The organism is Staphylococcus sp. NRL 16/872, assembly GCF_022815905.2.
GTDB lineage: Bacteria > Bacillota > Bacilli > Staphylococcales > Staphylococcaceae > Staphylococcus.
Genome location: NZ_CP119327.1, coordinates 2,133,850 through 2,249,192, shown reverse-complemented (window position 1 = coordinate 2,249,192; position 115,343 = coordinate 2,133,850). Strand labels below are relative to the sequence as shown.

The following is a 115,343-nucleotide window of genomic DNA, read 5'->3' as shown; positions in this document are numbered from 1 at the left end:
TTACATTGATATCGCTAAACAAGCGGGTCAAGAAGCAGATGTTGAAAAGATTAAAGCAGGAATTAAAAAACGTATTGATAATGGTTCACTAAAAGTGGTAAACAGTTATGAAGATATTGAAGATGTACCTGGTGAATTAATTATGAAAGTATTGGCCTTTAATCCTGACTTAGAAAAGATTAAAGCCATTGGTGCTGAACTCGCAGCTATTCCAAGTTTAGCGATTTCCTCATCTTCGCGAGGTAACTTAGAAATCACACATTCGGAAGCGCAAAAAGGGATTGCACTTGAAACGATTGCGAATAAACTTAACATCGATTTACAAGATGTGATGGCATTAGGCGATAACTTGAATGACGCGTCGATGTTAGAGCGCGTTGGTTATCCAGTTGCTATGGAGAATGCAATACCTGAAGTGAAGGCGATTGCTAAATACGTTACTGATACGAATGAAAATAGTGGTGTTGGTAAAGCAATTATGAAGTTTTTAAAAGAAGAGCAGAATAATTAATTAAAGAGGAGTTTTTAAATAATGAAAGGACTTATTATTGTAGGAAGCGCACAAGTTGGCTCACATACAAATGCATTGGCGAAATATTTAGTAGGTCAATTTGATAGTCATGATATGGATGTTGATATTTTCGATTTAGCTGAGAAACCATTAAATCAATTAGATTTCTCAGGTACGACTCCTTCAGTTGATGAAATCAAAGCCAATACGAAAGAGTTCCAAGAGAAGACAATGAAAGCGGATTTCTTAATTCTTGGTACACCAAACTACCATGGTTCATATTCTGGTATTTTGAAAAATGCGTTAGACCACGTCAATATGGATTATTTTAAAATGAAACCAGTTGGCTTAATCGGCAATAGTGGTGGTATTGTAAGTTCTGAACCATTATCACACTTACGCGTTATCGTAAGAAGCTTATTAGGTATCGCTGTACCTACACAAATTGCCACACATGACTCTGATTATGGCAAATTAGATGACGGTACATTATACTTAGATGACGATCAATTCCAATTACGCGCAAAATTATTTGTCGATCAAATTGTATCATTTGTGAATAATAGCCCTTATGAACATTTAAAATAAAAAAGTAATTATACAGAAAAACGCATATATAATAGAAGAAACTAGTTTGAATTCCATAATAATTAACGCATAGTCTCAATGTACCATACTAATAAGTATGATATTGAGGCTATTATATTTTTCGAACTATAATAATAGAATCATTTAGTACACCAACATTTTTATCTGCAAAAATTTTATACAATTTGGGACAAAATTATATGTTAAATATCATTATTAAATAAGATATATTTTTTATTTAATTATTGGAAGTTTCGATAGTTGCAGATTGATAATAAATTTTATATAATGCATCTAAATCGATATTAAGATTATACTAAATGTGTGTATGGAGTGAGAATGTGAATGAAAAATAGACAAGGATTTTTGCCCAATATATTAAATAAGTATGCTATCAGAAAATTTTCTGTTGGTACAGCTTCTTTACTTATTGGTGCAACATTAGTTTTTGGTGCAGGGAATGTTGCACGAGCTGATGAATTAGATAAAATAACTACGCAAAGCGATACAAATAAGGATAAATCAGAAGCCGTTGATATTAATGAACTTACGAATAGTGGCCAAACTGAGAGCAATGTAACAGAAGAACAACCTGATAATACGTCTAATCAGACTACTGAAAATAAAACTGCCGTTTCATCAGTAGAAAATACTTCTGAAGAAAAAAAAGCGTTGCTACGCCTAGTAATGAAGCCTCAAATAATACTGCATCTGATAGTGAAGAAAGCTCTACACAAGATACAAGTACAACACAAGATAGTCAAAAACAAAGTGAAACAACTTCAAATGAAGAGATAGATCAAACTTCAAATCAAACAAAGCAAACTAAAGAAGCGACAACTTCAAATACGGATAATACAGAAAGCGCTAGTAATGAAAAAGCGAAAGAAGAGCCAGTAGAAGACAAGGGTACTAGCGACTCAAGCAAAGATACTAGTGAGTCAACTAAAGATACTAGTGACTCAACAAAAGATGACTCATCATCAACAAATACTGATGAAAAAACTGATAAAACATCAGAAAAAACAAAAGAAGATGCTACGGATACAAAGAATAAAGATACAAACACAAGTGAGAATGACGATACATCAAGTACAAATAAAACTTCAGATAAGCAATCCTCTAAAGACAGTACTGTAGAAAGTACATCCTCCAAAAAAGATTCTGACAAATCAACACAAGATTCAGATAAATCATCCCAAGATTCTGACAAATCAACTAGTGATAATAAATCAACAGAATTAAGCGATTCCAAAAATGTAGACGGCCCATCTATAACTCAAGAACTAAGTAGTACGTCTTCGAGTGAGGACAAACCAGTTGTAACAACAGCAGAGAATAATAGCCCAATACCATTAAACAACAATGATTCCACAACAACAGTTAATACTCAAGCAACAACTTCAACTGTAAGAAATAGCAGATTGAAATTTAGAACTTTAGTGGCAGTCAAAGATGGAAAAGTCATTAAATATCAAATACCGACAGATCCTAAATATGCGTATTTACTTCAAGATTTAGGGTATAATGCTACAACAGTTAAAGCAAATACTGATTTGCGACATGCAGGAATTAACCAGATGCAAAATGCAGATACAAATGTTATTAAGTTGAATTTATCAAAATGGCTAGCGTACCAATCCAACTTCGTGAATGGGGGTAAAGTTAATCTTTCATTCTCTCAAAGTAATTTCTTTAACCAAATCCAGTCTATTACTTTAAATGGAGTTAATATGACATCGACTAACAATGGTCAAAACTGGAGTGCGCCTATTACAGGTGCTACAGTTAAAAGTGGTTTAATTGGTTCAATAACAAATCAAGATGTCTTGATTACTTTGAAAAATTCACAAACACTGAGCAGTCTTGGATTTTCCAATGATAAACCAGTTTATTTAACGCATACGTGGACGGATAATGATGGTGCTATCGCTGCAGAAAGTATTCAAGTTACAACGATTACGCCTACACTTAATTCAAAAGCACCACAAATTTCTCAAACGAGTGGTTTTACAACTGGTAGAGTTGCTAATAAAATTATTTATGATAATACTAATTCAACGATTAATTCTGTTCATACTTTTAAACCTGATGAAAACTTTAAACAAACTGATTATGATTGGGTTTTATATGTAAAAGAGCAAGTGCCTAAAGATTTATTACCTTTTATTGACCCAAATTCGGTGAAAATTTATGCGTCTGATGCTAATGGTAACAATGTTACGCCTTCTGATACTGCTCGTGGTGTAGTAGGTAGTTTAGATAGTAATGGATTCTTTGATACAAGTAAGATTGATTCAATATCGATAGTGAAAAATAATACAGCAGACCAACTTGACAATGCTAGAACTACGTTAGATCTAAATGTATTTTGGGGAACATTAGGTCAATCTCGTAGTTATACGATTTCATATAAATTAAAAAATGGTTATACATTAGATAACATTGCTTCTCAATTAAGCGATAAAGAAACATTTAGCTCATGGCTTGAATCTGATTATTTAAATTCAGAAGATAATGGCGCAGCAAATAAAAGGATTCTGGGTTCCTATGCAAGTGCTTATTTAGATATGATAGATAGAATTGCGCCAGTTGCTCCTACTACTGCTAAAAATATTACTACTGAAGATAAGTCTATCAATGGTACTGGCGAAGCGAATATGACAATTCAATTAGACTTTAGTGATGGTAGAAAATTATCAGGACAAATAGGTAGTGATGGGAAGTTTTCAGTAGCAATTCCGAACGGATTTACATTAACAGGTAAAGAAACAATTACTGCTACAGTCCTTGATAAAGGAAGTAACTTGTCACCGGCAACTACAATTTCAGTTAAAGACACAACAAAACCTGTGGTAAATGCAATTTCAGGTCAAACCAAAGAAGTGAATACACCAATTGATAGTGTCACAGTTGTTGCGACAGATAATAGTGGAGACGCAGTTACAAACTCTGCAAGTGGCTTACCTGCAGGTGTTACATTTAATAGTTCTACTAATACACTAAGTGGCACACCTACGAAAGTTGGCAGTTATCCAATCACGATTACTTCAACGGATTCAAGTGGGAACTCAACACAAACAAACTTTACAATTACAGTTGTAGATACAACTAAACCAGTAGTAAACGAAATTTCAGATCAAACCAAAGAAGTAAACACACCAATTAGTGCAATTACAGTTGTTGCCTCTGATAACAGTAAATTAGCTGTAACAAACAGTGTAAGTGGCTTGCCAGATGGCGTTACATTTGATAGCACTACAAATAGAATTAGTGGAACACCAACAAAAGTCGGAAGTTACCCAATTACTGTCACTTCTACAGACGCAAGTGGTAATGCAACACAAACAAACTTTACAATTAAAGTTGTAGATACGACAAATCCAGTAGTGACGGCTATTAAAGATCAAACAAAAGAAGTAAACACAGCGATTGATACAATTACAATTGAGGCAACAGATAATAGTGGTCAAGCTGTAACGAATAGTGTGAGTGGATTACCGGACGGTGTTACGTTTGATAGTAGTACAAACACAATAAGTGGCACACCTACAAAAGTTGGCAGTTATCCAATTACAGTGACAACAAAGGACGCAAGTGGCAATGCAACGCAAACAAACTTTACAATTAAAGTTGTAGATACGACAAATCCAGTAGTGACGGCTATTAAAGATCAAACCAAAGAAGTAAACACAGCGATTGATACAATTACAATTGAGGCAACAGATAATAGCGGTCAAGCTGTGACAAACAGTGTGACTGGCTTACCAGCAGGTGTCACATTTGATAGTAGTACAAATCAAATTAGTGGAACACCAAGTAAAGTAGGCAATTATCCAATTACAGTGACAACAACAGATGCTAGTGGAAATGCAATAACTACAAAATTCAATATTACAGTAGAAGATACAACTGCCCCGGTTGTTACTAAAATTGATAATCAAACAAAAGAGGTCAATACAGCTATTGATTCAATTAAAATCGATGCGACAGATAACAGTGGTCAAGCTGTAACTAATAATGTAACTGGATTACCTTCTGGTGTTGCTTTTAATAATGCTACAAATACGATAAGTGGCACACCAACAAAAGTAGGTAGTTATCCAATTACAGTAATAACAACAGATGCAAGTGGTAATAAAACAACAACGAATTTCACAATTAAAGTTGTAGATACAACAAAACCAGTAGTAAACGAAATTTCAGATCAAACTAGAGAAGTGAACACACCTATTAGATCAATATTTATAACAGCATCAGATAATAGTAGACTGGCTGTGACAAACAGCGTGAGTGGTTTGCCAGAAGGTGTTACGTTTGATAGCACTACAAATAGAATTAGTGGTACGCCTTCAAAAGTAGGGGATTATATAGTTACAGTGACTACCACAGACGCAAATAATAATGAAACCAAAACAAATTTCACAATTAAAGTAGTAGATACAACAGCGCCAGTAGTTACAGGAATTGGAAATCAAACGAAAGAAGTAAATACAGCGATTGATTCAATCAAGATTGAAGCCACAGATAACAGTGGTCAACCTGTGACAAATAGCGTGAGTGGCCTACCAAATGGAGTAGAGTTCAATCCAGATACCAACACAATTAGTGGTACACCAAGCAAAGTTGGAAGTTACCCAATTACAGTGACAACAACAGATGCCGACGGCAACGAAGCAACAACAAGCTTTACAATTACAGTGGAAGATACAACAGCACCAGTAGTGTCACCAATTGTGGGTCAAACAAAAGAAGTAAACACAGCAATTGATTCAATTAAGATTGATGCGACAGATAACAGTGGTCAAGCTGTGACAAATAGCGTGAGTGGCCTACCAGATGGAGTAGAATTCAACCCAGATACCAATACAATTAGTGGTACACCAAGCAAAGTAGGCAGCTATCCAATTACAGTGACAACAACAGATGCCGATGGCAATGAAGCAACAACAAGCTTTACAATTACAGTGGAAGATACAACAGCACCAGTAGTGTCACCAATCGCGGGTCAAACAAAAGAAGTGAATACTGAAATCGATCCAATCAAGATTGACGCGACAGATAACAGTGGTCAAGCTGTGACAAATAAAGTGACTGGCTTACCAACAGGTGTAACATTCAATCCAGATACCAATACAATTAGTGGTACACCAAGCAAAGTTGGAAGTTATCCAATTACAGTGACAACAACAGATGCCGACGGCAACGAAGCAACAACAAGCTTCACAATTACAGTAGAAGATACAACAGCACCAGTAGTGTCACCAATTGCAGGTCAAACAAAAGAAGTGAACACAGCGATTGACCCAATTAAGATTGATGCGACAGATAATAGTGGTCAAGCTGTCACAAACAAAGTAAGTGGCTTACCAACAGGCGTAACATTCAATAGTGCAACAAACACAATTAGTGGTACACCAAGCAAGGTTGGAAGCTATCCAATTACAGTGACAACAACAGATGCCGACGGCAACGAAACAACAACAAGCTTCACAATTACAGTAGAAGATACAACAGCGCCAGTAGTGTCACCAATCGTGGGTCAAACGAAAGAAGTCAATACTGAAATCGATCCAATCAAGATTGATGCGACAGATAACAGTGGTCAAGCTGTGACAAATAAAGTGACTGGCTTACCAACAGGTGTAACATTCAATCCAGATACAAACACAATTAGTGGTACACCAAGCAAGGTTGGAAGCTATCCAATTACAGTGACAACAACAGATGCCGACGGCAACGAAACAACAACAAACTTCACAATTACAGTAGAAGATACAACAGCACCAGTAGTGTCACCAATTGCAGGTCAAACAAAAGAAGTGAACACAGCAATTGATACAATTAAGATTGATGCGACAGATAACAGTGGTCAAGCTGTGACAAACAAAGTGACTGGCTTACCAGCAGGTGTAACATTCAATCCAGATACCAACACAATTAGTGGTACGCCAAGCAAAGTTGGAAGTTACCCAATCACAGTGACAACAACAGATGCCGACGGCAATGAAACTCCAACAAGCTTCACAATTACAGTAGAAGATACAACAGCGCCAACGGTTACAGCGATTGGCAACCAAACAAAAGAAGTAAACACAGCGATTGATTCAATTAAGATTGATGCGACAGATAACAGTGGTCAAGCTGTAACAAATAAAGTAACTGGCTTACCAGCAGGTGTGACATTCAATCCAGATACCAACACAATTAGTGGAACACCAAGCAAAGTTGGAAGTTACCCAATCACAGTGACAACAACAGATGCCGATGGCAACGAAACAACAACAAGCTTCACAATTACAGTAGAAGATACAACAGCACCAACGGTTACAGCAATTGGCAACCAAACAAAAGAAGTCAATACTGAAATCGACCCAATCAAGATTGATGCGACAGATAACAGTGGTCAAGCTGTCACAAACAAAGTAAGTGGCTTACCAGCAGGTGTAACATTCAATCCAGATACCAACACAATTAGTGGAACACCAAGCAAGGTTGGAAGTTATCCAATCACAGTGACAACAACAGATGCCGATGGCAACGAAACGACAACAAGCTTCACAATTACAGTAGAAGATACAACAGCACCAGTAGTGTCACCAATTGCAGGTCAAACAAAAGAAGTGAACACAGCGATTGACCCAATTAAGATTGATGCGACAGATAATAGTGGTCAAGCTGTCACAAACAAAGTAAGTGGCTTACCAACAGGCGTAACATTCAATAGTGCAACAAACACAATTAGTGGTACACCAAGCAAGGTTGGAAGCTATCCAATTACAGTGACAACAACAGATGCCGACGGCAACGAAACAACAACAAGCTTCACAATTACAGTAGAAGATACAACAGCGCCAGTAGTGTCACCAATCGTGGGTCAAACGAAAGAAGTCAATACTGAAATCGATCCAATCAAGATTGATGCGACAGATAACAGTGGTCAAGCTGTGACAAATAAAGTGACTGGCTTACCAACAGGTGTAACATTCAATCCAGATACAAACACAATTAGTGGTACACCAAGCAAGGTTGGAAGCTATCCAATTACAGTGACAACAACGGATGCCGATGGCAATGAAACAACAACAAGCTTCACAATTACAGTAGAAGATACAACAGCACCAACGGTTACAGCAATTGGCAACCAAACAAAAGAAGTGAACACAGCGATTGATTCAATTAAGATTGATGCGACAGATAACAGTGGTCAAGCTGTAACAAATAAAGTAAGTGGCTTACCAACAGGTGTAACACTCAATCCAGATACCAACACAATTAGTGGAACACCAAGCAAAGTCGGAAGTTATCCAATCACAGTGACAACAACAGATGCCGACGGCAACGAAACAACAACAAGCTTCACAATTACAGTGGAAGATACAACAGCACCAGTAGTGTCACCAATTGCAGGTCAAACAAAAGAAGTGAACACAGCAATTGATCCAATTAAGATTGATGCGACAGATAACAGTGGCCAAGCTGTGACAAATAAAGTGACTGGCTTACCAGCAGGCGTAACATTTAATAGTGCGACAAATACAATTAGTGGAACACCAAGCAAAGTGGGCAGCTATCCAATCACAGTGACAACAACAGATGCCGATGGCAACGAAACGACAACAAGCTTCACAATTACAGTAGAAGATACAACAGCGCCAACGGTTACAGCGATTGGCAACCAAACAAAAGAAGTGAACACAGCGATTGATCCAATCAAGATTGATGCGACAGATAACAGTGGTCAAGCTGTGACAAACAAAGTGACTGGCTTACCAGCAGGTGTAACGTTCAATCCAGATACAAACACAATTAGTGGTACACCAAGCAAGGTTGGAAGCTATCCAATTACAGTGACAACAACAGATGCCGATGGCAATGAAACAACAACAAGCTTCACAATTACAGTAGAAGATACAACAGCGCCAACGGTTACAGCGATTGGCAACCAAACAAAAGAAGTGAACACAGCAATTGATCCAATCAAGATTGACGCGACAGATAACAGTGGTCAAGCTGTGACAAATAAAGTGACTGGTCTTCCTGCTGGCGTAACATTCAATAGTGCAACAAACACAATTAGTGGTACACCAAGCAAAGTCGGAAGTTATCCAATCACAGTGACAACAACAGATGCCGACGGCAACGAAACAACAACAAGCTTCACAATTACAGTAGAAGATACAACAGCACCAGTAGTGTCACCAATTGCAGGTCAAACAAAAGAAGTGAACACAGCAATTGATCCAATCAAGATTGATGCGACAGATAACAGTGGTCAAGCTGTGACAAACAAAGTGACTGGCTTACCAGCAGGTGTGACATTTAATCCAGATACCAACACAATTAGTGGAACACCAAGCAAAGTCGGAAGTTACCCAATTACAGTGACAACAACAGATGCCGATGGCAATGAAGCAACAACAAGCTTCACAATTACAGTGGAAGATACAACAGCACCAACGGTTACAGCAATTGGCAACCAAACAAAAGAAGTGAACACAGCGATTGATTCAATTAAGATTGATGCGACAGATAACAGTGGTCAAGCTGTAACAAATAAAGTAACTGGCTTACCAGCAGGTGTGACATTCAATCCAGATACCAACACAATTAGTGGAACACCAAGCAAAGTTGGAAGTTACCCAATTACAGTGACAACAACAGATGCCGATGGCAACGAAACAACAACAAGCTTCACAATTACAGTGGAAGATACAACAGCGCCAACGGTTACAGCGATTGGCAACCAAACAAAAGAAGTGAACACAGCAATTGATCCAATCAAGATTGATGCGACAGATAACAGTGGTCAAGCTGTGACAAACAAAGTGACTGGCTTACCAGCAGGTGTAACGTTCAATCCAGATACAAACACAATTAGTGGTACACCAAGCAAGGTTGGAAGCTATCCAATTACAGTGACAACAACAGATGCCGATGGCAATGAAACAACAACAAGCTTCACAATTACAGTAGAAGATACAACAGCGCCAACGGTTACAGCGATTGGCAACCAAACAAAAGAAGTGAACACAGCAATTGATTCAATCAAGATTGACGCGACAGATAACAGTGGTCAAGCTGTAACAAATAAAGTGACTGGTCTTCCTGCTGGCGTAACATTCAATAGTGCAACAAACACAATTAGTGGAACACCAAGCAAAGTCGGAAGTTATCCAATCACAGTGACAACAACAGATGCCGACGGCAACGAAACAACAACAAGCTTCACAATTACAGTGGAAGATACAACAGCACCAGTAGTGTCACCAATTGCAGGTCAAACAAAAGAAGTGAACACAGCAATTGATCCAATTAAGATTGATGCGACAGATAACAGTGGCCAAGCTGTGACAAATAAAGTGACTGGCTTACCAGCAGGCGTAACATTTAATAGTGCGACAAATACAATTAGTGGAACACCAAGCAAAGTGGGCAGCTATCCAATCACAGTGACAACAACAGATGCCGATGGCAACGAAGCAACAACAAACTTCACAATTACAGTGGAAGATACAACAGCGCCAGTAGTGTCCCCAATTGCGGGTCAAACAAAAGAAGTGAACACAGCAATTGATCCAATCAAGATTGATGCGACAGATAACAGTGGTCAAGCTGTGACAAATAAAGTAAGTGGCTTACCAACAGGTGTAACATTCAATCCAGATACCAATACAATTAGTGGTACACCAAGCAAAGTCGGAAGTTATCCAATCACAGTGACAACAACAGATGCCGACGGCAACGAAACAACAACAAGCTTCACAATTACAGTGGAAGATACAACAGCACCAGTAGTGTCACCAATTGCAGGTCAAACAAAAGAAGTGAACACAGCAATTGATCCAATCAAGATTGATGCGACAGATAACAGTGGTCAAGCAGTCACAAATAAAGTAAGTGGCTTACCAACAGGTGTAACATTCAATCCAGATACCAATACAATTAGTGGTACACCAAGCAAAGTGGGCAGCTATCCAATCACAGTGACAACAACAGATGCCGATGGCAACGAAACGACAACAAGCTTCACAATTACAGTAGAAGATACAACAGCGCCAACGGTTACAGCGATTGGCAACCAAACAAAAGAAGTGAACACAGCAATTGATCCAATCAAGATTGACGCGACAGATAACAGTGGTCAAGCTGTAACAAACAAAGTAAGTGGCTTACCAACAGGTGTAACATTCAATCCAGATACCAATACAATTAGTGGTACACCAAGCAAAGTGGGCAGCTATCCAATCACAGTGACAACAACAGATGCCGATGGCAACGAAACGACAACAAGCTTCACAATTACAGTGGAAGATACAACAGCGCCAACGGTTACAGCGATTGCCAACCAAACAAAAGAAGTGAACACAGCGATTGATTCAATTAAGATTGATGCGACAGATAACAGTGGTCAAGCTGTAACAAATAAAGTAAGTGGCTTACCAACAGGTGTAACATTCAATCCAGATACCAACACAATTAGTGGAACACCAAGCAAAGTCGGCAGCTATCCAATCACAGTGACAACAACGGATGCCGATGGCAATGAAACAACAACAAGCTTCACAATTACAGTAGAAGATACAACAGCACCAACGGTTACAGCAATTGGCAACCAAACAAAAGAAGTGAACACAGCGATTGATTCAATTAAGATTGATGCGACAGATAACAGTGGTCAAGCTGTAACAAATAAAGTAAGTGGCTTACCAACAGGTGTAACACTCAATCCAGATACCAACACAATTAGTGGAACACCAAGCAAAGTCGGAAGTTATCCAATCACAGTGACAACAACAGATGCCGACGGCAACGAAACAACAACAAGCTTCACAATTACAGTGGAAGATACAACAGCACCAGTAGTGTCACCAATTGCAGGTCAAACAAAAGAAGTGAACACAGCAATTGATCCAATTAAGATTGATGCGACAGATAACAGTGGCCAAGCTGTGACAAATAAAGTGACTGGCTTACCAGCAGGCGTAACATTTAATAGTGCGACAAATACAATTAGTGGAACACCAAGCAAAGTGGGCAGCTATCCAATCACAGTGACAACAACAGATGCCGATGGCAACGAAACGACAACAAGCTTCACAATTACAGTAGAAGATACAACAGCGCCAACGGTTACAGCGATTGGCAACCAAACAAAAGAAGTGAACACAGCGATTGATCCAATCAAGATTGATGCGACAGATAACAGTGGTCAAGCTGTGACAAACAAAGTGACTGGCTTACCAGCAGGTGTAACGTTCAATCCAGATACAAACACAATTAGTGGTACACCAAGCAAGGTTGGAAGCTATCCAATTACAGTGACAACAACAGATGCCGATGGCAATGAAACAACAACAAGCTTCACAATTACAGTAGAAGATACAACAGCGCCAACGGTTACAGCGATTGGCAACCAAACAAAAGAAGTGAACACAGCAATTGATTCAATCAAGATTGACGCGACAGATAACAGTGGTCAAGCTGTAACAAATAAAGTGACTGGTCTTCCTGCTGGCGTAACATTCAATAGTGCAACAAACACAATTAGTGGAACACCAAGCAAAGTCGGAAGTTATCCAATCACAGTGACAACAACAGATGCCGACGGCAACGAAACAACAACAAGCTTCACAATTACAGTGGAAGATACAACAGCACCAGTAGTGTCACCAATTGCAGGTCAAACAAAAGAAGTGAACACAGCAATTGATCCAATTAAGATTGATGCGACAGATAACAGTGGCCAAGCTGTGACAAATAAAGTGACTGGCTTACCAGCAGGCGTAACATTTAATAGTGCGACAAATACAATTAGTGGAACACCAAGCAAAGTGGGCAGCTATCCAATCACAGTGACAACAACAGATGCCGATGGCAACGAAGCAACAACAAACTTCACAATTACAGTGGAAGATACAACAGCGCCAGTAGTGTCCCCAATTGCGGGTCAAACAAAAGAAGTGAACACAGCAATTGATCCAATCAAGATTGATGCGACAGATAACAGTGGTCAAGCAGTCACAAATAAAGTAAGTGGCTTACCAACAGGTGTAACATTCAATCCAGATACCAATACAATTAGTGGTACACCAAGCAAAGTGGGCAGCTATCCAATCACAGTGACAACAACAGATGCCGATGGCAACGAAACGACAACAAGCTTCACAATTACAGTAGAAGATACAACAGCGCCAACGGTTACAGCGATTGGCAACCAAACAAAAGAAGTGAACACAGCGATTGATTCAATTAAGATTGATGCGACAGATAACAGTGGTCAAGCTGTAACAAATAAAGTAACTGGCTTACCAGCAGGTGTGACATTCAATCCAGATACCAACACAATTAGTGGAACACCAAGCAAAGTTGGAAGTTACCCAATTACAGTGACAACAACAGATGCCGATGGCAACGAAACAACAACAAGCTTCACAATTACAGTAGAAGATACAACAGCGCCAACGGTTACAGCGATTGGCAACCAAACAAAAGAAGTGAACACAGCAATTGATCCAATCAAGATTGACGCGACAGATAACAGTGGTCAAGCTGTGACAAATAAAGTGACTGGTCTTCCTGCTGGCGTAACATTCAATAGTGCAACAAACACAATTAGTGGAACACCAAGCAAAGTCGGAAGTTATCCAATCACAGTGACAACAACAGATGCCGATGGCAACGAAACAACAACAAGCTTCACAATTACAGTGGAAGATACAACAGCACCAACGGTTACAGCAATTGGCAACCAAACAAAAGAAGTGAACACAGCAATTGATCCAATCAAGATTGACGCGACAGATAACAGTGGTCAAGCTGTGACAAATAAAGTGACTGGTCTTCCTGCTGGCGTAACATTCAATAGTGCAACAAACACAATTAGTGGAACACCAAGCAAAGTCGGAAGTTATCCAATCACAGTGACAACAACAGATGCCGATGGCAACGAAACAACAACAAGCTTCACAATTACAGTGGAAGATACAACAGCACCAACGGTTACAGCAATTGGCAACCAAACAAAAGAAGTGAACACAGCAATTGATCCAATCAAGATTGATGCGACAGATAACAGTGGTCAAGCTGTGACAAACAAAGTGACTGGCTTACCAGCAGGTGTGACATTTAATCCAGATACCAACACAATTAGTGGAACACCAAGCAAAGTCGGAAGTTACCCAATTACAGTGACAACAACAGATGCCGATGGCAACGAAACGACAACAAGCTTTACAATTACAGTAGAAGATACAACAGCGCCAACGGTTACAGCGATTGGCAACCAAACAAAAGAAGTGAACACAGCGATTGATTCAATTAAGATTGATGCGACAGATAACAGTGGTCAAGCTGTAACAAATAAAGTAACTGGCTTACCAGCAGGTGTGACATTCAATCCAGATACCAACACAATTAGTGGAACACCAAGCAAAGTTGGAAGTTATCCAATCACAGTGACAACAACAGATGCCGACGGCAACGAAACGACAACAAGCTTCACAATTACAGTAGAAGATACAACAGCGCCAACGGTTACAGCGATTGGCAACCAAACAAAAGAAGTGAACACAGCGATTGATTCAATTAAGATTGATGCGACAGATAACAGTGGTCAAGCTGTAACAAATAAAGTAACTGGCTTACCAGCAGGTGTGACATTCAATCCAGATACCAACACAATTAGTGGAACACCAAGCAAAGTTGGAAGTTATCCAATCACAGTGACAACAACAGATGCCGACGGCAACGAAACAACAACAAGCTTCACAATTACAGTAGAAGATACAACAGCACCAGTAGTGTCACCAATTGCAGGTCAAACAAAAGAAGTGAACACAGCAATTGATCCAATCAAGATTGATGCGACAGATAACAGTGGTCAAGCTGTGACAAACAAAGTGACTGGCTTACCAGCAGGTGTGACATTTAATCCAGATACCAACACAATTAGTGGAACACCAAGCAAAGTCGGAAGTTACCCAATTACAGTGACAACAACAGATGCCGATGGCAACGAAACGACAACAAGCTTTACAATTACAGTAGAAGATACAACAGCGCCAACGGTTACAGCGATTGGCAACCAAACAAAAGAAGTGAACACAGCGATTGATTCAATTAAGATTGATGCGACAGATAACAGTGGTCAAGCTGTAACAAATAAAGTAACTGGCTTACCAGCAGGTGTGACATTCAATCCAGATACCAACACAATTAGTGGAACACCAAGCAAAGTTGGAAGTTATCCAATCACAGTGACAACAACAGATGCCGACGGCAACGAAACGACAACAAGCTTCACAATTACAGTAGAAGATACAACAGCGCCAACGGTTACAGCGATTGGCAACCAAACAAAAGAAGTGAACACAGCGATTGATTCAATTAAGATTGATGCGACAGATAACAGTGGTCAAGCTGTAACAAATAAAGTAACTGGCTTACCAACAGGTGTAACATTCAATCCAGATACCAATACAATTAGTGGAACACCAAGCAAAGTGGGCAGCTATCCAATCACAGTGACAACAACAGATGCCGATGGCAACGAAACGACAACAAGCTTCACAATTACAGTGGAAGATACAACAGCGCCAACGGTTACAGCGATTGCCAACCAAACAAAAGAAGTGAACACAGCAATTGATCCAATCAAGATTGACGCGACAGATAACAGTGGTCAAGCTGTGACAAATAAAGTGACTGGTCTTCCTGCTGGCGTAACATTCAATAGTGCAACAAACACAATTAGTGGTACACCAAGCAAAGTCGGAAGTTATCCAATCACAGTGACAACAACAGATGCCGACGGCAACGAAACAACAACAAGCTTCACAATTACAGTAGAAGATACAACAGCACCAGTAGTGTCACCAATTGCAGGTCAAACAAAAGAAGTGAACACAGCAATTGATCCAATCAAGATTGACGCGACAGATAACAGTGGTCAAGCTGTAACAAACAAAGTAAGTGGCTTACCAACAGGTGTAACATTCAATCCAGATACCAATACAATTAGTGGAACACCAAGCAAAGTGGGCAGCTATCCAATCACAGTGACAACAACAGATGCCGATGGCAACGAAACGACAACAAGCTTCACAATTACAGTGGAAGATACAACAGCGCCAACGGTTACAGCGATTGCCAACCAAACAAAAGAAGTGAACACAGCAATTGATCCAATCAAGATTGACGCGACAGATAACAGTGGTCAAGCTGTGACAAATAAAGTGACTGGTCTTCCTGCTGGCGTAACATTCAATAGTGCAACAAACACAATTAGTGGTACACCAAGCAAAGTCGGAAGTTATCCAATCACAGTGACAACAACAGATGCCGACGGCAACGAAACAACAACAAGCTTCACAATTACAGTAGAAGATACAACAGCACCAGTAGTGTCACCAATTGCAGGTCAAACAAAAGAAGTGAACACAGCAATTGATCCAATCAAGATTGATGCGACAGATAACAGTGGTCAAGCTGTGACAAACAAAGTGACTGGCTTACCAGCAGGTGTGACATTTAATCCAGATACCAACACAATTAGTGGAACACCAAGCAAAGTCGGAAGTTACCCAATTACAGTGACAACAACAGATGCCGATGGCAATGAAGCAACAACAAGCTTCACAATTACAGTGGAAGATACAACAGCACCAACGGTTACAGCAATTGGCAACCAAACAAAAGAAGTGAACACAGCGATTGATTCAATTAAGATTGATGCGACAGATAACAGTGGTCAAGCTGTAACAAATAAAGTAACTGGCTTACCAGCAGGTGTGACATTCAATCCAGATACCAACACAATTAGTGGAACACCAAGCAAAGTTGGAAGTTACCCAATTACAGTGACAACAACAGATGCCGATGGCAACGAAACAACAACAAGCTTCACAATTACAGTGGAAGATACAACAGCGCCAACGGTTACAGCGATTGGCAACCAAACAAAAGAAGTGAACACAGCAATTGATCCAATCAAGATTGACGCGACAGATAACAGTGGTCAAGCTGTGACAAATAAAGTGACTGGTCTTCCTGATGGCGTAACATTCAATAGTGCAACAAACACAATTAGTGGAACACCAAGCAAGGTTGGAAGTTATCCAATCACAGTGACAACAACAGATGCCGATGGCAACGAAACGACAACAAGCTTTACAATTACAGTAGAAGATACAACAGCACCAACGGTTACAGCAATTGGCAACCAAACAAAAGAAGTGAACACAGCAATTGATCCAATCAAGATTGACGCGACAGATAACAGTGGTCAAGCTGTGACAAATAAAGTGACTGGTCTTCCTGCTGGCGTAACATTCAATAGTGCAACAAACACAATTAGTGGAACACCAAGCAAAGTCGGAAGTTATCCAATCACAGTGACAACAACAGATGCCGACGGCAACGAAACAACAACAAGCTTCACAATTACAGTAGAAGATACAACAGCACCAGTAGTGTCACCAATTGCAGGTCAAACAAAAGAAGTGAACACAGCAATTGATCCAATCAAGATTGACGCGACAGATAACAGTGGTCAAGCTGTAACAAACAAAGTAAGTGGCTTACCAACAGGTGTAACATTCAATCCAGATACCAATACAATTAGTGGTACACCAAGCAAAGTGGGCAGCTATCCAATCACAGTGACAACAACAGATGCCGATGGCAACGAAACGACAACAAGCTTCACAATTACAGTAGAAGATACAACAGCGCCAACGGTTACAGCGATTGGCAACCAAACAAAAGAAGTGAACACAGCGATTGATTCAATTAAGATTGATGCGACAGATAACAGTGGTCAAGCTGTAACAAATAAAGTAACTGGCTTACCAGCAGGTGTGACATTCAATCCAGATACCAATACAATTAGTGGTACACCAAGCAAAGTGGGCAGCTATCCAATCACAGTGACAACAACAGATGCCGATGGCAACGAAACGACAACAAGCTTTACAATTACAGTAGAAGATACAACAGCACCAACGGTTACAGCGATTGGCAACCAAACAAAAGAAGTAAACACAGCAATTGATCCAATTGAAATTGATGCGACAGATAATAGTGGAGAACCTGTGACTATTAGTGTAAGTGGCTTACCAGACGGTGTAACATTTAATCCAGGTACAAAAACAATCAGTCGTCTTTCTGTAATAAATAAAGTAAGAGCACTTATTGCGAATGCAAATTACAGTAATGTACCAAATACAATTAGTGGCACGCCAACAAAAGTAGGAGTTTATCCAATCACAGTAACAGTAACTGATGCATACGGTAACCAAACAACAATAAGGTTTACAATTACAGTAGAAGATACAACAGCGCCAGTAGTGTCACCAATCGCGGGTCAAACCAAAGAAGTGAACACAGCAATTGATCCAGTCAAGATTGATGCGACAGACAACAGTGGTCAAGCAGTCACAAATAAAGTAAGTGGTTTACCAGACGGTGTAACGTTCAATCCAGATACAAATACAATTAGCGGTACGCCAACAAAAGTCGGTAGTTATCCAATTACAGTGACAACAACAGATGCCGATGGCAACGAAACGACAACAAGCTTCACAATTACAGTAGAAGATACAACAGCGCCAACGGTTACAACGATTGGAGATCAAACAAAAGAAGTGAACACAGCGATTGATCCAATCAAGATTGATGCGACAGACAACAGTGATCAAGCAGTCACAAATAAAGTAAGTGGTTTACCAGACGGTGTAACGTTCAATCCAGATACAAATACAATTAGCGGTACGCCAACAAAAGTCGGTAGTTATCCAATTACAGTGACAACAACAGATGCCGATGGCAACGAAACGACAACAAGCTTCACAATTACAGTAGAAGATACAACAGCGCCAACGGTTACAACGATTGGAGATCAAACAAAAGAAGTGAACACAGCGATTGATCCAATCAAGATTGATGCGACAGATAACAGTGGTCAAGCAGTCACAAATAAAGTAAGTGGTTTACCAGACGGTGTAACGTTCAATCCAGATACAAATACAATTAGCGGTACGCCAACAAAAGTCGGTAGTTATCCAATTACAGTGACAACAACAGATGCCGATGGCAACGAAACGACAACAAGCTTCACAATTACAGTAGAAGATACAACAGCGCCAACGGTTACAACGATTGGAGATCAAACAAAAGAAGTGAACACAGCGATTGATCCAATCAAGATTGATGCGACAGATAACAGTGGTCAAGCAGTCACAAATAAAGTAAGTGGTTTACCAGACGGTGTAACGTTCAATCCAGATACAAATACAATTAGCGGTACGCCAACAAAAGTCGGTAGTTATCCAATTACAGTGACAACAACAGATGCCGATGGCAACGAAACGACAACAAGCTTCACAATTACAGTAGAAGATACAACAGCGCCAACGGTTACAACGATTGGAGATCAAACAAAAGAAGTGAACACAGCGATTGATCCAATCAAGATTGATGCGACAGACAACAGTGATCAAGCAGTCACAAATAAAGTAAGTGGTTTACCAGACGGTGTAACGTTCAATCCAGATACAAATACAATTAGCGGTACGCCAACAAAAGTCGGTAGTTATCCAATTACAGTGACAACAACAGATGCCGATGGCAACGAAACGACAACAAGCTTCACAATTACAGTAGAAGATACAACAGCGCCAACGGTTACAACGATTGGAGATCAAACAAAAGAAGTGAACACAGCGATTGATCCAATCAAGATTGATGCGACAGATAACAGTGGTCAAGCAGTCACAAATAAAGTAAGTGGCTTACCAGAAGGTGTGTCATTCAATCCAGATACAAACACGATTAGTGGTACACCAACAAAAGTGGGAAGCTACCCAATCATAGTGACAACAACGGATGCTAGTGGTAATGAAATAACAATAAGCTTCAATATTACAGTTATTGATAATGCAACATCTGATAGTACAAGCACATCCGAAAGCGTGAGCGACTCAGAAAGCGAAAGCACATCAGAAAGCGTAAGTGACTCAGAAAGCGAAAGCACTTCTGAAAGCGTGAGCGACTCAGAAAGCGAAAGCACATCCGAAAGCGTGAGCGACTCAGAAAGCGAAAGTACATCTGAAAGCGTGAGCGATTCAGAAAGTGAAAGCACATCTGAAAGCGTGAGCGATTCAGAAAGCGAAAGCACATCCGAAAGCGTAAGTGACTCAGAAAGCGTAAGTGACTCAGAAAGCGAAAGCACATCAGAAAGCGTGAGCGACTCAGAAAGTGAAAGCACATCCGAAAGCGTGAGCGACTCAGAAAGTGAAAGCACATCAGAAAGTGTGAGCGACTCAGAAAGCGAAAGCACTTCTGAAAGCGTGAGCGACTCAGAAAGCGAAAGTACATCAGAAAGCGTGAGTGACTCAGAAAGCGAAAGCACATCCGAAAGCGTAAGTGACTCAGAAAGCGAAAGCACATCCGAAAGCGTGAGCGACTCAGAAAGCGAAAGCACATCAGAAAGCGTGAGTGACTCAGAAAGCGAAAGCACATCCGAAAGCGTGAGCGATTCAGAAAGCGAAAGCACATCAGAAAGTGTGAGCGACTCAGAAAGCGAAAGCACATCAGAAAGCGTGAGCGATTCAGAAAGCGAAAGTACATCTGAAAGCGTGAGCGATTCAGAAAGCGAAAGCACATCAGAAAGCGAAAGTGATTCAGAAAGTGAAAGCACATCTGAAAGTGTGAGCAACTCAGAAAGCGAAAGTACATCTGAAAGCGTGAGCGACTCAGAAAGCGAAAGTACATCTGAAAGTGTGAGCGACTCAGAAAGCGAAAGCACATCCGATAGTACAAGTACATCAGAAAGCGAAAGTACTTCGGAAAGCATGAGTGACTCCGAAAGTGAAAGCACATCAAATTCAAATAATACAAATACCCAAAAAGCTTTACCTGATACAGGTGAAGAAAAATCTGATAAACCATTATTACTATCACTAATAACTGGTCTAGGATTATTATTATTTGGAAAACGTCGTAAAAAAGAAGAAGACGACGAAGATGAGGCAAAAGATAAATAAACATTAACAGCTGATGTTAAATAAAAATTCATGTTTTAATAACACAGTGATTTTTCCACAATCCTCAATAGAGGGTTGTGGTTTTTTTATACCTAAATTTTATGATATCGCTTACATGAAGTGTGCTAAACTTAAATAGTAAAGTAACTTATAGACAAAGGGTGGGGATTTAAATGAAGAAATATCGTTACTTTATTATTACAATGATTATTGTGATGACAATGATCAATTATATCGACAGAGGGGCTATTTCCTATGCACAGAAAGATATCATCAGTGAATATGGCTTTGATACGATCGCATGGGGCAAGATTTTAGGATGTTTTGGTTATGGTTACATGTTTGGTTCATTAATCGGGGGATTAACAGCAGATAAAAAAGGTCCTAAATTTGTTTGGATTATTGCTGGGACTGCATGGTCTATTGCCGAAATGGCAATGGCTTTTGCCGGCGAGATAGGTATGGCGTTATTTGGTGGTTCAGCGATTATTGGTTTCGGTCTATTACGTGTATTATTTGGCGTAGCAGAAGGTCCAGTCTTTTCAATTATTAGTAAAACCAATGCGAACTGGGCCGCACCAAAAGAACGTGGTTTATTATCTGCATTAGGATTAATTGGCGTACCACTGGGCGCTTTAATTACAGCACCTATTGTTTCTGGTTTCCTTACAGTAGCAAGTTGGAGATTGTTATTTATTATTTTAGGGGCACTAGGATTAGTATGGGTAGTCATTTGGGCTTTCGTGTTTACAGATTATCCTGAAGATAATAAACGTGTTTCACAAGAGGAACTTGAAGAAATTCGTGCCACTGATGATAGTTTAAATGTTGAGAAGACAGTTAACACTGAAAATAATAAAAATGAAAAATGGTATCATTTCTTTAAAAGTCCTACATTAGTAGGTAATATGTTTGGTTATTTTGGTTTCCAATATGTAAACTTTTTAATACTAACTTGGACGCCTAAATATTTACAGGATGAGTATCATTTTGAAATTCATTCGTTATGGTATTTAGGCATGGTGCCATGGATAGGTGCTTGTTTTACAATCTATTTTGGCGGTCATATCTCAGACTGGCTTCGTAAAAAAACGGGTAGTCTACGTATAGCACGTTCATACTTTGCGATAGTAGGTATGATTTGTGCGGCGATTTGTTTCTTAATCATTCCATTTACACATAGTATTGTAGCTATCATGATATTAATGATGATAGGGAATGCATTTATTTTCTTACCAAACGGCGTCTACTGGTCTGTTATTATTGATACGGCTCCTAGTAAAACGGGTACATATGGTGGTATTACTCATTTCTTCGTTAATACAGCAACAGTCATTGCACCGACATTAACAGGATATTTAGTAGCAAGTTACGGTTACTCTTCTATGTTTATCTCAGCAGTAGTCGCGTCGCTAATCAGTATTGTGGCGATGTGTTTCGTTAAACCTGGTGAAAAGCGAATGATGAAACATAATTAAGCTAAAGCTACGGTAAATCGACCTAACTATAATCTAATAAAGTTTATTTCATTATAGAAATTCACAAATATTAAAAAGCAGTTGTCTCACGAAAGTAAGTAAGAGACAACTGCTTTATTTTTGAAATAATTATTTGCGATATTTTAATTTAGCGAATGCATCGTGTTGATGAATAGATTCTTCATTACGACATTCAATGTCAAAGCCGTCAATCCAGTCAAATTCTACTAAATCTGCAGCGATTAAGCGGATTAAGTCTTCAACGAAACGTGGATTTTCATAAGCACGTTCAGTGACACGTTTTTCATCTGGACGTTTTAAAATAGGGTACAAGATTGAGCTTGCATTAGCTTCCATCGCATCCAAGATTTTTTCTTTATAGTCATCAACCACATTATTATCTTTGTCTAAGTACACTTTCACAGTGACAACGCCACGTTGGTTGTGAGCAGAATATTCACTGATTTCTTTAGAACAAGGACATAGCGTAGTAACTGTGGCTTCAATTGTAATTTCTTTGCGAGTCACTTTATCTTTGTCGATTGCTAAACCGTACGTCACATCGGCATTTGCTACTGCTTTAATGTTTGTAACTGGGCTAAAACGATCAAAGAACCATTTGCCAGTTACATCTACACCAGCTGAATTTTGTTTCATATTGCCTTGTAAAGTACGTAATACTTGATAAAGTGTATCGAAATTAAGCTCTAATCCGTTTGAATAATGTTTTTCAACACTTTCCAAAATACGGCTCATGTTAATTCCTTTTTCATCTTGATTTAGACTTGTTGAAAAGCTAAATTTTCCTGCCGTTTGGTAACGATCAATGTTAACAGGATAAATTAAATTTTTAATACCTACTTCTTCTATTTCGAATAAAAAGTTTTTATGCGTACTTTGTAAGTCCGTCATTTCGTTTTTTGTTGTAGGTTTTGTTCCTTCTACTGGATCTACTGAGCCAAAGTGCTTCCAGCGACCTTCGCGTGTAGATAAATCAAATTCAGTCATCATTTACCTCCCCTTAAGATTCAAAATGATATGTCCAATATGGCTCCACATCTAAGAAACTTTGCGTTTCTCCGTCTACTTCTGGACTTGCTAATTGCTTTAAAAATGGACCAGTTTGTGAAGCATGTGCTTCGAAAGCTTTCAATTTAAGCTCTCTATATTGGCTAATATCGTTTAATATATCTGGTTCACCTAACTTTTCAGGTGCATCATTGCTAAATGCAACGAGTTGTAAGCGTGGACGTTCTTCTTTCGGCATACGACCTACCGTTCTTACTACAGCTTCTGCTGTTGCTTCGTGATCTGGATGCACGGCAAACTTCGGATAAAAAGAAATAATTACAGAAGGATTCGTTTCTTCAATTAAATTCTTTACCATATCATCCATTTGCTCATGCGGTTCGAATTCTACGGTTTTATCACGTAATCCCATCTTGCGTAAATCAGTGATACCAATTACTTTCGTGGCTTCTTCTAATTCACGTTCGCGAATATTGGGTAATGATTCTCTTGTTGCAAAAGGGGGATTCCCTAAGTTACGTCCCATTTGCCCCAAAGTTAAGCAAGCATAAGTTACTGGTACGCCATTCTCGATATAGTTTGCAATGGTGCCTGCCGATGAGAAGGTCTCATCATCAGGATGTGGGAATATCATTAATACGTGTCTTTCATCTTTCATGAATAAGCCTCCTCTATATTGTAAATGGCTTTTCACTAATTTCGAGTGTAGCCGCCAATTGTCCTTCGTAGTTAAACCCTGCAATTAAAAATTCATCGTTGTCGTTAATTTCATAATGTGTTAATCCTTGAACATAAACCCAACCGCCATCACGTAGCTTTAACCCAACACGATAAGGGTCTTTGTCTCCGCCTTTAAGTTGTGCATGTTCATAAGTAACTTGTATATTTCTTAAAAATGTCCCCGCATTAAAGACACGTTGATCGAAATGGTTTGCATACGCACCATTAGTCGTTTCAACGTGTAGGAATACTGGTTTATTTTCAAATGATGTTAATAGTCGTTGTACTGCTTCAGCATTAATGAGTTCCAACACTTTCACTCCTTGCAACCATACAATGTGTTTATCTATTTATTTTACTAAAAAGATAGGAGTAATTGTATATCTCTGCTCAATTTATTTATAAAAAGTTGTATTAATTCTTTATTTAAGTTTAATTACAATATTAATTTTCCGAAAAGAAGAAAATAAACGTTTAAAAATATTCTATCGTTTAAAAAAATAACAGACGGGTAAACATTTAAATGTGAAAGATAAAAAACACGAACTAAAGTGAATGAAATACTTTAGTAATGAAAGGATGTTTGCATTGGAATTACAATTAGCAATCGATTTATTAAATAAAGAAGAAGCAGCAGAATTAGCTAAAAAAGTAGAGGAATATGTAGATATCGTAGAAATTGGTACACCAATCGTTATCAATGAAGGTTTACCAGCAGTTCAACATTTAAATGAAAATATTAATAATGCAAAAGTATTAGCTGACCTTAAAATCATGGATGCAGCAGACTATGAAGTGAGCCAAGCAGTTAAATTTGGCGCTGACGTTGTAACAATCTTAGGTGTAGCAGAAGATGCTTCAATCAAAGCTGCAGTTGAAGAAGCACATAAACACGATAAACAATTATTAGTAGACTTAATCGCTGTACAAGATTTAGAACAACGTGCTAAAGAAGTTGACGAAATGGGTGCTGACTATATTGCAGTTCATACTGGTTATGACTTACAAGCTGAAGGTCAATCTCCATTAGATAGTTTACGTAAAGTGAAATCAGTAATTAAGAACTCTAAAGTAGCGGTAGCTGGTGGTATCAAACCAGATACAATTAAAGACATTGTTGCTGAAGAGCCAGATTTAGTTATTGTTGGTGGCGGTATCGCGAATGCAGATGACCCTGTAGAAGCGGCTAAACAATGTCGTGCAGCGATTGAAGGTAAGTAATATGTCTCAATTTACAAATTATAATCTTATCCTTGAAGAATTAGAACGTACATTATCACATGTGCAAGATGAGCAATACGACCGTTTTGCGAATGATGTGAATGGCGCACAACGTATCTTTACAGCAGGTAAAGGTCGTTCAGGGTTTATGGCAAATAGTTTTGCGATGCGTCTTAACCAATTAGGTAAAGAAGCATTCGTAGTAGGTGAGTCAACAACACCTTCTATACAAGAACATGATTTATTTGTAATATTATCTGGTTCAGGTTCTACAGAGCATTTACGTTTATTAGCTGATAAAGCGAAATCAGTAGGAGCAAAAGTGGTGTTATTAACAACAAAACCGGAATCTCCTATTGGTGAATTAGCTGAAACTGTAATTGAACTTCCTGCTGGTACGAAACATGATGCCGAAGGTTCAGCACAACCATTAGGCAGTTTATTTGAACAATCTTCTTTATTGTTCTTAGACAGTGTTGTACTAGGTTTAATGGATACGTTTAATATAGATGAAGAAACAATGCAACAAAATCATGCGAACTTAGAATAAATAATTGGAGTTTTATCCAGTCAGTCTTATTTAAGATTGACTGGAATTTTTTTATGTATGACAATTAAAAGAAATTAATGATTGATATTGAGGTGAATAACATTTGAAATATGAGAACTATATTTTTGACTTTGATGGTACGTTAGGGGATTCGAAAGAATGTAGTATTGTAGCAACACAACAAGCTTTTAAAACATTCGGGCTTAATATACCTACGGAACAAGATATTACATACTATATGGGTATTCCTATTGAGGTTTCATTTTTGAAAATGAGTCAACGTACTTTAAGTGAGCAAGAAGTAGAACAGCTATTAACGTTATTTAGACAAAAATACAAAGTGTATGAAACGGATTATTTAAAACCATTTGAATATATATCAGAAGTGATTAGATTATTAAGTGAAGCAAATAAGAAACTATTTGTCGTCTCTAGCAAGAAAACAGAGGTACTGATACGTAATTTAGAAAGTATAGGACTCTATCAGTATATCACTGAAGCTATAGGTTCTGACAAAGTGAAAGCTTATAAACCTAATCCAGATGGCATTCTATCGATATTGAATAAGTACAATTTAAGACCAGACAAAGCGGTATATATCGGTGATGCTATCTTTGACATTCAAATGGCGAAAGCAGCACGTATCGATTCGATAGCTGTAACATGGGGCTCTCATAGTAAAGAAGCATTATCAAATGAACAACCCAATTATGTGATTGAAGAGCCTATAGAACTAACGCGTATATGAAGAAAGCACGGATAATAGATGTATCGTCACATAATAAATGTTAACATTATATATTATAAAGTTGACATTAAGAGAAGGTGCCATATGCTAGAAATTTTAAAGAACATTCAATACTATACAAACGAACAGCCAAACGCTATTGCACTGCAATTTGATGATGAGGTCTTAACTTATGAGAATTTGCATCGCGAGATTAGTAAAGCCCAATCGCACTTTCCTGAATTACAAGTAGGATCTCGAGTGGGTTTATTAAGTGATGAACCGATGATTAATATGGTTTATTATTTTGCGATACACATGATAGGCGGAGTACCATGTTTTTTAGATACAAATTGGTCAACGACTTTAATTAATGAACTTATCGATACATATCATATTGAATATTTACTAGAAGCAGACGGCGAAATAACAATCACTAAGACACATGCGACGAATGTGCATTATATCGATGAACAGTCTCAAGTTAAAGACTTGTTACATATTGGTTTCACGTCAGGGACGACAGGACTTCCTAAGGCATATTATCGTAACGAACCATCGTGGCTTGCCTCTTATATTGAAAATGAAAAGCTATTACATCACGACGAATCTATCTTCATTGCACCGGGTCCACTGGCACATTCGTTGTCATTGTACACTTGCATTTATGCTTTGTGGTCAGGAAGAACATTTATCGGGCAACAACACTTTGATGCGCAACAATTAATGCAACATATCCAACAACAAACACAATCGATAGCGTTGTTTCTCGTTCCAACAATGTTGTCGCAACTCGTTCATATACCAAGTGAAACGAAGATGCTTACATCTATACTAAGTAGTGGAGCTAAACTTTCACCTCAATTATTTCAAGATGTTACTACTACATTTCCACAAGCGAATATCATAGAGTTCTTTGGTACTTCTGAAGCGAGTTTTATTAGTTATAACTTTAATCAAACGGCCCCAACAGACTCAGTTGGCCAACTGTTCCCTAATGTAACGTATCAATTAGAAGAACAAGATAGTGATCAAATCGGCCTCTTGCATGTTAAAAGCAATATGACGTTTTCTGGTTATGTGAACTGTAAAGTGATTCAACCACAAAGTTGGATAGAGACAGGCGATTACGCCTATGTAAAAGATCAAAACCTTTATTTAGTCAGTCGTAAAAGTGAACGACTTATTATAGGAGGTAAGAATGTTTACCCGACTGCCGTTGAACAACATGTGAAGCAATTGGATGGCATTGATGAAGCGGTGATGATTGGGGAACCGCATACACGCTTTGGTGAAATTGCAGTGCTTATTTATATGGGGCATCGCGAACTTGATTATTTAAGTTTACGACGCTATTTATTACAAACACTGTCGCGATATGAAGTGCCTTCAAAACTTGTGAAAGTAAGTACGATGCCTTTTACCAATAGTGGCAAAGTGGCGCGTGGCACATTGCGAGAGCTTTATTTAAAGGGGGAGCTAGAAATATGAAAGAAGCGGTCATAGTATGGGCTAAAAGGACACCGTTTGGTAAGTACGGTGGGACGCTCAAACATTTAGAACCTGAGCAGTTATTGTTACCCCTTTTTCAAAAAATAAAAAATGAATTTCCTGAAATTGTGGAGCAAATAGATGATGTAATATTAGGAAATGTTGTGGGTAATGGTGGTAATATTGCGCGTAAGGCGTTGTTGGAAGCGAACTTGTCTATTGAGATACCGGGTGTAACGGTGGATCGGCAGTGTGGTTCTGGGTTGGAAAGTATTATTTATGCGTGTCGGATGGTGCAGTGTGGTGCGGGGCGTGTGTATGTGGCAGGTGGCGTCGAGAGTACGAGTCGGGCGCCGTGGAAGATTAAGCGTCCGCAGTCAGTTTATGAGACGCAATTGCCTCAATTCTATGAGCGTGCGTCGTTTGCGCCAGAAGGTCAGGATCCGAGCATGATTGAAGCGGCTGAGAATGTGGCGAAGCACTATCGTGTGTCGCGAGTGGACCAAGATGCGTTTGCGGTTCGCAGTCATCGGTTAACGGCGAAGCACTTTGATAATGGCGATATTCAGCGTGAGATTGTGCCGTTAAGGGTGAAAGGACAATGGTTTGAGCGAGACGAGAGTATCAAGTCGACCTTAACGGAAGCGCGTTTAAATCGCTTACGTCCTTTATTGGATAATGGAACAGTGACGGCGGGTAATAGTTGCATGAAGAATGATGGTGCAGGTCTCGTGCTTGTCATGGAGAAAGAGTTGGCAATAGGATATGGCTTCATGCAAGGATTAAAAATTAAAGATGCAGTAACGACAGGGGTGGATCCAACGCTGTTAGGCATTGGGCCAGTTCCTGCGGTGAAACGTTTATTGGAGCAACAGACGTTACAAATTGAGGATATAGATGTGGTGGAATTGAATGAGGCATTTAGTTCTCAGGTGCTAGCTTCAATAAATGAGTTGCATCTGGATACAACGCGCGTGAATCAATGGGGTGGCGCCATCGCCTCGGGTCATCCTTATGGTGCTAGTGGAGCAGCGTTAGTCGCACGTTTGTTTAATTTACCTGCGTGGCGATTAGGCATAGCAACGATGGGTATTGGAGGAGGTATGGGCAATGCAATTCTCTTTGAAAAGTGGCACCAGTGAAGCGCGTCATGTAGCTTTTCATGAAGAAGACGTGCAACGTTATTGTGATTTGATTGGCAGCGTCTATGATGCCACTGTGCCACCATTGATGTGTGCAAAACTGTGGCCAGAATTTGATTTGTTTCAACCTTTTAAGGGTAAAAAGATTATGTTAAAACGTACCCGAGTAAATCAATATGAAAAGTTGGTCTGTGGCATACAATATTCTGTATATTTAACGCATAAACGCACTAATAAGGTAAAGCAATTTGACCAATATATTTTTGAATTGAAAATAAATAAAAATAATAAAACCTGTATGATTATTGAACAAACGTTCATAGAGGAGAGAAATTAAATGAAGTTCAGTCAAGCACAAGTCGACCAGTATTTGGCTATTGTTAATGATCAAAATCCTCTTCATCATATGATAGTTCCTGGACAATTCGTAGTAGATTATATATTGAATATGTATAAAATTGAGTGGCAAAGTTATAAAGTAAAATATCTCCAAATGATTAGTGTTAATGAGGTTGTGAGTGTTTCTAGGAAGTGTGAAAATGAAATTATGGTTTGTTCTGAAGAAAATGGGGTAAAACTAGTTATAATTAAGAATTGATAAAAAAATTAATTTTTAATTATGACTTTTTTTATTTTAATATTTAATTTGAAAGCGTATTCGTTTAATTATCTTTAAATTCTGTCAATTGAATAAAATTGAATTTTGCTATTTAAATTAATTTTAATAAGTTTGACAACATGCATTAGTTCTGTATAATTATGTAACATAAATAGAAAAAGTGTTACAGGTCATGAACTTTAAGAAAGATAAAATTAACATGGTCGATGCTCAGACGGCGAAGAAAACAGTGTTTGCTACGGGTATCGGAAATGCCATGGAGTGGTTCGACTTTGGTGTGTACGCTTATACGACAGCATATATCGGAGCGAATTTCTTTTCACCAGTTCAGAACCCTCAAATTCAACAAATATTTACTTTTGCTGCACTGGCCATTGCGTTCTTACTTAGACCAATTGGTGGTATAGTATTTGGTATTATAGGGGACAAATTCGGACGTAAAGTTGTATTAACAACGACAATTATCTTAATGGCCTTATCAACATTGACAATCGGTATTTTACCGAACTACGACATGATTGGCTTATGGGCACCCGCGCTCTTGTTACTCGCTAGGGTATTACAAGGTTTCTCTACTGGTGGGGAATATGCAGGTGCAATGACATATATCGCAGAAATTTCACCAGATAAAAAACGTAATAGTTTAGGTAGTGGTCTTGAAATTGGTACACTATCAGGTTACATTGCAGCCTCAATTATGATTGCATTATTAAGTTTCTTCTTAACAGATGCACAAATGCAAGCTTGGGGTTGGAGAATTCCATTTATTCTAGGTTTATTCCTTGGTTTATTTGGTCTTTATTTACGTCGTAAACTTGAAGAATCTCCAGTTTATGAAAATGATGTTCAAACACCAGAACGTGATAATGTTGGTATCTTTACTATTTTACGTTATCACTTTAAAGACATCTTAGTATGTTTTGTAGCTGTAGTATTCTTTAATGTAACGAACTATACAGTAACTGCTTATTTACCAACATATTTAGGACAAATCGTTAAGGTTGATCAAACAACGACGAGTGTTTTAATTACATGTGTCATGGCGATTATGATTCCATTAGCATTGTTCTTTGGTAAAACGGCAGATAAAATCGGTGAGAAGAAAGTATTCTTAATCGGTACAGGTGGTCTTACTTTATTAAGTATTGTGGCATTTAGTTTATTAAATACTAAAGCATTACCACTTATTATTGTAGGTGTACTTATTTTAGGTTTCTTCTTATCAACATACGAAGCAACTATGCCTGGTTCATTACCAACAATGTTCTTTACTCATATTAGATATCGTACATTAGCGGTAACATTTAACGTGTCTGTATCATTATTCGGTGGTACAACACCATTAGTTAACTCTTGGTTAGTAGAATCAACTGGCAATGTTTACGCGCCAGCATACTACTTAACTGCAATTAGTATCATTGGCTTTATTGTGATTGCTTTATTCCATACTAGTACAGCAGGTAAATCACTTAAAGGTTCTTACCCTAATGTTGATAGTAAAAAAGATCTGCATTACTTTGAAGAACATCCTAAAAAAGCATTATGGTGGATTAAAGAAAAGAAAAATAGAAAAGCATAATATGATAGATAAACGCATTGGTGAGATAACCTCATCAATGCGTTTTTTATTTAGGGGAAAATTAGAGAGGTTCTAAGATAGATGTTCACTCACTTAAGTTGCTTCGCGTTCCAGGGGGGTGCCGTCTCAGCCTCGGTCTTCTAAAGAAATTCTTAGATGAATATTTACTCATTCTGTTGTGATGCTTGCCTAGGGGCTGGGTCGAGCCGTGGTCTTGTAAAGTAGTTCTTAGGTAGATATTCACTTGTTTAAGTTGTTACGCTTTCCGGTGGGAAAGGCTCAAGCCTGTAGTCTTGTAAAGCAGTTCTTAAATGGATTGACATTACACTTAAGTTGAGACGCTTGCCTAGGGGGCTGGGTCGAGGCCTTGGTCTCGACACTCATCCTGCTCCCTCAGGCGTCGCTCAACTACGCTCCATCATCCATTTTAGAACTACTTACCTACGTGCCTCAGCACTTAGGTTCATTAATAATTAGCATAGGAGTCTTCACAACTACACTTCGTAATCTACCTTAGAACTACTTACGCAAGTGTTAGAACACTTACGTTCCTCCCCCAGCTTGCTTTGTTTGTAGACTTTCTATGCGAAAGTCTTTGTGTTGGGGCCCCGCACTCAACTACGTTTCGTTATCTATCTTAGAATATCTTACGGAAATGAACTCGCAGTTGCATTCAATATGAAAAAACTCCAAGAGTCGCAACAACACTCGTAGTTCATCTCTAGAATTTCTTGCCTAAGTGCTAAAGCACTTAGGTTCATTAATTTACTTTATTATTTTTGACATTTTGACTATTTTAAAAAGTTTTAGCGTAAATTTGTATAAACAAAAATATAGCGTCGGTGTTAGTTGGGCTTAAAGGTACTCTCTAAGCTTCCAAAGGGGGGACAATCTTTGGCTAACACTGACGCTATATTATATAAGGTGAGTTTAGGAATGATTTTATGACTTTTTAAGCTACTTTGTATTAGGGGGCTGAGTGCTTAAAAATCAATTTTGGGAATATACTTCTGTTTGAATTCTCATTTGGAAAACACTTTTTTTATTTTTGTGAAAATGTCTTAATAACTCAGTTTCATATTATCAAGATCATTTTCTAGTAGAGAGAGCAATTTATAGATTTCATTTTGTTAAACGTTTCATCGAATTTTACCGTAATCGTCTTGAAGGTTTTTGTAATGATTTCATACATTGGGATACCGTTTTCTATATTTTGTTTGTAGATGATCATGATGTGTGTTACCTCCTTTGTCTCTCTACACTTAATATAGTAATGGATTTTTCATATGAATACATGAGCCTGGAGTACCAACTTTTCATACAACGAATAACCGATATATATCTACGACTAAATAAGTAGTTTAAATCTTTGACATTTAAAGCTTGATTAAAAAACCTCCATAGCCAGAAAATCTCTAACTATAGAGGTTGATGAAAGTTATGAAAATTAAAGTTCACCTTTGAATAATTTGACGAATCTGTCTGGACTATCTTGCCCTAAACAAATATCTAAAATTTCGTGAGATTCTTGTTGTTCTTCTTCACTTCTAGGGAACATTCGACTTTCATATTCTTTGATTACTTCATCGATATTATCATAATTTTTGGCAATGCCTTCTGCTAATTCAGCAGCGTCTAACATTGCTAAGTTAGCACCTTCACCTGATGGTGCCATTAAATGTGCAGCATCGCCGATTAATGTTACACCTGATTTAGATTCCCAACGATGTTTGTCAGGTAAAGCGTTGATTTTACGTGCGACAATATCAGAATCTGCTTCAGTTAATAGAGCAGTAATTTCAGGTGACCAGCCTTTAAATTCTGCTTTGATTGTGTCGATAGCTTCTTGTTTATTTGAAAAATCAATGCTATCAATCCATTCTAAATCGCGATTCATTTCGATATAAGTGTGAATAATATTGTTAGCTTCACGGTGAGCTACAAAGCCTTTTGCTGGAGCTAAAGCATACATAGCACCTTGACCTACTAATTTAGCTGTTTCAGGATATTTGTTGTCTACATCATGTAAATAAGTTTCGATAAACGTTGTACCAATATATTCTGGCGTCACATCTGTTAATAGTTTGCGCACTTTAGACCATGCGCCGTCAGCACCAATTAACTTGCTAGTCGTAACCTCGCTATCGTCTCTGAAGACAACGCGATGTTGACCATTTTGAATTTCTTCTACATGATCCACTTTTTTATTCCATTCGATTGTTTCATCTGGAAGAGAATCTAATAAAATTTGACGTAAATCTCCACGTAATACTTCAGGACGACCATTATCTTCGTCAGCTGGAACTTCTAATAATAACTCGCCATTTTCATCAACAATACTTGCTGCGTCAGCACCTTCATGAATAATTGAATGAAATTCATCCATTAAATTGGCTTTTTCTAAAGCGACTTGGCCATTATATTCATGAATATCTAATTGCCCACCTTGTGTACGCGCATCAGATGATGGATCAGCTTCATATACTTTTGAAGGAATACCGTTAACATATAGCACACGTGCTAACGTTAAACCACCAATACCACCACCAATAATTGTTACAGGTTCTTTTACTTCTACATCTTTATTTAATTCACTTATCATATTAACTCCTTATTTTTAAATAGTTTTCAATGCACTCATAGTTTATGTCAAAAATACATGCTTTAAACATATTTAAAATTCGTATTAATGAAGTAGTTCCAAGATGAAAAACGAATGACGTTGAGTGTTGGAGATAATAAAGGATTTAGAATCATTGATGAATTTAACTGCTTACACACTTCAGTAAGTAGTTCTAAGATAGATTACGAAGCATAGTTGAAGCAGTAAATAATGTACTTAAGTGCTATATCACTTAGGTAGTTCTAAAATGGATAATGGACGCCTTATGGAACAGTAATTATATGAACTTAAGTGTTTCAAAGATGAATAACGAATGATGTTGCGCGACTCTTGGCGGAAAAGAAAGAGCCTCAAGACTACAGGCTTGAGCCTTTCCCGCAAGAAAGCGTCGCAACAAAATGAGTGGTAAATGATCTTAAAACTTCTCTATATACAAAAGTAAAAAACTGCCCGCAAAGTCATAGACTTTGAGGACAGTTAAAATATATGTGCTTAAACTTCAGTTACTTCTACGTCGATGTGTTCAACACGGTTATGCGCACCGTGGTCTACTGGACCTACGAAATCGTTCATTTTCCAACCATTTTTAATTGCTGAAGCAACAAATGCTTTCGCACTTACAACAGCTTCTTTAGGTGATTTGCCATTTGCTAGATAAGCTGTTGTCGCTGCTGCAAATGTACATCCTGCACCATGGTTATAACTTTGTTGGAACATGTCAGTAGTTAATTGATAGTATTTGTCACCATCGAAGTATAAATCATAAGATTTATCTTGATCTAGTGCTTTACCACCTTTAATGATGACATGTTGTGCACCTTGATCGTAGATGACTTTAGCTGCTTTTTTCATATCTTCAATTGAAGTTAATTTTCCTAAACCAGAAAGTTGGCCAGCTTCGAATAAGTTTGGTGTGACTACTGTTGCTTTAGGTAATAAATATTCGATCATTGCATCAGTATTTCCTGGGTTAAGTACTTCGTCTTCCCCTTTACAAACCATAACTGGGTCAACTACGAAGTATTTTGCACCTGATTCTTCGAATGCTTCGCCAGCACGTTTAATGATTTCTTGAGTACCTAACATACCAGTTTTTACAGCGTCTGGGCCGATTGAGATAGCAGTTTCTAATTGTTTCTCAAATAAGTCCATTGAAAGAGGTGTCACATCATGAGACCAAGTTTCTTTATCCATTGTCACGACAGCGGTTAAAGCCACCATGCCGTACGTATCTAATTCTTGAAACGTTTTAAGGTCCGCTTGCATACCAGCTCCCGCACTAGTATCTGAACCTGCAATAGTTAAAACTTTTTTTAAAGCCATATTGATTCACTCCCGACAGTTTTCTAATCTATTACTTATCATAACATGTTTTTAATAAAGGGTACTAGCGCAAGCGCTAATACATACAATAGTAGGAAATTGATAACTGATGATAGTGACATTATGTTAAAATATGGCATGAGGTGAAAGCGATGGAATGGTCAGAAATATTTCATGACATTACAGAAAGACATGATTTCAAAGCCATGCATGATTTTTTAGAAAAAGAATATACGACACAAATCGTCTATCCAGATAGAGAAAATATTTATCAAGCGTTTGATTTAACGCCGTTTGAAGATATTAAGGTCGTCATTTTAGGGCAAGATCCATACCACGGGCCTAATCAAGCGCACGGTTTAGCATTCTCGGTACAGCCGAATGCGAAATTTCCACCATCATTAAGAAATATGTATAAAGAATTAGAGGATGATATTGGTTGTCTTAGAACATCGCCCCATTTACAAGATTGGGCGCGCGAGGGTGTATTATTATTAAATACTGTGTTGACAGTACGTCAAGGTGAAGCGCATTCTCATAAAAATATTGGTTGGGAAACATTTACAGATGAAGTGATCCAAGCGATTTCAGACCATCGAGAAGATGTCGTGTTCATTCTATGGGGCAAACCTGCTCAGCAAAAGATAAAATTAATCGATACGTCTAAGCACCATATCATTAAATCTACGCATCCTAGTCCTTTGTCGGCACATCGAGGTTTCTTTGGTTCGAAACCTTATTCACGTGCTAATGAATACTTAGAAGCGAAAGGGAAATCTCCAATTCACTGGTGTGAAAGAGAGGAACAATAGATGGATAAAGAACAAATTATTCAATTAGTAGAACGCGAACTTTTACAAGCGGATGAGGCTAATAATAATCAAGAATTTGAAAAGCATATGTATGCAATTCATACATTGACATCATTGTATGCGAATCACGACGTCACAACAAGTTCACGTCGAAGTAAAAGTCATGATTTTACTGATACAGCAGCGGCGCCTTCATTTTCAAAAAATAATAATACAATGACTAGCTCAGGAACAAATTATTCTACATCTTCAAGTAAATCAAAGGTTACTGCGGCTGAAATCGAAGCAATGGGTGGCAAGGTGCCTGATTCAATGAAATCGTCACAAAATAATAATTTACCAGCGAACACAATGGTGACAGATGATGAAGTTGGTAATGGAGAATCTATATTTGATTTCTAGAAGATATAAGGAGGTTGAGAGTAAATGATGAAAGTATTCATAATTTTAGGAGCGTTATGTACGATGATGGCTGTAGGTACGGGAGCCTTTGGTGCACACGGCTTAGAAGGCAAATTGTCGGACAAGTATATGTCTGTATGGGAAAAAGCTGTGAATTATCAAATGTATCATGGACTTGGCTTATTAATTATTGGGGTCATTAGTGGTACAACTTCAATTAACGTCAATTGGGCTGGATGGCTTATATTCTTAGGAGTTGTGTTCTTTAGTGGTTCACTATATATTTTAGCATTAACACAAATACGCATTTTAGGTGCTATTACACCAATTGGTGGCGTATTGTTCATCGTAGGCTGGTTAATGTTAATCATCTCTACATTTAAATTTGTAGGTTAAATTTATTATTAAATAGGATATTCATAGGTTAAAAAACTCACTTCAAGGGTATAAAGGGTACTTGAGGTGAGTTTATTTTATGGAAGATAAAAATCAAAAACAGAATATAGATAGAGGCGATTTAAAACAGAACCTCTCAGAAAAATTTGTATGGGCGATTGCCTATGGTTCTTGTATTGGCTGGGGCGCTTTTATCTTGCCAGGAGATTGGATTAAACAATCTGGGCCTATTGCTGCATCAATAGGGATTGTCATCGGTGCATTACTGATGATTTTAATCGCGGTAAGTTACGGTGCCTTAGTTGAAAAATTTCCTGTATCAGGTGGCGCGTTTGCATTTAGTTATTTGAGTTTTGGAAGATATGTGAGTTTCTTCTCATCTTGGTTTTTAACGTTTGGTTATGTCTGTGTAGTCGCTTTAAACGCTACTGCATTTAGTTTATTAGTCAAATTCTTGTTACCAGATTTATTAAATAATGGGAAGCTCTATACAGTCGCAGGATGGGATGTTTACATCACTGAGATTATCATTGCAACGGTCTTGTTACTTGTATTTATGTTCATTGCTATTCGTGGGGCAAGTGTCTCAGGATCGCTACAATATTATTTCTGTGTAGCAATGGTGATTGTAGTCTTATTAATGTTCTTTGGTTCATTCTTTGGCCATAACTTTAGTTTTAGTAATTTACAACCATTAGCGAATCCTAAGAGCGGATGGTTTACATCTATCATTATGATTGTCGCTGTGGCGCCATGGGCTTATGTAGGTTTCGATAATATTCCACAAACTGCTGAGGAATTCAACTTTTCACCTAATAAAACATTTAAATTAATCGTTTATAGTTTATTGGCAGCATCATTAACGTATGTAGTGATGATTCTTTATACAGGATGGTTAAGCACTAAAAATGCAAGTCTTAATGGTAACTTATGGGTCACAGGTGCTGTAACACAAACAGCTTTTGGTTACCTTGGCTTAGGTGTATTGGCGATTGCAATTATTATGGGTATCTTTACTGGCTTAAATGGTTTCTTAATGAGTGCAAGTCGTTTGTTATTCTCAATGGGACGTTCTGGCATTATGCCTAAAGCATTTAGTAGATTGCATCCTAAGTATAAAACACCTTACGTTGCAATTATCTTTTTAGTAGCAGTAACATTAATTGCGCCTTGGTTGGGTCGTACAGCGTTAACATGGATTGTAGATATGTCATCAACAGGTGTATCTATTGCATACTTTGTTACATGTTTATCAGCAGCTAACTTATTTAGCTATAATAAGAATAGTAATACGTACGGACCTGTGTATAAGACATTCGCAATTTTTGGTTCTGTGATATCATTCGTTTTCCTTCTATTATTACTAGTGCCGGGCTCACCAGCTTCACTTTCATTGCCATCTTATATTGCATTAGGTGGCTGGTTAATCCTTGGTTTAATTTTCTTTGTTATACGTTATCCTAAATTGAAACGTATTGATAGCGATGAGTTAAGTCGCTTGATTTTAAATCGCTCTGAAAATGAGGTCGAAGATATGATAGAAGATAAAAACAAATAAATCATATATAAGTGTTAACAAACATATAAAAGTGCATGACATTGAACGTCGCTTTGTTCAATGTCATGCACTTGTTTTATATATTAAATACGTTTACGTCTACGTACAAATCCCGATGCGACAATTTTAGAAATTTGATCGGCAAATAATAAACCGAGCGCAATGGCACCAGCAATTAATGTTACTTCAAGCATCGTATTAATCGCTCTACCAAATTCCAATAATACTAAGTTTTTAGTTGCGTCAAAAGCGAGGCCCCCAGGTACAAGAGGGATAATTCCCGGAACCATGAATATAATTGCAGGTTCTCTTTTTTTACGAGCCATGTAGTGACTGATAAGACCTAAAGCAAAGCTACCAAAGAAACTAGAATAAATGGTATGAATATTTAAGCCTTGGAAGAACAGAATGTAAACCATCCAACCAAATGCTCCTACAAAACCACAGGAAAGATATAATCTTCTAGGAGCGTCAAATATGACACAGAAAAACAGTGAAGCGGTATAACTAAATAATAAATTTAATAACCAAAACATATGTGCATACTCCTAAACTAAAATTAATACTGAACCTACACCTGCGCCAATACCAAAAGAGGTCACAAGTGCTTCAAGTGATTTCGTCGTAAACATCAACATGTGTCCACCAAATAAATCTTGAATAGCATTGGTAATCAGCACTCCAGGAACAATCGGCATCACTGAAGCGATAATAATCGTCGCTAAATTACCGGTAGGGACTATAGAGTGTCCTAAAACTGAAATAATGCCAATGACTAATGAACCAATGAATTCTGGTATAAATTGGGCATGCAATTTGCGATCTAAAATCTCAACGACTAAATAACCCAATCCACCAGCTAATAAGGCAGTGAAGACATCGATAAGTTGTCCACCTTGCAAATAAAGAAAACTTATAGCAATAATAGCGGCCGCAATACCTTTAAACGTTAAGCTACTATCTCTTTTCGCAACATAAATATGTTCGAGTTTAGCTTTTGCCTCTTCAAGGGAAATCTTCCCTTTTGTAATTTGTCGCGAAATTTCATTAACTTGTGAAATTTTAATTAAATTGGTATCGCGAGAATTTATTCTAAAAATTCGTGGATAGGATTCATTGTGTAATGTGAATTGAATAACTGTATTTGTAACGAAACTATTACTTTCAGAATAACCTAATTTACGAGCAATGCGAGTCATTGTATCTTCAACGCGTGTACCTTCAGCACCGGATTCAAGTAAAATACGTCCGGCAATCATTACTACGTCTTTTATTAATTTTTCATTTGTATCTATATGTTCCATTTCATCACCATTCATATATATGTAACAATAATTATAGTGGAAGCTTATTGAAAAGACTACTAAGTTGACGTAAATTTAAAAAATAAAGTGGTTACAATTCGTTAATGTTAATTAATAAGAATTTGTTAACATAAAGTTGTGACATACTTAATTAAAAAATAATTAACAACTTTTCGTTATAATGTTTCAAAATATTACAATCAGGTTAAATAATAATTAGTTAACAATTTGTGAATAATATTGGGTAGCGACAATATTTTTCATAATGTTAACGTTCAGAGTAGTAATTAAGTTCTCCCAAACAAACTACACGAAGTACACTTTGAGATAGAAGTGTACTTTTCCTTAACAAATAATATTTAATTATATATAGATGATAGGAAATAGCCCGTAGATGTTGAATCTACGGGCTATTGTGTTAAAAGGCGTTCTTAGATAGATGTTCACTCGTTTAAGTTGAGTGGTTCTTAAATGGATTGTCATTTCACTTAAGTTGGGGCGCTTGGCTAGGGTACAGTTTCAGCCAGAAATTCCTCACAGATAAATCTGTGGAGATTTCTAAAATCTTCTAAAGCAGTTCTTAGATGAATGTTACTCATTTTGTTGTGACGCTTTCTTGCGGGAAAGGCTTAAGCCTGTAGTCTTATAAAGTAGTTCTTCGATTTTAATCATTAGAACTACTTACTTAAGTGTGTAAACATTTAAGTTAATCAAATTATTTTCTCTCATGTCTCGTACAACGCAATTCGCTGTTCATCTCTAGGATTCTTTACCTGACATCTAAAGCATTTATATTCATTAATTCTTACTTTAACCATTTTTTAAACAAATTTTGCTAATCTACTTTCAATATAATAAATGGTTTCTACCTTAAGATAGAAACCATTTAAGTCAAACTAAATATGCAATTATTTATCTGAGAGGTTAGTCTCAGGTTGTAGATAATATTAAATTGCGAAGAATCTTTCGAAATCGTCTGTTTTTAAAATATGGCCAATGTAGAAACTACCGAACTCGCCGTAGCGTGCTGTCGTTTCATCGAAGCGCATTTCATAGACGATTTTTTTGAATTGTAAAACGTCATCTGCAAATAATGTTACGCCCCATTCAAAGTCATCGAAACCTACTGAACCAGTGATGAATTGTTTGATTTTACCAGCGTATTGACGGCCAATCATACCATGGTTATACATTAATTTTTTACGTTCTTCCATTGGTAACATATACCAGTTATATGTTTCGTTACGACGTTTATCCATTGGGTAGAAACAGATATACTCTGATCTAGGTAATTCAGGATATAAACGAGCTTTTATATGTGGATTTTGGTAAGGATCTTCATCGGATTTACCAGCTAAATAGTTACCTAATTCAATAACTGATACATATGAATAAGTTTGAATGAAGAAATCAGCAATGCGAAGTTTATTTAATTCATTTTCAATCGCATTTAATTCTTTCATTTCTGGACGTAAGTACCATAATAAGATGTCTGCTTTTTGTCCAGTAATGTTATATAACGCGTAGTCACCAGCGTGTTCATCTCTAGCACTTGCTTTGTCATTAATAAATGATTTGAATTCGTTAATCATTGCTTCACGCTCATCTTCAGGCACTAATCGGAAAGTGGCCCAATCTACAGCGTAAAATAAATGAAGACTATACCAACCATCTAATGTTTCGGCTGCTTCACTCATAATTTATCGCTCCTTTAAGATATGATATTTATCATTTAATACAGCTTAAATTTTATCATAAAGAGAAATGTGAAACACACCTAAATGATTACAAATTGGTGAAATGGAAATCTCGTAACAAATACAGTATAATTAGGTTGCAAAATATTATTATGAAATTATTTAGGAGGGCATTATGTCTAGTTTATTAGATGTATTACAAGAAAAACTTTCAGGAAAAAATGTAAAAATCGTATTACCTGAAGGTGAAGATGAACGTGTATTAACGGCTGCTACAAAATTACAAGCAACTGACTACGTAACACCAATCGTTTTAGGTGATAACGATAAAATTAAACAATTAGCGGAAGAAAAAGGATTAGATATTTCAAATATCGAAGTTATTAATCCTTCTACAAGTGAATTAAAACCTGAATTGGTTAAATCTTTTGTTGAACGTCGTAAAGGCAAAGCAACTGAAGAACAAGCTAAAGAATTATTAGACAACGTTAACTATTTCGGTACAATGTTAGTTTATGCTGGTCATGCTGAAGGTTTAGTAAGTGGTGCTGCACATTCTACTGGTGATACTGTTCGCCCTGCATTACAAATCATTAAAACTAAACCAGGTGTATCTAAAACTTCTGGTATCTTCTTTATGATTAAAGATGACCAACAATATGTATTTGGTGATTGCGCAATCAACCCAACATTAGAATCTTCTGATTTAGCTGAAATCGCTGTTGAAAGTGCAAAATCTGCTAAAAGCTTTGGCATGGACCCACGCGTAGCTATGTTAAGCTTCTCAACTAAAGGTTCTGCGAAATCTGACGATGTTGAGAAAGTTGCTAACGCAGTTAAATTAGCTCAAGAAAAAGTTGAATCTGAAGGATTAGACAACGTAGTTATCGATGGTGAATTCCAATTCGACGCTGCTATCGTTCCAGCTGTTGCTGAGAAAAAAGCACCAGGCGCTAAAATCCAAGGTGATGCAAACGTATTTGTATTCCCAAGCTTAGAAGCTGGTAACATTGGATACAAAATTGCACAACGTTTAGGTGGATTCGATGCTGTTGGTCCTGTATTACAAGGTTTAAATTCACCTGTTAATGACTTATCTCGTGGTTGCTCAACTGAAGACGTTTATAACTTATCAATCATCACTGCTGCTCAAACATTACAATAATGGATTTAGCAAGCAAATATTTTAATGACATTGATTGGCGTTACATTGATCATACGTCTGGTTTAGCGCCAATGCAGTCATTTGCATTTGATGACACGTTTTCAGAAAGTGTAGGTAAAGACCTATCTTGCAACGTTGTGAGAACTTGGATTCATCAGCACACCGTTATTCTAGGTATTCATGATTCACGCTTGCCATTTTTAAAAGATGGTATTCAGTATTTAACTGATGAAATCGGTTATAATGCGATAGTTAGGAACTCTGGAGGCCTGGGGGTAGTGCTCGATCAAGGTGTTTTGAATATTTCTCTTATCTTTAAAGGTCAAACTGAAACGACTATTGATGAAGCATTCACCGTGATGTATTTATTGATGTGTAAAATGTTTGAGAATGAAGATATCGAAATAGATACGAAAGAAATTGAACATTCGTATTGCCCAGGTAAGTTCGACTTAAGCATTGATGGCAAGAAGTTTGCAGGTATATCTCAACGTCGTGTACGTGGAGGTATTGCTGTCCAAATCTACCTTTGTGTTGAAGGATCTGGTTCAGAACGTGCAGAAATGATGCGTGTTTTTTATGAACGTGCGCTGAAAGGTGAAACAACTAAGTTTAAATATCCAGACATTCAACCTAGCTGTATGGCGTCTTTAGAGACATTATTAGGACGTGAAATTAAAGTCCAAGATGTCATGTTTCAATTATTGCATGCCATTAAAGATTTAGGTGGTAATTTGAATATGAATCCAATTACAGAGGATGAATGGATACGTTACGAAGGTTATTTCGATAGAATGATTGATCGTAATGAAAAAATGACACGTTCAATGGATGAGAAGTAAGCGTTAATTGAATAAATATCACAAAGAGGTTTTTATTACTTTTGAAGTAATAATAAGCCTCTTTTTTTTCGAAAAATAAGTAGAATAATACATTGGAATTATTACAAAGTGCTATATTCCTACTTATTTTTATAGTAATATAGTCTAGGTGGATTAATTTAAGTAAAAGTGGAATTTTATATTTGAAAAATTCAAAAATACAATATCATCCTGTATTTTCAAAATAGTAGAAAAAGAGATATATTATTCCAATGAGTAGCTTTTAGATAATATATAAGTATTGTTTAACACAAATTAAGTGTTTTAACGATGTTAATAAATTCAAAATTAGGGTATAAATATTTTTAAGTTTTGAACTAATTTTGACAAAGTTTTATACTATTTATTGATATGAGTTTTATAACATACATTTTTATTGAATTTTTTTGATATATAAACATACTCCAACGGTATTAAACTTAATTGTTATAAAATGACAGTAGATTGACAATAACTATTAAATAAACGTAAAAGTACGTTATCATAATTGAGGTTATATACTATTTAAATGCGTATGCGTGCCTCGAAATAATTTTCAGAAAGAATATTAAAGGTGAGATATCATGGTACAACGTGGCTATGGGGAGTCTAACGGGAAGATAATATTAATCGGGGAGCATGCGGTCACTTTCGGACAACCGGCAATTGCAATCCCATTTACTTCAGGAAAAGTTAAAGTGCTTATTGAAAGTTTAGAAAAAGGTAACTATTCAGCGATTCAAAGTGATGTGTATGATGGTCCTTTATACGATGCACCAGAACATTTGAAATCGTTAGTTGGACATTTTGTTGAAAATAAAAAAGTTGAAGAACCGCTGTTAGTTAAAATTCAAGCGAATTTACCGCCTTCAAGAGGTTTAGGTTCAAGTGCTGCAGTAGCGGTAGCATTCATTAGAGCAAGTTATGATTACTTAGGTTTATCGTTAACAGATAAAGAGTTATTGGAACATGCGGATTGGGCAGAACGCATTGCGCATGGTAAACCAAGTGGTATAGATACTAAGACAATTGTAACCAATCAACCGGTATGGTATCAAAAAGGTGAAGTAGAAATACTAAAAACACTTGATTTAGATGGCTATATGGTAGTCATTGATACAGGGATTAAAGGATCAACTAAACAAGCTGTAGAGGATGTACACCGTTTATGTGATAACGATGAAGTGTATATGAAAGTCGTTGAACATATTGGAAGTTTAGTTTATTCAGCAAGTGAAGCAATTGAGCATCACAGCTTTGATCAATTAGCAGAGGTTTTTAACGCATGTCAAGCGGACTTGCGTACGTTAACAGTGAGTCACGATAAAATTGAAATGTTATTAAAATTAGGAGAACAGCATGGCTCAGTAGCAGGTAAATTAACAGGAGGCGGTCGTGGAGGCAGTATGCTGATTTTAGCGAGAGATTTAAATACTGCGAAAGCGATTGTTTCAGCAGCCGAAAAAGCCGGCGCACAACATACGTGGATTGAAAAGTTAGGAGGATAAACCATTGAAACAAAGTGGTAAAGCACGCGCACACACGAATATAGCACTGATTAAATATTGGGGAAAAGCAGATGAAGCGTTAATCATCCCAATGAATAATAGTTTGTCGGTGACGTTAGACCGTTTTTATACGGAAACGCAAGTAACCTTTGATGAAACATTATCTCATGATCAATTAGTGCTTAATGGAGAAGAAGTTGATGCTAAAGAAAGCGCAAAAATTCAACGTTATATGGACATGATTCGTAAAGAAGCAGGTATTACAACACATGCTTTAATTGAAAGTGAGAATTTCGTCCCAACAGCTGCCGGTTTAGCATCTTCAGCTAGTGCGTATGCTGCTTTAGCTGGTGCTTGTAATGAAGCACTACAATTAGGTTTATCTGATAAAGATTTATCACGTTTAGCACGTCGTGGCTCTGGTTCAGCTTCACGTAGTATTTTCGGTGGTTTCGCTGAATGGGAAAAGGGGCATGATGATGCTACGTCATATGCGCATAGTATTGATGCAAATGGTTGGGAAGACGACCTAGCCATGATTTTTATTGTCATCAATAATAAATCTAAAAAAGTTTCAAGTCGCTCAGGAATGTCATTAACACGTGAGACATCTCGTTTCTACCAATATTGGTTAAATCATGTTGATGAAGACTTAAAAGACACAAAAGATGCGATTTCAAAGAAAGACTTTAAACGTATGGGGGAAGTCATTGAAGCAAATGGCTTACGTATGCACGCAACAAATTTAGGTGCACAACCTCCATTTACATATTTAGTACCAGAAAGTTATGAAGCAATGCGGATTGTACATGAATGTAGAGAAGCGGGTTTACCTTGTTACTTTACAATGGATGCAGGCCCAAATGTAAAAGTATTAATTGAAAAGAAAAACCAACAAGCAATTGTAGATAAATTTTTAGAAATATTTGATCAAGCGCAAATCATCACAAGCGACATTACACATTCAGGCGTCGAAATAATTAAGTAAGGAAGAGATATAATGATTCAGGTGAAAGCACCCGGGAAACTATATGTAGCAGGTGAATATGCAGTTACTGAGCCAGGGTATAAGTCTGTCTTAATTGCTGTAGATCGTTTTGTTACGGCTGCAATTGAAGCCTCAAATGAAGTGTCAGGTACCATTCACTCTAAAACATTGCATTATGAACCAGTAACGTTTTATCGCAATGAAGATAAGATTGAAATTTCAGATGCACATGCTGCCAACCAATTGAAATACGTGGTAACGGCGATTGAAGTGTTTGAACAATATGCTAGAAGTTGTAATATTCAATTGAAGCATTTTCATTTGACGATTGATAGTAATTTAGATGATGCTTCCGGCCAAAAATATGGTTTAGGTTCAAGTGCTGCAGTATTAGTTTCAGTCGTAAAAGTGTTGAATGAATTTTACGACATGCAATTATCTAATTTATATATTTATAAACTAGCTGTTATTGCGAATATGCGACTTCAAAGTTTAAGTTCTTGTGGAGACATCGCTGTTAGTGTGTATAGTGGTTGGTTAGCGTATAGCACCTTTGATCATGAATGGGTGAAACAACAAATGGAAGACACGTCTGTGACAGAAGTTTTAGAGAAGAACTGGCCAGGACTACATATCGAGCCACTTCAAGCGCCTGAGAATATGGAGGTCCTTATAGGATGGACGGGTTCACCTGCCTCTTCACCTCATTTAGTAAGTGAAGTGAAACGTCTTAAATCTGATCCTGTTTTTTATGGAAAATTCTTAGACCAATCTCATACATGCGTTGAAAACTTAATTTACGCATTTAAAACAAATAACATTAAAGGCGTTCAAAAGATGATACGTCAAAATCGTAGTATTATCCAACAAATGGATAATGAAGCTACGGTAGATATTGAAACAGAGAATTTAAAACTGTTATGTGATATCGGAGAACGTTTTGGTGGTGCGGCTAAAACTTCAGGTGCTGGTGGAGGCGACTGTGGTATAACCATTATTGATAATCGCGTTAACAAACAACGTATTTATAATGAATGGAAAGCTAAAGGCATTAAACCACTAAAATTTAAAATTTATCACGGTCAATAAAATAAGTGAACAATGAGTAAGACACGATTCGATGGAGAAGTTACTGTCTTGCTTTTTTTATGGGAAAATATAGGACTTTTAAACCAGTACTTGAATTTTCCAATAAAAAGAGTAAAATAATTAGAGTTAAATTAATCGATAGCTAAGTATAAAAATAAAAAATGGTAGGTTAAGGACAAAAGGTTGAAGATTTGTCCTCAAGCTGAATAGAAGGGTGGGTGGAACAATGAAAAACAAATTCCTAATTTGCGATGAATGTCAGGCAGTAAATCTTAAATCGTTAAAGAGAAAACTTGAAAAATTAGATCCTGAAGCGGAAATTGAAATCGGTTGTCAATCGTATTGTGGTCCAGGACGTCGTAAGACATTCGCCTTTGTTAACAACCGCCCACTTGCTGCCCTCACTGAAGATGAATTGATGGAAAAAGTTACAGCACAGCTGAAAAAACCACGTGATCCTGAAGAAGAAGAGCGCTTACGTAAACGTAACGAAGAACGTAAACGACGCAAAGAAGAACAAGACAGAAAATTAAAAGAAAAACTAGCCAAACGTAAAGCTGCAAAATAGAATTCTTTTAGGTTATTAAAGGTAGTTAGGTAATAGTATATAAAACTTAGTAATAAGAAGTTCTGTTGCAAAGTAATTTTATAGTATACTTTTAATAAAAAAGTTATTCTGTATGAACTATTTCAGATATAAACAATTTAACAAGGACGTCATAACTGTAGCTGTTGGCTACTGGCTAAGATACGTGCTTAGTTATCATGATATATCTGAAAAATTAAGAGAACGTGGTGCAAAGGTTCATCATTCACGGACTACCGTTGGGTTCAAGAATATGCTCCTATTTTGTATTAAATTTGGAAGAAAAAGCTTAAAAAGACTATTATAAATAGCGTGTTGATGAGACATACATTAAAATAAAAGGCACAAACCTTATTATCTCAGGGTTTGTGCCTTTATAAAGCGTTATGATTTATTTATTAATTATATATAGACATAATGTCACTTATCGGAAGTTATCTGTAACTCACCTATTACAGATGATATAATATAAAGGTCGCCTATCTCTCAGGCGTCAAATTTAGACGTAGAGAGGAGGTGCTAAAAATGACAGATATTCTTGTTCACATCATGACCACAGCAACAAGTGGTTGTATCGTTGCGCTATTTTCGTATTGGCTTCGAAAACGTGATAATAAGTAAATAGGCGACTAAGCCACACCATTAAAAATCCCCTCACTACTCGCAATAGTGAGGGGATTGGTGCATAAAATGCAGATATTCTTGTTAACTAAATTATAACACTGGTGAGTAGAGAAATGCAAAAGATTGTTAAAAACACGTTATTTATTATTGTGTCGTAGAAATGTTAGAAGAAGGTGAATCGATCAGTAATATTTCTAAAGAAGTTAACATTACACGGAAAACTATTTATAGAATTAATAAAGACAATGTTTTATTTTGATAAATTTATTATAAGTTAAATAAAATGTTTTCAAATATGTATTACGGCATAAATTTCTAAATATATATGTTACATTAAGTTTGTGAGTGTTCTAAGTAAAATTTCGAAACTTTATTCACACTTATGAAACCACTCACAAATATTAGTTTAATTTAGGAGGATTACATGAAAGTAGTAGTTATTGGTGCTACGGGCACAATAGGTCAAAGTGTATCTAGGAAACTTAAAGAAAGTAATCATGAAGTTATTGAAGTTGGCAGTCAATCAGGTGATTATCAATTAGATATTACTTCTCCAAAAGAAATTGAACAAATGTATAAAGATATAAAGAATATTGATGCTGTTGTTAGTGCAACAGGAGGGGCAACTTTCAAGTCTTTAGCAGACATGAGTTTAGAAGAAAATAATTTAGCTGTAAAAAGTAAATTATTAGGTCAAATCAATCTTGTTTTAATTGGCCAACATTATTTAAATGAAAATGGTAGTTTTACTTTAACGTCAGGAATTATGATGGATGATCCTATTTTATTAGGTTCTTCAGCAGCGATGGCAAATGGTGGTGTTGCAGGATTTGTTACATCAGCAGCTGTAGAATTAAAAAATGGTTTAAGAATTAATAATGTAAGTCCTAATGTTGTCAAAGAAGCTCTAGATAAGTACGGAGAATTTTTCAAAGGTTTTACAGCAGTTCCTGTTGAGAAAGTAGCAAATGCATTTGTTAAAAGTGTTGAGGGAGCACAAACTGGACAAACTTATAAAGTTTATTAATTTCATAATGTCAAGTTAACTAATACTCGATTTTCGTTCATTTAAAAAATTTAATTCGAAGGGGATTTAAAATGAAGAGAAATTAGGTTCTGTTGCAAAGTTGATTTTGTAGTATAATTTCAACAAAAAGGAGTATGCTGTATGAACTATTTCAGATATAAACAATTTAACAAGGACGTCATTACTGTAGCCGTTGGCTACTATCTAAGATACTAAGAGAACGTGGCATCAACGTTCATCATTCAACGGTCTACCGTTGGGTTCAAGAATATGCTCCGATTTTGTATCAAATTTGGAAGAAAAAACATAAAAAAGCCTATTACAAATGGCGTATTGATGAGACGTACATCAAAGTAAAAGGCAAATGGTGCTATTTATATCGTGCCATTGATGCAGAGGGGCATACATTAGATATTTGGTTACGTAAGCAACGCGACAATCATTCAGCATATGCGTTTATCAAACGTCTCGTTAAACAATTTGGTAAACCTCAAATGGTGATTACCGATCAGGCACCTTCAACGAAGGTAGCAATGGCTAAAGTCATCCAAACATTTAAACTAAATCCTGACTGTCATTGTACATCGAAATATCTGAATAACCTCATTGAGCAAGACCACCGTCATATTAAAGTAAGAAAAACAAGGTATCAAAGTATCAATACGGCAAAAAATACTTTAAAAGGTATTGAATGCATGTACGGCCTATATAAAAAGAACCGCAGGTCTCTTCAAATCTACGGATTTTCGTCGTGCTACGAAAATAGTCACATGTTAGTCAGTTGAGAGAATACTATCATGTTAAAATGGTAATTAGTTATATTTTCTCTGACTTTGTAACAGAACCTAATTTACTTATATAAATGTAGAAAACGCTAGGAAGATTCAAACATCTTCCTAGCGTTCAACTTATAATTTTATCTTATGACATTACAACTACGTTAGTAGCTTGTTCGCCACGTTGACCTTCAGTGATATCGAAATCAACTTTTTGGCCTTCTTCTAAAGTTTTGTAACCTTCACCAGCAATACCGCTGAAGTGTACGAATACGTCACTTCCGTCTTCTCTTTCGATGAAACCAAAACCTTTTTCTGCGTTAAACCATTTTACTGTACCGTTATTCATATAGAATACCTCCATGTGCTTTTGCACGAAATATTTGTAACAAATTCATTTATAAAAAAGAGAGTATTCTAGACAAACACACTACAATTAAATTCACGAGCTTTTATTACGTAAGGTTAACTATAACTGGTTATGTTCAATAAGTAAAGCTTTTTATTTTTGTGTAATTTGATAAATTAAAATTATTACAAGTATAACCCTGCCATGATAGGGTTTAGCACTTATTAAAAAAATTTAAAAATTAAATAAATCGTTAAAAGATTCTACCATTGTTGGGTGTGTATAAATGCCATCTCTTAAAACTTGATAAGGAATATGTTGATCCATTGCTAACTTAATTAAATTAATAATTTCCTCTGATTCTTTACCGTATAACGTCGCTCCTAAAATTTCGTTATTATCTTTATTGATGACAACTTTAAAAAGGCCACGGGGATCATTATTGATCTTATGTCTAGGTACAGTGTTAATGGCTAATTTGTTTTCTGCATAATGATAACCTTGTGCTTCAGCTTCCGTTGCTATTAATCCAACGCGAGAAAACGGTGGATCAATAAAGACAGTGTATGGAATAATACCTCGATTTTCTGTTGTACGATCACGCTCGCCAAATAATTCAGATTTTAAAATTCTGAAGTCATCTAATGAAATATAAGTAAACTGCAAGCCACCTTTAACGTCACCAGCTGCATAGACGTGTTCGACTGATGTTTGAAGATACATATTAACTTTTATTTCGCCACGTTCACCAAGTTGGATGTCAGTATTTTCAAGTGCTAAGTCTGTGTTTGGTACACGTCCTGTTGCTAATAAGACTGCATCAGCTGTAAACGTTCCTTTCGAAGTTTCAACTATAGTATGTTTACCTTCATTTCTAAAGGCATGCGTTTCTGTTTCTGTGACAAACGTAATTCCTTTCGCTTTTAAGTCTTTCAATGCGTATTCCACTACTTCTCTATCTTCGCGTGGCATAATTTGCTTTCCATATTCCACGACAGTGACGTTTGAGTCAAAGTTTGCGAACATCGATGCAAACTCTAATGCGATATAACCACCGCCAATAATCACTAAGTCTTTAGGTTGGAACGTAATATTTAATAAACCATGTGAGTCATATACATTTTGTGCCGTATCAAGACCCTCGATCTTAGGAATATTAAATTTTGCACCAGTATTAATCACAATATTATCAGCTGTGACTGTCTGTGCAACAGTACCATCTTCATTCAATAATTCAATTTCAGTATTTGATTTAAATTGAGCTTTAAAGTCGAGAACTTCAATATTTGCATCGTTTGCTAAATTAACGTAATTCTTTCTGTTTAGAGCACTAACTACTTCTTTTTTTCTTGAAAATGCAGGACCAAATTCGGCACCGTCAATACTGTCATGCACGAGTACTTTAGAAGGTATGCAGCCGTGATTTATGCAGGTGCCTCCAAAATTATCTGATGATTGTTCTACTAAAGCGACGTGTTGTCCTTGTGATGCTGCGTATTTGGCAAGTGTTTTACCGGCTTTACCGAAACCGATGACTAATAAATTATAATGTGTCATATGTTGTTTCCTCCTGGAGTGTTTCTTTGAGTACATCATTAATCGTCAAGTTACTATAAAAGTCGAGGGCTAAAGCTATTTCTTGTTCTTTGTAGCGATTCATTGTGTGCGCAATATTTCTTGATATTTTACAATGACTCTGCTCGTTACCTGTAAAGATGCGTTGTGTGTTAGCTTTGTCTAACACGAAGAGCTGATAAAGTGTAGACAACTTGATAGAGGGGGTTCTATCGTTAGCTCGGTAGCCTCCGCCTTTTCCGCGAAGGGTGTCTATGTAATCATGATGATTCAGTATAGTGGTGACGCGACGTAATTGGACTGGGTTGAGACAGATAAGCTGGGCTAGGTCTTGGCTGTTGAAATGTTGATCTTTATGTTTAGTTAGAAAAGTTAGAACGTGAACTGCGATATTAAATTCTAGATTCATAATGTCATCCCTTTAATGTAACTTGATTAGTTACATTAAAGTATATTTTTACAAGTTCGTCAAGATGAATGTATCGTGTGTAATGGGGTAAACTGTAAGTAGTGAATTGAAGATAAAGGAGCGATATTGAATGGCAAATTTAGTACAATTAGGCAAATCAGATGTACGTGTATTTCCAATCGCATTAGGTACGAATGCGGTAGGTGGACACAATTTATATCCGAATTTAGATGAAGAACAAGGTAAGGAAGTTGTACGTAAAGCGATTGATAATGGCATTACTTTATTAGATACGGCATATATTTATGGGCCTGAACGTTCTGAAGAATTGGTCGGCCAAGTGGTCCAAGAATATCCTCGCGAGAAAGTTCAAATTGCGACGAAAGGCTCTCACGTAATTAAAGAGGATGATAACGTTGTTCAAAACAATGATCCTGATTATTTAAAACAACAAGTTGAGAATAGTTTAAAACGTCTTCAAGTAGATTATATTGATTTATACTATATTCATTTTCCAGATGAAAATACGCCCAAAGACAAAGCTGTCGCAGCCTTACAAGAATTAAAAGAAGAAGGTAAAATTAAAGCGATTGGTGTTTCTAACTTCACATTAGATCAGCTTAAAGAAGCAAACAAAGAGGGCTATGTTGACGTTGTACAATTAGAATATAATTTATTGCATCGTGAAAATGAAGAAGTGATGGCATATGCAGCTGAAAATAACATTACGTTTGTGCCATATTTCCCATTAGCGTCTGGTATCTTAGCTGGTAAATATAATGAGGACCAAACATTTGATGACCATCGTGCACCCCGTCGTGATTTCCAACCTGAAGTGTTTAAAGACAATGTACGTCGCGTCAAAGAATTAAGTGGCATTGCTGAAGCACATAATACGTCAATTGCGAATGTTGTATTAGCCTTTTATTTAACACGTCCAGCATTAGATGTGGTGATTCCTGGTGCGAAACGTGCTGAACAAGTGGTGGAAAATATTGAAGCGGCGAACGTACAGTTAACTGATGAGGAAATCAAAAAAATTGATGAGCTTTTCCCTGTTGAATAGAATATAAAAAATTTAAGTTATTTAGAGTAATTCAAGCTCCTACTCCGTTTATAAAGGTGTAGGAGCTTTTTAAGTGTGAAATATTTTAAAGCGTGATTAAATATTTAATAAATTCATTACATAAAAATACGGGAACAGGGTACAAAGAGATTGTAGAAATATTTAGTGTATATTAAGTTGGTTTAAACTAGCTTAAATAGACTTTTTAAAATCATAATTTATTTGAAACAAATAGAGGTCTGGAAAAAAGTGTTTAGGATTTGAGCAGAACCGAACGATGAGCAAAATTGTTTCTCAAATTTTGTCGAATCGTGAGCCCCAACTTGCTTTGCTTGTAGAATTTCTGGATGAAATTCTCTGTGTTAGGGCCCCACTACCTATAATCCTGCTTTTGGGAAGCCGTTAAACGATTTCCCAGAGTTCAAACTCTTTATGTCTCAACCTCATCAATTTATATATTTTGTAGGGATTGAATTAACAAGTTGAAGAATTAATGGAAAGTGAGGAATGTTAGATGATTACTGTCTTATTTGGGGGAAGCCGTCCAGAGGGAAATACGGCACAAATTACAAAGTATGCTCTAGAGGGTTTAGATTATAACTGGATCGATTTAACACAATATCAATTAAATCCAGTTAGAGACTTACGTCATGAGAATGAAGATATCGAAACATATTACGATGATTATAAAGAAATTATCGATAAAGTTTTAGAAAGTGATACGGTAATTTTTGCATCCCCAGTTTATTGGTACAGCATTTCTGCCTCATTAAAGGCATTTATTGATAACTGGTCTGAAACACTGGTTGATCCTAACTATAAAGATTTTATGGAAAAGATGGCTCGAATTGATTTTCGTCTTATTTTAGTAGGGGGAGACTGCCCTAAAGTTAAAGCTAAACCTTGTATTACCCAAATGAAATATACGTTAGATTTTATTGGCGCTGAGTTACAAGGATATATTATTGGCACTGCTGAAAGACCAGGAGATATCATGAAAGATGCATTTGCATTAGAAAGAGCTAAAGAGTGGAACGAAGCATTAGCTTAAAGTGTTAAGGAAGTAGTGCCATAGTTAGTTATAAGGCTGAGCTATATTTACATAGTAAGCGTTTAACCACAGACTATGATATAATTCGATTATTAATTCCATTGTAAAGTCAGGAGAATCAAGTATGTTTAAAGTCAGAGAAGCGACAGCAAATGACGTTGTAGCTATCAGAGATGTTGCTACTAAAGCATGGTATAACACGTATTTAAACATTTATGCTGCATCAACTATTAACGAGTTACTTGCTGCTTCATATAATGAAACTCATTTAAAAAAACGTTTAGAAGAACAACTTTTCTTAGTAGCTGAAGAAGCAGAAGAAATCGTAGGATTTGCTAATTTTATTTATGGGAAGGAATTGTATTTATCAGCACATTACGTTCACCCAGAATCTCAGCATAAAGGTTACGGTACAAGTTTATTGGAAAAAGGTTTAGAGCGTTTTCAAGATAAATATGAAGTTGTTTACCTCGAAGTAGATAATAAAAATGAAGGTGCGATCAAATATTATCAAAATCATGGTTTTGAAATAGTACGTTCTTATCAACCAGAAATGTACGGCGAACAATTAGATTTAGCATTGATGAAGAAACATTTATAAAGAAAAGCGCATGTTTTTATGAAAGGAAGGATAACATTGACGCAAACACCCTATGTTGAACAAAAGTTAGCTGAGGAGAAAGTATTTAAAGATCCAATTCATAAATACATTCATGTTAAAGATCAGCTTATTTGGGATTTAATCAAGACTAAAGAATTTCAACGTTTACGTCGTATTAAACAATTAGGGACACTTTACCTTTCTTTTCATACTGCAGAACATAGTCGCTTTGGTCATTCTTTAGGTGTTTATGAAATAGTACGTCGCATGATTGATGAATCATTTGTAGGGCGCGAAGCTTGGAATAATGACGATAGACCGCTCGCTTTATGTGCAGCTTTATTACATGATTTAGGACATGGTCCTTTTTCACATAGTTTTGAAAAGATATTTAACACCGATCATGAGGCATTTACGCAAGCTATTATTACTGGTGGAACAGAGGTTAACGAAGTGTTAAGTCGTGTATCTGGTACCTTTCCACAAGATGTAGCTGATGTTATTAATAAAACACATGAGAATAAATTAGTTATTTCTATGATTTCTTCACAAATCGATGCTGATCGTATGGATTATTTGCAACGTGATGCTTATTTTACTGGTGTTTCTTATGGCACATTCGATATGGAACGTATTTTACGTTTAATGAGACCCTCTAAAAAAGAAGTTCTTATTAAAGAAAGTGGTATGCATGCGGTAGAAAACTTTATTATGAGTCGCTATCAAATGTATTGGCAAATTTATTTCCACCCAGTTAGTAGAGGGGGAGAGGTACTATTAAACAATTGTTTGAAACGAGTGAAACAATTGTATCAAGAAGGTTATCATTTTAAGATGTACCCACAAGATTTTGTACCTTTTTTTGAGGAAACGATTACCATTGAACAATATGTTGAATTAGACGAAGTTGTCGTTTTATATTATTTGAAAAAGTGGATTAATGAAGATGATGCCATCCTTAGTGATTTAGCTCGACGATTTATCAATCGTGATTTATTTAAATATATTCCTTTTGATGGTTCGATTATTACAATTACTGAATTACAAGAATTATTTATTGAAGGTGGTATAGATCCACATTACTATTTCGTTAGTGAAGCTTTTTCAGATTTACCATATGATTATGACCGTCCAGGTTCTAACCGTCAGCCAATTCATTTATTAAGAAGAAACGGCAGTATTAAAGAAATTAGCAGTCAATCACTAGTTATTTCAAGTATTACTGGCATTAATCGCGAAGATTATAAACTATATTATCCTAAAGAAATGATACTTAATATTGAAGACCCACAAGTTAAAGGTTCAATTATCAACTTGTTGAATGAACTAAATTAAGAAATTGAAACTTTTTCATATAACACTTAATATATTCTGTGGAGTTTAAGTCTGTTGGAGGTGTAACACGTGTCTGAGAATAAAGGTTTTAAATTTAATATTATTAAAAATGATCCTCTAGATGGACATAAAGGGACAAATATTGGATCGATTAGTTTAGATAATATTGCGCCTGTATTTATAGACGTGGCGGGTAAAGAAGCATTTATAGATATTGGTGGTATGCATGCACGTGCTCAAGTTGAGAAAGGCGTAAAATGGATTAATGAGAAAGAAGAAGTTGAAGGTGACGAGGCTAAAGAATATTGGCTTTGTTGGGTAACTACTGAACGTGGCGAAAACGGTCCTTATTATGCCGGTGTCACTGCTTGTTACTTACTTGTTAACAAAAGTATCCGACGAGGATATAAGAGTATGCCTGAACATGTTAACATGATGGATAAATCTATGAAACATAAAATTATCATCGATCAAATCGGTGAAGATAATAGAAAAGTACTCAAAGACTTCTTACAATCACATAATGAAGAAATGTGGAATAATTCTAGTGATGAATTGTTAAAAGCATTTGAATAATTTAGTAAGATTATTAATTCTCCACCATTGATTGAACAATGGTGGGGATTTTTATATTCACATTTGGATTTCATTTTCAATTTTTTTCTTTTTATCAAAAGAAAAATTAATAAAAAGAGTTAGATAACGAAATTGTCGAAAATTAATTTTTGAAAATTTAAAATAATCAAGTAAAAATAGTTTCAATTTTGGAAGCGATTTCATATAATAGGTGTAGAATTACAAATTTATTAAAAAGTTGAACAAGGAGTGATTTGCCATGAAAGCAGCAGTAGTAACTCAAGAACATAAAGTAAGTGTTGAGGAAAAAGAATTACGAAACTTGGAACCTGGTGAAGCTTTAGTTCAAACGGAATATTGTGGTGTGTGCCATACCGATTTACATGTCAAAAATGCAGATTTCGGTGATGTCACAGGACGTGTGTTAGGCCATGAAGGTATTGGTCGAGTAATTGAAGTAGCAGAGGATGTAGAATCACTTAAAGTAGGTGATCGTGTATCCATCGCGTGGATGTTTGAAAGTTGTGGGCACTGTGAATATTGTACAACTGGTCGTGAGACTTTATGTCGTGATGTAAAAAATGCAGGGTATACTGTTGATGGTGCAATGGCAGAACAAGTTATAGTGACAGCGAATTATGCTGTAAAAGTACCTGAAAATTTAGATCCAGCAGCCGCGTCATCAATTACATGTGCAGGCGTAACCACATACAAAGCTGTAAAAGTAAGTAATATCAAACCTGGACAATGGATTGGAATATTCGGTATTGGTGGTTTAGGTAACTTAGCACTTCAATATGCGAAAAATGTATTTAATGCAAAAGTTGTCGCATTTGATATCAGTGAAGATAAATTAGACTTTGCTAAAGAATTAGGTGCAGATGCCGTAGTTAACACTAAGAATCAAGATGCCATTGAAGAAGTGAATAAACTTACTGATGATAAAGGTTTAGATGCAACTGTGATAACTGCAGTAGCTAAGACACCGTTTAATCAAGCGGTTGATGTTGTTAAAGCTGGTGCACGTGTAGTAGCTGTAGGTTTACCAGTTGAAAAAATGGACTTAGAAATCCCACGTTTAGTACTTGATGGTATCGAAGTTGTTGGTTCATTAGTTGGTACACGTCAAGATTTGAAAGAAGCATTCCAATTTGCGGCAGAAGGAAAAGTTGTACCAAAAGTTCAAACACGTGAGTTAGAAGAAATTAATGATATTTTTGAAGAAATGGAAGAAGGAACAATTACTGGTCGTATGGTAATTAAATTTTAAATGAAAATATAAAGACACATACATTATCCTAGCTCGTAAGTCTTGATTAGCAAACATGTTCTTACGAGCTATTTTGTTTATATTTTAAAAGCATCACTAAAGATTAATGATATAATTAAAGTAGTTAAATCAACTAAAATATGAAATAAGAGGACACACAAATGTATAAATTCTTACTATTTGTTACAACATTGGCTTTCGGCATCATTTATTTCTTGAAATATACAATACTTTTAGAAAAGTATAATTATGATATTGTAGAAATTGAGTCTAAAGCAGACTTAGCTAAACGTAATAATGATTTAGAACACAACAATAATTAAGAGTGTAAAAATACATTCTATTGAAAATAACTTTTTGCATTTCTCAATTAAACAGTGTTATAATTTAGTTAACGAAAATAAGTATTCACTTATACACCAAACCCCTCACTAAGGCCGTAGTGAGGGGTTTTGATCGGTGTGGCTAAATGTCACCTAATTTTTATTGCGCTTACTTAGCCAATAAGTAAAAGTCGCAATTGCACAGCCACTAATGACTGGTGCTATGATGTGGACGAAAATAAGCATCACTTTATACACCTCCTCTCAACGTCAAAGTTGACGCCTGAGAGAAATAGGCGACTTTTATATTATACCATCTATAATCGTTATTAAGTCAGTTGTCTTTCCAAACTTACGATGTTAAAAAGGGTAGATTTAAATTTCTTTAAGATGTTTTAATAACCTATGTCTATAAATTATAAGTACTACTCAATAAAAGGTTACTTTTTGCATTTCTCTATTAAGCAGTGTTATAATTTAATTAACAAGAATTCTAGTATGAATACACCAATCCCCTCACTATTCCAGTAGTGAGGGGATTTTTAGGTGTGACTATAGTCGCCTATTTATCATTGCGATCACGTAGCCAATGCGTAAATAGCGCAATAATGCAACCACTGATGACTGTGGTTATGATGTGAACAAGAATTTCTAGCATGAATAACACCTCCTCCCAACGTCAAAGTTGACGCCTGAGAGAAATAGGCAACCTTTATCTTATACCATCTATAATCACTATTAAGTCAGTTGTCTTTCCAAATTTACGATGTGAAAAAAGGCGGAATTAAATTTCTTTAAAATGCCTTAATAACCTATATCTATCAACTACAAGCACTACTCAATCTATGCTATAATAATTTGTATTATTTAGAAGTTAAGGTGAGTCGAACGTTGGATAAGAATATAGACATTCAAACGAAACAAGTCTTAAAACAGAATGGTGAGAAGCAAAAATTTGAGTTTGCTGCACAAGGATCTTGGCAAAAGAAAAATGCTGATTACATTCGATATCAAGAGCAAGTTGAAGAAGCGGTTGTTAATGTGACGATTAAAATTGAAGAAAGTGGTGTGAAATTAATACGCAAAGGCGATATTAACATGAGTCTCCACTTTATCGAAGGTCAGGAAACAACGACACTTTATGACATTCCAGCTGGGCGTATTCCATTAACAGTGAAAACGCGTAGTATACTTCACTTCGTTAATGACAATGGTGGGAAGTTGAAAATTCAATACGAGTTACATCAAAATGATGAGAAAATGGGTTCATATCAATATGAAATTAATTATAAGGAGATAGGCTAATGAATATTATTGAACAAGTAAAACATACGTTAGTACAAGAGATTGAAACAAGTATTAAAAAAGCTGAACTTGCTGAAGATATTCCTGAAATTAAAATTGAAATTCCAAAAGATACTAAAAATGGAGACTATTCAACAAATATCGCGATGGTATTAACTAAAATCGCTAAACGTAATCCACGTGAGATTGCCCAAGCCATCGTAGATAATTTAGATACTAGCAAAGCTAATGTTAAAAAGATAGACATCGCAGGCCCTGGGTTTATTAACTTCTACTTAGATAATCATTATCTAACTGCAGTTATCCCAGAAGCAATTAACAAAGGTGATAAATTTGGTTATGCTGAAGAATCTAAAAATAAAAATATCTTATTAGAATATGTGTCAGCTAATCCAACTGGTGATTTACACATTGGACACGCTAGAAATGCTGCAGTAGGTGATTCTTTAGCAAATATTTTAATTGCTGCTGGCTATAATGTAACACGTGAGTACTATATTAATGATGCTGGCAATCAAATTACTAACTTAGCACGTTCAATTGAAACACGTTTCTTTGAAGCACTTGGTGACACTAGCCATGAAATGCCAGCAGACGGCTATAATGGTAAAGATATTATTGAAATCGGAAAAGATTTAGCGAATAAACATCCAGAAATGAAAGACTACTCTGATGAAGAACGTCTAAAAACATTTAGACAATTAGGTGTCGATTATGAAATGGATAAATTGAAAAAAGACTTAGCTGATTTCAATGTACATTTCGATAATTGGTTTAGTGAAACATCATTATATGAAAATGGTGCGATTAAAGAAACATTAGACAAAATGAACCAATTAGGCTACACATATGAAGCTGATGGTGCGACTTGGTTACGTACCTCTGATTTTAAGGATGATAAAGACCGTGTATTAATTAAAAAAGATGGCAATTACACTTACTTCACACCAGATACTGCTTATCACTACAATAAAATCAATCGTGGCAATGACATTTTAATCGACTTAATGGGTGCCGATCACCATGGTTATATCAATCGTCTTAAAGCAAGCCTTGAAACATTTGGTGTAGATAGTGATCGTCTTGAAATTCAAATTATGCAAATGGTGCGTTTAATGCAAAATGGTGAAGAAGTTAAAATGAGTAAACGTACAGGTAATGCGATTACTTTACGTGAAATCATGGATGAAGTTGGTATTGATGCTGCACGTTACTTCTTAACAATGCGTAGCCCAGATTCACACTTTGACTTCGATTTAGAACTTGCGAAGGAAAAATCACAAGACAACCCAATTTATTATGCACAATATGCACATGCACGTATTTGTTCAATCTTGAAACAAGCGAAAGAACAAGGGGTCGAAGTAACAACTGATGTAGACTTTTCAACAATCACTAATGAAAAAGCAATCGACTTATTGAAGAAAGTTGCTGAATTTGAACCAACGATTGAAAGTGCAGCAGAAAGTCGCGCTCCACATCGTTTAACAAATTATATTCAAGATTTAGCATCAGCTTTCCATAAATTCTATAATGCTGAAAAAGTATTAACAGATGATGTAGAAAAAACAAAAGCACACGTGGCATTAATTGAAGCGGTTAAAATTACATTACACAATGCATTAGCATTAGTAGGTGTATCAGCGCCAGAAACTATGTAATTCAATATCAATAATATTGTCATACCCTCATAAATTTCGATTTGTGAGGGTATTGTTATGTGATGAATGGGGTGAAAATAGAGATGCTTAGTACGGACACACTTTATAAGGAATTATTAAATCACATGGGACCACAAGGTTGGTGGCCAGCAAAAACGCCTGAGGAAATGATGCTTGGGGCAATTCTGGTACAAAATACAAATTGGAAAAATGCGGATATGGCATTACTTCGCTTAAAAGAAGAAACACAATTTGATCCTCAAAAAATTCTAGCTTTACCATTAGAAGAATTACAAGAAGTCATCCGTTCTAGTGGCTTTTATAAAAATAAAGGAAAAACTATACACGCTTTATTTCAGTGGTTAAATCAATTTTATTTTAATTATGAAAAAATTGCTCAATATTATGGCGATAACTTAAGAAAAGAATTACTAAAAATTCGAGGTATTGGTAGCGAAACAGCTGATGTTTTACTTGTCTATGTCTTTGAAGGTATCGAGTTTATTCCTGATAGTTATACGAGAAGATTATATAATAGGTTAGGTTATACCCATACAGAAAGTTACGATAAATTTAAAAGACAAATCACATTGCCTTCTCATTTTACAAATCAGGATGCGAATGAATTCCATGCGTTATTAGATAATTTTGGGAAAAATTATTTTAATGGAAAAGGTGAACAACGATATACATTTTTAGACGATTATTTTGTGAAAAAAGATTGACCTTAACGTTACGTCATAGCGCATACTCCTCTGTAGATGATGAATATAAGTTAGTCAGAAAAGATTTAAACGTTAAGGTGGTAGACCAAAGATGAAGCAAAAAGACTATTTTACACCCAAAGAAATAGGACACATCACAGATGTCAGTACGCGTACTTTACATTATTATCATGAAATTAAATTACTAATACCAAGTCTTGTTACAGAGAATGGCTACCGGTACTATTCGACGCAAGACATTGCCAAACTTCAAACCATTTTATTTTTAAGACAACTGAATTTATCACTGGAGGATATTCAAAGCTATTTTGATAAAAGTATTTCGGAAAAAAATGAAATTTTAGAAGAAAATGTTAGTCAGCTTGTGCAAAAACGCGATCAACTTAATCAAATGATTAACTATCTAGACCATCATCTCAAAAATCATAAAAATGAGGAGATTAATATGGATAAATTTGATGATTTTGATATTCAACAACAATATGATAAAGAAGCTGAAGTGAAATATGGCGAGACGAAATACTATCAATCTTTCAAAGAACAGCGTAATACATTAAATAAAACGGATAAACAACGCAATGACAAAGAAATTAGCCGTCAACTTAACCAATTCTTCGACGAAATGAATTATTTCCTAGAAAATGAACACCAAGTTGATGAAGAACAGGTGTATCAACACATTACAAGTTTAAAAGATATTTTACGTACTCAAGTACCAAATGCAGATAATCAATTTTTGGAGTATATGGCACTCACTTATGAAAATGACGAGCGCTTTGCGAAAAATATTAATAAAGGGCGAAATGAAAACTTAAACCAATATATCGCAACTGCAATTCGCGCTTATCTTCATTAAACTATTTGCTTCACTTCTAAAATGTGTAATGATTAAAATAACAAAGCACGTATTTAAAGGAGATTAAGCGATGGTTGATGCATTTCAGTTATTTTGGAAGAATTACTTTAACGTTCATGGGCGTACGAGACGTCGTCACTATTGGTATGCGATTTTAGACGTCGTGTTTCTTTTAATTGTCTTGAGTCTGCTATGCGATTTTTTGTCTTGGAGTTTTGGCGCAGAAGGATTTTTTGAAACGATTTATAACATTATTGATTTAGTTATCTTTATAGGAATATTCACAATGTCAGTACGTCGTTTTCATGACGTTGGTCGCACGATGACTATCCCACTCATTTTATTTATTGTCATGTTGTTACAAAACATACGAATGTGGACTGACGATTATGTAGATTATTCTATCGGTAGCTACTTTACAGGAATAGGGCTACTCATCGCAAGTATTATATCTGTGGTTATTTCGATTGCTTTATTAATTCTTTTGATTATGACAGTAGTTTATTGTGTTACAGATAGTAAGCCAAGCAGGAATAAATATGGTCCATACCCTAAAGATGAATAATTGATTAAAGTGACACCGATTATTTCTACATTTAGAAGTCATCGGTGTTTTAATTTTGCCTTCTTTTTGGAACGGTAAGTAAAATAAATAATAATATAAATTCACACAATAAAATATTAAGAATTTAATTTAATCAGAAAAATAATTTGGTATGATGAATATATACATAGAAATAGGAAGGGAAGGTTTAATGTATCGATGAAGAATAGTAAGGTATGGTTTGTACTTCTAGCTTTGATGCTTGTTTTAGTAGCATGTGGTCCAAGTAATCAACATAAAGAAGGTAATAAACAAAGTCAGCACTCAGATAAATCAACAGAACAGACAACTTCTAAAGATGGTAAGACGAACGATAAATCTTATAAGCGCATCATTTCCCTAATGCCAAGTAACACAGAAATTTTATATGAACTAGGATTAGGAAAAAATATTGTAGGTGTTTCAACAGTGGATGATTATCCTAAAAATGTTAAAAAAGGAAAACAACAGTTTGATGCGATGAACTTAAATAAAGAAGCGTTACTTAAAGCGAAACCTGATTTAATACTTGCTCATGAATCCCAAAAAGGAACATCTAAAAAAATTCTTGATAGTGTAGCAAATAGTGGTGTGAAAGTGGTTTATGTGAAGGATGCACAATCACTTAATCAAACATACGATACATTTAAACAAATTGGTGAAATTACTGGACGTGAAAAAGAAGCAAATGATTTAGTAGAGGAAACAAAGCGAAATGTTGATAAAGTGATTAAGTCGGTTCCAAGACATAATAAAGAACAAAGTATCTTTTTGGAAGTTTCTTCTAAACCTGAAATTTATACGGCGGGTAAAGCTACTTTCTTTAATGATATGATTGAAAAATTAGGGGCTAAAAATAGCTTTTCAAATATTAAAGGTTGGAAAGCAGTAGATAAAGAAAGTATCATTAAGAACAATCCAGATATATTAATTTCAACTGAAGATATTTCTAAAGCAGATTATTATAAAATTATTAAACAACGTGATGGTTTTAGCCAAATTAATGCTGTTAAAAATGGACGTGTTGAAACAGTGAATGGCGATGAAATCTCTCGACCAGGTCCTCGAATTGATGAAGGATTAAAAGAATTAAGAGATGCTATTTATAAACGTTAAGTCCTGAATACTAAAGAAAAAAGTGGTGTAGTTCGATGAATTGAAGAGCTACACCGCTTTTTAAATATCAGTTATAATGAGCAATATATTAAACATATGACAGAGTGGAGATTATGACGAAGAAAATTTACGTTACATTTATGATTTGGATTTTATGCTTATGTGTCATAACGAGTTTGAGTTTGTGTTGGGAATTAGGATCCCTAAATGATTCATTTAATCAAACCATTCTTTATAAAGTTAGAATTCCTAGAACGCTTGAGGCCTTGATGACAGGTGCCGTACTAACATTGGCGGGCCAAATGTTTCAAATGGTATTAAATAATCCACTCGCTGATAGCTTTACACTTGGACTAGCGAGTGGCGCGACATTTGGCTCTGGTTTAGCGCTATTTTTAGGGCTATCATTTATTTGGGTTCCTGTTTTTTCAATAGGCTTTAGTATCTTAACGTTAATCATCGTTTTAACGATGGCGACGATGGTTTCTAAAGGTTATCCCATCAAAATATTAATTGTGACTGGCTTAATGATTGGAGCATTATTTAATGCTTTGTTATATATATTAGTGCTAATTAAACCTAGTCAGATGAATCAAATTGCTAATTATTTCTTTGGAAGTTTTGCTGCGGCTGAATCGAAAGAGATGATATATATTAGTGTTGTAGCGATACCTAGCGTAGCTATTTTATTTGCGCTCCTCCCCTCAATTAAGTTGCTACAACTAGGCGAACTAAAGAGTCAATCTCTTGGTTTAAATGTTCAGCGCGTTACATTTATTGTGCTTACATTGGCTTCAATTATGACTGCTATTGCTGTTGCGTATGTCGGTGTAATTGGATTTATAGGTATGGTTATACCTCAACTTATACGCCGTTACTATTGGCGCTATACTTTAGGCATACAAATGGTTCTTAATATTTTAATCGGCGCGACAATGATGTTATGTGCGGATTGGATAGGGAGCATTATTATTAATCCAGTACAAATTCCGGCAAGTATTATTTTAGCCTTAATCGGTATACCAGTTTTATTTTATATTTTAATTTCACAATCTAAAGTATTACGCTAGTTTACGCGATTTGCTAAAATAAAAATACTATTATAATGAAGAGGAAAAATAAAAATGGATTTAAGTCACATAAAAGCGATTGTCTTTGATTTAGAAGGTACGCTATTAGATAGAACAAAGTCTAGAGACAAATTTATTGAAGAACAGTTTGAGCGTTTCCATGATTACTTTGTACATGTTCAACTTGCTGATTTTAAAAAGAAATTTATCGAATTAGACGATGATGAAGACAACGATAAACCTGATCTTTATAAGGCAATTATTAAACAATTTCATATAGATAGATTGACTTGGAAAGATTTATTTCATGATTTCGAAATGCACTTTTACCGTTATGTCTTTCCATACTATGACACGCTTTATACGTTGGAAAAGTTATCCAAAAGCAACTACCAGCTAGGTGTAATTGCCAACGGTAAATCAAAAATTAAGCAATTCCGGTTACATTCTTTAGGTATAAGTCACGTTATTAATTATTTATCTACATCTGAAACAGTAGGATATCGTAAACCACATCCTCGGATATTTGAAGATATGATTGATCAATTAGACGTTTTACCAGAAGAAATTATGTATGTAGGCGATGATGCATTAAATGATGTTGCACCAGCTCGTGCAATGGGTATGGTAAGTGTATGGTTTAAACATGACGATGATGATATTGAACCTCTTGAGGAAGAGGTAGACTATATTATTACAACAGTTGAAGAATTATTATCTATCTTGCCAATTGATATAACGCAGAAAGGAGATAACTAAGATGGATTTATTTACTAGAAGAGGAGGACTTTCTCTAAATTATAATACGATGGGAGAAGGTTACCCTGTAGTATTGGTACATACTGCATATGAGAATGCTTCAATTTTTCAAAATGTAGCAAAAGAACTCGCAAAATCATTCCAAGTAGTATTAATTGATTTACGTGGCCATGGCTACTCAGATAAGCCTAGACAAATTAAGTTTAATGAATTTGCAGATGATATTATTCTACTATTAGATTATTTATATATAGATGAAGCAGCTTTTATAGGCCATGAAATGGGTGCTAATATTGTGGCGGATTTAGCCAACCGTTATAAAAATTATGTTTCTTCATTAATATTAGTTACGCCAACTTCAATTGAAGGAGAATTACCAGAAGAGCGTTTATTTAGAAAATATGCGCACAAAATCCGTAACTGGGATGAAGAAAAGCAAGATAAATTCTTGGAAAAACGTAGATACCATAAACCACGTAAAGTTAATAAATTTTTAAAACATGTTGAAGATACGAATGCAATTTCTACTAAAGAAGAAACGCAAGCTATTGAAGATGTCTTTAAACAAGAAAGCATTGGAGAAGTATTTGAACACGTAACAAAACCGACATTGATCGTTGCAAGCGAACATGGAGAACGTATTACCACAATTGAATCAAAAGAAGTAGCCGACTTAATTGGTGGCGCTCGCTTTAAAGTGTTTACAGAATCAAGCCTTTATCCTTTTGAAGAAGAACAAGAGAAGTTTATTGAAGAAGTAGCCCCGTTTATTAAAGAAAATATACCTGAACGTTAAATAATTTACTAATTTATTTAGTTTAATAAGCCGCTTGTTACAAAAAACGAAAAAATTGTAATAAATCTTTAATAAAGGTGTTATTTTAGTAATATTTGGGGTATACTATAACCAAGCAAAAGATAAGAATGAGATAAAGGAGATAGAGGTCTTATGAAAAAATTAGTAGCGGCATTTTTAGTTTCAGGACTAGTAATGACAGGAGTAGGCGTTAATCATGCTGAAGCAGCTAGCGGGAATTCAATTCAAACAGTTCAACAATTAACTCAAGGACAAAAATCATTAGAAAACATCACAATTGGTGAATCAATTAAAAATGTTAATAGCAAATATGGCACTCCAATCTATTCTAAAAACCCTAACGGCAAAGAAAGTTATTACGAATATCGTACAGCTAAAGGTTTAGTTGTAGTTACAGCTAATAGTGGTAAACAAAACCAAGGCAATGTAACTAGAATTTCTATGACTTACAATAAAGCTAATGGCCCAACTTATAATCAAGTTAAACAAAGTGTTGGTCAAAATGCGATTACACGAGCACAATATAACAGTGTGAGTGGCAACTTTGGTTACATCCAAAAAGGTAATACAAGCTATCAATTTGGTTCAAATGGTGCAAAAGATAAAGTCTTAAAATTATATCGTATTGATGTTGCACAATAATAAAATCAATCGTGGTCTTTATAAAGACTAACCTAGACTTAATTATCTATAATAATTAAAAACGACGATTTCTATTGAATTAAATAGGAATTGTCGTTTTTTATATGTCAGAGCGTCAGTGAGATTTCGATAAGTTCCATTCCAATATACTTCGTCTATACAAGAAAATTAAACAAATGTATGATAAAATTTTAAATTGAATTATTCAATTATTACCGGAATAGAAAAAGTTGATGTCTCTTTCTTATTTAATAGGCAAGTCGTCAACAATTTAACAAAGGAGTAACTCATGAGAACTAATGATAAAGTGTTACTTGAAAATATAAACGATTATTTCAGTCATAAAGGTATGGCACCTAATTTAATTGATGACATCAAAGAAAATTTACGTACAGATTTAAAAAAATCTGAAGCTAAAGATCAAGACTATTTGGAATATAGAAGTAAATCTCCAGCCAAAATTATTTTAATCATTCAACGTAATCTCTTTGGTTTACAATTAAATCCAGTTATCTTTTTTATTATGAATTTCATCTTGATTTCTTATTTATATGATAAACAATATGTGCCATTTCAAGCAGCAACGGCAATTTCAATTTTCTATTGTATTGTTATATTGCCAATTACTATTTTTATCAACATCAGAATAGATAGGAAAAAATATCTTTATAGCAACCGATTTGAAATTATAATCGGATATGTGATTGCTGTGATTGCACTGATTTTAATTATTATGCGAGCATTTAATTTTACTTGGGGAATTGTTCCTATTACTATTTATAGTCATCAATTCATCTTTTTTGTTGGTATAATCTTTAGTTTAACTGGACTATTTATTAAAAAAATAGAGTACACTGGCATAGGTTTATTATTTTGCCAAAAAACAGTGGATGCAGTTTTAACCAAACCAGAAATAGCGCAAATAGCGTCATTAATTATTTGGATTCTTATTGTTGTTTTAGTAGTATTTTATACCGTCCGACTATCTTCAAGAACTAAAATTTAACATTCGAATTTATTACCTAAGTGTGTCATAAAGTATGGTAGCACTTAGGTATTTTTTTGAGGAATGTTTTCAAAAATTATTTAATAAAAAATTAATTAATAGTATTTTTGTTCATAGCGTAACTTTTATTGATTTGGGTATAGTAACAAATGAGGGAGGTGCCAATATGAAAAAGATCGAAACGCTAAATCGAACGAAGATAGCTTATCAAGAAGAAGGTCAGGGTCTTCCCATTATTTTAATTCATGGTTTAGATGGTAATTTAGCTGCTTTTCATTTATTAAAACAACAATTACAAACTCAATATAGAGTGATTACTTATGACGTTAGAGGTCATGGTAAATCTTCTCATCCTAATTCATATAATTTAGCGGATCATGTTAAAGATTTATATATTTTAATGACCAAACTTAATCTTCAACATGCACATATCTTGGGACATGATATGGGAGGCATTATTGCCAGAGAGTTTACCGAGAAATATGAAGATAAAGTTTTATCTTTAACAATTATTTCCTCAAAAGCAGAAGATATCGTTCATGGATTTACAAAATTAATGATTGAGCACCAAGATGAAATCGCTGGGTTTAACAAATCTGAAGCGCTATTATTATTATTCCCTTATATATTTAAAGAGCGGGAAGAAGCAATGAAGTGGTTTCAACGCCAACGTTTATATAGTAAACAATGTTCGGAAGATAGCGCAATAGCTAGTCGAGCGCTTTTAGATACAGTTAACGGTAACAGGGAATTTAGTCGTTCCGTCAAAGTGCCAACACTCATTATAAATGGACGTTATGACCCAATTATTGGTGACAAAGAACATTACAAATTAGAAGAGAGATTTCAAAATGTCGAGAAAGTCTTATTTGAAGAATCAGGACATGCGCCTTATGTAGAAGAAGAAGGTAGATTTCTCTCAATATATTTAGATTTTTTAGAAAATGTAGAACATATTACAAAACAAAATGACTAAAACTTACTTATATTTCAATAAACTATACCAATTCGACAATTATTGTGTATAGTTTATTTTTTTATGAGATTTATGTGAAAAGGAATTTAGTGAAGTAGGTCTTTTAGAAAAGTATACATAAAAAATGCCCACATAGTCGAAAACTTAGTGGACAAATTTTTATGAAGTAAAAAGAAATTATAAATCTGTTTCTTTGTTAGCTTCTTCTATGCGATTATTTACTTTATTTAATAAGTCGTCGATTTTTTTACGTTGTGTTGCATTTACAAGAATTAAAACAGTTCTTTCATCATGCTCATTACGTTTTTTATCGAAATAATCTTCTTGAGATAAATTTTTAACGGCTTTAACTACTTGTGGTTGTTTATAGTTTAAGTGATTAATAATATCTTTCAAATAATACTCGTCTTCTTTGCTTTGACTAATATAAGTCAACACTGCGAATTCTTCAAAACTAATTGAAAATTCTTTTTTGATAATACTCTTTAATTTATCAGCATAAGTAATCATCGCTAATAATTCAAAACAATCATTTATTTTTGAAATAGCCATATGGAAACCTCCCCAACTAATATTCTCTCTCTTATGAGTATGCCCGTTAAATCTATATATAACGTCAGTTAATCGTTAAAATACTTTTAATAATTTAGATTAAATAAATTTTAATAAATTAATTTAATGCTATATTATTTAGTTAATTATAACTAAATAAAATTAAGAAGTAAACGAAAAAGCACTTAATAAAACAATATTTTGATTATTTAATACTTTGTTTAGAAAAACAAGCAAATTTTTAAAACCAATTAATTATGGACAATTATTGTTTCGCTCTATTAAATAAAAAAATGTCTGAATATTTAATTGTAAAAAAATATCACTTATCGTTGTGTAGAAGTGATGACGTAGGGTGCACAATGATTTTATCTCCAATATTTATTCCATCGGATATCATAATATACCCATTTTTTTGGCTTTTAATATATTTAACACTTCTTTTAATAATTTTATTATTTTGGATAAGCAAAATAAAATGGTCATTATAAATTACAGATTTTGGTAATTCGAAGTAGCCACTGCCTAGATCTATGTCAAAATGACGACCGAGAGGGAACTGATCATCTGAAGTAATGTCCACACGATAGAATGAGGTTTTCTTGGCAATTTTAGAAGGAACGGGGGAAATGTAAAGAATTTTTCCTGTAAACAATTTAGAATGATTGGAGGTTACATTTACATTTTGTTTGATTTTTAAATGTTTGAGTTCAGATTCGCTAACCATAGCACGTATCACACGTCTGTCGCTATTAATGACCATAACCTTTGTTGAAGATTTAGAAGGAAATGCATCGAGTAGCGTTACTTTGCCTTTGATAGGAGAAAATATTTGTGTACGAAGACGACTCTGTAATTCTTGAATTTGTTGGTTTAATTCATATTGGAGTAAAGGAGGAGTTTTAGTGTCTGTTTGATGTTGTTGTATGAAGGATAATGTTTTCTTTTTAGCTGTAATTCGTTTTTCAATGTTAGAATTATAGTATTCGAGTAAGGGCATGTGTGGAGTAATGGTTGCTTCATTTTTCACTAAAATATCAGAAATGGTACCTAGTTTAGGAGTGAAATATAACGTATAGGTTTGTTCAGCTTGTTGAATGCCGATAAAAGTAAGTGTAGTTTGTGGTTTAGCTTTTATTGTTTCTAATTTAGAAAGATTTAGTTGTTTAGGAACTTTTGTATAAATATAGTACCCAAAGCTGGCGATAAGAAGGAAAAGGATAGTGGAGAGAATAGATAGGGGAGTAAAAAATTTTTTCAAATAAGTCACCTCTATTAAGTTGTTGTGTTTCAATTATACATCATGAAAACTCTGAGTATAGCTACTAAATGATAGTAAATAAAAAAGTCTTCTCAATTATTCATTAAGAAGACTTTATATATAGTAAATATTAAATTTTTGCTTAAAAATTAAAAAAGACGTAACAAAATAATACCGATAGCAATGGCAATTAAGCCAATGAATTTGCGTAACGTAATACGATTCTTCGGTACACCTAAGCCGAAATGATCAATAATCACGCCCATTAACATTTGTCCAAGCATTGCTACAATAGTTGTTAAAGCAGCGCCTAGAAATGGCATTAATATAATATTTGAAGTAACAAATACTACACCTAAGATACCACCGATAAAGTAAACAGGTTTGATTTTACCGATGTTGGGTTGGATAGTCTTAATTTTCAAGCTACGGTTAAAGATTAACGTAAGAATGAATAATGCTATAGTTCCCACTGAAAATGAAACCAGTGATGCAAATAAAGAAGAGCCCATTTGTTGAGAAAGCCCACTATTAATTGTAGTTTGCAGGGGAGGAGCAAATCCAAACACAAATCCAGCTATGAGCCATAAATAAAATGTAGGATTTACTTTATCTTCTAATTTACTTTTAGGTATGTAGTTCATCAACAAGATACCAAAAAATAAAATAACGATGCCTACACCTTTAAAGAATGTGAACGCATGATGACTTGCACCTAATAAGCCGAATGTATCAATGACGACACCCATGATAATTTGACCAGCTACCGTCATCACAACAGTCAAAGCAGCACCTAAACGAGGTAACAATAATAAATTACCCGTTAAGAAACATACACCTAATAGGCCACCTACCCACCAATGATAGTTAAAAGAATGACCAGCGTAGAATGAAGACGTAAACATTTGGGTATTAAATATTATGTTTAAGATGAATAAAAATATAGTACCGACGAAAAATGAAATGGTAGAAGCATAAAATGATGATTCAGTATATCTACCTAAACGGGAATTAATGGAAGTTTGAATAGGGACCATCATTCCTGCCACGATACCGAGAATAAATAAAAATATCATGTTTGCTCCCTCAACTTTCTATTTTTTGAAACATTATTATTATACTTATTTGCTGTTAAATTATCAAAAGTAGTAGAAGTATTTAGGAAGCCCTGACCCCACATAATAGCAACAAATCAAATAGCCCAAGGCCGATTTTAAAAGTTAAAAACGACCTTGAGCTGTCTAGTTAGGTGTTTTGAATTTCGGAAATGCAACTTAATTATTTTGTTTCAAAAATAACAGTTGTTGTTTTGTCTACGATTTGAGCAGAAGCGGGTTTGATAGGTGTGCCAGTGGTAGGTTTTAAAATATTTAATTTTAGGATATTTTCCATGGCGTTTTGAGCACTAACCTCAGTAACAGAAGTAGCACTAATATTGGGGAATTGTAATTTAGCAGATTTGTTTAAATTGGTTTTAAATACAAGCTCTAATGTTTTAGACATGCTACATACCTCCTTATTAAATAATTGATTTTTAAACATAAGTTTTAGCAAATATAAACATACTTTATTTAAGCTACAACCTGTGTTTTGACTACTTCGACCTTATCAAATGATTCTCCGATTAAATTAGAAATGATATCAGCGAATGCTTTAATATCTGTTTCAGTAGCGCTAGTGTTTAAATTTGTAAAGCGACGTTTTGTTTCTTTGGCTTTACCATTTTCGTCATGATAAATATGCGTACAAACAACTGTTAATTGAGATACTTCATTCATGAGTGTTTCACCTCCTTTCACTTTATATATCGAATAATTTTGGAAAAAGAGACACCCTAAAATAAAAAAATTAAGCAAAAAGGTTTAATGTTACTAAAATATCATTTATCATTAAATAAGAAACTTAAATGATTAGAGGTGACCAAATGAATCAAGTTGAACCTATTAGAAATAAAGAAGATATTAAAAGAATGTATCAAATTTTAAAAGCAAAATCAGAACGAGATTATCTACTATTTAAATTAGCTATACATACGGGTATTCGATTAATAGATTTATTAAATCTTAAAGTAGAAGAAGTTTTAAAGCAGGATGAGGAAGTTGTAGTTTCGTCATGGATTCAGCAATATGAACCTTCGATTAAGATTATGTTACCAGAGGATTTGCGCATAGAATTGAAAACATATATTGAAAAGAAACATCTTACTTGTGATCAACTCTTATTTCAATCATTGCGCACGCATCGCGAGTTATCAAGACAACAAGCTTATCGTATAATTCATCAAGCTGCTGAAGAGTTAGATCTGATACATATTGGATTAACTACATTGAGAAAAACGTTTGCTTATCACGCTTATAAATCGGGTATTTCTATTGCAATTATACAAAAATATTTAGGTCATCAAACGACACAAGAAACAGTAAAATTTATTGGTCTCCCATCTAAAGAGGAGCATCATACGATTATTGCTTTAAACTTATAACATTTTTAACAAAGGAGGTATTTGATGAGCTTAGTCTATTTACTAGGAAGTCTCATCTTAGTAATGGGGTTAGTCTTAGTAACATTATTTATTAAGCCTCTTAGACGCTATTCAGGTTACATATCACTACTTGCACCAATTGTCGCTTCTGCTTATTTTCTTTCTCAAATTCCTAATGTGATGCATCAAAAATTGATTACATTTAGAATTCCATGGATGTCTGTGATTGATGTCAATTTTGATTTAAGATTAGACGGACTTGGACTCATGTTTGGATTAATTATTTCTATTATTGGTGTTGCTGTATTTTTCTATGCTACACAGTATATGGCAAATAGCAGTAATAATTTACCACGTTTTTTCCTTTATTTACTTTTATTCATGTTTAGTATGTTAGGTATTGTGATTTCTAACAACACTATTTTAATGTATGTCTTTTGGGAACTTACAAGTGTATCGTCATTCTTATTAATTTCATATTGGTATAGTAATCCTAACAGTCAACTCGGTGCAATACAGTCATTTATAATTACTGTATTAGGTGGTTTAGCCTTATTAACCGGCTTTATCATGCTGTATATCATTACTGGCACTAATACGATTTCAGAATTATTAGCACAAAGACATGAAATAAGTGAGCATACATTATTTATTCCGATGATGATAATGTTGCTTATAGGTGCTTTTACAAAATCAGCGCAATTTCCATTCCACATATGGTTACCGAAAGCAATGGCTGCGCCGACACCTGTAAGTGCGTATTTGCACTCAGCTACAATGGTTAAAGCAGGTATCTTCTTGCTATTCAGATTTACTCCAATATTAGGATTAAGTAATGGTTACATTTATGCAGTAACGTTTGTTGGACTTATAACAATGATGTTTGGCTCAATTACAGCATTAAGACAATATGATTTAAAAGGAATATTAGCGTACTCTACAATAAGTCAACTCGGCATGATTATGTCAATGGTTGGTTTAGGAGGCGGTATTGCTCAACATCCTACTGGCCCTATGGCAGAAATATACACGCTCATTTTATTTGCGGGATTATTCCATTTAATGAATCATGCTTTATTTAAATGTGCTTTGTTTATGGGCGTCGGTATTATTGATCACGAATCAGGTACGCGAGATATTCGTCGTTTAAGTGGCATGCGCAAATATTTCCCTAAAATGAATTTAGCTATGACTTTGGCTGCATTATCAATGGCAGGTGTACCATTTTTAAATGGTTTCTTAAGTAAAGAAATGTTCTTTGACTCATTAGTAAAAACTATAAAATTAGAACAATTTGGTTTGCCATTAACAATTTTAGTAGTGGCATTAGGCGTAATCGCTAGCATTTTTACATTCGTTTATGCAACTTACATGTTAAAAGAAACTTATTGGGGCGACTTTGATGAAAGAGAAGTGCCAAAAAAACATATTCATGAACCATGGCTATTTAGCTTGCCAGCTATTATTTTAATGATTATGTTACCGATCATCTTCGTTGTACCTAATTTCTTTACACAACACATTGTGTTACCTGCTTTGCGTAATGTTACGCACCTAGGTTCTAACGTAGATGCATTGGCACCTCATGTTTCACAATGGCACGGTGTTAACTTACCATTAATATTTAGCATTATTGTTATCGTGGTAGGACTAGTTTTAGCATTAAAAGTTGATTGGAAATCTTTAACACATCGTGTTGTTAAATATGCTTCAATTACTAATTCATATCGCAAAGTTTATCGAGAATTTGAGAATTACTCTGGTGAAAGTATTCGCCGTTTAATGAATAACCGATTGAACCATTACAATATTATTACCCTCTTAATTTTTGCGATGTTAGTAGCTTATGGCATCATGCAGGTTGGTTTCCCGAAATTACATCAAGTTCATGTTACTGATTTTGGTCCTTTAGAGGTTATTTTAGCAATTATGGTGAGTATTGTAGGTGCTGCATTAGTATTTATTCGACAACGTTTAACGATGGTAATTTTAAACGGAATTATTGGATATTCTGTAGCGTTATTCTTTTTAGTGATGCGTGCGCCAGACTTAGCATTAACACAATTAGTAGTTGAGACGATTACGACGATTCTCTTTATTGTTAGCTTTTCACGTTTACCCAATATTTCACGTAGAACAAGTAATATAAAAATAGAAAGTGTAAAAATAATCGTGTCATTTATTATGGCAGGCGCTGTTGTGACATTAATCTTTATAGCACAACAAGGCGATGGACTTGAAACCATTTCTAAATACTATATGAATGCTTATAAATTAACAGGTGGTAAAAATATTGTTAATGCTATACTAGGAGACTTTAGAGCATTAGATACAATGTTTGAAGGTCTTGTATTAATTATAGTTGGTTTAGGTATTTACACACTATTAAATTATAAAGATTGGAGGGGCCAAGATGAGAGAAAATGATATAGTTTTAAGAACAGTCACTAAAATTGTTGTTTTTATCTTACTCACCTTTGGATTTTATGTGTTTTTTGCGGGACATAATAATCCAGGTGGTGGCTTCATCGGAGGGCTTATATTTAGTTCGGCTTTCATTTTAATGTTCCTCGCTTTCGATGTGAATGAGGTATTAGAAAGCTTACCAATTGATTTTAAGAAATTAATGATTATTGGCTCCTTCATTTCATTATTAACGGCAATTGTTCCTATATTCTTTGGCAAGTCTTTCTTACACCAAAGTGAAGCACATATTCCTTTACCTATCTTTGGAGAGATGCACGTGACTACGGTAACACTCTTTGAGGGTGGCATATTACTTACTGTAGTAGGTGTCATTGTCACAGTAATGTTGTCATTAAGTGGTGGTAATTCATGAATTTAATCTTACTATTCGTGATAGGATTCTTAGTATTTATAGGAACGTACATGATTCTATCTTTAAACTTAATACGCATTGTTATCGGTATTTCAATTTACACACATGCAGGTAATTTAATTATTATGAGCATGGGACATTATAGTAATAAGATGGTTGAACCATTAATTCATGGTTCAAATCACAATTTTGTAGATCCATTATTACAAGCAATTGTGCTAACAGCGATTGTTATTGGATTTGCGATGACAGCCTTTCTACTAGTATTAATATATCGAACATACCGCGTTACAAAAGAAGCGGATATCGATGTGTTAAGAGGAGAGGAGGATAAGCATGAACAGTAATATTTTAATTCTCCCAATTCTATTACCTCTTTTATGTGCGCTAGTACTTGTTTTTACGAAAAATAAAAATACACTATCAAAGATTTTATACATTGGTACGATGGCACTTAATACAATTATTTCTCTGGTTTTACTAATATATGTATTAAATCATAAGCCAATTACGCTAAACTTTGGCGATTGGCCGGCACCCTTTGGGATACAATTTTTAGGAGACTCACTTAGCTTATTAATGACTACAGTAGCGTCCTTTGTAGTGACTTTAATTATGTCGTATGGATTTGGACGTGGCGAACAACGTGTAAATCGATATTATATGCCTTCATTTATTTTATTCTTAACAGTGGGCGTCATCGGCTCTTTCTTAACTTCAGACTTATTTAATTTATATGTCATGTTTGAAATTATGTTACTTGCATCGTTCGTGTTAGTAACGCTTGGACAGTCAGTAGAACAATTACGTGCCGCAATTATTTATGTTGTATTAAATATCATCGGCTCATGGTTATTCTTATTAGGCATCGGTTTATTATATAAAGTTGTGGGTACATTGAATTTTTCTCATATTGCATTACGTTTAGACCAAATACATGACAATAAAGCAATTATTATCGTTTCGATTGTGTTTATCGTAGCTTTTGGTTCTAAAGCATCTTTAGTACTCTTTATGTGGCTTCCTAAAGCTTACGCAGTATTAAATACAGAACTTGCTGCTTTATTCGCTGCTTTAATGACGAAAGTAGGCGCTTATGCATTAATTCGTTTCTTCACTTTATTATTTGATCAACATACTGGCGTTACACACCCATTACTCGTATTTTTATCATGCCTAACGATGATTATAGGGGCGTTTGGTGTTATTGCATATAGAGATATTAAGAAAGTTGCATCTTATCAAGTTATTTTATCTATCGGCTTTGTCATTTTAGGATTAGGCTCTAATACACTTGCTGGTGTTCATGGTGCTATCTTTTATTTAGCAAATGACATTATCGTCAAAACGATGCTGTTCTTTATTATTGGTAGTTTAGTGTATATGTCTGGTTATCGAGAATATCGATATTTGAGTGGATTAGCTAAAAAAGAACCATTCTACGGCGTTGCATTTATAGTAATGATCTTCGCTATTGGAGGCGTTCCACCATTTAGTGGTTTCCCAGGAAAAGTGCTCATCTTCCAAGGTGCAGTTCAAAATGGCAATTATATCGGATTAACTTTAATGATTATTACAAGCTTACTTGCAATGTATAGCCTCTTTAGAATTTTATTCATTATGTACTTTGGTGATGACGATGGCGAACAAGTTGATTTCAATCCTTTACCTATGCATCGTAAAAGTATTCTAGGTATTCTTATTGCAGTAGTATTAGCAATGGGGATTGCAGCGCCAGTTGTGATGAATGCTACCGAGAATGCTACAAAATTAAATATGGATGATCATTATTATCATAGTTTAGTCAATACACATTTAAAGGGGGAGAATAAATGAGACAAATAGTATTAAATATCTTGATTGCGTTTCTATGGGTGCTCTTTCAAGATGAAGATTCCTTTCTATTCTCTACCTTTATTTCAGGATATGTGATTGGCTTAGTTATTATCTACATTCTTCATCGCTTTTTTAATCAGGAATTTTATCCTAAAAAGGTATGGATCGTTATAAAGTTTATAGCAGTTTATTTATATCAATTAATAACATCTAGTATTAGTATTATTAATTACATTCTTTTTAAAACAAAAGACATGAATCCTGGTCTTTTAACATATGAAACGAGTCTTAAAAATGATTGGTCGATTACATTTTTAACTATCTTAATTATTATTACACCAGGATCAACAGTGATTAGAATTTCAAAAGCAACAAATAAATTTTTTATTCATAGTATCGATGTTTCTGAAAAGGAAAAAGAAAGTTTATTGAAAAACATCAAGCAATATGAAAACTTGATTTTGGAGGTGACACAATGATTGAGTCACTCATCAATTTCTTTACAACAACTGCGCTTGTATTATTTGGTATCGCATTTTTAATTGGGCTCTTCCGTTTAATTAAAGGACCTACAACGGCAGATAGGGTTGTAGCCTTCGATGCTTCGAGTGCTGTCATTATGTGTATAGTCGGTATCATAAGTGTGATATATAATACGGTCTCTTACCTAGATTCAATTATGTTGATTGCGATAATATCTTTTGTAAGTTCCGTCTCAATTTCTAGATTTATAGGAGGAGGTCGAGTATTCAATGGAACAAATAAACGAAATCGTTGAATTAATTGCGGCTATTCTGATATTTCTAGGAAGCATCATTGCAGTTATCAGTGCTATTGGTATTGTGAAGTTTCAAGATGTCTTTTTACGAAGCCATGCGTCTACTAAAAGTTCGACTTTATCTGTACTATTAACACTTATAGGTGTATTAATCTATTTCATACATGCACAAAGTTTCTTTAGTGTACGTTTATTACTATCTATTGTCTTTATTAATTTAACTTCTCCCGTAGGCATGCATCTCGTGGCTAGAGCGGCTTATCGTACAGGTGCTTATATGTATCGCAAAGATGATGTACCTAGAGAATCAACTATTCTATTAAGTTCAAAAGAGTTTAATACTAAAGAAGAATTAGAAAGTAGAGCGAAACGACGCGAAGAAAAACGTGAACAAGTTTATTATGATATGAAAAAACAAAGAGAAATAGAGGCTGAAGAGGCACGAAAAGAACAAATAAAAGAAAATGAAAAATTTATAGAAAAGGCAGAAAAAGACTTAGAAGATTGATTAAATTAATGAGATTGAACATAAACAAGTGATAGTGAAGACTATTACTTGAAATGTTCAATCTCATTTTTTAGATTAATATAAGAAATAATTGTCATCAATACGGTTATTATACTTAAATAAAAATCGAAATCATTAGTAAGCTAATGCAAATGAGAAAACCATATTTAAATTTTTTTACAATCAGTAATACCTATATAAAATATGGCATTGATTTTACTTCAGAACTTATCTATCTCTCTAGCTAAGCGTTTGTCCACAGTGTTATTACTCTGAGAAAGTTGCTTGATAATATTTTCTTTGTCCTTTTTACTACGATTTTGGCTCAATTTATAGGAGGCTTCTATTTTATTAACTTTAACTTTAAAACCAGTAATACCATGAATTTGTTGCTTCGTGTGATCAGACATATTATTCCAAGTTGCTCCATTTTGACGGTGATACTCATATTTATGAAGTAATTTGGATAAATCAGTTATAAGTTCGTCTTCATCTAATAACATGCCGCAACCGTATGCGTGTATACTTTGATAATCCCATGTTGGCACATCCTCTGTTTCGTACCAAGTAGATGATATATAGCTATGCGGACCGTGGAATATCATAAGGATATTGCTATTATTTTTTATTGTTTTCCATTGAGGATTTTCTTTAGAAAAATGTCCAGATACATATAATTGATTATCATATTCTTCAACAATAACAGGCAAATGTGTGGCAATTGGTACAGAATTGTCAATAGTAATAATAGTAATGAAATTATGTTCTATCATAAAGCGCTTAATCTTTTCATAATCTTTCATTTGATAATATTTAGGAATATACATTCGTCAGATCCCCCTTAATTAAATTAATACACCTATATAATGTTTGTTTAATAATACCCTAATCCCATTAAATCAACTAAATTTATAAGTCAAAATTTGTAAAATAGTTTTGTATACTTCTTAATTTCTATCAAATCCTAAACGTTTTTGTCGCGACCTCTTTTGAAAATTGCAATAATACTATGAACAGTTAGAATTAAGCCGATAGAAGTAAATAAAATTATTAATACGTTTAAAACAATACTGAAAATATTATAGGTTGGTAAGTAAGAAAATAAAAGAAACATAGGCACAACAAAAATGATGTCCCACCAAGCTAAAAAGTTTAAAGCTGTTTTTAGATTATTCATAAAATCACCTATTCACATTGAAATTTTGTTGAGTGAATTAACTAATTTAATTTTTTCTCTTTCTTAAAATGTATTCATGATCATTATCTCTTACAAATAGAAATTTCGTACGTCTCATATTCTAAAAAAGATAAAACATACGTCAACTATATTTATCTTTGCTGTTTTTATAAATCATTTAGTTTGTAAAATTGTAATACTAAATGTTTTATTCATATGTTCATTTTAAACTTTTGAGAGTAGTATGTAAGTGTAATTAATAAAACGTTGTTAAAAATAACTTTACTCAGATAAGTAGGGGAAATTAAAGAATGTTGAAACAAAATTATAAATTATATCATTTAATAAAAACTTATGGAGAACCTAAAAAATTCAACAATAATGACGTATTTAACTTAAAGAACAAAGAGAATTTTTTATATGCTTTTAGTGATGGAATAGCGTTTTTAAAACAAACAGATGCTAGTGGTAAAGTATGGTTATCAAAAATTTATAAAGAAGGTAGTATTCATACTGAAAGCCTAGATGTCTTACAAATGGATTATTATTTCATCTTTAAACAAGAGACAACTGTTTATCAAGTTACAGTTGATCATTTGAATAATATAGTGGGTGAAGCGATGGTAAATAAATTATTGTTGAATTATATACAAACCGAAATGAAGAAGAAGGAGTTAATTATAAGAGATTATACTTTTTATGGAAAAAAAGGTGCGATTTATTCAAATTTAATGCGCTTAGTACATTCATTTGGAAAAGTACATACTAACGGGAAAATAGTGATAGACATAACGCTAACTCATGAAGAGATTTCTCAATTATGTGGAATGAGTAGGGAACGGATTACTAAAACAATTGTGAAACTTAAAGACAGCAAAATTTTAACATATGACAAGAAATCAAAACACATAATTATATTAGATTTAGATTTCATCAAAAGGCAAATTCATTGTGAATCCTGTCCCTTATTAGTTTGTAACATTAGTTAATGATGGAATGCAGTCTTCATATGACTAATAGTAAAAAGAGTGATAGAAAATAGAATTAGAAATAATTGTTCTTCTAGTGACATAATATATAACATCACTATACTTAAAATAATTGAAACAGTATATTGAATATAACGATGTTTGATGATATTCTTCAAAAAAATAGAACTATAATAAATCGTACTGACAAAGGTTAAAGTTAAAATAATAAGCGTTATCGCAAAAGGTAACGGAAGTGTGAAATGATTTGAAATCTTCAATCCTAATCCCACTAATAACACTATAGGGAGTATCCCCTTATATATAAAAGTCTTACTAGGAATGTTTACAGTTTGCTTAAATTGTTCCATATTAAAATCTGGTTTGACTTTTTCTTTTGAAAATTTCTCGTTTATTTTATTTATTTGTTTTATTTTACTATTAGTATATAAATTAAAAGGAATGGATAACACAGTAATTATAAAAGAAGCCATGATAAACTCAACTAAAGACGTACGTGTAATAATGCTAGATATAAAATCATCTAAATCGTTATTGACTCCTAAAACGTAGTAAATACCTATTATTATTAGAATTAGACTAATAAGTAAATATTTCTTATTCATGATGGTTCCTACCTCACTTATGAATATCCTCTTTCCTCATATTTATTAAAATGATAATTATGTCGAATTTTATATTCAATGTTTTTTATCTTGGTTTAATTCTTTCAAAAAGTTAAATAAAAAGATAACAAAGATAATTCCGAAAATTGCTACGAAAATCCATTCTTTATGCATTATAAAAACAATTGCAGAAATAAGAAAAATAAATGCAATTAATAATTTCAATAATGTCTTTGACATGTGAGCCCTCCTATTATTTTGACGTCTTTAAATTGTCCCACTATGTTTTGTTAGAAAGAAGATTTTAATTAAAGTGTAAAGTAAGTGAAAGTTAATTGATGTGACTTTCGTCACAATTGACGCGTCATTATCATTGAATTGTATGACATCTTAATATAAAGAAAGCGATTGGAATTTGTAATTTTAAAATAAAAAGGAGTGAGTAACGAATTCGAAACGAATTTCGTCTCACTCCAGTAATATAATTAACATTATTGTTTATTTTGATTTGTCGTTATCTTATTGATAAGATAATCTCCTATTAGCATAAGAGAAAACATAATGATTAAGCTCATTGTTACATCACTAGTGAAATGTGCACCAATTCGAATTCTACTTAGTGCCATTAATACACTGTATATTAGACCAATTATAAACATTATTTTTCTTGAAGATAATTTTTTAAAATAGAAAGCTAAGAACATTAAAAACGCCCCATTTCCCGTATGTCCAGAAGGGAACGAACTGTGTCCAGTATTTCCATTAATTGTCAACCAATTAGTGAAATGGGAAGCCTTATCAGTTAATTCGTATGGTCTTACACGTCCCCACAATTCTTTCATATTACCTACAAGTTCTAAGCCAACAAACAGCACCATAAAACTTATAAGTGATACCTTAAATAGTCTATTTAATTCCTCAGTATTTGTGTTTTTCAACCAAAAATAATAACAAATAAAAGTTATAACGACTAGAATGATAAGCGAAATTAAGAAACTCAAACCTAAAGATAAAGCGTGACCTGCATTTCCTTCATTATTAGCCATACCCATGGGTTTATGATGTTTGATATTATTTGATGTCGATAATATGTATTGAACAGTTTCTGAGACTAGTGCATTTGTTTTAATAATTGTAAATACAGATGATATAAGCAGGATAATCAGCTTTGTAAATTTATTCTCGAATGTAGTGAAGATATAATAATTTAAAATAATCATAGTGATAATTAACACTAATGTTGGTGGGAATAAGCCATAATTTTGAAATATCGTTCCAAATAAAGAGTTTTGATCCATTAATAAATTAGATATCGGCTGATCTAAAAATGTTGAAATTACAATAATTAATAATAGAATACTTAATACAGTAGTGGATAATTTTTTGGAAATCGTCATGTTTAGTCCTCCTTAAGTATGTTTAAAGTGAAACTTAATCTTTAAAACGTAATGGTTCCAATTTGTGTATCTCTTATTAAAGGATAGTAATGAAAGTTTAATTAAATGTTATTTTATGTTTAAAATTTTATTAATATTTATAAATAAATAGCCGATTTTTAATATAAGTTATTGTAACGGGCGATCGAATAGAAGAAATGGTTGAAAAAAATTATAATGTTATCAATATAATTAAATTTAATTAGAAACGAATGCAAGTTAGTTAATTCACAGTCAGAATAATGGTAAAATTATAATTAAAAGATTAAGAGTTTAAGATGAACCATTTGTGGATATAATTAGACATAAAAATGTTATTAAGCAAATCTTATTTCTCTAATTAAATAAGAAAATAATGGGGTGGAAGTTTGGAAATATTTGAAACGATTCTAATATTTCTGGCTGTAGTGATTATAAGCTCCTTTGTTCATACTTTTTTACCTAAAGTACCTCTAGCGTTTATCCAAATCACTTTGGGTATGCTCCTCTTTTTATTACCAGTACCTGTGGAATTTAATTTCGATTCTGAACTTTTTATGGTAGCCACAATTGCGCCTTTATTATTCGTTGAAGGTGTTAACGTTTCTAGAGTCCATTTACGTCGATATCTTAAGCCTGTTATGTTGATGGCATTAGGTTTAGTTATTACTACAGTTATTGGTGTTGGATTATTTGTTCATTGGATTTGGTCAGATTTACCTATAGGCGCAGCGTTCGCTATAGCTGCCATTTTATGTCCGACAGATGCTGTAGCAGTTCAAGCCATTACGCGAGGTAAAGTTTTGCCTAAAGGTGCTATGACGATTTTAGAAGGTGAATCATTATTAAATGATGCTGCTGGTATCATTTCTTTTAAAATCGCTGTAGGTGTGTTAATTACTGGAGCATTTTCTTTAGTTGAAGCGGTGCAACAATTCTTAATTGCTTCGATAGGAGGAGCAATTGTTGGTTTGCTTATTGGTATAGCATTAGTACGATTCCGTCTAACACTTACAAGACGCGGTATTGAAAATATCAATATGTTTACGTTTCTTCAATTACTTACACCATTTGTAACGTATCTTGTAGCAGAAATGTTTCATGCCTCAGGTATCATTGCGGCAGTAGTCGCTGGTTTAGTACATGGCTTTGAGCGTGATCGTATCGCACAGACACGTACTCGTCTCCAAATGAGCTATAACCATACATGGAATATTTTAGGTTATGCGTTAAATGGCTTTGTTTTTTCAATATTAGGATTTTTAGTGCCAGAAGTTATTGGCAATATTGTAAAAACTGAACCACATAACTTATTATTCTTAATGATTATTACTGCTTTAGTCGCTTTAGCTGTGTATGTATTTAGATTTATTTGGGTTTATGTACTTTATCCGTTGTTTTATTTATCGGTCAGTCCTTTCCAAAAAATGATGAACGATGAAGGCGATGATAAGAGAAAAGAGAGACCACCTAAACGTAGTATGTATGCTTTAATTATGACACTTTGTGGTGTGCACGGAACCATTTCGTTAGCCATCGCATTGACCTTACCATATTATTTAGCGGATCATCATGCGTTTACCTATCGTAACGACTTATTATTTATTTCATCAGGAATGGTAATTATAAGTCTTGTTATCGCTCAAGTTGTTTTACCATTTGTCACAGCAACTGCACCTAAAGCTAAGATAGGAAGTATGAATTTTAAAGAAGCCAGAATATATATTCTTGAACATGTTATTGACTATTTAAATCAACATTCTACATTCGAAACAAGTTATCGCTATGGTAACGTTATAAAAGAATATCATGATAAATTAACATTCTTGAAATCTGTGGAAAAAGATGACGAAAACTCAAAAGAGCTTGAACGTTTACAAAGTATAGCGTTTAAGGTTGAGAATAAAACACTTAAAGAGCTTGCGGATAACGGCGATATCACTAAAAGTATGTTGGAAAACTACATGAGATATGCTGAAAGAACGCAAGTATATAGACAAGCATCGTTAATTCGTCGTATAATCGTCGGTTTAAGAGCATGGCTTTTAAAACGTCGTATTCGTACACGTACCAATGCAGCTTCATCATTAAGTGTAACGGAAAACTTAATGGAACTTTCAAAAATTAATAAAATTGTCCATTACAATGTAGTAAGTCGTTTAGTAGATGAAGCAAATGAAGACAATAAATTAGAGGTTGGAATGATTTGTGATGGTTATCTTATGAGAATTGATAACCTGTCTCCAGCTAATTTCTTTAACACGCGTGCAGAAGATTCAATTACGAAGATTAAATTGAATGCTTTAAGAGAACAACGTCGTATTTTAACAGAATTAGTTGATGGTGACGAAATTACGGAAAGTACAGCCTTGAAGTTAAGAGAATCAATTAACTATGATGAGATGGTTATTGTGGATAGCTTGACGGATTAGAAAAATGATAATTATATGAAGAATCCCTTATGTATTTTTACATTGGGGATTCTTCTGTTATTTGAAAAAGTGTAACGTTATATATTTCAAATTTAATCATCAAATATTATAATTGGTGTCTTTTCAAAAAAGTTAGTCAATAACATTTGCGTGCAATTCGTGATACAATAAAGTGAATGTTTAGGTGAGGTGAAATAATGTTAACTGAAGAGAAAGAGGATTATTTGAAAGCGATATTAGCGAATGATGGTGATCACTCATTTGTTTCAAATAAGAAATTGTCTCAGTATTTAAATATTAAGCCTCCTTCAGTTAGTGAAATGGTAGGGCGTTTGGAAAAAGCGGGTTATGTCGAAACGAAACATTATAAAGGTGTGAAGTTGTCGGACGAAGGCTTGAAGCATACGTTGGATATCATTAAGCGACATCGTCTGTTGGAGCTATTTTTAATAGAAGTTTTACAATATAATTGGGAAGAAGTGCATCAAGAAGCGGAAATTCTAGAACATCGTGTTTCTGATTTATTTGTCGAAAGATTGGATAAGATACTAGATTATCCTGAAACCTGTCCGCACGGTGGTATCATTCCGCGTGATCATCATTTTATTGAAAAATTTACAACCTCATTACTTGAATTTGAACCTGGTGATCGTGTTTATATTAAACGTGTACGTGATAAAACAGAATTACTGATTTATCTTTCAAGCAAGGATATTTCAATTGGCAATGAAGTTGAAATCGTGACTAAAGATGAAACAAATAAAGTCATTATTGTTAAACATAACGAAATAGTGACAATCTTAAGCTATGATAATGCAATGAATATTTTTGCAGAGCATGTTTAAATGTAATAGTAAAAAATTCATATATTAAATTATAAATTTATCTCCGATAAGAATTCGACAACTTCTTATCGGAGGTTTTTCGTATTAAATCTAGCTTTCTAGATTGTAAATTTGAACATTAAATATAGGGAGAAGAAATTAATTGTTATCCATAATATGCTAAATAGGATAGTTGGAAGGCGGGTCATGGTTGCTAAAGTATGGCCATCCCAGCTTGGTGTTGGCTTTTGAAAAGTAAGATTAAAAATTGTCCAACTGGATTGTAAAACTTCTCCTAGTAAAAGACCTAATATCATATGATAACTTAGTAAAACACCATAATAGATTAATGTTTGGTTATCATGTTGTATTAAAAAGTATAAAAGTTTAGCTAATATGATAAGCACTATAATTGGAGATACTTTTCTAGAAGTTAAAAACAAATAATAAATAAAAATAAATATATATGCAGTCAAGAAGAGGCTAGGATGATTATAATGCGCTGCACTTAAGCCGATTAAAAGCATGAGTGGAGGCATAACGTAACCGCCTAAAGTGGTAATACATTGACCTATTAAATGCTTTGATTGCGTAATCGCATAACCTTGTTGCATAGTTTGTAGTCGTTCACTTGGGCGCATGACTATTACTAAATCTTTTGCTTTCCCACCGCTGATTTTATTAAATAAGACATGACCAAATTCATGTGTTAAGACAGGAATATAATTAAAATAAATATCTAAATATTGATTGATAACATGTTGCCTATTATGATGGATAAAAATATAAAGAATAGCTATAATAACGATTAAATAAATATTTAAGTTAAACGTCGTAGTAAAAAAATTTTCTAAATAAAGCATAATCAACCTCGTTTACTTCATGTATATAATATCTATTATAAGCGAAATACTTTAGTTTAGCGTTTGGACTTTAGGCCTATTTTTAGAGTCATTTATCAACTGCATAACTGAAATGTTAAGATTGTAAAAAAATTGTTAAGAAAAAAGTGTTCATATAGTTTAAATTCTCATATAATATATGAATACGAAATTGTTTGGAGAGTAAGGAGATTACTTAAATGCGTGATCAAATAAAAATAAAAACTCAAAAAGTAGATATTTTAGGCGTATATTTCGATAATGTAACGATGCTTGATATGATTGAAAATATAAAAAACTTTTTTTATGAAGAAACAGTCGAAAATTTATTTATTGTGACGGCTAATCCTGAAATTGTTGATTATGCTACTGAACATGTAACGTATCGACAATTAATTAATCAAGCGGATTATATTGTTCCGGATGGTACAGGAATAGTCAAAGCTTCAAATAGATTAAAAACACCATTGAAACGTCGAATACCAGGCATTGAATTAATGAATCATTGTATGAAAATAGCAAATGCTAATCATCAAAAAGTATATTTGTTAGGTTCAACGAAAGACATTGTTGCTCAAGCTCAAGAAAAATTACAACACAGGTATCCTCAAGCTCAGTTTGACCACCATCATGGCTTTATTGATTTAAATGATGAAACAGTAATTAAGCGCATTAAACGCTTTAATCCTGATTATATTTTTGTAGGAATGGGTTTCCCATTACAAGAAGAGTGGATTCAAAAGCATAAACATTCCTTTGAACATACATTGTTGATGGGCGTGGGGGGATCTCTAGAAGTATTTAGTGGTGAAAAAAAACGTGCGCCTAAATTATTTCGTAAATTAAATATCGAATGGGTATTTCGTCTCTTAATTGATTGGAGACGATTAGGGCGTATGACAAGCATACCTAAATTTATGTATAAAGTATTAAAAATTCAACGTAAAAATAAGAAAAAAAACAAAAATTAGAGGAAGATGGCCAGGGAGTACCATCTTCCTCTATTTATTAAGGGGAGAAATTTTCATATTAAATCATCAAGTTAACAGGGAAAGTTTGATGATTCAATATAATCATTTATATATTAGAATTTAGTGATTGCGAGTCAGCTATAGGATGTAAATCTTTGGTTCAATTGATTTGAATTGGGGAAGAATCAATATTTCTCAAAGAGCTACGTCTACGCTTAACTTTTAATTTTAATTTTGAGTTTTCCAACTTATGGTGACAATTATGGCTCATCTATAAGTTATAACTCATTAATTATCTATATTAATAAATTACGTTTTAATTTTTTAGGGTTTTATAATTCTAGGATTAAGTTTAAGCAAATTAAGCATAAAAGACTACAGGGAATCATCTTTTTATGCAAATGATTAGTCAATTTAACGTTTATAAATACTATTATTTAGCAGTGTAACTAGCACTTGAAATTTTACCACTAGAAACGATGATGTCTTTATCTTGGAAAGGTTTGTTGTTAAAGAAGCGGTTTAAGATATCTTTTACACCGTCTTCAATACGTGCTTGAGATTCTAAAGTCATACCAGAATAGTGAATAGTCATCGCATTACGTGGCATAGTTCTCCAAGGGTGATCAGCTGGAGCTGGTTGTGGGTACCAAACATCACCTGCATAACCTTGAATATGTCCTTTTTTAACTGCTTCAGCTAATGCTTCAGTGTTAACGATTTTACCACGAGCTGTATTAACTAAGTAGCTACCTTCTTTCATTTTACTTAATACATCTTCATCAAATAAGTTATCTGTTGAAGGAGTAAGAGGCGCATGAATTGTGATAGCGTCACTTGTTTTAACTAATTCATCAAATTCAACGAATTTAGAGTTTTCATTGTCTTTTTGATTAATTGGGTCATAGTGTTGGATTGTTACGTTGAAAGGTTTTAAGCGTTCAGCTACTAATTGGCCGATACGTCCGAAACCAAAGATACCAATTGTTTTATTTTGTAATTCACGTGCTTGGTTACCTACTTTAGATAAATCCCATTCACCTTCAACTGATTGACGATGACCTTCCATGAAATTACGTAATACAATTAATAAGTCCATCACTGCATGTTCAGCAACGCTGACAGTGTTACTGCCTGTTACTTCTACAACACCAACATCATGTTGACTAGCTGCTTCTAAATCAACGTGGTCAGAACCAACACCTGCAGTAATTGCTAATTTTAAATTTGGTGCTTTCTCAATGCGTTCTTTGCTCATATAAGCAGGGTAGAATGGTGCACTAATTACGATGTCCATATCACTTAGATGTTTGTCTAAATCTTCTTCACCATTTTTTAAAATAACTAATTCATGTTCAGTATCTTTTAAGAAATCTCTAAGACCGATTGCTTTCTCAGTATTTAATAATTGATTATCTAAGCCTTTTTCAGTTTCTGGGAATAATGCTACTATTTTCATAAATATACACTCCTAAATTAAGAATTTTTCTAGTTTATCTAGTAATTCAATGTTGAGAGCACTTATAACGTTAAAAAAATAACCCGATACGTATTTGCGTAATCACCTCCTTAAATGAAATAAAAAGTTTCAAACAAGAGGGTTAGCAAACAGCACCGAGTACCTTACACCAATCCCAGAAAAGATAAGACGATTTAAATCATCTTATCTTTAATGTTGAATATTATTAAATTATGTATCTTATATAAAATTGAAGTATTAGTCTTCAATTGATTGATCGAAAACAAATATTGAAATGACTTCGTCACTTTCTAAATCAACGTCAGTAAAAAGCTTTACAAATTTAGCGTCAACAAGTTCTTCCATTTCTTTTGGAGGTTGACGTTTGTACAAGTCTTTGATTTCTTCTGTACGTCCTTGTTTAAGCATAGTCGTAAAATCTTTATTTTGCAAATAAAAGTTCTCGACTTTACTTAAACTTCCAGTCATGTGACATATAGCCCAATTATCCTTAAAGAAAACTTTGATATTTTCAGGACCTTTACCAATATAAGATTTTCTATAAGCACGCACTAAATTGGCGAATTGTTGTGTTTTATTTACTGAGGCTATGATGTTCACCTTCTTTATATGTGAAAATTACTCATAAGTTCTATTATTTATAGTAGTACTTTTAACTTGATTTTTAAAGTAATAAACTCAAAATAAATAATAAAATTTATTTATTTTGAGTTATAAATAGTTTTTATTTTACAACGAAACGCTTCTCATCCAATTGTTGTCTGAATTTCTTTTGATCTGTTTTTGATTTCTTCTTGAAATCTTTTAAGAATTGTTCATATTTAGGTAACACATCATCTAATTCGCCAAACTCTTTTAATTTACCGCCTTCAATCCAGGCAATTTTAGTACAAAATTCACGCACTTGTCGAATGTTATGACTGACAAAGAAGATGGTTTTCTTTGCTTCTTTAAATTCATATATTTTGTCTAAGCATTTTTGGGTAAAAGTTTGGTCTCCTACTGAGAGAGCTTCATCAATGACTAAGATATCTGGATTAATCGTAACGTTGATTGAGAATCCTAATTTCGCACGCATTCCACTAGAATAGTTTTTAACTGGTTGATAAATAAATTCACCTAATTCGCTGAATTCAATAACTTGAGGCATAAGTCGTTTAATTTCTTTCTTTTTAAAGCCCATGCAAAGCATCTTAAACTCAATATTTTCTACACCAGTTAAGCGACCATTTAGTCCTGCATTAATGGCGATGACACTTACTTCTCCATGACGCTCAATCGTTCCAGAACTAGAGGATAATGAACCTCCAATCATATTACTTAATGTAGACTTTCCAGATCCATTAATACCAACTAACCCAATTACATCGCCTTCATGGGCTGTAATAGATACATCATCCAAAGCAAAGAACGTTTTATTCTTATTTTTAGGTATTAAGGCATCTTTAATGCGCTCTTTATTATTGCGATAAATGCGATATTCTTTTGTCACATTTTTAATGTTAACAGATACGCTCATAAGTATTCCTTCCTTACAGATAGTTATATAGATTATAATACATCACACAACAGTTGTTAAATTTATTAACCTAGTGTAAAGTGTATAAGTGATTTTGTATAGTTTTTGTAAATATAGGAGATAATTTTTCTTTTTTGAAAATGAATATTCTACATAAGAACCATTTTTAAATAAGAAAATATCAGTATATAAAATAATATACCTCTACACTTCAATTATATTAAACTTTTCGAGAAATGTTATATATAATGAATGTAAGTATTCAAATGATAAGTTAAAGAATTTAAATGCCATCGTGGATATTTAAATGAAAGTGTGGTTTATTTCAATGTCGGCAGTAGGCTCTGTTTTTAAAGAACATATAAAAAATTTCTATTTAGTACAACGACTCGCACAATTCCAAATCAAAATTACAAATAATAATAACTACTTAGGTGTAGCGTGGGAATTACTTAACCCAGCCCTCCAAATAATGGTTTATTGGTTTGTATTTGGTATGGGAATTAGAAGTAATGCGCCAATTCATGGTGTACCATTTATTTTATGGTTGTTAGTAGGTATCAGTATGTGGTTCTTCGTCAATCAAGGTATTCTCGAAGGTACAAAATCTGTATCTATGAAGTTTAATCAGGTTGCGAAGATGAATTTCCCATTATCCATTATTCCTACTTATATTGTGACAAGTAAGTTTTATGGTCATATTGGATTATTGGCTATTATTATCGCTATTTGTATGGGTAATGGCATTTTTCCATCTATACACATTGTGCAATTACTTATCTATGTACCACTCACATTTTTCTTTACTGCGTCCGTTGCATTATTCACTTCGACATTGGGCATCATCGTACGTGATACCCAAATGGTTATGCAAGCATTATTAAGAATTTTATTCTACATGTCACCAATCTTATGGATTCCTAAAGATAAAGGCATTAGCAGTGTGATTAATGAAATTATGAAATTTAATCCTGTATATTTCTTAGCACAATCTTATCGTGCAGCGATTTTATTCCATGAATGGTACTTCCTTGAACATTGGAAATTATTCCTTTATAACATAATAGTTATCTTGATTTTCTTTGTTTTAGGTTCAATTCTACATCGTAGATATCGAGATCACTTTGCAGATTTCTTATAAATGTAAACTAAGGCTGAGACATTTTATATTTGTCCCAGCCTGTTTTATATATAAAGAACATTTTCTTATTTTTATTTTTTGAAAAGGTGGGAGGTAGACGTATGCGATTAATTATAAAAAACATTTATATGATAATGATTGTGATATTGAACTTAATTTTTAAAAGTAAAAAAGTAAAAAACACCCATATTGTAGTGATGATGACATTCCCACAAGATGTGTTACCTATTATTAAAGCATTAGATAGTAAAGGGTATTATCTTACAGTGATAGCGAATGGGAATGAGCAAGAGCGATTAAAAGAATTTGAACATGTTACTTTTTTACCTGCTGGAAATAAACATGTTATCAAACATATTAAAGCGTTAAGTAGCGCAAAGGTTATTGTCATTGACACATACTATTTAATGTTAGGTGGCTATGCTAAAAAAGATGGTCAATCCATTATTCAAACGTGGCATGCGTCAGGTGCGTTAAAGAATTTCGGATTAACGGATCATCAAGTAGATTTAAATAATGAAAAAATGGTTAACCAATATCAACGTGTATACCAAGCTACAGACTATTATCTTGTCGGTGGAGAAGAAATGGTGACATGTTTTAAAGAAGCTTTCGAAGCTACAGATAACCAAATGCTACGTTTTGGCTTACCACGATTAATGAATTATTTAAATTTCAACCTTAAGACTGAACAAGCGCGTTTAAAAGAGCATTATAATATTACTAATAAATTGGCGATATATGTTCCCACTTATCGTGAAGATGCGAAAGATAATCGCCAATTAGATAATGCGCATTTTGAAAGTAAGTTGTCAAATTATACATTAATTAATCAATTGCATCCCTCAATTTCTGGGCATCATTCAGAAATATCTACTTCTGAATTAATGACAATGGCAGATGTGATTATTAGTGATTATAGTTCTTTACCTATTGAAGCAAGCTTGTTAAATAAACCCGTCTTATTTTATGTGTACGATGAAGATAAATATGAGAAAGTACGTGGTTTAAATCAATTTTATAGACAAATCCCTCAACATTATAAAGTCTTTAGTGAAGAGGAATTAATTTTCAAAATAAAAAATAGTGAAGATACATTACAGCCATTATTTAAAGATTGGCATCGATACAATACTTCTAAAAGTTTAAAACAAATCATAGAATTTATTGAAAAGTTGGTGAAAGCATGAAAATAGCTGTGATTATTCCAGTATATAATGCAGAAGATACAATTCGAAAAGCGGTTAAATCAATTGATACAAAACATGAAGTTGAAATTATCTGTGTTAATGATGGCTCTACAGATCAAACGAAGCAAATGTTAATGCAGTTACAAAGAGAAGTTAAAAATATGATGGTTTACAACCAAGAGAATGCAGGGGCAGCTAAGAGTAGAAATTTTGGTTTAGCCTCAATGTCGGATGATGTTGAAGCATTTATGTTCTTAGATGCGGATGATCAATTCTTGCCAGGCAGATTAGACAAAATGATTGATTATTATGAGAAAAATAAAGAGGTCGATATTGTTATTGGGCAAATTGGTCGTGGTGTAAACGGAGACTGGAAAGTCGTGCCTACGCATGAAGAGATTAATCGCGAGAGCGTGGTTACACTTGCCGAAGCGCCTGAGATATTACAATCTATTGGCCCAGGTGGGAAATTATTTAATTCTAAATTTAACGCATTAAGATTTGATGAAGATGTGGTATTTTGTGAAGAACATACATTTATCACCCGTGCCTATTTAACTGCGCGAGATATTCAGTTAATACCTCTTCTCGTATACGGGTATAACGAGCGAGAAGGATCTGTAACAGATAAGCGTGCGGATACCTTTTTATCTTATATAGAAGACGCGCGTAAAGTACGTCATCGCGTAATGGAAATGTTGTTATTAACGAATGAAAAAGCATATTACAGTTATCGTATGGATGACTTGATTGTAAGTTACTTAATTCAAGCTTATCTTTTGAAAAATAGTGAAGTGACAATGCCATTTATTGAACAAGTCACACGCTATATTAAAGATATGCAGCATACAGAATATTCAGGAGACGCGTTATTTAGAATTGTTGGAGCGGTCGAACAAGGCGCAACAAAATGGACGCATGAGACGTATGAGATTTGGCGACAAACACTTATCAATGTAGGAATAGGACGCCCGGGGTATTTGCGATTCAAAGCACAAGTATTACCTAAAAAAGCAGCATTCAATGGTAAACAGTCCCTAAAACGAATACTTAAACGCTGATTCTCTTAGATTAAAGATTTAAATTCCAAGAAAAGTGTTATCAGATTACCTAAAATGATTGTTTTTATAAAAGATGGTATGTAAATTTTATTTATGCTAAATTAAGATTATGAAAATTCATTAAAAATTTTGTAAAGGAGATAACAAATAATGAGAAGAGTCATTACTTATGGTACTTATGATTTATTACATTATGGCCATATAGAGTTATTAAGAAGAGCTCGTGAAATGGGCGATTACTTAATCGTTGCGTTATCCACAGATGAGTTTAATCAAATTAAGAACAAAAAATCTTATTATGATTTTGAACAACGTAAAATGATGTTAGAGTCTATTCGCTATGTAGATTTAGTTATTCCGGAAAGTGACTGGGGTCAAAAAGAAATCGATGTTGATCGTTATGATGTTGATGTTTTTGTAATGGGGCACGACTGGGAAGGCGAATTTGATTTCTTAAAAGACAAATGTGAAGTGATTTATCTAAAACGTACAGAAGGTATCTCAACAACTAAAATTAAACAAGAATTATACGGTAAAGATGTTAAATAATATCAAGTATAAAGAAGAAATCCACATTTCCTCTATTTTAAGTGAAAATGTGGATTTCTTCTTTTTTAATTAATGCTTCTGTTTGAAAATGCGATGTAAAATTAAATAAATGACTAAAATAAAGGCTATAGCAAGCAATCCTAAAGCTGTAAAAGTTAAGATAGGATGTGTTTTCCATATATTTTGAGCGATTGAATCTGTTCGATGAATAACTGAATGAGTCACTTTTGCGCTAGGAGGGCCATCATTTTTAGTTAAAAACTGACGAGGATATTCTAGATGTACGCGACCGTTGTCAATCACAAATTTATAATCCTCTTTTTTCATTTCTGTTGGAACAATATCGTATAAATCTTTAGATACGTAATACTTTTTGCCATTTAGCTGATGTGTGCCTTTTGATAATACTTTCTTATATTCATATTGATCAAATGAGCGATTCATTAAGGCATTACCAATCATATTTCGTTGCATTTCGCCACCTAAATTAATGAAATCACCAGCTCCCATAATGACTTGATTAATACGTAATTTACCACGTTTTGTAGTAATAGTATGGTTGTAATCGGCAATATCACTTGAACCTGTTTTTAATCCATCGGTGCCAGGTAAACTCATCTTCGCTCCTTCTAAAGAGTGGTTAAAAGTATAATAGGTTACATCATGTACCGTAGGAGCGAGTTGTTTTGTAAAGTCTAAAATCTTAGGTGTATCTTTAATCACGTGTTGATCTAGGATAGCCATATCTTTTGCAGAAGAAACATTATTTTGTTGATCTTTATATTTTGAAGGTGCAAAGTCACGTAATCGTTTATTCATCGCACCAGTAGGGTTTACGAAGTGAGTATCTTTCATACCAATTTCTTTCGCTTTTTTATTCATTAAGTCAGTAAAGTTATTTAAATTACCAGATACTTCTTCACCAAGAATTAAAGCAGCCGCATTACTTGAATTTGAAACAGTGATTTGAAGAAGTTCTGCGATGGTATATGTCTCGCCAGGATATAATTTAGTATTACTTAATTCTGGTAAAGTTGACATTTGATAATGCGTTTGCGTAATATGTACTTTGTCATTTAAAGAAAGGTCACCACGTTTAACGGCTTCTAATGTGAGATACATCGTCATTAACTTAGACATGGAGGCAGGATACCATTTTTTATCGGCATGATATTGATATAATATTTGTCCTGATTGGCTCACATTGACGGCGCCTTTCGGTTGATAGGCATCTGTTACATTGGGATAACCATATTGACGTGTAATTTCTGTAGGGCTAAGTTCATTGTCTGCGGCTTTAGCTATAGGTGATATAATGAAAGCCGTAGAGAAGATGAGTAAAATTAGAGAAATTATTCGTTTCATTTTATTTATCTTTCCTTTATACAAAAATTGTCAATGAAAGTATTCTATCATAACGAAAACTTGTGGGAAATATAATTTTTACACTTCAAAGTTTCAAAAATTAATTATAAGTTTTAAGTATTAAATTAAATATGAATATAAAAGAGGGCTAATTTATGAAAGGACAAAATCCATTATTTTTCTTATTTAAACGTTTGTCGTGGCCATATGGGTTAATTATTGCAGCCATTATTATTTCTTCTTTAGGAAGTATTAGTGGTTTGCTTATCCCATTATTTACTGGTCGTTTAGTTGATAAATTTTCAACTAGTAGCATTAATTGGAATATCGTCATTCTATTTGCAGGTATTTTTATCGCCAACGCTTTACTTAGTGGTATCGGTATTTATTTATTAAGTAAAATTGGTGAAAAAATGATTTACGATATTCGTTCATTATTGTGGGAACATATTATTAAATTAAAAATGCCATTTTTTGATAAAAATGAAAGTGGTCAATTAATGAGTCGTTTAACGGATGATACAAAAGTGATTAATGAATTTATTTCACAAAAATTACCACAACTCTTGCCTGCAGTCATTACATTAGTTGGGTCTATCATTATGTTATTTATTATGGATTGGCAAATGACGTTGTTAACGTTTATCGCAATTCCATTGTTTATGGCAGTAATGATTCCATTAGGTCGCAAAATGCAAAAAATATCGATAAATACACAATCAGAGATAGCTAATTTCAGTGGGTTATTAGGTCGAGTGTTAACAGAAATGCGTTTGGTTAAAGTGTCTAATACAGAGCGTCAAGAATTAGATAATGCGCATAGCAACTTACGTGAAATCTATCATCTTGGTTTAAGACAAGCTAAAATCACGGCTGTGATTCAACCTATTTCAAGCGTTATAATGTTACTAATGATTGCGGTTATTTTAGGTTTTGGCGCTATTCGAATTGCCACAGGAGCCATCACTGCAGGGGCGTTGATTGCTATGATTTTTTATGTAATGCAATTATCTATGCCATTGATGAACCTTACTACGCTTGTTACAGATTATAAAAAAGCTGTCGGTGCAAGTAGTCGAATTTATGAAATTATGCAAGAACCCGTAGAACCAATGATTGATTTAGAACCAGTCAGTCATGTGGATATCGCTTCTGGAGCATTAGAATTTGCAGACGTGAATTTCAAATATGACGTTAAAGATATATTGAAAGATGTCTCTTTCCATATTCCTCAAGGAGAAGTAAGTGCTTTTGTTGGTCCATCTGGCTCAGGTAAAAGTACGATTTTCAACTTAATAGAACGCATGTATGAAATCGAATCAGGGGATATCAAATATGGGAATCAAAGTATTTATGATATTCCTATAGCGAATTGGCGTAATCAAATTGGATACGTAATGCAGTCTAATTCAATGATGAATGGTACGATTCGCGACAATATATTATACGGTATTAACCGTGAAGTGTCTGACGAAGAATTGTTTGAGTACGCTAAATTAGCGAATTGCCATGACTTTATCATGCAGTTTGATGATGGGTATGACACTTTCGTTGGTGAACGTGGCTTAAAACTATCAGGGGGTCAAAGACAGCGTATCGATATCGCTCGTAGTTTCGTTAAGAATCCAGATATTCTACTACTTGATGAAGCAACAGCAAACCTAGATAGTGAAAGTGAACAAAAAATACAAGAAGCATTAGAAGTACTAATGAAAGGACGTACAACTATTGTAATTGCGCACCGACTTTCTACTATTAAAAAAGCAGGTCAAATTATCTTCCTGGATCAAGGGCAAGTGACGGGACAAGGTACGCATGCCGAACTTATGAATCAACATGAAAAGTATCATCAATTTGTAACCACTCAAAATTTAACAGAATAATGTATTAAAGCAGGTTTACGAAGATCTTCATTCGTCAACCTGCTTTATTTTGGTGTTAAAGTAATAGTGTAGATAAAAGATAAAATAGTATTAAAAGAGATAGGGAACAGTCTGATATAACTAAAATCTTTGAGGAATTCCTAGCAAATGAATAGCGCATAAAGAAAATGGTATACTTGTTAGTAAATCATAGTCCATAGTGTTTAGTAAGCTAATAGAATGGAAATGGCTAGAAATATACGCTTTAAAGATGTAAAATGAAGTGAAAAATTTGGCGTGTCTCACGCTATAGTAAAGTATGAAATGTTTATTAAAATTTAAAATCTACCTATCATAAATAGATTAATTGGAGAGAAATGTTTTGAATAAATTAACGATTATTATTACATATTATAATGCTGAAGATTATATTGCTGGATGTATTGATAGTTTAAAAAGTCAAAGAAATCAAGATTTCAATCTTGTCATTGTTGATGATGGTTCTACCGATAATTCAACAGAGACTTTACAACAAGCCTTACAATCCTACGATAAAGAGGTTAATTTCATCCAACTTCCGAACAATACAGGACATGCACACGCACGAAATATAGCACTTAAAGAAGCGAATGGGCAATATGTAATGTTTCTTGACGCAGATGATCAGTTAGCTTCATATGCAATTGATTTTTATTTCCGTCATCTTAATGGTTTAGATACTTTAATTGCGCCAATCCATAAATTTGCTATGCAACGTCCACAATATGTTGATCAAGATAAAGTTCGAGTTCAATATTTATCACATAAAAAAAATCCAAATTCAATTTTAAGAAAAGAAACTGCATGCAATATTTTATTTAGAAACGCGATTATTAAAGCACATAATATTGAATTTAATGAGGACTTAAATATCTTTACAGATACTTCTTTTGTCTTAGAATACTTAAGATATGCAGAAAACTTTGTTAGAATACTGAGCTTCCCATTTTATTTCCGTGGAGAAGTGTATGATCCATTTGTTGGTAATACATTGAGTGATCAAGATTTTGTATATAAATTTGATGATTATGTAGATAGTTTCTTTGATGCGATGCAAAGAACGAATGACAAAGAGGTGAAAAACTTCTTAATTCAAAGAATGAAAAACGAAATTAAAAAAGGTTTTGATCCCTCATTAAGAGATATTAAAGCAAGATATCTTACTTTAGAAAGTTCTTTAGTCAAAGTAGTAAAAGCTTTAAAATGGAATATTATTAAAGATGGAAAGTTATTATACAATCTAGAAATTTTATTCTTATCAATGGATGATGTAGAAAATGCAAAATATGTGAACAACCTACGTAAACGATCTCGTTTAATAAAAAATATTGTTACAAATAGCAAAATAAAAGAACGTTCAAGATATCAACTCACAGATAACGAAGAAGTAGTGGATCCAAATACGATTGTCTTTGAAACATTTGGTGGTAAAAATTATAGTGATAGTCCAAAATATATTTATGAATATATGCAAGATCACTACCCACATTTAAATTATATTTGGGTATTTAATAAACCGGATAACAATAATGTCCCGGGAAATGCTACTAAAGTAAAAAAAGGCTCTAAAGAATATTATGAAGCATATGCCAAAGCAAAATATTGGGTATCAAATGCAAGATTACCACTATATTTAAATAAAAAAGAAAATCAAATATACATTCAAACTTGGCATGGTACGCCACTTAAACGTCTAGCTAATGATATGAAAGTCGTGAGAATGCCAGGGACAACAACTGCTTCTTATAAGAAAAACTTTTATGCTGAGGCATCTAGATGGGATTGGCTTGTATCACCGAACCGCTACTCATCAGATATATTTAAAACTGCATTTTGGATGGATGAAGATAGAATTTGGGAAATCGGCTATCCTCGTAATGACATCTTAGTAACTCGACAAAATGATACAGAATACCAAGAGCAAATCAAACGTAATTTAAACTTACCTAAAGATAAAAAAGTAATTATGTATGCACCAACATGGCGCGATGATGAATTTGTCAAAAAAGGACAATATTTATTTGATTTAAAAATTAATCTTGCAAATCTCCAAAAAGAAATTGGAGATGACTATATTATATTATTAAGAATGCATTATCTAATTGCTAATGCTTTAGATTTACATGGTTTCGAAGATTTCGCTATTGATGTATCTAACTATAACGATATTTCTGAATTATACCTTATTTCTGATGCATTAATTACAGACTATTCCTCTGTAATGTTTGATTACGGTATTTTAAAACGTCCACAATTCTTCTTTGCTTATGACATTGAAAAGTATGACAAAGGGTTACGTGGGTTCTACATGGATTATATGAATGATCTACCAGGTGAAATTATAACTGATGAATTTAAATTAGCCGAAGAATTAAAGCATCTTGATCAACATAAAGTAAAATATAAAGATAAAATTGAGAAATTCTATAATGACTTCTGTTCATTAGAACAAGGGAAATCATCTCAATTTATTGCAGATTATATTTATAATGATATAGAGAAAAATAAAAAATAGGATTTTATGACAAGAAGCGCTAAAAATGTGATTTAATACAAAATACATTTTTAGCGCTTTTTAAAGTTCACTAAAAGGGGGGACCCCATATTTATACAAATGGAATTCTTTAAAAGATTATTTTATCGAATATTCTATCATGGTATAATGTTAAATATATTATTTACGGAACTTTAGTGCTTTAAATCGGGGGAAAGTACGGTTCTATTACACTGAGTAAATTTTACATAGTAAGTTGAAAAATTAAGTCTAGGTAGGTGCCTCATGTTTTTAATCATTAATATCATTGGGTTACTTGTGTTTTTGGGAATTGCAGTTTTATTTTCAAGAGATCGCAAAAATATCCAATGGAAATCAATTTTGATTCTTGTTATTTTGAACCTTTTTCTAGCCTGGTTCTTCGTGTATTTCCAAATTGGTAGATCAATTGTTGAAGGCTTAGCTGCAGCAATCGCTTGGGTGATACAATCAGCACATACTGGAACTGGCTTTGCATTTAGTAGTTTTACAAGTGGTAAACAAATGGATATGGCTATTAGCGCCTTATTCCCAATCTTGCTTGTTGTGCCATTATTTGACGTATTAATGTATTTCAATATTTTACCGAAGATTATCGGTGGTATTGGCTGGGTATTAGCTAAAATTACACGTCAACCTAAGTTTGAGTCATTTTTCGGTATTGAAATGATGTTCTTAGGAAATACTGAGGCTTTAGCGGTCTCAAATGAACAATTAAAACGCATAAAAGAAACACGTGTCTTAACACTAGCTATGATGTCAATGAGTTCTATTTCAGGTGCGATTGTTGGTGCTTATGTACAAATGATTCCTGGAGAACTGGTATTGACAGCGATTCCGCTAAATATTATTAATGCCATTATTGTAACTTCAATCTTGAATCCAGTGACGGTTGAAGAACGTGAAGATGTCATTTATAGCATTAACAATGCTGAAATTGAACGCCAACCATTCTTCTCATTCTTAGGAGATTCTGTATTAAATGCAGGTAAATTAGTGTTAATTATTATCGCGTTCGTTATCAGTTTCGTAGCTTTAGCTGATTTATTAGATCGCTTTATCAATTTAATCACTGGTTTAGTAGGCGGTTGGATTGGCATGAAAGGTAGCTTTGGATTAAACCAAATCTTAGGTGTCTTCATGTATCCATTTGCATTATTACTTGGTTTACCTTGGGGAGAAGCATGGATTGTGGCTCAACAAATGTCCAAGAAGATTGTCACAAATGAATTTGTTGTAATGGGTGAGATTACTAAAGTAGTTAAATCTTATAGTCCGCATAGACAAGCGGTTATTTCAACTTTCTTAGTGTCATTTGCTAACTTCTCAACACTTGGTATGATTATTGGTACGCTTAAAGGAATCGTGGATAAGAAGACTTCAGATTTCGTCTCTAAATACGTACCAATGATGCTTTTATCAGGTATTCTTGTATCATTATTAACAGCAGCTTTTGTAGGTTTATTCGCATGGTAAATCGATAGAGCTTAATATTTCTTCGAAAGAGCAAGTTTGAAATTATGCTTACCTTACATGATTTCAGATTCGCTCTTTTTTCTTTGAAAATGAAGAACAAAAATCTAACAAACGATAAAAACCAAGTATGTAGAGTGAGGAGACACTCTATATACTTGGTTTTTATGGGAAATGAATATTAATGTACTTGTAACGGTAAGGACTAGGTACTGTCACAGTACTTCGAGCAAAATTTGTTTTGTTACTATAAACAACACAAAGGAGATAACTTCTCTTATTAAGAAGTTATACACATTATAGCAGAAAGAAAGATGTAAGTAAACAAAAAAATTCAGAAAATTTTTATTTCTTTATAAATTGTTCTTGAATTTAGATTATATCCGGCTCTGAGTAAATCTCTGAGATGATAATATAAAATAAATTATTATAGGTTAAAATATTTAATTTTTATTTGTTTATCATTTTTTTGAACGTTATATTGTGGCGTTACCATAGAATATGCTAACATTTTTAGTAATAATACAATAAAAGGGGTTGGTATGTGTGAATAAAAACATTAAAGATTTATTACTTGTTATACTAGGCTCTTTCATATTTTCAGCTGGGGTAAACGCATTTATTATTTCTGGTAATTTAGGAGAGGGAGGCGTAACCGGTATTGCAATTGTATTGTATTACGCTTTTCATATTTCTCCCTCTATAACCAATTTTGTAGCTAACGCAGTGTTAATTATTTTGGGTTATAAATTCTTAAGTAAAAAAAGTACAGTCTTAACTATTATAGCTACTGTACTTATTTCAGTGTTTTTAGATTTAACAGAGTCTTGGCACGTAGAAACTGGAAATGTCATTATTAATGCCGTATTTGGTGGGATCAGTGTAGGTTTAGGTATTGGTGTTATCGTTTTAGCTGGAGGTACTACAGCTGGCACGACTATTCTGGCACGTATCGCCAATAAATATTTAGAGGTAAGTACTGCTTATGCGCTTTTATTCTTTGATTTATTAGTAGTGTTAATATCATTAACTGTACTTCCATTGCATAAGGCACTCGTAACAGTTATCTCATTATACATTGGCACAAAAGTAATGGAGTATGTCATTGAAGGACTCAACACGAAAAAAGCAATGACGATTATTTCCAATAAACCAGAAGAAGTTGCTAAGGCAATCGATGAACAAGTGGGACGTGGTCTTACGATTATAGATGGCCATGGTTATTATAGTAGAGAAGAAAAAGATATTTTGTATGTAGTCGTTGCAAAAACACAAGTTTCTCGAGCAAAACGTATTATTAGAGAGTTAGATGAAAATGCATTTCTTGTAGTACATGATGTTCGTGATGTATATGGAAATGGTTTCCTAGCAGATGAATAAATAAAATTTAGATAGAGATTAAGTCATATTGTAAGAGGTTAGCGTGTATTTACTTCTTACTTGTTATGATTTAATCTCTATTTCTGTTTTTCAAATGGTCATTGCACTGTGAAAATGTTATAATATTGCCATTGACTATGATAATTATTATCAATTAAGAAACGATATATGCGAATCAACATATACGAAGAAAATATCATTTAACAGCGTAGTAATAGATTTATTTTCAAGAAAGTAGGGGAATTATGAATCGTTTAAAAGCACAAGAAGTTGAAATTGGGTACGGAGATCATACAATTATTAATAACTTAGATGTTGAAATTCCTGATGGCAAAGTTACTTCTATTATTGGACCTAATGGTTGTGGGAAATCAACTTTATTAAAAGCACTCTCACGTTTGTTATCTATAAAAAATGGTGAAATCAAATTAGATGGTGAAAATATTCATACGCAATCAACGAAAGAAATTGCTAAAAAAATTGCTATTTTACCACAAACGCCTGAAGTAGCAGATGGGTTAACAGTAGGAGAACTTGTGTCTTACGGTCGCTTTCCACATCAAAAAGGTTTTGGTCGTTTATCTGCAGAAGATAAGAAAGAAATTGATTGGGCGCTAAGTGTGACAGGCACTTCTGAATTCCGTCATCGTTCCATTAATGACTTGAGTGGTGGACAACGTCAACGTGTATGGATTGCGATGGCATTAGCTCAAAAAACAGATATCATTTTCTTAGATGAGCCAACAACTTATTTAGATATTTCACATCAATTAGAAATCTTGGAATTAGTACAACAGCTTAATAGAGAGCAAGGTTGTACAATTGTCATGGTATTACACGATATTAACCAAGCTATTCGTTTTTCAGATCATCTTATCGCAATGAAAAATGGCGAGATTTTAGCAAGTGGTTCGACTGAAGAAGTATTAACAAAAGATATTTTAGAACGTGTATTTAATATTGACGTAGTATTAAGTGAAGATCCGAGAACTGGTAAACCTTTACTTGTGACATATGACTTATTTGAACGCACTTATTCATAATATTAAGGAAAATAAAGAAAAGAGAAATAACTATGACAACTAAAAATAATAAAGGGACGTTTGGATTTATAGGATACTTTATTCTAGTATCAGCTCTCTTAATCATCGCCTTGTTTATTTCTATTTTAATTGGAGAAGCTAAAGTCAATTTCTCAACTATTATAGATGCAATTTTTCATTATGATCCTAAGAATCAACAACATAATATCATTAGTGAAATAAGAATTCCTCGTGATTTTGGAGCTATACTTGTAGGTATGGCCTTATCAGTAGCAGGTGCAGTTATTCAAGGCGTAACAAAAAATGGTTTAGCTGATCCAAGCTTAATTGGATTAAACGCGGGTGCTTCATTCGCATTAGCACTCACTTTTGCTTTTTATCCTCAAGCACCATTTCTTATGATTATGTTTGCTTGTTTTATTGGAGCAATGTTAGGTGGGTTTATTGTATTAACTATTGGCCGTTCAAGACGAGATGGCTTCAACCCGATGAGAATCATTTTAGCAGGTGCAGCTGTTAGTGCTTTACTTACTGCACTCAGTCAAGGTATAGCTCTAGTATTTAAGTTGAATCAATCACTTACATACTGGACTGCAGGAGGCGTTTCAGGTACGACATGGCCTCAGCTATTATGGAGTGGGCCGATTATTTTGATTGCTATTATAATTATTATTACGATGAGCAAACAATTAACAATTTTAAATTTAGGAGAATCACTAGCCAAAGGTTTAGGTCAGAATATTACCTTAGTACGAGGTATTAGCTTATTGTTAACAATGGTTTTAGCCGGTGTTGCGGTCTCTATGGTCGGCCAAATTGCCTTTGTAGGTTTGATGGTACCTCATATTGTTAGATTTTTAGTCGGTACTGATTATGCGAAAGTCTTACCTTTAACAGCATTATCAGGTGGTTTATTAATGCTAGTTTCTGACACTGTAGCAAGAATGATGGGCGATGCCCCTGTAGGTGCTATCATTTCATTTATTGGCGTGCCTTACTTCTTATACTTAGTTAAAAGAGGAGGGCGCACGATATGATACATCCCAAATTAAGACATAAACAAATTATTACCTTAATTATCTTTGTAATTTTATTATTTGCTGCATGCACCTGGAGTATTTCTTCGGGTGAATATAAAATTCCAATAGGACACTTCTTTAAAACGTTAGTTGGCCAAGGGGAATACTATGATCAGCTCATTTTAATGCAATTTAGATTTCCACGTATGTTAATTACCATTTTAGCGGGTGCTGCGTTAAGTTTAAGTGGTGCCATCATTCAAAGTGTTACTAAGAACCCAATTGCTGAACCAGGAATATTAGGAATTAACTCCGGTGGTGGATTTGCTATTGCGCTATTTTTAACAATTGGTCAAATTCATGCAGATAATTTTGTATACGTGTTGCCTATTATCAGTGTCATCGGTGGTATTGCTACAGCAATTATTATTTTCTTGTTCAGCATCAATAAAAAGGACGGTATTACTCCAGCTAGTATGGTATTGATAGGCGTAGGGATGAATACTGCTTTATATGGTGGTTCAATAACATTAATGTCTAAGTTTGATGAAGATCAATCAGAATTCATCGCCACATGGTTTGCTGGAAATATATGGGGAGATGATTGGCCATTTGTAATTGCTACCACTCCTTGGTTAATCATCCTTATTCCATATTTAATTTATAAGTCTAATGTGCTTAATTTGATAAACACACATGAACATATCGCAAAAGGTTTAGGCGTTCGATTAGAAAGAGAACGTATTATTCTATTTTTTGTTGCGGTTATACTTTCATCAGTAGCTGTTGCTGTTGCAGGTTCAATTGCGTTTATTGGCTTAATGGGTCCACATATTGCTAAATCCATTGTCGGTCCCCGACACCAATTATTTTTACCTATCGCTATTTTGGTTGGTGCATTTTTACTTGTCTTTGCAGATACGCTAGGTAAAGCGATTCTGGAACCAACAGGCATTGTTGTTGCAATTATCGGCGCACCATATTTTATTTATTTAATGTATAAATCTAAACATATATAATTCCTAGCAATGAATATTTTCTGATTTAAGAAGATATTCATTGCTTTTTTGTTTTGAAAATGCAGAACCAAAACTATCACTATATAAAGTAGGTTACTATCTGATTTTCTTTAAACATTCTTATATTTTAAAAATGTTAGCGTATACAAAAGGTGTGCATTATAATGAAAGCAAAAAGAGACAGTAAAAGGTTGGAGATGAAAAACAATGACATCAATCGTAATTGTGAGTCACAGTAAAGACATTGCAAATGGGACTAAAGCATTACTGAATAATATGGCGAAAGGTGTTAAAATAATTGCGTATGGTGGCGTAGACAATGGATTAGGGACATCTTTAGATGAAGTTCAAAAAATTTTAAACGACTTAGATGATGACGCACTTTGTTTCTATGATTTAGGTTCAGCAGAAATGAATATTGATTTAGCAATCGAAACATATAAAGGTCCTTATAATATAAAAAAAATAAATGCGCCGATTGTAGAAGGTAGTTTCATAGCAGGATTTAAATTGTCAGTAGGTGGGAGCGTGAATGAGGCCATTCAAGAAATTGAAGATGCTTCATTTAAGTCAACGGCTTTTAAATAAAAAAGCCAGAGTGAATAATTTAAATATTAATTATTATATTTATAAAATGTAAAGAAAAATTAAATGTGGTAAAATAATGATATTGTGAAAAAGGATAATAGGAGGGCATTATCGTGCAAGAGCGCATCATGAATTATGTATTAAATGGTGAATTTGAACAAGTTAGAGAACTAATGTCCCAAGCTGACTTCATGGATTTTGAAGAGGCTTATATTTCTTGTGCACATGAGCAAGAAAGTATGATGTTTTACACATGTATTTTAGATATGATTAAATTTGAAGAAAGCGCTGAATTACATGATTTGGCATTTTTATTATTAGTTTATCCATTAAGTGAAGTGAAAGGCGCTCTTGATTCAGCGTATTATCATGCGCAATCCTCTATTCAGTTAACGAATGGACAAGAAATTAAAAGTTTATTGCAAATGTTATTATTGCATGCTATTCCTGAACCGGTTATTTCAGATTCAGAAGCATTTAAAGTAGCGAAACAAATTTTAAAATTAGATCCAAGCAATCATGTTGCAAGAAATGCTTTAAAAGAAACGGCGAAACGCATGGATAATGTTGTGGTTGATATTAATGAATTGCAACAATACGGTCATTCTAACTAACAGACTGTAGATAAATCCTTTCACTCATCGTCGTCTTAAGCACCACTTCTTCTTTAGAAGTTAGTGGTACACACATGAGCTTTAGCTCAGGTGTTCCTTTTCGAAAAAAAGTGGCCGTCGTTATGTATTTCGATTCCTCGATTACCAAGTTTTTTCATATAGTCTGTATATTTTAAATCAATTTATCAAAAAAACCATTCAATATAATTGAAATTTTAATAAAACCGGTATGATGAGTAAATGCATCTTTCATACCGGTTATTTATTTAAATATTGCCATTGCGATATTAAATCTTTTTCATTATTAGTTACTCATTTATAGAAATATCGTTAAATATTCATATTTTCACGAAAATATTTAATTTGTTCTAACCTTTATCAGAATAGGTATGACAGCCCAAAACGTTGTCATTTAACTAATATACACTGTTGCATAATCTTTTCAATACGTTATAATGCACAACGTGTCTAATTTAAGGAGGTTATTTTATCGCATGGGATTAAATAAAGAAGCTATAAAAATTGGTTTCGCTTATGTCGGCATTGTAGTCGGTGCCGGATTCTCAACTGGTCAGGAAGTCATGCAATTCTTTACACCTTATGGTCTGTGGTCATATATAGGTGTATTACTATCAGGTTTAATTCTAGGTTTTATAGGACGACAAGTGGCAAAGATTGGTACTGCCTTTGAAGCCACAAATCATGAGTCAACATTACAATATTTATTTGGGGAAAAATTTAGTAAAATTTTCGACTATATCCTCGTCTTTTTCTTATTTGGTATCGCTGTTACGATGATTGCTGGTGCAGGAGCAACTTTCCAAGAAAGTTTTGGAATTCCAACTTGGCTAGGCGCTTTAATTATGACAGTAATCATTTATTTAACATTATTACTCGACTTTAATAAGATTGTGAGTGCGCTCGGTATTGTAACACCATTCTTAATTATTATGGTAATTCTTATTGCCGTTTATTATTTATTTGTAGGTAGCGTATCAATCAGTGAAGTAAATCAAACAGTTGATAAAACAAGTATCTTTTGGGGTACTGTTAGAGGGTTAATGTACGGTGGATTAGCCTTTGCAGTAGGATTTAGTACCATCGTTGCTATCGGTGGTGACGCATCAAAACGTAAAGTATCAGGTGCTGGTGCAATGTTTGGTGGCGTCATTTATACTATCCTATTAGCATTAATCAATTTCGCATTACAAGCAGAATATCCTAACATTAAAAATGCTGAAATTCCAACGTTAACATTAGCTAATGCTATTAGTCCTTGGATTGGTCTCGTACTTACTATTATTATGTTAGCAGTAATGTACAATACTATCTTAGGTCTATGCTATTCATTTGCAGCACGTTTTACAGAGCCTTATAGCAAAAAATATCATATCTTCATTATTATAATGATGATTGCTGCATTTATCTTAAGTTTCGTTGGATTCGCAGACTTAATTAACTTCTTATATAACATTATGGGCGTCGTTGGTTTATTCATCGTTGTAGCCGTATTAATTAAGTACTACCTACGTAAGAAAGACGATGAAGACCATATCGCTTAAACCCAGACTTTACAATTTAGATTGAATGTTTTACCCTTAAAAGCAATTCGTGAACATAATACGGATTGCTTTTTTCTTTTTTGAAAAAGCAGAACCAAACAACCAATCTTCAGTTGAAAGGATTGCAAGGGATGACGAAACAACGTAAATGGACAACCATTACTAGTATAGTTGTATTAATTGTAGCAGGATTATTAGCGTGGAATTTATATTATCATTATCAACACACAAAAAAACAACAAAGTGCACATGAAAAAGTCAAACTCGACAATCCTAATGTAAAACTTTTTGAAAATATAACGTATAATTCCCACATACCAGGTAGTCAACTAGATATCATGACACCTGAAGATGTTGATAAGAATAGTAAATTACCTGTCATTTTTTGGATGCATGGTGGGGGGTATGTAGCAGGTGATAAACAATATAAGAATCCATTGCTTGCTCAAATTGTGGAACAAGGTTATGTCGTCGTCAACGTCAACTACGCTTTAGCACCAAATTATAAGTATCCTACACCGTTAATACAGATGAATGAAGCGGTACAATTTATTAAAAATAATAAAGATCATTTCCCCATTGATTGGAATCAGGTGGTAATTGGGGGAGATTCGGCTGGTGCACAATTAACAAGTCAATTTGTCGCAATTCAAACGAATGCTCAATTACGACAAGAAATGAAGTTCAAACAACAATTTACCCCTAAACAATTGAAAGCAGCTATCTTCTTTGGTGGTTTCTATGATATGAAGACAGTGAGAGCGACAGAATTTCCTCGAATTCAAATGTTTATGCGCAGTTATACCGGTAAAAGCCACTGGGAAAAAGATTTCAAAAATATTTCTCAAATGTCAACAATTAATCAAATAACTGAAGATTATCCTGCGACATACTTATCAGTGGGCGATGCTGACCCATTTTATAGTCAAAATATTGAATTTTATCATAAATTGAAAGATGAAAACGTACCTGTTAGTACGTTGTTTTATGATGGTTCTCATCATTTACATCATCAATACCAATTTCACTTAGATAAACCAGAATCTAAAGAGAATATGAAAAAGGTACTTGAATTTTTAAGTCGCAATACTTCATCTTCAGGTGTTGAACAACAGCAACAAGCACCTCTAGATGGCACCACTAATTCAGATAGCCATTTTTCATTATCACCCTATTAAAATTAACTACAAAACGTCCTGAGAATTCATTCTAATTCTCAGGACGTTTTGTATAAAATAAAATGATTACTAAAATCATTCACTATGACTATAACTATCATATAATATATACTGTAATTATTTAGAGAAGTAATTTTGCCATAACATATTTATTATAGTATTTACCATTAATATGTAATTTGTCTTTAAGTTCACCTTCAATATTAAAACCTGCACCTTTGAACAATTCAACAGCGCGTGAATTTTCAGGAACGATTGAAGCTTCGAGACGTTTAATGTCATGATTAATTGCCCAAGCCTCGACAGCATTGATAAGCGCTAAACCAACGCCATGTTTTTGATATAGTTGACTGACACCAATGGTTAGAACAGCTTCATGTTTTGTACGTTCTAACTCTTCAGTAGTTACTAAAGCGCAACCTACTAATTGATCATCTTGTTCGGCGACGTAAATTGTATTACGTGGAGAGGTAATGATACGTTCTAGGTAGTCGCTAACACTTGAAACGCTAGGTGTGAATTCGCCAGGATTATAAAGTGTATACTCTGATTCATCATAGATTTTGCTAAGAAGTTTTATAAAGTGCTCAACGTCTTTGATACTGATTTCGCGAATGATATGAGCCATTTGGCTTCCTCCCATTGTAATGCATTTAAAGAGAAGAGAACTTGAAATCTTTTAATTAAAAGATTTAGTTCTTCCTCTTATCTCAATGGTTATTATACCAATATTTTATATATATACATATAATAAAAAAATTTAAAAAATAAAAGGAGTAATTCTAAATATGAAACCGAATGTATTATTAGCTGGTGGTAGTGGATATATTGGTAAATATATTAGTAGTGCAATAGAGAATGATGTTAATTTATATGCATTGTCTAAATATCCAAATACGAAAAAAGAACACAATGATCGACTACAGTGGTTGCAACGTGATATTTATAACTATGAAGATGTAGTAGCAGCTATGGAAGGAATGGACATTGCAGTTTACTATTTAGATCCTACTAAAAACTCTGCTAAATTAACACAAGCAACGGCGCGAGATTTAAATATAATTGCTGCAGATAATTTTGCTCGTGCTGCAGCTAAACAAGGGGTTAATAAAATAGTATATGTAAGTGGTAGTCGTTTCGATAGTGAAACTGTACAACGTTTAGAAAATTATGGCGTACCTGTAGAAACAACTAATACACAAATTAAACGTCCTCATATCAATGTAGAATTACAAGTATCTAAATATGATGATGTGCGTACAGCATTAAGAATCATATTACCTAAAAAATGGACGTTATCTCACATAGTTGATTATTTCTTTACGTGGCTTAATGAGACAAGAGGCACATTTGTACATACGTATAAAAAAGATGACAATTACATTATTTATTCACGCAACAAGGCTAAGCCTATGTTAATTTTAAAAAAGATGGAAAACGAGGCTGGATTAATTACATTACATCTTGTGGGTGGGTCAATGGTTAAACCTAATTTTAAAAAACAAGGGAAATTAGAATTTCGTCAAATTAAAAGTACACGTCTCGTTATGGTCCATTTATACGATTATATCCCTAGATTATTCTGGCCAGTTTATTATTTTATTCAAGCGCCAATACAAGGTTTAATTATGAGAGGATTTGAAATTGATTGTCGTATTAGACATTTTAATGGACGCGTCCAATCTGGAGAAAAAATGAAATATACAAAATGATAAGGTGATAATTCATGCAAGTATTATTAGTAGAAGATGATCAAACGTTATTTCAAGAATTGAAGAAAGAATTAGAACACTGGGATTTCTTTGTAACAGGTATTAATGATTTTAGTGCAGTAATGGAAATTTATGAAGAAGCTAAGCCTGAAATTGTCATTATGGATGTACAATTACCGAAATATGATGGATTTTACTGGTGTCGTAAAATTCGACAAGTGTCGAATGTACCTATTTTATTTTTATCTTCTCGAGATAATCCAATGGATCAAGTCATGAGTATGGAACTTGGTGCTGACGATTATATGCAAAAGCCGTTCCATACCAATGTGTTGATTGCGAAATTACAAGCTATTTATCGTCGCGTCTATGAATTTGGTGCAGAAGAAAAACGTACATTAAATTGGCAAGATACATTAGTTGATTTATCTAAAGATAGCATTCAAAAAGGTGAGACTGTCATCTATCTGTCTAAAACAGAAATGATTATCCTAGAAATGCTTATTCAAAAGCAAAATCAAATTGTCACACGAGATACTTTAATTACGGCATTGTGGGATGATGAAGCTTTTGTTAGTGATAATACACTAACAGTTAATGTTAATCGCTTAAGAAAAAAATTAGCTGAAATTGAAATGGATACTCAAATCGAAACTAAAGTAGGAAAAGGTTATATGGCACATGAGTAATATAAAGTGGTTTTGGTTGTTTCTTAAAACACGAAATAATTGGATATTTTGGATTGTTTTTTTACATCTCATTTTATTAGGTATTGCTTATATTGATTATGATATTGCGATTCGTAGTGTGGCTTATATCGTGTTGTTAAACCTTGGTTTAACGTGTGTATTTCTTATTTTTACTTTTCTAAAAGAAGTGAAAATATATCAGCATTTGCACAATAATAAAGAAATAGAAGAAATTAAACATAAAGATTTAGCTGAAAACCCATTTCAA

General features: G+C 34.2%; 104 protein-coding genes and 4 pseudogenes (2 of these 108 only partly in view). 77 read left to right on the top strand and 31 right to left on the bottom strand.

The features are described 5' to 3' along the window. From MT340_RS11180 to MT340_RS11170, 3 genes are all read left to right on the top strand, one after another. Positions 1-511, top strand: the 3' portion of a protein-coding gene (locus MT340_RS11180; RefSeq protein WP_243590024.1) for a Cof-type HAD-IIB family hydrolase. 362 nt of this gene lie to the left of the window's left edge; 511 of the gene's 873 nt are visible here — the last part of the coding sequence; its start codon lies beyond the left edge, outside the window; its stop codon occupies positions 509-511. Between the two features lie 21 nt (positions 512-532). Beyond that, positions 533-1,099 carry an NADPH-dependent FMN reductase gene (locus MT340_RS11175; protein ID WP_243590023.1) on the top strand — a complete coding sequence of 189 codons (567 nt, stop codon included), beginning with the start codon at positions 533-535 and terminating at the stop codon, positions 1,097-1,099. Positions 1,100-1,444: 345 nt separating this feature from the next. Beyond that, on the top strand, positions 1,445-1,897 hold the full coding sequence (locus MT340_RS11170; RefSeq protein ID WP_243603867.1) for a YSIRK-type signal peptide-containing protein: 453 nt from the start codon (positions 1,445-1,447) through the stop codon (positions 1,895-1,897). A 13-nt stretch (positions 1,898-1,910) separates the two neighbouring features. Here MT340_RS11170 and MT340_RS11165 read toward each other — a convergent pair whose 3' ends face one another. Next, positions 1,911-2,354: a hypothetical protein gene (locus MT340_RS11165; RefSeq protein ID WP_243590022.1), complete on the bottom strand. Its 444-nt coding sequence runs from the start codon at positions 2,352-2,354 to the stop codon at positions 1,911-1,913. 169 nt (positions 2,355-2,523) lie between these two features. Between MT340_RS11165 and MT340_RS11160 the strand changes: the two genes are divergently transcribed. Together MT340_RS11160 and MT340_RS11155 are read left to right on the top strand one after the other, a co-directional pair. Continuing rightward, positions 2,524-21,144, top strand: a complete 18,621-nt coding sequence (locus MT340_RS11160; RefSeq protein WP_279390863.1) for a putative Ig domain-containing protein — start codon at positions 2,524-2,526, stop codon at positions 21,142-21,144. 173 nt (positions 21,145-21,317) lie between these two features. Then, on the top strand, positions 21,318-22,622 hold the full coding sequence (locus tag MT340_RS11155; protein WP_243590020.1) for an MFS transporter: 1,305 nt from the start codon (positions 21,318-21,320) through the stop codon (positions 22,620-22,622). Positions 22,623-22,751: 129 nt separating this feature from the next. Here the strand turns inward: MT340_RS11155 and folE2 are convergent, their stop codons facing one another. Genes folE2 through MT340_RS11140 form a run of 3 tightly spaced genes read right to left on the bottom strand, consistent with a single transcriptional unit; the run spans position 22,752 to position 24,682 of the window. Beyond that, a complete protein-coding gene (folE2, locus tag MT340_RS11150) occupies positions 22,752-23,630 on the bottom strand; it encodes a GTP cyclohydrolase FolE2 (protein ID WP_243590019.1) in 879 nt (292 codons plus the stop codon). 13 nt (positions 23,631-23,643) lie between these two features. Continuing rightward, positions 23,644-24,309: a bacillithiol biosynthesis deacetylase BshB2 gene (gene bshB2 / locus MT340_RS11145; RefSeq protein WP_243590018.1), complete on the bottom strand. Its 666-nt coding sequence runs from the start codon at positions 24,307-24,309 to the stop codon at positions 23,644-23,646. Positions 24,310-24,322: 13 nt separating this feature from the next. Next, the gene (locus MT340_RS11140) at positions 24,323-24,682 is read right to left on the bottom strand and encodes a DUF1806 family protein (protein WP_279390497.1); all 360 of its coding nucleotides are present in this window, start codon (positions 24,680-24,682) and stop codon (positions 24,323-24,325) included. A gap of 277 nt (positions 24,683-24,959) precedes the next feature. Here MT340_RS11140 and hxlA point away from each other — a divergent pair, with 277 nt between their 5' ends. The 8 genes from hxlA to MT340_RS11100 all read left to right on the top strand — a co-directional run bounded on the left by hxlA (position 24,960) and on the right by MT340_RS11100 (position 31,700). Next, the gene (hxlA, locus tag MT340_RS11135; RefSeq protein WP_243590016.1) at positions 24,960-25,592 is read left to right on the top strand and encodes a 3-hexulose-6-phosphate synthase; all 633 of its coding nucleotides are present in this window, start codon (positions 24,960-24,962) and stop codon (positions 25,590-25,592) included. A 1-nt stretch (position 25,593) separates the two neighbouring features. Further along, positions 25,594-26,142 (top strand): 6-phospho-3-hexuloisomerase, encoded by a 549-nt coding sequence (hxlB, locus tag MT340_RS11130; protein ID WP_243590272.1) that lies wholly within the window; start codon positions 25,594-25,596, stop codon positions 26,140-26,142. A gap of 103 nt (positions 26,143-26,245) precedes the next feature. Then, on the top strand, positions 26,246-26,890 hold the full coding sequence (locus MT340_RS11125; protein ID WP_243590015.1) for an HAD family hydrolase: 645 nt from the start codon (positions 26,246-26,248) through the stop codon (positions 26,888-26,890). Between the two features lie 84 nt (positions 26,891-26,974). Further along, positions 26,975-28,360 (top strand): AMP-binding protein, encoded by a 1,386-nt coding sequence (locus MT340_RS11120; RefSeq protein ID WP_243590014.1) that lies wholly within the window; start codon positions 26,975-26,977, stop codon positions 28,358-28,360. Beyond that, positions 28,357-29,502, top strand: coding sequence for a thiolase family protein (locus tag MT340_RS11115; protein ID WP_243590013.1), 1,146 nt, complete (start codon positions 28,357-28,359; stop codon positions 29,500-29,502). The genes MT340_RS11120 and MT340_RS11115 overlap by 4 nt, the downstream gene beginning before the upstream one ends. Further along, positions 29,471-29,839, top strand: a complete 369-nt coding sequence (locus MT340_RS11110; protein WP_243590012.1) for a protein VraC — start codon at positions 29,471-29,473, stop codon at positions 29,837-29,839. The genes MT340_RS11115 and MT340_RS11110 overlap by 32 nt, the downstream gene beginning before the upstream one ends. Continuing rightward, positions 29,840-30,100 (top strand): hypothetical protein, encoded by a 261-nt coding sequence (locus MT340_RS11105; protein WP_243590011.1) that lies wholly within the window; start codon positions 29,840-29,842, stop codon positions 30,098-30,100. Positions 30,101-30,293: 193 nt separating this feature from the next. Continuing rightward, positions 30,294-31,700: an MFS transporter gene (locus MT340_RS11100; protein ID WP_243590010.1), complete on the top strand. Its 1,407-nt coding sequence runs from the start codon at positions 30,294-30,296 to the stop codon at positions 31,698-31,700. A 1,061-nt stretch (positions 31,701-32,761) separates the two neighbouring features. Here the strand turns inward: MT340_RS11100 and vraX are convergent. From vraX to thiD, 3 genes and pseudogenes are all read right to left on the bottom strand, one after another. Next, a pseudogene (gene vraX, locus MT340_RS11095) lies at positions 32,762-32,931 on the bottom strand (C1q-binding complement inhibitor VraX). 216 nt (positions 32,932-33,147) lie between these two features. Then, positions 33,148-34,302: an FAD-dependent oxidoreductase gene (locus MT340_RS11090; RefSeq protein WP_243590009.1), complete on the bottom strand. Its 1,155-nt coding sequence runs from the start codon at positions 34,300-34,302 to the stop codon at positions 33,148-33,150. A 513-nt stretch (positions 34,303-34,815) separates the two neighbouring features. After that, entirely contained in the window at positions 34,816-35,646 is an 831-nt protein-coding gene (thiD, locus tag MT340_RS11085) for a bifunctional hydroxymethylpyrimidine kinase/phosphomethylpyrimidine kinase (RefSeq protein WP_243590008.1), read from the bottom strand. Positions 35,647-35,798: 152 nt separating this feature from the next. On the opposite strand from thiD, the gene MT340_RS11080 reads away from it, so the two are divergent. The 4 genes from MT340_RS11080 to MT340_RS11065 all read left to right on the top strand — a co-directional run bounded on the left by MT340_RS11080 (position 35,799) and on the right by MT340_RS11065 (position 38,814). After that, complete coding sequence (locus MT340_RS11080; RefSeq protein WP_243590007.1) at positions 35,799-36,458, top strand: uracil-DNA glycosylase; 660 nt, start codon at positions 35,799-35,801, stop codon at positions 36,456-36,458. Continuing rightward, a complete protein-coding gene (locus tag MT340_RS11075; protein ID WP_243590006.1) occupies positions 36,459-36,860 on the top strand; it encodes a DUF5327 family protein in 402 nt (133 codons plus the stop codon). Positions 36,861-36,887: 27 nt separating this feature from the next. Continuing rightward, positions 36,888-37,256, top strand: coding sequence for a DUF423 domain-containing protein (locus MT340_RS11070; protein ID WP_243590271.1), 369 nt, complete (start codon positions 36,888-36,890; stop codon positions 37,254-37,256). Between the two features lie 79 nt (positions 37,257-37,335). Then, positions 37,336-38,814, top strand: coding sequence for an APC family permease (locus MT340_RS11065; RefSeq protein ID WP_243603866.1), 1,479 nt, complete (start codon positions 37,336-37,338; stop codon positions 38,812-38,814). 83 nt (positions 38,815-38,897) lie between these two features. On the opposite strand, the gene MT340_RS11060 is transcribed toward MT340_RS11065, so the two are convergent. From MT340_RS11060 to hemQ, 3 genes are all read right to left on the bottom strand, one after another. Beyond that, on the bottom strand, positions 38,898-39,350 hold the full coding sequence (locus MT340_RS11060) for a threonine/serine exporter family protein (RefSeq protein ID WP_243590004.1): 453 nt from the start codon (positions 39,348-39,350) through the stop codon (positions 38,898-38,900). Between the two features lie 12 nt (positions 39,351-39,362). Then, a complete protein-coding gene (locus MT340_RS11055) occupies positions 39,363-40,133 on the bottom strand; it encodes a threonine/serine exporter family protein (protein WP_243590003.1) in 771 nt (256 codons plus the stop codon). 932 nt (positions 40,134-41,065) lie between these two features. Then, the gene (hemQ, locus tag MT340_RS11050; RefSeq protein WP_243590002.1) at positions 41,066-41,815 is read right to left on the bottom strand and encodes a hydrogen peroxide-dependent heme synthase; all 750 of its coding nucleotides are present in this window, start codon (positions 41,813-41,815) and stop codon (positions 41,066-41,068) included. 175 nt (positions 41,816-41,990) lie between these two features. Between hemQ and pta the strand changes: the two genes are divergently transcribed. The 11 genes and pseudogenes from pta to MT340_RS10995 all read left to right on the top strand — a co-directional run bounded on the left by pta (position 41,991) and on the right by MT340_RS10995 (position 50,447). Then, positions 41,991-42,980, top strand: coding sequence for a phosphate acetyltransferase (gene pta / locus MT340_RS11045; RefSeq protein WP_243590001.1), 990 nt, complete (start codon positions 41,991-41,993; stop codon positions 42,978-42,980). Continuing rightward, entirely contained in the window at positions 42,980-43,822 is an 843-nt protein-coding gene (locus MT340_RS11040) for a lipoate--protein ligase family protein (protein ID WP_243590000.1), read from the top strand. The genes pta and MT340_RS11040 overlap by 1 nt, the downstream gene beginning before the upstream one ends. Positions 43,823-44,424: 602 nt before the next feature. Then, positions 44,425-45,348 (top strand): mevalonate kinase, encoded by a 924-nt coding sequence (gene mvk / locus MT340_RS11035; RefSeq protein ID WP_243589999.1) that lies wholly within the window; start codon positions 44,425-44,427, stop codon positions 45,346-45,348. 4 nt (positions 45,349-45,352) lie between these two features. After that, entirely contained in the window at positions 45,353-46,336 is a 984-nt protein-coding gene (mvaD, locus tag MT340_RS11030) for a diphosphomevalonate decarboxylase (protein ID WP_243589998.1), read from the top strand. A gap of 12 nt (positions 46,337-46,348) precedes the next feature. Then, entirely contained in the window at positions 46,349-47,425 is a 1,077-nt protein-coding gene (locus MT340_RS11025; RefSeq protein WP_243589997.1) for a phosphomevalonate kinase, read from the top strand. Positions 47,426-47,651: 226 nt separating this feature from the next. Then, positions 47,652-47,993 (top strand): YuzB family protein, encoded by a 342-nt coding sequence (locus MT340_RS11020; protein ID WP_243589996.1) that lies wholly within the window; start codon positions 47,652-47,654, stop codon positions 47,991-47,993. Between the two features lie 112 nt (positions 47,994-48,105). Continuing rightward, positions 48,106-48,355, top strand: a pseudogene (locus MT340_RS11015) (IS6 family transposase); the annotation flags it as partial. Positions 48,356-48,536: 181 nt separating this feature from the next. Beyond that, entirely contained in the window at positions 48,537-48,632 is a 96-nt protein-coding gene (locus MT340_RS11010; RefSeq protein ID WP_243589995.1) for a type I toxin-antitoxin system Fst family toxin, read from the top strand. Between the two features lie 133 nt (positions 48,633-48,765). Next, positions 48,766-48,894 (top strand): annotated as a pseudogene (locus tag MT340_RS11005) (helix-turn-helix domain-containing protein); the annotation flags it as partial. Between the two features lie 165 nt (positions 48,895-49,059). After that, a complete protein-coding gene (locus MT340_RS11000; RefSeq protein WP_243589994.1) occupies positions 49,060-49,662 on the top strand; it encodes a short chain dehydrogenase in 603 nt (200 codons plus the stop codon). Between the two features lie 141 nt (positions 49,663-49,803). After that, a pseudogene (locus MT340_RS10995) lies at positions 49,804-50,447 on the top strand (IS6 family transposase). Between the two features lie 136 nt (positions 50,448-50,583). On the opposite strand, the gene MT340_RS10990 reads toward MT340_RS10995, so the two are convergent. From MT340_RS10990 to hypR, 3 genes are all read right to left on the bottom strand, one after another. Continuing rightward, complete coding sequence (locus tag MT340_RS10990) at positions 50,584-50,787, bottom strand: cold-shock protein (protein ID WP_049426256.1); 204 nt, start codon at positions 50,785-50,787, stop codon at positions 50,584-50,586. A 234-nt stretch (positions 50,788-51,021) separates the two neighbouring features. Beyond that, a complete protein-coding gene (gene merA, locus MT340_RS10985) occupies positions 51,022-52,344 on the bottom strand; it encodes a hypothiocyanous acid reductase MerA (RefSeq protein WP_243589993.1) in 1,323 nt (440 codons plus the stop codon). Continuing rightward, positions 52,331-52,771 (bottom strand): redox-sensitive transcriptional regulator HypR, encoded by a 441-nt coding sequence (hypR, locus tag MT340_RS10980; RefSeq protein WP_243589992.1) that lies wholly within the window; start codon positions 52,769-52,771, stop codon positions 52,331-52,333. The genes merA and hypR overlap by 14 nt, the downstream gene beginning before the upstream one ends. Positions 52,772-52,901: 130 nt before the next feature. Here hypR and MT340_RS10975 point away from each other — a divergent pair, with 130 nt between their 5' ends. The 7 genes from MT340_RS10975 to MT340_RS10945 all read left to right on the top strand — a co-directional run bounded on the left by MT340_RS10975 (position 52,902) and on the right by MT340_RS10945 (position 58,993). Beyond that, complete coding sequence (locus MT340_RS10975; protein WP_243589991.1) at positions 52,902-53,837, top strand: aldo/keto reductase; 936 nt, start codon at positions 52,902-52,904, stop codon at positions 53,835-53,837. 514 nt (positions 53,838-54,351) lie between these two features. Further along, positions 54,352-54,888, top strand: a complete 537-nt coding sequence (locus MT340_RS10970; protein WP_243589990.1) for a flavodoxin family protein — start codon at positions 54,352-54,354, stop codon at positions 54,886-54,888. A 124-nt stretch (positions 54,889-55,012) separates the two neighbouring features. Further along, positions 55,013-55,489: a GNAT family N-acetyltransferase gene (locus MT340_RS10965; RefSeq protein WP_243589989.1), complete on the top strand. Its 477-nt coding sequence runs from the start codon at positions 55,013-55,015 to the stop codon at positions 55,487-55,489. Positions 55,490-55,507: 18 nt separating this feature from the next. Next, positions 55,508-56,824, top strand: coding sequence for an HD domain-containing protein (locus MT340_RS10960; RefSeq protein WP_243603865.1), 1,317 nt, complete (start codon positions 55,508-55,510; stop codon positions 56,822-56,824). 69 nt (positions 56,825-56,893) lie between these two features. Continuing rightward, the gene (locus tag MT340_RS10955) at positions 56,894-57,400 is read left to right on the top strand and encodes a YwhD family protein (protein ID WP_243589988.1); all 507 of its coding nucleotides are present in this window, start codon (positions 56,894-56,896) and stop codon (positions 57,398-57,400) included. Between the two features lie 259 nt (positions 57,401-57,659). Next, positions 57,660-58,670, top strand: a complete 1,011-nt coding sequence (gene adhP, locus MT340_RS10950) for an alcohol dehydrogenase AdhP (RefSeq protein WP_243589987.1) — start codon at positions 57,660-57,662, stop codon at positions 58,668-58,670. A 161-nt stretch (positions 58,671-58,831) separates the two neighbouring features. Further along, positions 58,832-58,993: a hypothetical protein gene (locus MT340_RS10945; RefSeq protein ID WP_243589986.1), complete on the top strand. Its 162-nt coding sequence runs from the start codon at positions 58,832-58,834 to the stop codon at positions 58,991-58,993. Between the two features lie 153 nt (positions 58,994-59,146). On the opposite strand, the gene MT340_RS10940 is transcribed toward MT340_RS10945, so the two are convergent. Both MT340_RS10940 and MT340_RS10935 read right to left on the bottom strand, forming a co-directional pair. Beyond that, positions 59,147-59,242 carry a type I toxin-antitoxin system Fst family toxin gene (locus MT340_RS10940; RefSeq protein ID WP_243589985.1) on the bottom strand — a complete coding sequence of 32 codons (96 nt, stop codon included), beginning with the start codon at positions 59,240-59,242 and terminating at the stop codon, positions 59,147-59,149. A gap of 313 nt (positions 59,243-59,555) precedes the next feature. Then, on the bottom strand, positions 59,556-59,651 hold the full coding sequence (locus MT340_RS10935) for a type I toxin-antitoxin system Fst family toxin (protein ID WP_243589984.1): 96 nt from the start codon (positions 59,649-59,651) through the stop codon (positions 59,556-59,558). Positions 59,652-59,884: 233 nt separating this feature from the next. On the opposite strand from MT340_RS10935, the gene MT340_RS10930 reads away from it, so the two are divergent. The 12 genes from MT340_RS10930 (at position 59,885) to MT340_RS10875 (ending at position 70,509) form a co-directional block, all read left to right on the top strand. Continuing rightward, complete coding sequence (locus MT340_RS10930; protein WP_243589983.1) at positions 59,885-60,298, top strand: YwiB family protein; 414 nt, start codon at positions 59,885-59,887, stop codon at positions 60,296-60,298. Further along, the gene (argS, locus tag MT340_RS10925; protein WP_243589982.1) at positions 60,298-61,959 is read left to right on the top strand and encodes an arginine--tRNA ligase; all 1,662 of its coding nucleotides are present in this window, start codon (positions 60,298-60,300) and stop codon (positions 61,957-61,959) included. The genes MT340_RS10930 and argS overlap by 1 nt, the downstream gene beginning before the upstream one ends. An 83-nt stretch (positions 61,960-62,042) precedes the next feature. Continuing rightward, complete coding sequence (locus tag MT340_RS10920; protein ID WP_243589981.1) at positions 62,043-62,684, top strand: endonuclease III domain-containing protein; 642 nt, start codon at positions 62,043-62,045, stop codon at positions 62,682-62,684. A 91-nt stretch (positions 62,685-62,775) separates the two neighbouring features. After that, complete coding sequence (locus MT340_RS10915) at positions 62,776-63,540, top strand: MerR family transcriptional regulator (RefSeq protein ID WP_243589980.1); 765 nt, start codon at positions 62,776-62,778, stop codon at positions 63,538-63,540. 70 nt (positions 63,541-63,610) lie between these two features. Continuing rightward, on the top strand, positions 63,611-64,105 hold the full coding sequence (locus tag MT340_RS10910) for a DUF805 domain-containing protein (protein WP_243589979.1): 495 nt from the start codon (positions 63,611-63,613) through the stop codon (positions 64,103-64,105). Positions 64,106-64,303: 198 nt separating this feature from the next. Beyond that, positions 64,304-65,239, top strand: coding sequence for an ABC transporter substrate-binding protein (locus MT340_RS10905; protein ID WP_243589978.1), 936 nt, complete (start codon positions 64,304-64,306; stop codon positions 65,237-65,239). Positions 65,240-65,352: 113 nt separating this feature from the next. After that, complete coding sequence (locus MT340_RS10900; protein ID WP_243603864.1) at positions 65,353-66,309, top strand: FecCD family ABC transporter permease; 957 nt, start codon at positions 65,353-65,355, stop codon at positions 66,307-66,309. Between the two features lie 54 nt (positions 66,310-66,363). Continuing rightward, positions 66,364-67,068 carry an HAD family hydrolase gene (locus MT340_RS10895; protein WP_243603863.1) on the top strand — a complete coding sequence of 235 codons (705 nt, stop codon included), beginning with the start codon at positions 66,364-66,366 and terminating at the stop codon, positions 67,066-67,068. 1 nt (position 67,069) lies between these two features. Beyond that, positions 67,070-67,864 (top strand): alpha/beta fold hydrolase, encoded by a 795-nt coding sequence (locus tag MT340_RS10890; RefSeq protein ID WP_243603862.1) that lies wholly within the window; start codon positions 67,070-67,072, stop codon positions 67,862-67,864. A gap of 153 nt (positions 67,865-68,017) precedes the next feature. Then, complete coding sequence (locus tag MT340_RS10885; RefSeq protein ID WP_243589975.1) at positions 68,018-68,527, top strand: SA0570 family protein; 510 nt, start codon at positions 68,018-68,020, stop codon at positions 68,525-68,527. A gap of 289 nt (positions 68,528-68,816) precedes the next feature. Further along, the gene (locus MT340_RS10880) at positions 68,817-69,533 is read left to right on the top strand and encodes a hypothetical protein (RefSeq protein WP_243603861.1); all 717 of its coding nucleotides are present in this window, start codon (positions 68,817-68,819) and stop codon (positions 69,531-69,533) included. 166 nt (positions 69,534-69,699) lie between these two features. Further along, positions 69,700-70,509, top strand: a complete 810-nt coding sequence (locus tag MT340_RS10875; protein ID WP_243589974.1) for an alpha/beta fold hydrolase — start codon at positions 69,700-69,702, stop codon at positions 70,507-70,509. Between the two features lie 177 nt (positions 70,510-70,686). On the opposite strand, the gene sarA is transcribed toward MT340_RS10875, so the two are convergent. From sarA to sroA, 5 genes are all read right to left on the bottom strand, one after another. Further along, positions 70,687-71,061 carry a global transcriptional regulator SarA gene (gene sarA / locus MT340_RS10870; protein ID WP_103297334.1) on the bottom strand — a complete coding sequence of 125 codons (375 nt, stop codon included), beginning with the start codon at positions 71,059-71,061 and terminating at the stop codon, positions 70,687-70,689. A 322-nt stretch (positions 71,062-71,383) separates the two neighbouring features. Next, positions 71,384-72,322 (bottom strand): RND family efflux transporter, encoded by a 939-nt coding sequence (locus MT340_RS10865; RefSeq protein ID WP_279390496.1) that lies wholly within the window; start codon positions 72,320-72,322, stop codon positions 71,384-71,386. 149 nt (positions 72,323-72,471) lie between these two features. After that, on the bottom strand, positions 72,472-73,398 hold the full coding sequence (locus MT340_RS10860) for a DMT family transporter (protein ID WP_243589972.1): 927 nt from the start codon (positions 73,396-73,398) through the stop codon (positions 72,472-72,474). A gap of 202 nt (positions 73,399-73,600) precedes the next feature. Beyond that, positions 73,601-73,825 carry a DUF2922 domain-containing protein gene (locus MT340_RS10855; protein WP_243589971.1) on the bottom strand — a complete coding sequence of 75 codons (225 nt, stop codon included), beginning with the start codon at positions 73,823-73,825 and terminating at the stop codon, positions 73,601-73,603. Between the two features lie 68 nt (positions 73,826-73,893). Further along, positions 73,894-74,100 (bottom strand): sigS mRNA-stabilizing protein SroA, encoded by a 207-nt coding sequence (gene sroA / locus MT340_RS10850; RefSeq protein WP_243589970.1) that lies wholly within the window; start codon positions 74,098-74,100, stop codon positions 73,894-73,896. 146 nt (positions 74,101-74,246) lie between these two features. Between sroA and MT340_RS10845 the strand changes: the two genes are divergently transcribed. From MT340_RS10845 to MT340_RS10810, 8 genes are read left to right on the top strand one after another with little or no spacing between them, the layout of a single operon-like run. Continuing rightward, positions 74,247-74,804 carry a tyrosine-type recombinase/integrase gene (locus tag MT340_RS10845; RefSeq protein ID WP_243589969.1) on the top strand — a complete coding sequence of 186 codons (558 nt, stop codon included), beginning with the start codon at positions 74,247-74,249 and terminating at the stop codon, positions 74,802-74,804. 24 nt (positions 74,805-74,828) lie between these two features. After that, on the top strand, positions 74,829-77,231 hold the full coding sequence (locus MT340_RS10840; protein ID WP_243589968.1) for a DUF4040 family protein: 2,403 nt from the start codon (positions 74,829-74,831) through the stop codon (positions 77,229-77,231). Then, positions 77,218-77,643: a Na+/H+ antiporter Mnh2 subunit B gene (gene mnhB2, locus MT340_RS10835; RefSeq protein WP_243589967.1), complete on the top strand. Its 426-nt coding sequence runs from the start codon at positions 77,218-77,220 to the stop codon at positions 77,641-77,643. Before MT340_RS10840 ends, mnhB2 begins: the two co-directional genes overlap by 14 nt. Further along, positions 77,640-77,990 (top strand): Na+/H+ antiporter Mnh2 subunit C, encoded by a 351-nt coding sequence (gene mnhC2 / locus MT340_RS10830; RefSeq protein ID WP_243589966.1) that lies wholly within the window; start codon positions 77,640-77,642, stop codon positions 77,988-77,990. Before mnhB2 ends, mnhC2 begins: the two co-directional genes overlap by 4 nt. Continuing rightward, positions 77,980-79,479, top strand: coding sequence for a Na+/H+ antiporter Mnh2 subunit D (gene mnhD2 / locus MT340_RS10825; RefSeq protein WP_243589965.1), 1,500 nt, complete (start codon positions 77,980-77,982; stop codon positions 79,477-79,479). The genes mnhC2 and mnhD2 overlap by 11 nt, the downstream gene beginning before the upstream one ends. After that, positions 79,476-79,958, top strand: coding sequence for a Na+/H+ antiporter Mnh2 subunit E (gene mnhE2 / locus MT340_RS10820; protein WP_243589964.1), 483 nt, complete (start codon positions 79,476-79,478; stop codon positions 79,956-79,958). The genes mnhD2 and mnhE2 overlap by 4 nt, the downstream gene beginning before the upstream one ends. Then, a complete protein-coding gene (mnhF2, locus tag MT340_RS10815) occupies positions 79,955-80,257 on the top strand; it encodes a Na+/H+ antiporter Mnh2 subunit F (protein WP_243589963.1) in 303 nt (100 codons plus the stop codon). Before mnhE2 ends, mnhF2 begins: the two co-directional genes overlap by 4 nt. Continuing rightward, positions 80,232-80,765 carry a Na+/H+ antiporter subunit G gene (locus MT340_RS10810; protein ID WP_243589962.1) on the top strand — a complete coding sequence of 178 codons (534 nt, stop codon included), beginning with the start codon at positions 80,232-80,234 and terminating at the stop codon, positions 80,763-80,765. Before mnhF2 ends, MT340_RS10810 begins: the two co-directional genes overlap by 26 nt. Positions 80,766-80,986: 221 nt before the next feature. Here the strand turns inward: MT340_RS10810 and MT340_RS10805 are convergent, their stop codons facing one another. Next, positions 80,987-81,592 carry an FMN-binding negative transcriptional regulator gene (locus MT340_RS10805; RefSeq protein WP_243589961.1) on the bottom strand — a complete coding sequence of 202 codons (606 nt, stop codon included), beginning with the start codon at positions 81,590-81,592 and terminating at the stop codon, positions 80,987-80,989. A gap of 137 nt (positions 81,593-81,729) precedes the next feature. Continuing rightward, positions 81,730-81,942: a DUF6007 family protein gene (locus tag MT340_RS10800; RefSeq protein ID WP_243589960.1), complete on the bottom strand. Its 213-nt coding sequence runs from the start codon at positions 81,940-81,942 to the stop codon at positions 81,730-81,732. A 311-nt stretch (positions 81,943-82,253) separates the two neighbouring features. Here MT340_RS10800 and MT340_RS10795 point away from each other — a divergent pair, with 311 nt between their 5' ends. Beyond that, positions 82,254-82,931: a Crp/Fnr family transcriptional regulator gene (locus MT340_RS10795; RefSeq protein ID WP_243589959.1), complete on the top strand. Its 678-nt coding sequence runs from the start codon at positions 82,254-82,256 to the stop codon at positions 82,929-82,931. On the opposite strand, the gene MT340_RS10790 is transcribed toward MT340_RS10795, so the two are convergent. The 3 genes from MT340_RS10790 to MT340_RS10780 form a co-directional block, all read right to left on the bottom strand. Further along, complete coding sequence (locus MT340_RS10790; protein ID WP_243589958.1) at positions 82,928-83,536, bottom strand: hypothetical protein; 609 nt, start codon at positions 83,534-83,536, stop codon at positions 82,928-82,930. The two genes, MT340_RS10795 and MT340_RS10790, sit on opposite strands and share 4 nt — an antisense overlap. 75 nt (positions 83,537-83,611) lie before the next feature. Further along, on the bottom strand, positions 83,612-83,776 hold the full coding sequence (locus MT340_RS10785; protein WP_243589957.1) for a hypothetical protein: 165 nt from the start codon (positions 83,774-83,776) through the stop codon (positions 83,612-83,614). Between the two features lie 251 nt (positions 83,777-84,027). Next, positions 84,028-84,933, bottom strand: a complete 906-nt coding sequence (locus tag MT340_RS10780) for a phosphatase PAP2 family protein (protein WP_243589956.1) — start codon at positions 84,931-84,933, stop codon at positions 84,028-84,030. Between the two features lie 407 nt (positions 84,934-85,340). On the opposite strand from MT340_RS10780, the gene MT340_RS10775 reads away from it, so the two are divergent. Next, the gene (locus MT340_RS10775; RefSeq protein WP_243589955.1) at positions 85,341-87,383 is read left to right on the top strand and encodes a cation:proton antiporter; all 2,043 of its coding nucleotides are present in this window, start codon (positions 85,341-85,343) and stop codon (positions 87,381-87,383) included. Between the two features lie 197 nt (positions 87,384-87,580). Beyond that, the gene (locus tag MT340_RS10770) at positions 87,581-88,228 is read left to right on the top strand and encodes a metal-dependent transcriptional regulator (protein WP_243603860.1); all 648 of its coding nucleotides are present in this window, start codon (positions 87,581-87,583) and stop codon (positions 88,226-88,228) included. A gap of 98 nt (positions 88,229-88,326) precedes the next feature. On the opposite strand, the gene MT340_RS10765 is transcribed toward MT340_RS10770, so the two are convergent. Further along, on the bottom strand, positions 88,327-89,070 hold the full coding sequence (locus MT340_RS10765) for a M50 family metallopeptidase (RefSeq protein WP_243589953.1): 744 nt from the start codon (positions 89,068-89,070) through the stop codon (positions 88,327-88,329). Between the two features lie 218 nt (positions 89,071-89,288). On the opposite strand from MT340_RS10765, the gene tarA reads away from it, so the two are divergent. Next, positions 89,289-90,059, top strand: a complete 771-nt coding sequence (tarA, locus tag MT340_RS10760) for an N-acetylglucosaminyldiphosphoundecaprenol N-acetyl-beta-D-mannosaminyltransferase TarA (RefSeq protein ID WP_243603859.1) — start codon at positions 89,289-89,291, stop codon at positions 90,057-90,059. Between the two features lie 433 nt (positions 90,060-90,492). On the opposite strand, the gene MT340_RS10755 is transcribed toward tarA, so the two are convergent. The 3 genes from MT340_RS10755 to tagH form a co-directional block, all read right to left on the bottom strand. Continuing rightward, positions 90,493-91,518: an NAD-dependent formate dehydrogenase gene (locus MT340_RS10755; protein ID WP_243589952.1), complete on the bottom strand. Its 1,026-nt coding sequence runs from the start codon at positions 91,516-91,518 to the stop codon at positions 90,493-90,495. Positions 91,519-91,776: 258 nt separating this feature from the next. Then, a complete protein-coding gene (locus MT340_RS10750; RefSeq protein WP_243589951.1) occupies positions 91,777-92,139 on the bottom strand; it encodes a Na-translocating system protein MpsC family protein in 363 nt (120 codons plus the stop codon). Positions 92,140-92,263: 124 nt separating this feature from the next. Beyond that, the gene (tagH, locus tag MT340_RS10745; RefSeq protein ID WP_243589950.1) at positions 92,264-93,058 is read right to left on the bottom strand and encodes a teichoic acids export ABC transporter ATP-binding subunit TagH; all 795 of its coding nucleotides are present in this window, start codon (positions 93,056-93,058) and stop codon (positions 92,264-92,266) included. Between the two features lie 328 nt (positions 93,059-93,386). Here tagH and MT340_RS10740 point away from each other — a divergent pair, with 328 nt between their 5' ends. The 4 genes from MT340_RS10740 (at position 93,387) to tagD (ending at position 96,999) form a co-directional block, all read left to right on the top strand. Next, positions 93,387-94,199, top strand: coding sequence for an ABC transporter permease (locus tag MT340_RS10740; protein ID WP_243590270.1), 813 nt, complete (start codon positions 93,387-93,389; stop codon positions 94,197-94,199). Between the two features lie 101 nt (positions 94,200-94,300). Next, positions 94,301-95,389: a teichoic acid glycerol-phosphate primase TarB gene (gene tarB, locus MT340_RS10735; RefSeq protein WP_243589949.1), complete on the top strand. Its 1,089-nt coding sequence runs from the start codon at positions 94,301-94,303 to the stop codon at positions 95,387-95,389. Continuing rightward, positions 95,386-96,450, top strand: a complete 1,065-nt coding sequence (locus MT340_RS10730; RefSeq protein ID WP_243589948.1) for a glycosyltransferase family 2 protein — start codon at positions 95,386-95,388, stop codon at positions 96,448-96,450. The genes tarB and MT340_RS10730 overlap by 4 nt, the downstream gene beginning before the upstream one ends. A 150-nt stretch (positions 96,451-96,600) precedes the next feature. Continuing rightward, positions 96,601-96,999, top strand: coding sequence for a glycerol-3-phosphate cytidylyltransferase (gene tagD, locus MT340_RS10725; protein WP_243589947.1), 399 nt, complete (start codon positions 96,601-96,603; stop codon positions 96,997-96,999). 69 nt (positions 97,000-97,068) lie between these two features. Here tagD and pbp4 read toward each other — a convergent pair whose 3' ends face one another. Beyond that, a complete protein-coding gene (gene pbp4, locus MT340_RS10720) occupies positions 97,069-98,364 on the bottom strand; it encodes a penicillin-binding protein PBP4 (RefSeq protein WP_243603858.1) in 1,296 nt (431 codons plus the stop codon). Between the two features lie 155 nt (positions 98,365-98,519). Here pbp4 and MT340_RS10715 point away from each other — a divergent pair, with 155 nt between their 5' ends. The 11 genes from MT340_RS10715 to MT340_RS10665 all read left to right on the top strand — a co-directional run bounded on the left by MT340_RS10715 (position 98,520) and on the right by MT340_RS10665 (position 112,674). Further along, on the top strand, positions 98,520-100,247 hold the full coding sequence (locus tag MT340_RS10715) for an ABC transporter ATP-binding protein (RefSeq protein ID WP_243589945.1): 1,728 nt from the start codon (positions 98,520-98,522) through the stop codon (positions 100,245-100,247). 361 nt (positions 100,248-100,608) lie between these two features. After that, positions 100,609-102,780 carry a bifunctional glycosyltransferase/CDP-glycerol:glycerophosphate glycerophosphotransferase gene (locus tag MT340_RS10710; protein ID WP_243589944.1) on the top strand — a complete coding sequence of 724 codons (2,172 nt, stop codon included), beginning with the start codon at positions 100,609-100,611 and terminating at the stop codon, positions 102,778-102,780. Positions 102,781-103,044: 264 nt separating this feature from the next. Next, positions 103,045-104,274 carry a NupC/NupG family nucleoside CNT transporter gene (locus MT340_RS10705; protein ID WP_243589943.1) on the top strand — a complete coding sequence of 410 codons (1,230 nt, stop codon included), beginning with the start codon at positions 103,045-103,047 and terminating at the stop codon, positions 104,272-104,274. A gap of 543 nt (positions 104,275-104,817) precedes the next feature. Then, on the top strand, positions 104,818-105,651 hold the full coding sequence (locus MT340_RS10700) for a YitT family protein (protein ID WP_243589942.1): 834 nt from the start codon (positions 104,818-104,820) through the stop codon (positions 105,649-105,651). Between the two features lie 245 nt (positions 105,652-105,896). Further along, on the top strand, positions 105,897-106,694 hold the full coding sequence (locus MT340_RS10695) for an ABC transporter ATP-binding protein (protein ID WP_103298513.1): 798 nt from the start codon (positions 105,897-105,899) through the stop codon (positions 106,692-106,694). Between the two features lie 32 nt (positions 106,695-106,726). Next, positions 106,727-107,731: a FecCD family ABC transporter permease gene (locus MT340_RS10690; RefSeq protein WP_243589941.1), complete on the top strand. Its 1,005-nt coding sequence runs from the start codon at positions 106,727-106,729 to the stop codon at positions 107,729-107,731. Continuing rightward, on the top strand, positions 107,728-108,732 hold the full coding sequence (locus MT340_RS10685; protein ID WP_243603857.1) for a FecCD family ABC transporter permease: 1,005 nt from the start codon (positions 107,728-107,730) through the stop codon (positions 108,730-108,732). The genes MT340_RS10690 and MT340_RS10685 overlap by 4 nt, the downstream gene beginning before the upstream one ends. A 207-nt stretch (positions 108,733-108,939) precedes the next feature. Continuing rightward, positions 108,940-109,320 carry a dihydroxyacetone kinase phosphoryl donor subunit DhaM gene (gene dhaM / locus MT340_RS10680; protein WP_243589939.1) on the top strand — a complete coding sequence of 127 codons (381 nt, stop codon included), beginning with the start codon at positions 108,940-108,942 and terminating at the stop codon, positions 109,318-109,320. Positions 109,321-109,448: 128 nt separating this feature from the next. After that, positions 109,449-109,934, top strand: coding sequence for a hypothetical protein (locus tag MT340_RS10675; RefSeq protein ID WP_243590269.1), 486 nt, complete (start codon positions 109,449-109,451; stop codon positions 109,932-109,934). Between the two features lie 494 nt (positions 109,935-110,428). Beyond that, positions 110,429-111,496 carry a YkvI family membrane protein gene (locus MT340_RS10670; protein WP_243589938.1) on the top strand — a complete coding sequence of 356 codons (1,068 nt, stop codon included), beginning with the start codon at positions 110,429-110,431 and terminating at the stop codon, positions 111,494-111,496. Positions 111,497-111,627: 131 nt separating this feature from the next. Then, complete coding sequence (locus tag MT340_RS10665; RefSeq protein WP_243589937.1) at positions 111,628-112,674, top strand: alpha/beta hydrolase; 1,047 nt, start codon at positions 111,628-111,630, stop codon at positions 112,672-112,674. 121 nt (positions 112,675-112,795) lie between these two features. On the opposite strand, the gene MT340_RS10660 is transcribed toward MT340_RS10665, so the two are convergent. Further along, positions 112,796-113,302, bottom strand: coding sequence for a GNAT family N-acetyltransferase (locus MT340_RS10660; protein ID WP_243589936.1), 507 nt, complete (start codon positions 113,300-113,302; stop codon positions 112,796-112,798). A 160-nt stretch (positions 113,303-113,462) separates the two neighbouring features. Here MT340_RS10660 and MT340_RS10655 point away from each other — a divergent pair, with 160 nt between their 5' ends. The 3 genes in view from MT340_RS10655 to MT340_RS10645 are tightly spaced (at most 14 nt apart) and all read left to right on the top strand, a layout consistent with a single transcriptional unit that may run on beyond the window. Beyond that, positions 113,463-114,386: an NAD(P)H-binding protein gene (locus MT340_RS10655; RefSeq protein ID WP_243589935.1), complete on the top strand. Its 924-nt coding sequence runs from the start codon at positions 113,463-113,465 to the stop codon at positions 114,384-114,386. A 14-nt stretch (positions 114,387-114,400) separates the two neighbouring features. Beyond that, positions 114,401-115,075, top strand: coding sequence for a response regulator transcription factor GraR/ApsR (graR, locus tag MT340_RS10650; protein ID WP_243589934.1), 675 nt, complete (start codon positions 114,401-114,403; stop codon positions 115,073-115,075). Beyond that, on the top strand, positions 115,068-115,343 hold the 5' portion of the coding sequence (locus MT340_RS10645) for a sensor histidine kinase (protein WP_243589933.1). Its footprint extends 765 nt past the window's final position; the window shows 276 of its 1,041 coding nt (coding positions 1-276); the start codon lies at positions 115,068-115,070; its stop codon lies beyond the right edge, outside the window. Before graR ends, MT340_RS10645 begins: the two co-directional genes overlap by 8 nt.

What these genes read in the sequence shown, in the direction of transcription:
- MT340_RS11175 (WP_243590023.1), top strand. Translation starts at nt 533, where the DNA reads ATGAAAGGACTTATTATTGTAGGAAGCGCACAAGTTGGCTCACATACA.
- MT340_RS11170 (WP_243603867.1), top strand. Translation starts at nt 1,445, where the DNA reads ATGAAAAATAGACAAGGATTTTTGCCCAATATATTAAATAAGTATGCT.
- MT340_RS11155 (WP_243590020.1), top strand. Translation starts at nt 21,318, where the DNA reads ATGAAGAAATATCGTTACTTTATTATTACAATGATTATTGTGATGACA.
- folE2 (WP_243590019.1), bottom strand. Translation starts at nt 23,630, where the DNA reads ATGACTGAATTTGATTTATCTACACGCGAAGGTCGCTGGAAGCACTTT.
- bshB2 (WP_243590018.1), bottom strand. Translation starts at nt 24,309, where the DNA reads ATGAAAGATGAAAGACACGTATTAATGATATTCCCACATCCTGATGAT.
- hxlB (WP_243590272.1), top strand. Translation starts at nt 25,594, where the DNA reads ATGTCTCAATTTACAAATTATAATCTTATCCTTGAAGAATTAGAACGT.
- MT340_RS11120 (WP_243590014.1), top strand. Translation starts at nt 26,975, where the DNA reads ATGCTAGAAATTTTAAAGAACATTCAATACTATACAAACGAACAGCCA.
- MT340_RS11115 (WP_243590013.1), top strand. Translation starts at nt 28,357, where the DNA reads ATGAAAGAAGCGGTCATAGTATGGGCTAAAAGGACACCGTTTGGTAAG.
- MT340_RS11110 (WP_243590012.1), top strand. Translation starts at nt 29,471, where the DNA reads ATGCAATTCTCTTTGAAAAGTGGCACCAGTGAAGCGCGTCATGTAGCT.
- MT340_RS11105 (WP_243590011.1), top strand. Translation starts at nt 29,840, where the DNA reads ATGAAGTTCAGTCAAGCACAAGTCGACCAGTATTTGGCTATTGTTAAT.
- MT340_RS11100 (WP_243590010.1), top strand. Translation starts at nt 30,294, where the DNA reads ATGAACTTTAAGAAAGATAAAATTAACATGGTCGATGCTCAGACGGCG.
- MT340_RS11090 (WP_243590009.1), bottom strand. Translation starts at nt 34,302, where the DNA reads ATGATAAGTGAATTAAATAAAGATGTAGAAGTAAAAGAACCTGTAACA.
- thiD (WP_243590008.1), bottom strand. Translation starts at nt 35,646, where the DNA reads ATGGCTTTAAAAAAAGTTTTAACTATTGCAGGTTCAGATACTAGTGCG.
- MT340_RS11080 (WP_243590007.1), top strand. Translation starts at nt 35,799, where the DNA reads ATGGAATGGTCAGAAATATTTCATGACATTACAGAAAGACATGATTTC.
- MT340_RS11075 (WP_243590006.1), top strand. Translation starts at nt 36,459, where the DNA reads ATGGATAAAGAACAAATTATTCAATTAGTAGAACGCGAACTTTTACAA.
- MT340_RS11070 (WP_243590271.1), top strand. Translation starts at nt 36,888, where the DNA reads ATGAAAGTATTCATAATTTTAGGAGCGTTATGTACGATGATGGCTGTA.
- MT340_RS11065 (WP_243603866.1), top strand. Translation starts at nt 37,336, where the DNA reads ATGGAAGATAAAAATCAAAAACAGAATATAGATAGAGGCGATTTAAAA.
- MT340_RS11060 (WP_243590004.1), bottom strand. Translation starts at nt 39,350, where the DNA reads ATGTTTTGGTTATTAAATTTATTATTTAGTTATACCGCTTCACTGTTT.
- MT340_RS11055 (WP_243590003.1), bottom strand. Translation starts at nt 40,133, where the DNA reads ATGAATGGTGATGAAATGGAACATATAGATACAAATGAAAAATTAATA.
- hemQ (WP_243590002.1), bottom strand. Translation starts at nt 41,815, where the DNA reads ATGAGTGAAGCAGCCGAAACATTAGATGGTTGGTATAGTCTTCATTTA.
- pta (WP_243590001.1), top strand. Translation starts at nt 41,991, where the DNA reads ATGTCTAGTTTATTAGATGTATTACAAGAAAAACTTTCAGGAAAAAAT.
- MT340_RS11040 (WP_243590000.1), top strand. Translation starts at nt 42,980, where the DNA reads ATGGATTTAGCAAGCAAATATTTTAATGACATTGATTGGCGTTACATT.
- mvk (WP_243589999.1), top strand. Translation starts at nt 44,425, where the DNA reads ATGGTACAACGTGGCTATGGGGAGTCTAACGGGAAGATAATATTAATC.
- MT340_RS11025 (WP_243589997.1), top strand. Translation starts at nt 46,349, where the DNA reads ATGATTCAGGTGAAAGCACCCGGGAAACTATATGTAGCAGGTGAATAT.
- MT340_RS11020 (WP_243589996.1), top strand. Translation starts at nt 47,652, where the DNA reads ATGAAAAACAAATTCCTAATTTGCGATGAATGTCAGGCAGTAAATCTT.
- MT340_RS11010 (WP_243589995.1), top strand. Translation starts at nt 48,537, where the DNA reads ATGACAGATATTCTTGTTCACATCATGACCACAGCAACAAGTGGTTGT.
- MT340_RS11000 (WP_243589994.1), top strand. Translation starts at nt 49,060, where the DNA reads ATGAAAGTAGTAGTTATTGGTGCTACGGGCACAATAGGTCAAAGTGTA.
- MT340_RS10990 (WP_049426256.1), bottom strand. Translation starts at nt 50,787, where the DNA reads ATGAATAACGGTACAGTAAAATGGTTTAACGCAGAAAAAGGTTTTGGT.
- merA (WP_243589993.1), bottom strand. Translation starts at nt 52,344, where the DNA reads ATGACACATTATAATTTATTAGTCATCGGTTTCGGTAAAGCCGGTAAA.
- hypR (WP_243589992.1), bottom strand. Translation starts at nt 52,771, where the DNA reads ATGAATCTAGAATTTAATATCGCAGTTCACGTTCTAACTTTTCTAACT.
- MT340_RS10975 (WP_243589991.1), top strand. Translation starts at nt 52,902, where the DNA reads ATGGCAAATTTAGTACAATTAGGCAAATCAGATGTACGTGTATTTCCA.
- MT340_RS10970 (WP_243589990.1), top strand. Translation starts at nt 54,352, where the DNA reads ATGATTACTGTCTTATTTGGGGGAAGCCGTCCAGAGGGAAATACGGCA.
- MT340_RS10965 (WP_243589989.1), top strand. Translation starts at nt 55,013, where the DNA reads ATGTTTAAAGTCAGAGAAGCGACAGCAAATGACGTTGTAGCTATCAGA.
- MT340_RS10960 (WP_243603865.1), top strand. Translation starts at nt 55,508, where the DNA reads ATGAAAGGAAGGATAACATTGACGCAAACACCCTATGTTGAACAAAAG.
- adhP (WP_243589987.1), top strand. Translation starts at nt 57,660, where the DNA reads ATGAAAGCAGCAGTAGTAACTCAAGAACATAAAGTAAGTGTTGAGGAA.
- MT340_RS10945 (WP_243589986.1), top strand. Translation starts at nt 58,832, where the DNA reads ATGTATAAATTCTTACTATTTGTTACAACATTGGCTTTCGGCATCATT.
- MT340_RS10935 (WP_243589984.1), bottom strand. Translation starts at nt 59,651, where the DNA reads ATGCTAGAAATTCTTGTTCACATCATAACCACAGTCATCAGTGGTTGC.
- argS (WP_243589982.1), top strand. Translation starts at nt 60,298, where the DNA reads ATGAATATTATTGAACAAGTAAAACATACGTTAGTACAAGAGATTGAA.
- MT340_RS10920 (WP_243589981.1), top strand. Translation starts at nt 62,043, where the DNA reads ATGCTTAGTACGGACACACTTTATAAGGAATTATTAAATCACATGGGA.
- MT340_RS10915 (WP_243589980.1), top strand. Translation starts at nt 62,776, where the DNA reads ATGAAGCAAAAAGACTATTTTACACCCAAAGAAATAGGACACATCACA.
- MT340_RS10910 (WP_243589979.1), top strand. Translation starts at nt 63,611, where the DNA reads ATGGTTGATGCATTTCAGTTATTTTGGAAGAATTACTTTAACGTTCAT.
- MT340_RS10905 (WP_243589978.1), top strand. Translation starts at nt 64,304, where the DNA reads ATGAAGAATAGTAAGGTATGGTTTGTACTTCTAGCTTTGATGCTTGTT.
- MT340_RS10900 (WP_243603864.1), top strand. Translation starts at nt 65,353, where the DNA reads ATGACGAAGAAAATTTACGTTACATTTATGATTTGGATTTTATGCTTA.
- MT340_RS10895 (WP_243603863.1), top strand. Translation starts at nt 66,364, where the DNA reads ATGGATTTAAGTCACATAAAAGCGATTGTCTTTGATTTAGAAGGTACG.
- MT340_RS10890 (WP_243603862.1), top strand. Translation starts at nt 67,070, where the DNA reads ATGGATTTATTTACTAGAAGAGGAGGACTTTCTCTAAATTATAATACG.
- MT340_RS10885 (WP_243589975.1), top strand. Translation starts at nt 68,018, where the DNA reads ATGAAAAAATTAGTAGCGGCATTTTTAGTTTCAGGACTAGTAATGACA.
- MT340_RS10880 (WP_243603861.1), top strand. Translation starts at nt 68,817, where the DNA reads ATGAGAACTAATGATAAAGTGTTACTTGAAAATATAAACGATTATTTC.
- MT340_RS10875 (WP_243589974.1), top strand. Translation starts at nt 69,700, where the DNA reads ATGAAAAAGATCGAAACGCTAAATCGAACGAAGATAGCTTATCAAGAA.
- sarA (WP_103297334.1), bottom strand. Translation starts at nt 71,061, where the DNA reads ATGGCTATTTCAAAAATAAATGATTGTTTTGAATTATTAGCGATGATT.
- MT340_RS10860 (WP_243589972.1), bottom strand. Translation starts at nt 73,398, where the DNA reads ATGATATTTTTATTTATTCTCGGTATCGTGGCAGGAATGATGGTCCCT.
- MT340_RS10855 (WP_243589971.1), bottom strand. Translation starts at nt 73,825, where the DNA reads ATGTCTAAAACATTAGAGCTTGTATTTAAAACCAATTTAAACAAATCT.
- sroA (WP_243589970.1), bottom strand. Translation starts at nt 74,100, where the DNA reads ATGAATGAAGTATCTCAATTAACAGTTGTTTGTACGCATATTTATCAT.
- MT340_RS10845 (WP_243589969.1), top strand. Translation starts at nt 74,247, where the DNA reads ATGAATCAAGTTGAACCTATTAGAAATAAAGAAGATATTAAAAGAATG.
- MT340_RS10840 (WP_243589968.1), top strand. Translation starts at nt 74,829, where the DNA reads ATGAGCTTAGTCTATTTACTAGGAAGTCTCATCTTAGTAATGGGGTTA.
- mnhB2 (WP_243589967.1), top strand. Translation starts at nt 77,218, where the DNA reads ATGAGAGAAAATGATATAGTTTTAAGAACAGTCACTAAAATTGTTGTT.
- mnhC2 (WP_243589966.1), top strand. Translation starts at nt 77,640, where the DNA reads ATGAATTTAATCTTACTATTCGTGATAGGATTCTTAGTATTTATAGGA.
- mnhD2 (WP_243589965.1), top strand. Translation starts at nt 77,980, where the DNA reads ATGAACAGTAATATTTTAATTCTCCCAATTCTATTACCTCTTTTATGT.
- mnhE2 (WP_243589964.1), top strand. Translation starts at nt 79,476, where the DNA reads ATGAGACAAATAGTATTAAATATCTTGATTGCGTTTCTATGGGTGCTC.
- mnhF2 (WP_243589963.1), top strand. Translation starts at nt 79,955, where the DNA reads ATGATTGAGTCACTCATCAATTTCTTTACAACAACTGCGCTTGTATTA.
- MT340_RS10810 (WP_243589962.1), top strand. Translation starts at nt 80,232, where the DNA reads ATGGAACAAATAAACGAAATCGTTGAATTAATTGCGGCTATTCTGATA.
- MT340_RS10805 (WP_243589961.1), bottom strand. Translation starts at nt 81,592, where the DNA reads ATGTATATTCCTAAATATTATCAAATGAAAGATTATGAAAAGATTAAG.
- MT340_RS10800 (WP_243589960.1), bottom strand. Translation starts at nt 81,942, where the DNA reads ATGAATAATCTAAAAACAGCTTTAAACTTTTTAGCTTGGTGGGACATC.
- MT340_RS10795 (WP_243589959.1), top strand. Translation starts at nt 82,254, where the DNA reads ATGTTGAAACAAAATTATAAATTATATCATTTAATAAAAACTTATGGA.
- MT340_RS10790 (WP_243589958.1), bottom strand. Translation starts at nt 83,536, where the DNA reads ATGAATAAGAAATATTTACTTATTAGTCTAATTCTAATAATAATAGGT.
- MT340_RS10785 (WP_243589957.1), bottom strand. Translation starts at nt 83,776, where the DNA reads ATGTCAAAGACATTATTGAAATTATTAATTGCATTTATTTTTCTTATT.
- MT340_RS10780 (WP_243589956.1), bottom strand. Translation starts at nt 84,933, where the DNA reads ATGACGATTTCCAAAAAATTATCCACTACTGTATTAAGTATTCTATTA.
- MT340_RS10770 (WP_243603860.1), top strand. Translation starts at nt 87,581, where the DNA reads ATGTTAACTGAAGAGAAAGAGGATTATTTGAAAGCGATATTAGCGAAT.
- MT340_RS10765 (WP_243589953.1), bottom strand. Translation starts at nt 89,070, where the DNA reads ATGCTTTATTTAGAAAATTTTTTTACTACGACGTTTAACTTAAATATT.
- tarA (WP_243603859.1), top strand. Translation starts at nt 89,289, where the DNA reads ATGCGTGATCAAATAAAAATAAAAACTCAAAAAGTAGATATTTTAGGC.
- MT340_RS10755 (WP_243589952.1), bottom strand. Translation starts at nt 91,518, where the DNA reads ATGAAAATAGTAGCATTATTCCCAGAAACTGAAAAAGGCTTAGATAAT.
- tagH (WP_243589950.1), bottom strand. Translation starts at nt 93,058, where the DNA reads ATGAGCGTATCTGTTAACATTAAAAATGTGACAAAAGAATATCGCATT.
- MT340_RS10740 (WP_243590270.1), top strand. Translation starts at nt 93,387, where the DNA reads ATGTCGGCAGTAGGCTCTGTTTTTAAAGAACATATAAAAAATTTCTAT.
- tarB (WP_243589949.1), top strand. Translation starts at nt 94,301, where the DNA reads ATGCGATTAATTATAAAAAACATTTATATGATAATGATTGTGATATTG.
- MT340_RS10730 (WP_243589948.1), top strand. Translation starts at nt 95,386, where the DNA reads ATGAAAATAGCTGTGATTATTCCAGTATATAATGCAGAAGATACAATT.
- tagD (WP_243589947.1), top strand. Translation starts at nt 96,601, where the DNA reads ATGAGAAGAGTCATTACTTATGGTACTTATGATTTATTACATTATGGC.
- pbp4 (WP_243603858.1), bottom strand. Translation starts at nt 98,364, where the DNA reads ATGAAACGAATAATTTCTCTAATTTTACTCATCTTCTCTACGGCTTTC.
- MT340_RS10715 (WP_243589945.1), top strand. Translation starts at nt 98,520, where the DNA reads ATGAAAGGACAAAATCCATTATTTTTCTTATTTAAACGTTTGTCGTGG.
- MT340_RS10705 (WP_243589943.1), top strand. Translation starts at nt 103,045, where the DNA reads ATGTTTTTAATCATTAATATCATTGGGTTACTTGTGTTTTTGGGAATT.
- MT340_RS10695 (WP_103298513.1), top strand. Translation starts at nt 105,897, where the DNA reads ATGAATCGTTTAAAAGCACAAGAAGTTGAAATTGGGTACGGAGATCAT.
- MT340_RS10690 (WP_243589941.1), top strand. Translation starts at nt 106,727, where the DNA reads ATGACAACTAAAAATAATAAAGGGACGTTTGGATTTATAGGATACTTT.
- MT340_RS10685 (WP_243603857.1), top strand. Translation starts at nt 107,728, where the DNA reads ATGATACATCCCAAATTAAGACATAAACAAATTATTACCTTAATTATC.
- dhaM (WP_243589939.1), top strand. Translation starts at nt 108,940, where the DNA reads ATGACATCAATCGTAATTGTGAGTCACAGTAAAGACATTGCAAATGGG.
- MT340_RS10675 (WP_243590269.1), top strand. Translation starts at nt 109,449, where the DNA reads ATGAATTATGTATTAAATGGTGAATTTGAACAAGTTAGAGAACTAATG.
- MT340_RS10670 (WP_243589938.1), top strand. Translation starts at nt 110,429, where the DNA reads ATGGGATTAAATAAAGAAGCTATAAAAATTGGTTTCGCTTATGTCGGC.
- MT340_RS10665 (WP_243589937.1), top strand. Translation starts at nt 111,628, where the DNA reads ATGACGAAACAACGTAAATGGACAACCATTACTAGTATAGTTGTATTA.
- MT340_RS10660 (WP_243589936.1), bottom strand. Translation starts at nt 113,302, where the DNA reads ATGGCTCATATCATTCGCGAAATCAGTATCAAAGACGTTGAGCACTTT.
- MT340_RS10655 (WP_243589935.1), top strand. Translation starts at nt 113,463, where the DNA reads ATGAAACCGAATGTATTATTAGCTGGTGGTAGTGGATATATTGGTAAA.
- graR (WP_243589934.1), top strand. Translation starts at nt 114,401, where the DNA reads ATGCAAGTATTATTAGTAGAAGATGATCAAACGTTATTTCAAGAATTG.